Source organism: Skermanella rosea, from assembly GCF_016806835.2.
GTDB lineage: Bacteria > Pseudomonadota > Alphaproteobacteria > Azospirillales > Azospirillaceae > Skermanella > Skermanella rosea.
On record NZ_CP086111.1, the window covers coordinates 338979 to 452193 of the forward strand.

General features: G+C 68.9%; 102 protein-coding genes and 1 riboswitch (2 of these 103 only partly in view). Of the genes, 47 read left to right on the plus strand and 55 right to left on the minus strand.

Annotated elements, in window-relative coordinates:
• The 3 genes from JL101_RS01610 to JL101_RS01620 form a co-directional block, all read right to left on the minus strand.
• Nucleotides 1-232, minus strand: the beginning of a protein-coding gene (locus JL101_RS01610; RefSeq protein ID WP_201074515.1) for a CarD family transcriptional regulator. Its footprint begins 272 nt before the window's first position; the window shows 232 of its 504 coding nt (coding positions 1-232); the start codon lies at nt 230-232; the stop codon falls past the left edge of the window.
• Between the two features lie 337 nt (nt 233-569).
• Nucleotides 570-908: a ferredoxin FdxA gene (fdxA, locus tag JL101_RS01615; protein ID WP_203096791.1), complete on the minus strand. Its 339-nt coding sequence runs from the start codon at nt 906-908 to the stop codon at nt 570-572.
• Between the two features lie 84 nt (nt 909-992).
• Nucleotides 993-1484, minus strand: a complete 492-nt coding sequence (locus tag JL101_RS01620; protein WP_228435241.1) for a tellurite resistance TerB family protein — start codon at nt 1482-1484, stop codon at nt 993-995.
• Between the two features lie 152 nt (nt 1485-1636).
• On the opposite strand from JL101_RS01620, the gene JL101_RS01625 reads away from it, so the two are divergent.
• Entirely contained in the window at nt 1637-2254 is a 618-nt protein-coding gene (locus JL101_RS01625; protein ID WP_323374702.1) for a DUF938 domain-containing protein, read from the plus strand.
• Nucleotides 2255-2278: 24 nt separating this feature from the next.
• Here JL101_RS01625 and JL101_RS01630 read toward each other — a convergent pair whose 3' ends face one another.
• Genes JL101_RS01630 through JL101_RS01640 form a run of 3 tightly spaced genes read right to left on the minus strand, consistent with a single transcriptional unit; the run spans nt 2279 to nt 6057 of the window.
• Nucleotides 2279-3040, minus strand: a complete 762-nt coding sequence (locus tag JL101_RS01630; protein WP_203096792.1) for a TerC family protein — start codon at nt 3038-3040, stop codon at nt 2279-2281.
• 57 nt (nt 3041-3097) lie between these two features.
• Entirely contained in the window at nt 3098-3520 is a 423-nt protein-coding gene (locus JL101_RS01635; protein WP_203096793.1) for an RNA-binding S4 domain-containing protein, read from the minus strand.
• Complete coding sequence (locus tag JL101_RS01640; protein ID WP_323374703.1) at nt 3517-6057, minus strand: helicase-related protein; 2541 nt, start codon at nt 6055-6057, stop codon at nt 3517-3519. Before JL101_RS01640 ends, JL101_RS01635 begins: the two co-directional genes overlap by 4 nt.
• A 187-nt stretch (nt 6058-6244) precedes the next feature.
• Here JL101_RS01640 and htpG point away from each other — a divergent pair, with 187 nt between their 5' ends.
• Nucleotides 6245-8125 (plus strand): molecular chaperone HtpG, encoded by a 1881-nt coding sequence (gene htpG, locus JL101_RS01645; protein WP_203096795.1) that lies wholly within the window; start codon nt 6245-6247, stop codon nt 8123-8125.
• A 25-nt stretch (nt 8126-8150) separates the two neighbouring features.
• Here the strand turns inward: htpG and JL101_RS01650 are convergent, their stop codons facing one another.
• Entirely contained in the window at nt 8151-10070 is a 1920-nt protein-coding gene (locus tag JL101_RS01650; RefSeq protein ID WP_203096796.1) for an adenylate/guanylate cyclase domain-containing protein, read from the minus strand.
• Between the two features lie 406 nt (nt 10071-10476).
• Here JL101_RS01650 and clpX point away from each other — a divergent pair, with 406 nt between their 5' ends.
• Nucleotides 10477-11721, plus strand: coding sequence for an ATP-dependent Clp protease ATP-binding subunit ClpX (gene clpX, locus JL101_RS01655; protein ID WP_201074499.1), 1245 nt, complete (start codon nt 10477-10479; stop codon nt 11719-11721).
• 79 nt (nt 11722-11800) lie between these two features.
• On the opposite strand, the gene JL101_RS01660 is transcribed toward clpX, so the two are convergent.
• The gene (locus tag JL101_RS01660; RefSeq protein ID WP_203096797.1) at nt 11801-12583 is read right to left on the minus strand and encodes a thermonuclease family protein; all 783 of its coding nucleotides are present in this window, start codon (nt 12581-12583) and stop codon (nt 11801-11803) included.
• A gap of 100 nt (nt 12584-12683) precedes the next feature.
• Here JL101_RS01660 and pip point away from each other — a divergent pair, with 100 nt between their 5' ends.
• The 10 genes from pip to JL101_RS01710 all read left to right on the plus strand — a co-directional run bounded on the left by pip (nt 12684) and on the right by JL101_RS01710 (nt 23742).
• On the plus strand, nt 12684-13634 hold the full coding sequence (gene pip / locus JL101_RS01665; protein ID WP_203096798.1) for a prolyl aminopeptidase: 951 nt from the start codon (nt 12684-12686) through the stop codon (nt 13632-13634).
• A gap of 110 nt (nt 13635-13744) precedes the next feature.
• A complete protein-coding gene (locus JL101_RS01670; RefSeq protein WP_203096799.1) occupies nt 13745-14281 on the plus strand; it encodes a hypothetical protein in 537 nt (178 codons plus the stop codon).
• Nucleotides 14282-14409: 128 nt separating this feature from the next.
• Nucleotides 14410-14607 (plus strand): hypothetical protein, encoded by a 198-nt coding sequence (locus JL101_RS01675; RefSeq protein ID WP_203096800.1) that lies wholly within the window; start codon nt 14410-14412, stop codon nt 14605-14607.
• A 290-nt stretch (nt 14608-14897) separates the two neighbouring features.
• Nucleotides 14898-15098 carry a 50S ribosomal protein L35 gene (gene rpmI, locus JL101_RS01680; protein WP_201074489.1) on the plus strand — a complete coding sequence of 67 codons (201 nt, stop codon included), beginning with the start codon at nt 14898-14900 and terminating at the stop codon, nt 15096-15098.
• Nucleotides 15099-15114: 16 nt separating this feature from the next.
• On the plus strand, nt 15115-15480 hold the full coding sequence (rplT, locus tag JL101_RS01685) for a 50S ribosomal protein L20 (RefSeq protein WP_202680614.1): 366 nt from the start codon (nt 15115-15117) through the stop codon (nt 15478-15480).
• A 135-nt stretch (nt 15481-15615) separates the two neighbouring features.
• A complete protein-coding gene (gene pheS / locus JL101_RS01690) occupies nt 15616-16695 on the plus strand; it encodes a phenylalanine--tRNA ligase subunit alpha (protein ID WP_203096801.1) in 1080 nt (359 codons plus the stop codon).
• Between the two features lie 12 nt (nt 16696-16707).
• The gene (gene pheT, locus JL101_RS01695; protein ID WP_203096802.1) at nt 16708-19113 is read left to right on the plus strand and encodes a phenylalanine--tRNA ligase subunit beta; all 2406 of its coding nucleotides are present in this window, start codon (nt 16708-16710) and stop codon (nt 19111-19113) included.
• A gap of 110 nt (nt 19114-19223) precedes the next feature.
• Nucleotides 19224-20156, plus strand: a complete 933-nt coding sequence (locus tag JL101_RS01700; protein WP_203096803.1) for a cation diffusion facilitator family transporter — start codon at nt 19224-19226, stop codon at nt 20154-20156.
• A gap of 178 nt (nt 20157-20334) precedes the next feature.
• A complete protein-coding gene (locus JL101_RS01705; protein WP_203096804.1) occupies nt 20335-20661 on the plus strand; it encodes a hypothetical protein in 327 nt (108 codons plus the stop codon).
• Nucleotides 20662-20841: 180 nt separating this feature from the next.
• Nucleotides 20842-23742 carry a PAS domain S-box protein gene (locus JL101_RS01710; protein ID WP_203096805.1) on the plus strand — a complete coding sequence of 967 codons (2901 nt, stop codon included), beginning with the start codon at nt 20842-20844 and terminating at the stop codon, nt 23740-23742.
• A gap of 24 nt (nt 23743-23766) precedes the next feature.
• Here JL101_RS01710 and JL101_RS01715 read toward each other — a convergent pair whose 3' ends face one another.
• The 4 genes from JL101_RS01715 to JL101_RS01730 are packed head-to-tail and all read right to left on the minus strand — an operon-like array spanning nt 23767 to nt 29906.
• Nucleotides 23767-24123 (minus strand): Lin0512 family protein, encoded by a 357-nt coding sequence (locus JL101_RS01715; RefSeq protein ID WP_203096806.1) that lies wholly within the window; start codon nt 24121-24123, stop codon nt 23767-23769.
• A 52-nt stretch (nt 24124-24175) separates the two neighbouring features.
• Nucleotides 24176-25651 (minus strand): efflux transporter outer membrane subunit, encoded by a 1476-nt coding sequence (locus JL101_RS01720; protein ID WP_228435243.1) that lies wholly within the window; start codon nt 25649-25651, stop codon nt 24176-24178.
• 13 nt (nt 25652-25664) lie between these two features.
• Nucleotides 25665-28808, minus strand: coding sequence for an efflux RND transporter permease subunit (locus JL101_RS01725; RefSeq protein WP_203096807.1), 3144 nt, complete (start codon nt 28806-28808; stop codon nt 25665-25667).
• 27 nt (nt 28809-28835) lie between these two features.
• Nucleotides 28836-29906: an efflux RND transporter periplasmic adaptor subunit gene (locus tag JL101_RS01730; protein WP_323374704.1), complete on the minus strand. Its 1071-nt coding sequence runs from the start codon at nt 29904-29906 to the stop codon at nt 28836-28838.
• 348 nt (nt 29907-30254) lie between these two features.
• Here JL101_RS01730 and JL101_RS01735 point away from each other — a divergent pair, with 348 nt between their 5' ends.
• On the plus strand, nt 30255-30857 hold the full coding sequence (locus JL101_RS01735) for a TetR/AcrR family transcriptional regulator (RefSeq protein ID WP_203096809.1): 603 nt from the start codon (nt 30255-30257) through the stop codon (nt 30855-30857).
• A 16-nt stretch (nt 30858-30873) separates the two neighbouring features.
• Here JL101_RS01735 and JL101_RS01740 read toward each other — a convergent pair whose 3' ends face one another.
• A complete protein-coding gene (locus JL101_RS01740) occupies nt 30874-32202 on the minus strand; it encodes a sensor histidine kinase (RefSeq protein WP_203096810.1) in 1329 nt (442 codons plus the stop codon).
• Between the two features lie 365 nt (nt 32203-32567).
• Between JL101_RS01740 and JL101_RS01745 the strand changes: the two genes are divergently transcribed.
• From JL101_RS01745 to JL101_RS01755, 3 genes are read left to right on the plus strand one after another with little or no spacing between them, the layout of a single operon-like run.
• Entirely contained in the window at nt 32568-35042 is a 2475-nt protein-coding gene (locus tag JL101_RS01745; RefSeq protein WP_203096811.1) for a PAS domain S-box protein, read from the plus strand.
• A gap of 37 nt (nt 35043-35079) precedes the next feature.
• Nucleotides 35080-35520 (plus strand): response regulator, encoded by a 441-nt coding sequence (locus JL101_RS01750; RefSeq protein ID WP_267133545.1) that lies wholly within the window; start codon nt 35080-35082, stop codon nt 35518-35520.
• A gap of 26 nt (nt 35521-35546) precedes the next feature.
• A complete protein-coding gene (locus JL101_RS01755; RefSeq protein ID WP_203096813.1) occupies nt 35547-36830 on the plus strand; it encodes a diguanylate cyclase in 1284 nt (427 codons plus the stop codon).
• A 150-nt stretch (nt 36831-36980) separates the two neighbouring features.
• Here the strand turns inward: JL101_RS01755 and JL101_RS01760 are convergent, their stop codons facing one another.
• From JL101_RS01760 to JL101_RS01780, 5 genes are all read right to left on the minus strand, one after another.
• Nucleotides 36981-38009 carry a Fe(3+) ABC transporter substrate-binding protein gene (locus JL101_RS01760; protein WP_203096814.1) on the minus strand — a complete coding sequence of 343 codons (1029 nt, stop codon included), beginning with the start codon at nt 38007-38009 and terminating at the stop codon, nt 36981-36983.
• Nucleotides 38010-38113: 104 nt separating this feature from the next.
• Nucleotides 38114-40009 (minus strand): cobaltochelatase subunit CobT, encoded by a 1896-nt coding sequence (cobT, locus tag JL101_RS01765; RefSeq protein ID WP_203096815.1) that lies wholly within the window; start codon nt 40007-40009, stop codon nt 38114-38116.
• Between the two features lie 77 nt (nt 40010-40086).
• On the minus strand, nt 40087-41085 hold the full coding sequence (cobS, locus tag JL101_RS01770) for a cobaltochelatase subunit CobS (RefSeq protein WP_203096816.1): 999 nt from the start codon (nt 41083-41085) through the stop codon (nt 40087-40089).
• Nucleotides 41086-41182: 97 nt separating this feature from the next.
• The gene (locus JL101_RS01775; protein WP_203096817.1) at nt 41183-41773 is read right to left on the minus strand and encodes a J domain-containing protein; all 591 of its coding nucleotides are present in this window, start codon (nt 41771-41773) and stop codon (nt 41183-41185) included.
• Between the two features lie 56 nt (nt 41774-41829).
• Nucleotides 41830-42807: a DMT family transporter gene (locus JL101_RS01780; protein WP_228435245.1), complete on the minus strand. Its 978-nt coding sequence runs from the start codon at nt 42805-42807 to the stop codon at nt 41830-41832.
• Nucleotides 42808-42926: 119 nt separating this feature from the next.
• Here JL101_RS01780 and JL101_RS01785 point away from each other — a divergent pair, with 119 nt between their 5' ends.
• Both JL101_RS01785 and JL101_RS01790 read left to right on the plus strand, forming a co-directional pair.
• Nucleotides 42927-43223 carry a BolA family protein gene (locus tag JL101_RS01785; RefSeq protein ID WP_201074429.1) on the plus strand — a complete coding sequence of 99 codons (297 nt, stop codon included), beginning with the start codon at nt 42927-42929 and terminating at the stop codon, nt 43221-43223.
• Nucleotides 43224-43590: 367 nt separating this feature from the next.
• Nucleotides 43591-43899 carry a ribbon-helix-helix domain-containing protein gene (locus JL101_RS01790; RefSeq protein WP_203096818.1) on the plus strand — a complete coding sequence of 103 codons (309 nt, stop codon included), beginning with the start codon at nt 43591-43593 and terminating at the stop codon, nt 43897-43899.
• A 10-nt stretch (nt 43900-43909) separates the two neighbouring features.
• Here JL101_RS01790 and JL101_RS01795 read toward each other — a convergent pair whose 3' ends face one another.
• Together JL101_RS01795 and JL101_RS01800 are read right to left on the minus strand one after the other, a co-directional pair.
• On the minus strand, nt 43910-44497 hold the full coding sequence (locus JL101_RS01795; RefSeq protein ID WP_203096819.1) for a DUF2889 domain-containing protein: 588 nt from the start codon (nt 44495-44497) through the stop codon (nt 43910-43912).
• 114 nt (nt 44498-44611) lie between these two features.
• Nucleotides 44612-45487, minus strand: coding sequence for an AEC family transporter (locus tag JL101_RS01800; RefSeq protein ID WP_203096820.1), 876 nt, complete (start codon nt 45485-45487; stop codon nt 44612-44614).
• Nucleotides 45488-45578: 91 nt separating this feature from the next.
• A riboswitch (glycine riboswitch) is annotated at nt 45579-45677 on the plus strand.
• Between the two features lie 142 nt (nt 45678-45819).
• On the opposite strand from JL101_RS01800, the gene gcvT reads away from it, so the two are divergent.
• The 4 genes from gcvT to gcvPB are packed head-to-tail and all read left to right on the plus strand — an operon-like array spanning nt 45820 to nt 50337.
• Nucleotides 45820-46968 (plus strand): glycine cleavage system aminomethyltransferase GcvT, encoded by a 1149-nt coding sequence (gene gcvT / locus JL101_RS01805; RefSeq protein WP_203096821.1) that lies wholly within the window; start codon nt 45820-45822, stop codon nt 46966-46968.
• A gap of 53 nt (nt 46969-47021) precedes the next feature.
• A complete protein-coding gene (gene gcvH, locus JL101_RS01810; protein WP_202680592.1) occupies nt 47022-47399 on the plus strand; it encodes a glycine cleavage system protein GcvH in 378 nt (125 codons plus the stop codon).
• A complete protein-coding gene (gene gcvPA / locus JL101_RS01815; protein ID WP_203096822.1) occupies nt 47399-48748 on the plus strand; it encodes an aminomethyl-transferring glycine dehydrogenase subunit GcvPA in 1350 nt (449 codons plus the stop codon). The genes gcvH and gcvPA overlap by 1 nt, the downstream gene beginning before the upstream one ends.
• Nucleotides 48745-50337 carry an aminomethyl-transferring glycine dehydrogenase subunit GcvPB gene (gene gcvPB, locus JL101_RS01820; protein WP_203096823.1) on the plus strand — a complete coding sequence of 531 codons (1593 nt, stop codon included), beginning with the start codon at nt 48745-48747 and terminating at the stop codon, nt 50335-50337. The genes gcvPA and gcvPB overlap by 4 nt, the downstream gene beginning before the upstream one ends.
• 19 nt (nt 50338-50356) lie before the next feature.
• On the opposite strand, the gene JL101_RS01825 is transcribed toward gcvPB, so the two are convergent.
• The 8 genes from JL101_RS01825 to JL101_RS01860 form a co-directional block, all read right to left on the minus strand.
• The gene (locus JL101_RS01825; protein WP_203096824.1) at nt 50357-50647 is read right to left on the minus strand and encodes a hypothetical protein; all 291 of its coding nucleotides are present in this window, start codon (nt 50645-50647) and stop codon (nt 50357-50359) included.
• Between the two features lie 21 nt (nt 50648-50668).
• A complete protein-coding gene (locus tag JL101_RS01830; RefSeq protein ID WP_203096825.1) occupies nt 50669-50986 on the minus strand; it encodes a helix-turn-helix domain-containing protein in 318 nt (105 codons plus the stop codon).
• 290 nt (nt 50987-51276) lie between these two features.
• Entirely contained in the window at nt 51277-51954 is a 678-nt protein-coding gene (locus JL101_RS01835; protein WP_203096826.1) for a cysteine hydrolase family protein, read from the minus strand.
• A 2-nt stretch (nt 51955-51956) separates the two neighbouring features.
• Complete coding sequence (locus JL101_RS01840; protein WP_203096827.1) at nt 51957-53489, minus strand: ABC transporter ATP-binding protein; 1533 nt, start codon at nt 53487-53489, stop codon at nt 51957-51959.
• A gap of 10 nt (nt 53490-53499) precedes the next feature.
• Complete coding sequence (gene biuH, locus JL101_RS01845) at nt 53500-54177, minus strand: biuret amidohydrolase (RefSeq protein ID WP_203096828.1); 678 nt, start codon at nt 54175-54177, stop codon at nt 53500-53502.
• Nucleotides 54174-55094 (minus strand): ABC transporter permease, encoded by a 921-nt coding sequence (locus JL101_RS01850; protein WP_203096829.1) that lies wholly within the window; start codon nt 55092-55094, stop codon nt 54174-54176. The genes biuH and JL101_RS01850 overlap by 4 nt, the downstream gene beginning before the upstream one ends.
• 4 nt (nt 55095-55098) lie before the next feature.
• A complete protein-coding gene (locus JL101_RS01855) occupies nt 55099-56202 on the minus strand; it encodes an ABC transporter permease (protein WP_203096830.1) in 1104 nt (367 codons plus the stop codon).
• Nucleotides 56203-56216: 14 nt separating this feature from the next.
• Nucleotides 56217-57347 carry a BMP family ABC transporter substrate-binding protein gene (locus JL101_RS01860; protein WP_203096831.1) on the minus strand — a complete coding sequence of 377 codons (1131 nt, stop codon included), beginning with the start codon at nt 57345-57347 and terminating at the stop codon, nt 56217-56219.
• A 289-nt stretch (nt 57348-57636) separates the two neighbouring features.
• Between JL101_RS01860 and atzF the strand changes: the two genes are divergently transcribed.
• Nucleotides 57637-59430 carry an allophanate hydrolase gene (atzF, locus tag JL101_RS01865; protein ID WP_203096832.1) on the plus strand — a complete coding sequence of 598 codons (1794 nt, stop codon included), beginning with the start codon at nt 57637-57639 and terminating at the stop codon, nt 59428-59430.
• A gap of 144 nt (nt 59431-59574) precedes the next feature.
• On the plus strand, nt 59575-59829 hold the full coding sequence (locus JL101_RS01870) for a DUF3126 family protein (RefSeq protein ID WP_203096833.1): 255 nt from the start codon (nt 59575-59577) through the stop codon (nt 59827-59829).
• Here JL101_RS01870 and JL101_RS01875 read toward each other — a convergent pair.
• Nucleotides 59826-60533: a GntR family transcriptional regulator gene (locus JL101_RS01875; RefSeq protein WP_203096834.1), complete on the minus strand. Its 708-nt coding sequence runs from the start codon at nt 60531-60533 to the stop codon at nt 59826-59828. The genes JL101_RS01870 and JL101_RS01875 overlap by 4 nt on opposite strands.
• A gap of 138 nt (nt 60534-60671) precedes the next feature.
• On the opposite strand from JL101_RS01875, the gene JL101_RS01880 reads away from it, so the two are divergent.
• The 3 genes from JL101_RS01880 to hpxZ are packed head-to-tail and all read left to right on the plus strand — an operon-like array spanning nt 60672 to nt 62637.
• Nucleotides 60672-60875, plus strand: coding sequence for a DUF4089 domain-containing protein (locus tag JL101_RS01880; protein ID WP_203096835.1), 204 nt, complete (start codon nt 60672-60674; stop codon nt 60873-60875).
• Nucleotides 60872-62254, plus strand: coding sequence for an AtzE family amidohydrolase (locus tag JL101_RS01885; RefSeq protein ID WP_203096836.1), 1383 nt, complete (start codon nt 60872-60874; stop codon nt 62252-62254). The genes JL101_RS01880 and JL101_RS01885 overlap by 4 nt, the downstream gene beginning before the upstream one ends.
• 5 nt (nt 62255-62259) lie before the next feature.
• The gene (hpxZ, locus tag JL101_RS01890) at nt 62260-62637 is read left to right on the plus strand and encodes an oxalurate catabolism protein HpxZ (protein WP_203096837.1); all 378 of its coding nucleotides are present in this window, start codon (nt 62260-62262) and stop codon (nt 62635-62637) included.
• A 15-nt stretch (nt 62638-62652) separates the two neighbouring features.
• Here the strand turns inward: hpxZ and JL101_RS01895 are convergent, their stop codons facing one another.
• On the minus strand, nt 62653-62844 hold the full coding sequence (locus JL101_RS01895; protein WP_203096838.1) for a DUF3553 domain-containing protein: 192 nt from the start codon (nt 62842-62844) through the stop codon (nt 62653-62655).
• Between the two features lie 117 nt (nt 62845-62961).
• Between JL101_RS01895 and JL101_RS01900 the strand changes: the two genes are divergently transcribed.
• The 6 genes from JL101_RS01900 to JL101_RS01925 all read left to right on the plus strand — a co-directional run bounded on the left by JL101_RS01900 (nt 62962) and on the right by JL101_RS01925 (nt 69574).
• A complete protein-coding gene (locus JL101_RS01900; protein WP_203096839.1) occupies nt 62962-63588 on the plus strand; it encodes a histidine phosphotransferase family protein in 627 nt (208 codons plus the stop codon).
• 286 nt (nt 63589-63874) lie between these two features.
• The gene (locus tag JL101_RS01905; protein ID WP_203096840.1) at nt 63875-66613 is read left to right on the plus strand and encodes a hybrid sensor histidine kinase/response regulator; all 2739 of its coding nucleotides are present in this window, start codon (nt 63875-63877) and stop codon (nt 66611-66613) included.
• Nucleotides 66610-67101 carry a chemotaxis protein CheW gene (locus tag JL101_RS01910; RefSeq protein ID WP_158047185.1) on the plus strand — a complete coding sequence of 164 codons (492 nt, stop codon included), beginning with the start codon at nt 66610-66612 and terminating at the stop codon, nt 67099-67101. Before JL101_RS01905 ends, JL101_RS01910 begins: the two co-directional genes overlap by 4 nt.
• A gap of 82 nt (nt 67102-67183) precedes the next feature.
• On the plus strand, nt 67184-67549 hold the full coding sequence (locus JL101_RS01915; protein WP_158047184.1) for a response regulator: 366 nt from the start codon (nt 67184-67186) through the stop codon (nt 67547-67549).
• Between the two features lie 13 nt (nt 67550-67562).
• Nucleotides 67563-68729 carry a protein-glutamate methylesterase/protein-glutamine glutaminase gene (locus JL101_RS01920; protein ID WP_228435246.1) on the plus strand — a complete coding sequence of 389 codons (1167 nt, stop codon included), beginning with the start codon at nt 67563-67565 and terminating at the stop codon, nt 68727-68729.
• A complete protein-coding gene (locus JL101_RS01925; RefSeq protein WP_203096841.1) occupies nt 68726-69574 on the plus strand; it encodes a CheR family methyltransferase in 849 nt (282 codons plus the stop codon). Before JL101_RS01920 ends, JL101_RS01925 begins: the two co-directional genes overlap by 4 nt.
• Nucleotides 69575-69693: 119 nt before the next feature.
• On the opposite strand, the gene ctrA is transcribed toward JL101_RS01925, so the two are convergent.
• Nucleotides 69694-70407 carry a response regulator transcription factor CtrA gene (gene ctrA / locus JL101_RS01930; RefSeq protein WP_201074362.1) on the minus strand — a complete coding sequence of 238 codons (714 nt, stop codon included), beginning with the start codon at nt 70405-70407 and terminating at the stop codon, nt 69694-69696.
• 198 nt (nt 70408-70605) lie between these two features.
• Here ctrA and fliI point away from each other — a divergent pair, with 198 nt between their 5' ends.
• Both fliI and JL101_RS01940 read left to right on the plus strand, forming a co-directional pair.
• On the plus strand, nt 70606-71937 hold the full coding sequence (gene fliI, locus JL101_RS01935) for a flagellar protein export ATPase FliI (RefSeq protein WP_203096842.1): 1332 nt from the start codon (nt 70606-70608) through the stop codon (nt 71935-71937).
• On the plus strand, nt 71934-72350 hold the full coding sequence (locus JL101_RS01940; protein WP_203096843.1) for a flagellar FliJ family protein: 417 nt from the start codon (nt 71934-71936) through the stop codon (nt 72348-72350). The genes fliI and JL101_RS01940 overlap by 4 nt, the downstream gene beginning before the upstream one ends.
• Here JL101_RS01940 and JL101_RS01945 read toward each other — a convergent pair.
• The 10 genes from JL101_RS01945 to sciP all read right to left on the minus strand — a co-directional run bounded on the left by JL101_RS01945 (nt 72347) and on the right by sciP (nt 84396).
• Nucleotides 72347-74413 carry a hypothetical protein gene (locus JL101_RS01945; RefSeq protein WP_203096844.1) on the minus strand — a complete coding sequence of 689 codons (2067 nt, stop codon included), beginning with the start codon at nt 74411-74413 and terminating at the stop codon, nt 72347-72349. The genes JL101_RS01940 and JL101_RS01945 overlap by 4 nt on opposite strands.
• Nucleotides 74410-75201 carry a MinD/ParA family protein gene (locus JL101_RS01950; protein ID WP_203096845.1) on the minus strand — a complete coding sequence of 264 codons (792 nt, stop codon included), beginning with the start codon at nt 75199-75201 and terminating at the stop codon, nt 74410-74412. Before JL101_RS01950 ends, JL101_RS01945 begins: the two co-directional genes overlap by 4 nt.
• A complete protein-coding gene (locus JL101_RS01955) occupies nt 75198-76202 on the minus strand; it encodes a flagellar biosynthesis protein FlhF (RefSeq protein ID WP_211111120.1) in 1005 nt (334 codons plus the stop codon). The genes JL101_RS01950 and JL101_RS01955 overlap by 4 nt, the downstream gene beginning before the upstream one ends.
• Before the next feature lie 91 nt (nt 76203-76293).
• Nucleotides 76294-78405, minus strand: a complete 2112-nt coding sequence (gene flhA, locus JL101_RS01960; RefSeq protein ID WP_203096847.1) for a flagellar biosynthesis protein FlhA — start codon at nt 78403-78405, stop codon at nt 76294-76296.
• Nucleotides 78406-78427: 22 nt separating this feature from the next.
• Nucleotides 78428-79903: a sigma-54-dependent transcriptional regulator gene (locus tag JL101_RS01965; RefSeq protein WP_203096848.1), complete on the minus strand. Its 1476-nt coding sequence runs from the start codon at nt 79901-79903 to the stop codon at nt 78428-78430.
• 37 nt (nt 79904-79940) lie between these two features.
• Entirely contained in the window at nt 79941-80264 is a 324-nt protein-coding gene (fliN, locus tag JL101_RS01970) for a flagellar motor switch protein FliN (RefSeq protein ID WP_158047175.1), read from the minus strand.
• Nucleotides 80265-80274: 10 nt separating this feature from the next.
• Nucleotides 80275-81045, minus strand: a complete 771-nt coding sequence (locus tag JL101_RS01975) for a FliH/SctL family protein (protein ID WP_203096849.1) — start codon at nt 81043-81045, stop codon at nt 80275-80277.
• A 34-nt stretch (nt 81046-81079) separates the two neighbouring features.
• Complete coding sequence (gene fliG / locus JL101_RS01980) at nt 81080-82042, minus strand: flagellar motor switch protein FliG (protein ID WP_407697029.1); 963 nt, start codon at nt 82040-82042, stop codon at nt 81080-81082.
• A gap of 88 nt (nt 82043-82130) precedes the next feature.
• Nucleotides 82131-83795: a flagellar basal-body MS-ring/collar protein FliF gene (gene fliF / locus JL101_RS01985; protein ID WP_203096850.1), complete on the minus strand. Its 1665-nt coding sequence runs from the start codon at nt 83793-83795 to the stop codon at nt 82131-82133.
• Nucleotides 83796-84093: 298 nt separating this feature from the next.
• Nucleotides 84094-84396: a CtrA inhibitor SciP gene (gene sciP / locus JL101_RS01990; RefSeq protein WP_158047171.1), complete on the minus strand. Its 303-nt coding sequence runs from the start codon at nt 84394-84396 to the stop codon at nt 84094-84096.
• 312 nt (nt 84397-84708) lie between these two features.
• On the opposite strand from sciP, the gene JL101_RS01995 reads away from it, so the two are divergent.
• Nucleotides 84709-85248, plus strand: coding sequence for a hypothetical protein (locus tag JL101_RS01995; protein ID WP_203096851.1), 540 nt, complete (start codon nt 84709-84711; stop codon nt 85246-85248).
• 37 nt (nt 85249-85285) lie between these two features.
• Here JL101_RS01995 and JL101_RS02000 read toward each other — a convergent pair whose 3' ends face one another.
• From JL101_RS02000 to JL101_RS02025, 6 genes are all read right to left on the minus strand, one after another.
• Nucleotides 85286-86650 (minus strand): nucleotide sugar dehydrogenase, encoded by a 1365-nt coding sequence (locus JL101_RS02000; protein WP_203096852.1) that lies wholly within the window; start codon nt 86648-86650, stop codon nt 85286-85288.
• A gap of 47 nt (nt 86651-86697) precedes the next feature.
• Nucleotides 86698-87717 carry an NAD-dependent epimerase/dehydratase family protein gene (locus JL101_RS02005; protein ID WP_203096853.1) on the minus strand — a complete coding sequence of 340 codons (1020 nt, stop codon included), beginning with the start codon at nt 87715-87717 and terminating at the stop codon, nt 86698-86700.
• Nucleotides 87718-87785: 68 nt separating this feature from the next.
• Entirely contained in the window at nt 87786-90035 is a 2250-nt protein-coding gene (locus tag JL101_RS02010) for a tetratricopeptide repeat protein (RefSeq protein WP_203096854.1), read from the minus strand.
• Nucleotides 90036-90076: 41 nt separating this feature from the next.
• Entirely contained in the window at nt 90077-90493 is a 417-nt protein-coding gene (locus JL101_RS02015; RefSeq protein WP_203096855.1) for a flagellar biosynthesis repressor FlbT, read from the minus strand.
• 261 nt (nt 90494-90754) lie between these two features.
• Nucleotides 90755-93319: a tetratricopeptide repeat protein gene (locus tag JL101_RS02020; RefSeq protein ID WP_203096856.1), complete on the minus strand. Its 2565-nt coding sequence runs from the start codon at nt 93317-93319 to the stop codon at nt 90755-90757.
• A 94-nt stretch (nt 93320-93413) separates the two neighbouring features.
• Nucleotides 93414-95105: a methyl-accepting chemotaxis protein gene (locus tag JL101_RS02025; protein ID WP_203096857.1), complete on the minus strand. Its 1692-nt coding sequence runs from the start codon at nt 95103-95105 to the stop codon at nt 93414-93416.
• Between the two features lie 323 nt (nt 95106-95428).
• Here JL101_RS02025 and flgK point away from each other — a divergent pair, with 323 nt between their 5' ends.
• The 7 genes from flgK to JL101_RS02060 all read left to right on the plus strand — a co-directional run bounded on the left by flgK (nt 95429) and on the right by JL101_RS02060 (nt 102987).
• Nucleotides 95429-96916 carry a flagellar hook-associated protein FlgK gene (gene flgK, locus JL101_RS02030; protein WP_203096858.1) on the plus strand — a complete coding sequence of 496 codons (1488 nt, stop codon included), beginning with the start codon at nt 95429-95431 and terminating at the stop codon, nt 96914-96916.
• 20 nt (nt 96917-96936) lie between these two features.
• Nucleotides 96937-97971: a flagellin gene (locus JL101_RS02035; RefSeq protein ID WP_203096859.1), complete on the plus strand. Its 1035-nt coding sequence runs from the start codon at nt 96937-96939 to the stop codon at nt 97969-97971.
• A 99-nt stretch (nt 97972-98070) separates the two neighbouring features.
• Nucleotides 98071-99243: a glycosyltransferase family protein gene (locus JL101_RS02040; protein ID WP_203096860.1), complete on the plus strand. Its 1173-nt coding sequence runs from the start codon at nt 98071-98073 to the stop codon at nt 99241-99243.
• A gap of 189 nt (nt 99244-99432) precedes the next feature.
• The gene (locus JL101_RS02045) at nt 99433-100251 is read left to right on the plus strand and encodes a flagellin N-terminal helical domain-containing protein (RefSeq protein WP_203096861.1); all 819 of its coding nucleotides are present in this window, start codon (nt 99433-99435) and stop codon (nt 100249-100251) included.
• 125 nt (nt 100252-100376) lie between these two features.
• Entirely contained in the window at nt 100377-100775 is a 399-nt protein-coding gene (locus tag JL101_RS02050) for a flagellar biosynthesis regulator FlaF (RefSeq protein WP_158047161.1), read from the plus strand.
• A 43-nt stretch (nt 100776-100818) separates the two neighbouring features.
• A complete protein-coding gene (locus JL101_RS02055) occupies nt 100819-101559 on the plus strand; it encodes a DUF1217 domain-containing protein (protein WP_203096862.1) in 741 nt (246 codons plus the stop codon).
• Nucleotides 101560-101652: 93 nt separating this feature from the next.
• A complete protein-coding gene (locus JL101_RS02060) occupies nt 101653-102987 on the plus strand; it encodes a tetratricopeptide repeat protein (RefSeq protein ID WP_203096863.1) in 1335 nt (444 codons plus the stop codon).
• A gap of 78 nt (nt 102988-103065) precedes the next feature.
• Here the strand turns inward: JL101_RS02060 and JL101_RS02065 are convergent, their stop codons facing one another.
• Nucleotides 103066-105123 (minus strand): O-linked N-acetylglucosamine transferase, SPINDLY family protein, encoded by a 2058-nt coding sequence (locus tag JL101_RS02065; protein WP_203096864.1) that lies wholly within the window; start codon nt 105121-105123, stop codon nt 103066-103068.
• Nucleotides 105124-105269: 146 nt separating this feature from the next.
• Between JL101_RS02065 and JL101_RS02070 the strand changes: the two genes are divergently transcribed.
• Complete coding sequence (locus JL101_RS02070) at nt 105270-105539, plus strand: hypothetical protein (protein ID WP_203096865.1); 270 nt, start codon at nt 105270-105272, stop codon at nt 105537-105539.
• Nucleotides 105540-105551: 12 nt separating this feature from the next.
• On the opposite strand, the gene JL101_RS02075 is transcribed toward JL101_RS02070, so the two are convergent.
• The 7 genes from JL101_RS02075 to JL101_RS02105 form a co-directional block, all read right to left on the minus strand.
• Nucleotides 105552-105968 carry a flagellar biosynthesis repressor FlbT gene (locus JL101_RS02075; protein ID WP_203096866.1) on the minus strand — a complete coding sequence of 139 codons (417 nt, stop codon included), beginning with the start codon at nt 105966-105968 and terminating at the stop codon, nt 105552-105554.
• A 150-nt stretch (nt 105969-106118) separates the two neighbouring features.
• Nucleotides 106119-107420 carry a flagellar hook protein FlgE gene (gene flgE / locus JL101_RS02080; RefSeq protein ID WP_203096867.1) on the minus strand — a complete coding sequence of 434 codons (1302 nt, stop codon included), beginning with the start codon at nt 107418-107420 and terminating at the stop codon, nt 106119-106121.
• Nucleotides 107421-107510: 90 nt separating this feature from the next.
• Nucleotides 107511-108203: a flagellar hook assembly protein FlgD gene (locus JL101_RS02085; protein WP_203096868.1), complete on the minus strand. Its 693-nt coding sequence runs from the start codon at nt 108201-108203 to the stop codon at nt 107511-107513.
• Nucleotides 108204-108223: 20 nt separating this feature from the next.
• Nucleotides 108224-110074: a flagellar hook-length control protein FliK gene (locus tag JL101_RS02090; protein ID WP_203096869.1), complete on the minus strand. Its 1851-nt coding sequence runs from the start codon at nt 110072-110074 to the stop codon at nt 108224-108226.
• 225 nt (nt 110075-110299) lie between these two features.
• Entirely contained in the window at nt 110300-110743 is a 444-nt protein-coding gene (locus JL101_RS02095; protein ID WP_203096870.1) for a hypothetical protein, read from the minus strand.
• 3 nt (nt 110744-110746) lie between these two features.
• Nucleotides 110747-111079 carry a rod-binding protein gene (locus tag JL101_RS02100; RefSeq protein WP_203096871.1) on the minus strand — a complete coding sequence of 111 codons (333 nt, stop codon included), beginning with the start codon at nt 111077-111079 and terminating at the stop codon, nt 110747-110749.
• Nucleotides 111079-112251, minus strand: coding sequence for a flagellar basal body P-ring protein FlgI (locus tag JL101_RS02105; protein ID WP_203096872.1), 1173 nt, complete (start codon nt 112249-112251; stop codon nt 111079-111081). Before JL101_RS02105 ends, JL101_RS02100 begins: the two co-directional genes overlap by 1 nt.
• A gap of 235 nt (nt 112252-112486) precedes the next feature.
• Between JL101_RS02105 and JL101_RS02110 the strand changes: the two genes are divergently transcribed.
• Nucleotides 112487-112912 carry a flagellar assembly protein FliX gene (locus JL101_RS02110; RefSeq protein WP_203096873.1) on the plus strand — a complete coding sequence of 142 codons (426 nt, stop codon included), beginning with the start codon at nt 112487-112489 and terminating at the stop codon, nt 112910-112912.
• A 137-nt stretch (nt 112913-113049) separates the two neighbouring features.
• On the plus strand, nt 113050-113215 hold the 5' portion of the coding sequence (dksA, locus tag JL101_RS02115) for an RNA polymerase-binding protein DksA (RefSeq protein WP_158047149.1). 254 nt of this gene lie beyond the right edge of the window; only the first 166 of its 420 coding nucleotides appear in the window; the start codon lies at nt 113050-113052; its stop codon lies beyond the right edge, outside the window.

The following is a 113215-nucleotide window of genomic DNA, read 5'->3' on the forward strand; positions in this document are numbered from 1 at the left end:
GCGTCTCCAACGCGACCTTGATCCGGTCCTTGGAGCTGAGGCGGCGGAGACCTGAGTCCTTGGCCTTACCCACCGGTACCTTCAGCGTCATGCGCTCCTTTTCGAAGGTGATGGCGTAAAGCGTTACGGTTTGGCCGGCAATATGATGCGTTTCGATTCCCTCGACACGACCGACCCCGTGGGCCGGGTAGACGACGAAATCACCGGCCGTGAACTCAAGCTTGTTCATCATTCCTGTTGGCTCTCACTTCACGCTCGCTGGCACCCGGCTGTCCCGGCCGGATGCCTCGGGACAACGAAAGGCTGAAGCGCCATCCACCGGCCCCTATGACGTTTAGGGGCCGACGAATAGGCAATCCGAGCCTGGAGCATCGCAAGCCCGGGACGCGCGCGAAAGCGACCGGGCCTAGGGCCGCCATTATATAGGAAGTGAGGAGGGCGTTACAAAGATATAACGTCTTGGTCATAAGCAAGCTCCCGCCGGTCGCACGATGGCGGACCTGCGGGAATTGCATGGCGGAACGTAAGAATAAACTTTCAGGCTGACGAATAGCGCGTCAACCCAACGTTCAGTTGCCAGTTCCCGGATTGGGATTGAAGAACTTCTCGAATTTGTCCGGGGCTCCCTTGAACTCCTCGGCCTCGGGCGCCGCGTCCTTCTTGCGGGTCAGGTTCGGCCATTGCAGGGAATATTCCCGGTTCAGCTCCAGCCACTTCTCCGCATCGGGCTCGGTGTCCGGGACGATCGCCTCGGCCGGGCACTCCGGTTCGCAGACGCCGCAGTCGATGCACTCGTCGGGGTGGATAACAAGCATGTTCTCCCCCTCGTAGAAGCAGTCGACGGGGCACACCTCGACGCAGTCGGTATATTTGCACTTGATGCACTGTTCGGTGACGACGTAGGGCATGCTCGCTTTCCCTTTATCCTCTTCAGGCACCCGGGCTTCGTCCTGGTCCCGGGGGCCGGCAGCAGTTCAGTCAGATGGAGATCTCTAGATCGAGCTCTCTCCGGTCGGCGCCTCCAGCGTGGAGTCGGCGATGCCCAGCCGTTGAAGCACGCGCATCCGGGCCGCACCACGGTCGCGGTCGGAGACGTAGAGCAGTCCGCCCACCCTGCGCAAGAGGCTGGCTTCCAGATCGTGCAGTTCACCATCGGCGTAGACCACTTCCCAGAGCATTTCAATCATCTGAATGCGTTCCTGGTCGGAAAAGCGGTCTTTCAGGGTGGAGGTGAAGCGGTGCCACTGGGCCGGCCCCTCCGTCACCGTCTCGGCCTCCGCCAGCAGGTCGTCCGCCTCGGCGCCCGACAGGGAGAAGCGCCCCTCGAGCAGGTCGCGGATGCGTGCGCGCTCGCGCTCGCCGAACTCGTCGTCCAGGCGCGCCGCCTCGACCAGCAGCGTGGCGGCCGCCAGTTGCACCTCGTCGTGCGAGTGCCGCCCGGCCCGCCGGGCCGTGTCGTCGGCATCCATCAACAGTGCTTTCAATCGAGCCAGCATTACGGAAATCCCATCCTTGCGGCCCGTCGCCAGGCCGGTATCGCGAAACTATGCAGTCCGTCAGATATGGGGACTGTCCTGACGATGACGACCCCTGCTGACCCTTGCCCTCGGGTGCGGGAGGCACTAGCCTGCTCGCCATGATGACCGCAGCCGGCCCAGACCACCGCCGCCACGCCCCGGCGACCCAGCGCAACAGGGAACCCATCCTGGGCGTTCTGCGGCGCGTGCTTCCCGCCGCCGGCACCGTGCTGGAGATCGCCAGCGGCAGCGGCGAGCACGCCGTCTTCCTGGCCGGCTCGCTGCCCGACCTGATCTGGCATCCGACCGATCCGGACCCGGACAACCGGGCCAGCATCCGGGCCTGGATCGCCGAGACCGGCGTCACCAACGTCACGGCTCCGGCCAACCTGGACGCCGCGGCCCGCGCCTGGCCCGTCACCCACGCCGACGCCATCGTCTGCATCAACATGATCCATATCTCGCCATGGCCGGCGACCCTGGGCCTGATGGCGGGGGCGGGGCGCACCCTGCCGACGGGCGCGCCGCTCTATCTCTATGGCCCGTACAGGCGGGACGGGCGCCATACCGCGCCGAGCAACGAGGATTTCGACCATTCCCTGAAGGCCCAGAACGCCGAGTGGGGGGTGCGCGACCTGGAGGAGGTCTGCGCGGCGGCGGCCGGCTCCGGCCTCACCCTGGACGAAGTCATCGAGATGCCGGCCAACAACCTGTCCGTGGTGTTCCGGCGGGGCTGAAGCGGCCCGGCCGAGTTCCGCAGGTCACTCCGCCGGGCGCGCGCTTCCGGCGGGCCGGCCGGCAAGGCCGCGCTTCCGCCGCCGCCGCCGGTTCGCCAGCAGGTTCAGCGACTCGACGAGGATCGAGAAGGCGATCGCGAAGTACAGGTAGCCCTTCGGGATATGGAAATGCAGGCCGTCGGCGATCAGGGCGACGCCGACCAGCAGCAGGAAGCTGAGCGCCAGCATCTTGACCGTGGGATGGGTGTTGACGAACCGGCTGACGGGACCCGACGCGAACAGCATGACGCCCACGGCGATGATGACGGCGGCCATCATGACTTCCAGGTGCTGCGCCATGCCGACCGCAGTGATCACCGAATCCAGCGAGAAGACGATGTCCAGCATCATGATCTGGATCACCACGGAGGTGAAGGTCGCGGTGCCATTCCCCCCGGCCTCCTCGTCCTCGCCCTCCAGGTTGTGATGGATTTCCGTGGTTCCCTTGGCCAGCAGGAACAGGCCGCCGACGATCAGCACGAGATCGCGTATCGACACGTCGAACTCGCCGATCGTGAACAGCGGGTTGGTCAGGGTGGAGATCCAGGCGATCGAGGCGAGCAGGCCCAGGCGGGTGACCAGCGCCAGCGCCAGGCCGACCTGCCGTCCGCGCGCCTGCCGCTCCGGCGGCAGCCGCCCGGCCATGATCGAGATGAAGATGATGTTGTCGATGCCGAGCACGATTTCGAGCACGGTCAAGGTCAACAGGCTGGCCCAGGTCTGGGGATCGGCGAGGATGTCTAGCATGGCGCGCTGAGAACCGGACAGCGGCAGGTAAGTTCCGCGCCGCCCCGGCGAATCGACTCAGGATTCCGACCGCAGCCTTTCGGTCGCCCGCCGTTCCGCCTTGGTCGGCCGGCCGGCCCCGGAGGGGCGTTCCGCCGGACGGGCCATCGCCGTCTCGGGCGCCGGCGGCGACAGGTCCTCGTACAGCGCCTGTGCCTCCGGCGCCGGGCCGCGCCGGGAGCCCAGGGCGACCACCTTGATGATCCGGATATGGCGCCCCTGGGCGAAGGTCAGCACGTCGCCCGGCCTGACGGCGTGATGCGCCTTGGTGACCGGCGCGCCGCCGATGCGGACGGCGCCGGCCGCGCACAGCTTCGCCGCCAAGCTGCGCGTCTTGAAGAAACGGGCGTACCAGAGCCACTTGTCGAGCCGCAGCCGGCCGGATGCCAGCTCCTGGGCGGTGGCGGCCCCGTCGTCGTCCCGATCCTCTTCCGATGTCATCGCATGAACTCGATCTGCCTCAGCTTGGCGAAGGGGGAATCGGCGGATGCCTCCGCGCGCGGCTTGGCCGCGGCACCGCGGCGCCGGCCCTTCCGGTCCTGGTGGCGGCGCGGCGGTTTGCCGCGCGCCCAGGTGACGGCGCCGGCCTCGTCCTCCCTGCGGCGGTACCCCATGGCCGCCAGCACGCCTTCAAGGTCCTGGGGCGTGCTGCCGATCATCTGGGCCAGTTCGGGCGCCGCGGTCAACGGGCCTTCGCCGGACCGCCTGTACAGCTCGCGTTCGAACCGTTCCAGGATGTCGGCCCGGAGCGCCCGCGGTCCCATCGGCGGATAACCCACCGCTTCCCAGAAGCCGGGCGGCACGGCGTCGGTCGCGACCGAGACGCGGCCGGCCGGCGGAGTGGGCGGGGGCAGGGGCATCGCGGCGTGGCCGCCGTGCAGGACGGCCCACAGCAGGCCGCGGGTCTCCACCGCCCGGGGCTTGATCAGGGCCGGCATGAACACCTGGCTGGTCGCCAGCCGCACGCCCAGCCGGTTGAGCGCCTGCCGGTCGGCCTTGCTGAAGCCGGCGATCAGCGGCTCCAGGTCGGGCCGGGCGAGGCTGCCCAGCGACTCGGAAAGCTGGAAGGCCAGCCCGCGCGCCGGGCCGGACAGGTCGGCCTCGCGCAGCTTGAACAGGGGCGCCAGCCGGTCCTTGACGAACCCCTCGACCCAACGGCCGAGCCGGGCCCGCACCCGGTCGCGCTGCCCCGACTCGAACAGGTCGTCGTGCAGCGGAATCACCGCCGGGGTCAGGACCGACGTCCCCGGCCCCAGGCGCGCCACGGGATGGCCGTCCCAGGCCAGGATGCCGTCGGGCCGCAGGTCGATCCTGTCGTCCCCCGCCTGTTCCAGCAGGAGGACCCGCCGGCCGATCTCGTCGCGGAGCGCCCGGCGCGCGGCGCTCATGAAGGCGCGCACGTCGTCCTCCCGCACCTCGGGGTCGAGGGTGAAGTGGAACCCCTCCAGCCGGCCGACATGGTGGCCCTCGACCAGCACCTCGCCGGCGGCCGTGACGGCGGCCAGAAGCTCACCGCCACCGGCCAGGGTGCGTGCCAGCACGGCGGAGCGCCGATCGACGAATCTCTGGGTCAGCCGCTCGTGCAGGGCGTCGGACAGCTTGTCCTCGATCGCGCGGGACTGGGCCTGCCAATGCCCCGGGTCGGTCAGCCAGTCCGGCCGGTGGGAAATGTAGGTCCAGGTCCGGATATGGGCGATGCGCGAGACCAGGGTGTCGATGTCGCCTTCGGTCCTGTCCATCCGGGCGACCTGCTTGGCGACCCAGTCCTCCGGCAGGCGGGCTTCCGGAGTCATCAGGTGGCGATAGATCTGGGACAGCAGCCGGGTATGGGCGTCCGACAGCACCTTGCGGAAATCGGGGATCTGGCAGACCTCCCACAGCAGCCGCACGGCCCCGCGGTTGGTCGCCAGGGAGGCTATCTCCTGGTCGCGCGACAGCGCCACCAGCGACAGGTAGTCGTCGGCGTCCCGCGCGCGCATCAGCTCCGGCCGGGGCGGCCGCTGCTCCAGGCTCTTGATCAGCGCGCCCGGGCTCTCGAACCGCAGCGCGGTGTTCCGCCACATGATCGCCTTGAGCGACTCGAACTGGTGGTTCTCGACCGCGTTGACCGTCTCCGAATCCAGGCCGTTCAGGTCGCCGGTGGTGCCGAAGGTGCCGTCGGTCATGTGGCGGCCGGCGCGGCCGGCGATCTGGGCGATCTCGTTCGGTCGCAGCTTGCGCGGCGCGTGCCCGTCGAACTTGGTCAGCCGGGCGAAGGCCACATGGTCCACGTCCATGTTCAGCCCCATGCCGATCGCGTCGGTCGCGACGAGGTAATCGACCTCGCCCGCCTGGTAGAGCGCCACCTGGGCGTTGCGGGTGCGCGGGCTGAGCGCTCCCAGCACCACGGCGGTGCCGCCCCGCTGCCGCCGGATCAGCTCGGCGATGGTGTAGACGTCCGTCGCGGAGAAGGCGACCACGGCGGACCGGGGCGGCAGCCGGGTCAGCTTCTTGTGCCCGGCATAGGTCAGCGACGAGAACCGCGGCCGGCTGATGAACTCGGCCCGGGGCACCAGCTTCTGGATCAGCGGCCGGATGGTGTCGGCGCCCAGGAACATGGTCTCGTCCATGCCGCGGGCGTGGAGCAGCCGCTCGGTGAAGATGTGGCCGCGCTCGGGGTCGGCGCAGAGCTGGATCTCGTCCACCGCCATGAAGGCGACCGGCCGGTCCAGCGGCATCGATTCGACCGTGCAGACGAAATAGACGGCGCGCGGCGGGATGATCTTCTCTTCGCCGGTGACCAGCGCCACCGCGTGGCGGCCCTTCGCCTTGACGATCTTGTCGTAGTTCTCGCGCGCGAGAAGGCGGAGCGGAAATCCGATCATGCCGGAACGGTGCCCCAGCATCCGCTCGATGGCGAGAAAGGTCTTGCCGGTGTTGGTCGGCCCGAGAACGGCGGTAACCCGCCCCTGGTGCTGACCCTGATGCTGGAAAGCCACGCCAGAAGATGCTGCGCTCATAGGGGACAGCATTGGGGTTCATGTGCTGCATTGCAAGGGGCGTCGTCGCCCGTCACGCTCCGGAGCCGGAAGGGGTTGCAGCTTTTCGCGGCATTTCACATATCTGGCGCACCTTACGCATCAGCCTGGTCAAGGCACCAAACCTATTTCCGAAGGTGATACTGCAATGTCCGAGGAACGGCTCAGTTTTCAGGCCGAGGTCAGCCGCCTGCTCGACATGGTCGCGCACTCCCTCTACAGCGAGAAGGAGGTGTTCCTGCGCGAGCTGATCTCGAACGCATCCGACGCCTGCGACCGCCTGCGCTACGCGGCCCTGACACAGCCCGAACTTTCGGCTGACGATCCCGACCTCAAGATCCGCCTGCTGACCGACGCCGACGCCAAGACCCTGACGGTGGCGGACAACGGCATCGGCATGAACCGCGAGGACCTGATCGAGAACCTGGGGACCATCGCCCGGTCGGGCACCGCGGCCTTCATGAACAAGCTCACCGGCGACGCCAAGAAGGACATCGGCCTGATCGGCCAGTTCGGCGTCGGCTTCTATTCGGCCTTCATGGTGTCGGACAAGGTCGAGGTGCTGACCCGCAAGGCGGGCGAAAGCCAGGGCTGGCGCTGGGTCTCGGACGGGCGCGGCGAGTTCACGGTCAGCGAGGCGGAGGATGCGCCGCGCGGTACCCGCGTCGTGCTGCACCTGAAGGCCGACGAGGGCGAGTTCCTGGAGGAGCACCGGCTGCGGCGAATCGTCCAGAAGTACAGCGACCATATCGCGCTGCCGATCCTGTTCGGCGACGCCGCCGACGCCCAGGCGCTGAACAGGGCGTCCGCGCTGTGGACCCGGTCCAGGAACGAGATCACGGCCGACGAATACAAGGAATTCTACCACCATGTCGGCCACGCCTTCGACGATCCCTGGCTGACCCTGCACTGGCGGGCCGAAGGCAAGATCGAGTACACCAGCCTGCTGTTCGTCCCCTCGGCCAAGCCGTTCGACCTGTTCAACCCCGACCGGCGGCACCGGGTGAAGCTGTACGTCAAGCGCGTCTTCATCACCGACGAGGCCGAGGGGCTGCTGCCGCCGTACCTGCGCTTCCTGCGCGGCGTGGTGGACAGCGAGGACCTGCCGCTGAACATCAGCCGCGAGATGCTCCAGCACAATCCGATGCTGGCCAAGATCCGCGCCGGCATCGTCCGCCGCGTGCTGGGCGACCTCGTGAAGAAGGCCGACGACGCCGAGCAGGCCGAATCCTACGCGTCGTTCTGGGAGAACTTCGGTGCCGTCCTGAAGGAAGGCCTTTACGAGGACTACGAGCACCGCGAGCAGCTGACCAGGCTGATGCGCTTCCGCTCCACGGGCTCCGACGGGCTGGTCTCGCTGGACGACTATGTCGGCCGCATGAAGGAAGGCCAGGACGCGATCTTCTACATCACCGGCGACGACATCGAGGCGCTTCGCCGCAGCCCGCAGCTGGAGGGCTTCAAGGCGCGCGGCGTCGAGGTGCTGCTGCTGACCGACCCGGTGGACGAGTTCTGGATCCCCTCGGTCGCCGAGTACAAGGAGAAGAAGTTCAAGTCGGTCACCCGCGGCGGCGCCGACCTGTCCAAGATCAAGGCCGAGAGCGAGCCCGAGAAGAAGGACGAGGAGAAGCCCGCCGAGAACGACCTGGGCAGCCTTGTCGCGGCGCTCAAGCTGACCCTGGCCGACTCGGTCAAGGACGTCCGGATCTCCGAGCGGCTGACCGACAGCCCGGTCTGCCTGGTGGCCGACGAGGGTGACATGGACATGCACCTGGAGCGCCTGCTGAAGCAGCATCGCCAACTCGACGGCGGCGCCAAGCGCATCCTGGAGGTCAACCCGACCCACCCGCTGATCCGCCGGCTGACCGGCATGGCGGCGAAGGAGGGCCTTTCCGACAATATCGAGGACGTCGCCTGGCTGCTGCTCGACCAGGCCCGCATCGTCGAAGGGGAGCCGATCCCCGATCCGGCCGCCTTCTCGCGCCGCTTGGCGCTGGTGATGGAGAAGGGCCTGGGCCTGGCGGCGTAGGCGCCGGCCGGGAAAGTCGGGGTGCTCAGGCGTCCAGCCTGAACACCTCGACCCGGCCGCTTCGCCCGCGCAGCCTCTGGGGACCCAGCGGGCTGAGCGGGACGCAGCCGCCGCTCTCCGTCGCGGTCGTCGCGCCGACCAGCACGATGATCTCGGCGTCGCCCTGCATCGCGGCTCCGAGTTCCTCGATCCGGGCGGCCGTGTTCACGCTGTCGCCGACGATCGTGTAGTTGATCCTGCTGGCCGAGCCGATGTTTCCGACCACCACCGGCCCGCTGTGCAGGCCGACGCGGATGCGCACCGCCGGCAGGCCGACCTCGAGGCGCTTGGCGTTGTCGGCCCGGAGCGCCAGTGCCATGGCGCGCGCCGCGCGGAGCGCCCGGGCGGCATGGTCGTGCTGGACTTCCGGGGCGCCCCAGAACGCCATGATCGCGTCGCCGATGAACTTGTCCACCGTGCCGCCCTCGGCCTCGATGCAGGTGGACAGCAGGGTGAAGTGGCTGTTCAGCAGGGCCGCCGTCTCGGCGGCGCCGAGATCCTCCGCCAGGGTGCTGAAGCCCCGGATGTCGGTGAACATCACGGTCACCTGCCGTTCCTCCGAGACGAGGCCCGACGTGCCGCCTCCCTGGGCGCTCCGGCGGATCAGGCGCAGCACCAGCCCCTTGGGGACATAGGTCTCGAACCAGCGCAGCCCGGCGACCATGGAATTGAAGGCGTCCGCCGCGTTCGCCAGTTCGCGGAAGCGGCTGTCGGGCAGGGTCGGGGCGCTTCGGAAGTCGAGCGCGCTGACGCTGGCCGCCGCAGCGGCCAAGCGGGCGATCTGGCGGCTGATGGCGCGCCCGATCCACAGGGCGGCGCCGACCGACACCAGCAGGATGCCGAAGCCGACCAGCCCGGTCGTCCACAGTCGCTCGACCTCGACCCCGACCTCGTCCAGGCGGTAGTTGATGCCGACGGTCCAGGGCTGGGCGCCGTAGCCCTCCAGGGTGCGCAGCAGGAACAGGTGGCTGTCGTCGCCGATCTCGATCACCTCCGCGTTGGCCGAGTTGCGGCCGGGGATCACGAAGGTCTCGGCCGGTCGGCTGTTGCGCCAGAGGCCGGCGAGCACCGGGTCGTCGACCTGGTCGATCCGCGGCAGCGGCAAACCGCCGCCATGGTCGGAAAAGTCGAACTCCTTGTAGCGCAGCGCCTGGTGAGCCAGCACGTGCTCCCGGCCGTAGAGCACGAAGGCGCTGAGCCCCTCGTCCACGTATAGTTCCGACAGGAAGCGCGAGAGGTCGCCGATGGAGACGCCGACGATCAGCATGCCGATGAAGCGGTCGTCGCGCCGAACCCCCATTCGCAGGGTCAGCAATGTCGTTTTCACCTCGGGCGACCACATCGGTTCGACCCAGAAAGGACCCTGGCGGTCCCTGGCTTCGGCCATGGCCGCGGTCATCTCGGGCGAGGCGGACAGGTCGAGCGTGCTCTCCACCATCTCGCCGTTGATTCGGCCAGCCCTCGTCATTATCTGGTTGAGAGGCGTGAAGCCGATCCCGGTCACCTGGGGTGTCGCGGCCAGCGCCCCGCGCAAGGTGTCGCGCATGGCTTCCGGATCATCCGGATCCAGTTTTCCGCTTTCGATGAGCCGGTTCAGGTACGTGATCTGATCGCGCGCCGGGTCGAGTTGGTGGCGGACCCTCACCACGACGTTGTCGATCGCCAGGTCGGCCTTGTCGTTCAGCAAGGCAAAAGTGTTGCGCCCGGCGCTGCTGAGCCCCAGGATGAGGACGCTTGCCACCGCGGCCAGCATCAGGGTGCCGAACCCCGCCACGAGAACGGCGGCGATCGGCAGACGCAGGCGGCGGCGCCGTCCGGCGGCCTGCCCGGTCATCGGGGAGGTCGGCATCAGGGCGGCGGGGGGAGCGACCAAGGGTGTCGGTGCGTCGTCGGCCGCTTCGGTCATGGCCGGGAACTTACCCGGTGGGGACCCTGGCGGCAATCGCGATCGTAGGGGGCCGGCCGGCCGCTTGGGCGGGTCCGCCCGCGCTTGAGGAGGTTTTGCATGATGGCGTGCGATCGGAGGCGTGTTAGCGTGTCATGCATGCCACGGCCTACCGAACCGCTTACAGGCCAACGGCGTTCTATGTCATGCGTCGTGTTGACGCTGGCATGAAAGGTGTGCAGGACTGGTATGATCGTGCAGTGCTGCAACAGGCTGGAACCTTCTACGCAGAAAATCCACCTCGGAACTGTTAACTGTTGGGGATGCACCATACATTGTGGATAGACGCGGACAATCCACACCGCTTCGCCGCATCGAGTCGTGATGCAGTTCCGGTTGCTCGCAGGGACCAAGGTACAGCCCGGATATGACGAAAGAACACTCGAACCAGACCCTCTACTGCTCCTTCTGCGGCAAGAGCCAGCATGAAGTGGTGAAGCTGATCGCCGGCCCGGCCGTGTTCATCTGCAACGAATGCGTCGATCTGTGCATCGACATCATTCGGGAGGAGAACAAGGAGAGGGACACCAAGGCGGTCGGCACCCCGTCGCCGAGGGAGATCGCGGCGACGCTCGACAGCTATGTCATCGGGCAGGCCCAGGCCAAGAAGGTGCTGGCGGTAGCGGTTCACAACCACTACAAGCGCCTCGCCAACGGGGCGGGGGCCGGGCGGGGCGAGGTCGAAATCGCCAAGTCCAACGTCCTGCTGCTGGGTCCCACCGGCTCGGGCAAGACGCTGCTCGCCCAAACCCTGGCCCGCATCATCGACGTGCCCTTCGCCGTCGCCGACGCGACCACGCTGACCGAGGCCGGCTATGTCGGCGAGGACGTCGAGAACATCGTCCTGAAGCTGCTCCAGGCGGCCGACTACAATGTCGAGCGGGCGCAGCGCGGCATCGTCTATATCGACGAGATCGACAAGATCTCGCGCAAGGGCGAGAACACCTCGATCACCCGCGACGTGTCGGGCGAGGGCGTCCAGCAAGCCCTGCTGAAGATCGTCGAGGGCACCGTCTGCTCGGTCCCGCCCCAGGGCGGCCGCAAGCATCCGGGCCAGGAGTTCATCCAGGTCGACACCTCCAACATCCTGTTCATCTGCGGCGGCGCCTTCGCCGGCCTGGACCGGGTCATCGCGCAGCGCAACCGCGGCACCGTGATGGGCTTCGGGGCCGACGTGAAGGGTCCGGACGAGCGGGGCATCGGCGAGCTGCTGCGCGAGGTCGAGCCGGAGGACCTGCTGAAGTTCGGCATGATCCCGGAATTCGTCGGCCGCCTGCCGGTGGTCGCGACCCTGGAGGACCTGGACGAGGCGGCCCTGATCAAGGTGCTGACCGAGCCGAAGAACGCGCTGGTCAAGCAGTACCAGCGGCTGTTCGAACTGGAGCAGGTCAGCCTCGAGTTCACCGAGGACGCCCTGGCGGCGATCGCCCGCAAGGCGATGCAGCGCAAGACCGGCGCCCGCGGCCTGCGGTCCATCATGGAAGCCGTGCTGCTGGACATCATGTTCGAGCTGCCGGGCATGACCGGCGTCGACAGCGTGGTGATCAACCGCGAGGCCGTCGAAGGCAAGGCCAAGCCGCTTCGCCTGCTGTCCCAGCGCCGTACGGCGTAACGTACCTGACGGTTCCGGAAAAATGGCGGCCGGGTCGGAAGACCCGGCCGCCATTGTCTTGTGGACGCCCGTGGCGCCGTCACTCCAGCACCTCCACCTGTTCCGGGTGGGTCAGGTCCATGGCGGGGCCGTTCCGCTCGTAAAGCCAGCCCCGCAGTCTGAGCTTCTTCCCTTCCAGCGACTTGATGTCCATCCCGGACGCCGTGAAGGTCCGGGCGTCCTTCGGCGCCACCGTGGCGGTGAAGTCCTTGCGGTAGTCCTCCCCGAAATTCAGGAAGATGCGACCCCGTACGTCCGCGACCTGCCTGACCGTACCTTCGACGAGCTGGTAGGTGTCCGGGGGTCCGACCCTGCCGTCCGCCTCCTGTACGCGGTAGTAGCCGAGCGCCCAGATCCCTCGCCTGGCCTCCCTGGCCGCCGCCTCCCGCTCAAGCATCTCGGTCGCGGCGGCACGGTTGTCGGGGAAGGTATAGACGCGGGCGAGGCCGCGGCCCAGCATCTCCCCCTGCGCCCAGGTGCCGTCGTCGGTGTGCAGGTGGGCGAGAACCCGGCCGTGCCGGTCGCCCCGGGCACCGCCGTGGGACAGCGTCACGCGCCGGTCGAGCACCAGTTTCTCCAACTCCTCCTTCGCTTCGCGCGCCAGCGGCCATTCCTTGAAGTTCGGCCGGTCGAGGGGCAGCTTGGGCGCCTGGATGCCGACCAGCCGCACCTCGCCGCCGGTATCCAGCACCACGGTGTCGCCGTCGATCACCTCGACCACGGTCGCGGTCGCCCCCTTTGCCAAGCCGCGGGGCAGGTCCGCCGCAGCCGTGCCGGTCCAAGGCTGAAACAGCAGGGCGGCAAGGGCGATCGCCCGCGCCAAAATGGCCGGTCCGTTTTCTGTTGCCCGCGCAACGCGGCTTTGCCACGGTGCGCGCCGTCCCATAGACTTCAATCCGCTCCACTTCATACGGCCCGCTCCTATGCCCCGCACCGAGTTGTTCCCTCCGCTCGATCCATACCAGACCGGTCTGCTCCAGGTCGATGCGATCCATACCCTCTACTGGGAACAGTCGGGCAACCCGCGCGGCGTACCGGTGGTCTTCCTGCACGGCGGGCCGGGTGCGGGGGCATCGCCCACGCACCGGCGTTTCTTCGACCCGTCCCACTACCGCATCGTCATCATGGACCAGCGCGGCGCCGGGCGCTCGACCCCGCTGGGGGAGATCCGCGACAATACCACCGACCATCTGATCGCCGATCTCGAACAGCTCCGGACCGAACTGGGCATCGAGCGATGGCACGTGTTCGGCGGGTCCTGGGGCAGCACCCTGGGACTGGCCTATGCGCAGGCGCACCCGGAGCGCTGCATCAGCCTGATGCTGCGCGGCATCTTCCTGATGCGCCGGTCGGAGATCCAGTGGTTCCTGTACCACATGAGGACGATCTTCCCGGAAGCCTGGGCCAACTTCTCCAATTTCCTGCCCGCCGAGGAGCGCGGAGACCTGCTCGAGTCCTACTACCGGCGGCTGACCGGCTCCGACTACGGCATGCGCATGGCGGCGGCTCGGGTCTGGAGCGTCTACGAGGGCGCCTGCTCGACCCTGCTGCCCAGCCCGGAGCTCCTCTCCGCCTCCGGCGAGGATACCCATGCGCTCGGCCTCGCCCGAATCGAGGCCCACTACTTCCGCAACAACCTGTTCACGCCGGAGAACCGCCTGTTGGAAGGCCTCGGCCGGATTCGCGGGATCCCCGCGGTGATCGTCCAGGGCCGGTACGACATAGTCTGCCCGATCGCCACCGCGGACGAGTTGCACCGCGCCTGGCCGGAAGCCGACTACGTGATCGTTCCGGATGCGGGACATTCGGCCATGGAGCCGGGCATTCGGGCTGCCCTCGTTGCGGCTACGGAAAAATTCAAGCATCTGGCCTGAGGGTGAGTGTATTGCATCGCCGCATGCACCATTTACCAGATGTTACACTTCCGCCTATATGCTAGGTCCCGCGGTTCTGAACAGGGGGCTTTGTGATCCAGATGCGTCGCATGATGGCAGTCGTGGTCGCGCTTGGATTCTGCCTGACGGCAGCCGAGGCCGCGGCCCAGATCAACTCTACCCAGCCGAAGCCGGAATACATCACCGGCGGCGTCGGCTATTTCGACCTGAAGCCGGCCGAGCCCAGCTCCAACGTCCAGCTGGAGTGGGGCCTGGGGCTGAAGTACTGGCTGTTCGTCCCCGAATCGGCTGGCTCGGCCCTGACGCCCAGCGACCGCAACGCGGTCACCCCCGGCGGTACCCAGGGCGGCATCGGCCTTGAACTTTCGCTGGGCGAGAGCTTCATCTTCACGCCGAGCATCGCGGCCGGAGTCGCCGACAAGGGCGAGATCCGCGACCCGACCGACCCCAACAAGGGACAGATCGAGATCCGCACCGGCATCGCCGCCGCCTACGAATTCTCGAACGACTGGCGGTTGGGGGCGACATATTTCCACGTGACCAATCCGGCCCAGGTCGGCACCTCGACGGGGGATAGCGGCGAAGTGCTGAACTTCACGCTGGCGGTTCCGTTCGGCGGGAAGTAGCCGCCGGTCCGGTGCGTCGGCCCTCGGCGGATATGCATCTAATTTTAGCGGTATACGACCGCGTCCGGGTTAGTCGGCCGGGGCTCCGCAGGTATCATTCATCCGGGCATGCAGACCGGAGAACACCCATGTCGGACCACCGCGCATTTCCCAGGCCATGCCGGGAAGAAGCTTTCCGCGGATCGCCGCAGGCCGAGGCAAGGGGGGAGCCGATCCCCGAAACCCACGGCTTCGAATCGGCGAAGCCGCTCCGCGAGTTCGGCGCTGGCCGGCCGGTCCCGCCGGCCGATCGCCTGACGCGCCGACTCCTCGATGCCGCCTTCTGACGGGGAAGCCGTGACGTCCCGCGAGCCACTGCCGGCGCCGGCCGCCCCCGGGGGTTCTGAAACACTGTCGCCGGCGGAACGCGTCGCCCGCCTCGCGTGGGCCGACTGCGCAGCCGCGACCACCCGCCGGGACGTTTTCCAGGATGTGACCGCGGACGCACTGCCGGCTTGCTTTCGCCCGCGCGCCCCACTATAACCCACGGCTCATTCGGGCGGCGAGGCCGGGTCGTTGGACCCTACGGACATGCCCAACCGCTCTGATATCTCACTCCAGGTTCTTGGGAGCAGAAATGTCCAAGTTGAAGACCCACAGCGGTTCGAAGAAGCGCTTCAAGGTGACGGCCTCCGGCCGGGTAAAGGCCCAGGCCGCCGGCAAGCGCCACGGCATGGTCAAGCGTACCCAGAAGATGAAGCGCAACGCGCGCGGCACCATGGTGCTCGCGCCGCAGGATGGCGAGATCATCCTGAAGAACTTCCTGCGCAACGCCTGATCGGGAGAGCTGAACCATGGCACGTGTCAAGCGGGGCGTAACCACTCACGCCCGTCACCGTAAGATCCTCAAGCTGGCCAAGGGCTATCGCGGCCGGTCCAGCAAGTGCTTCCGCATTGCGATCCAGAAGGTCGAGAAGGCGCTCCGTTACGCCTACCGCGACCGCCGCAACAAGAAGCGCGAGTTCCGCGGCCTGTGGATCCAGCGTATCAACGCCGGCGTCCGTCAGCACGGTCTGACCTATTCGCGCTTCATGAACGGCATGAAGCGGGCCGGCATCGACGTGGACCGCAAGGTCCTGGCCGACATCGCCGCCCGCGAGCCGGAAGCGTTCAAGGTCCTGGTCGACAAGGCCCAGGCCGCTCTCGCCCAGGCTGCTTGATCTTTTCCGGCGCCCGCCGAAACGGGCGCCGGAGCGATCGACGGCAATTGACTAGGGGGCCGCCCGGCTGGGCTGGCCCCCTTTTCGCGCTTGCCGCCCCCATTTCCGGCGGCGCCCAACCTTGACGAGGAATCCATGTCCGCTCTCGAAGCGCTGAAGACGGAATTGCTGACGGCGGTGAGCCAGGCCGCCGATCTGGCCGCGCTGGAAGAGGTCCGCGTCGCCGCACTGGGCAAGAAGGGCCGCATCACGGGCCTGATGGCCGACATGCGCACCCTGTCCCCCGAGGAGCGCAAGGAACGCGGCCAGCAGATGAACGCCCTGAAGGACGAGGTCGGGACGGCGCTGGACGCCCGCAAGGCCGAGTTGCACAAGGCGGAGCTCGCCCGGCGCCTGGAGGCCGAACGCATCGACGTCACCCTGCCTGTCCGGGCGGAGACCCAGGGCCGCGTTCATCCGATCACCCAGACCATCGACGAGCTGACCGCGATCTTCGCCGACATGGGGTTCTCGGTCGCCGAAGGGCCGGACATCGAGGACGACTTCCATAACTTCACCGCGCTGAACTTCCCGCCCGGTCATCCGGCGCGCGACATGCACGACACCTTCTACCTGCCGGACCGTCCGACCGACGGCAGCCGCATGCTCCTGCGCACGCATACCTCGCCGGTGCAGGTCCGCTCGCTGCTGGCCGACAAGGCGCCGATCCGCGTGATCATTCCTGGCCGCACGTATCGTTCCGACTACGACATGACCCATACCCCGATGTTCCATCAGGTCGAAGGGCTGGTCGTGGACGAGAAGACCAGCATGGCGCACCTGCGCGGCTGCCTGGTCGAGTTCTGCCGCGCGTTCTTCGACGTGGACGACCTGCCGCTGCGCTTCCGGCCCAGCTTCTTCCCTTTCACCGAACCCTCGGCGGAGGTCGACATCGGCTGCCTGCGCCGCGGCGGCGAGCTGAAGATCGGCAATTTCGGCGACTGGCTGGAGATCCTGGGCTGCGGCATGGTGCATCCGAACGTGCTGGAGAACTGCGGCATCGACAGCACGAAGTACCAGGGCTTCGCCTTCGGCATGGGCATCGAGCGCATCGCCATGCTGAAATACGGCATCCCCGACCTGCGCACCTTCTTCGAGGCCGACCTGCGCTGGCTGAAGCATTACGGCTTCGTGCCCCTCGACGTGCCTTCCCTGGCCCAGGGCCTGAACCGATAAGGACAGCCGACGATGAAGCTCACCCTTTCCTGGCTGAAGGCCCACCTGGACACCGGGGCCGACGTCGAGACGATTTCTGCGAAGCTCACATCCCTCGGCCTGGAGGTCGAGGAGGTCGTCGACCGCGCCAAGGGGCTCGAACCCTTCCGGGTGGCCTACGTGGTCTCCGCCGAGAAGCACCCCGACGCCGACAAGCTGCGCGTCTGCATGGTCGATACCGGGTCCGAAACGGTCCAGGTGGTTTGCGGCGCGCCCAATGCCCGCACGGGCATGAAGGGCGTCTTCGCGCCGACCGGCTCGGTCATCCCGGCGACCGGCGTGGAGCTGAAGAAGGGCGTCATCCGCGGCGTCGAGTCCAACGGGATGCTCTGTTCCGAGCGCGAAATGGGGCTGTCGGACGCCCATGAGGGCATCATCGACCTGCCCGAGGACGCCCCCGTGGGTGCCCCCTTCGCCTCGGTGGTCGGGCTGGACGATCCCCTGATCGACGTCTCGCTGACGCCCGACCGGGCCGATTGCGCCGGCGTCCGCGGCATCGCCCGCGACCTCGCGGCGACCGGCCTGGGCGAGCTGAAGCCGCTGGAGACCACGCCGGTGCCGGGCACCTTCCCCAGCCCGATCGGCGTCACGCTCGACTTCGGCGCCGGGGACGGGCAGGCCTGCCCGATGTTCGTCGGCCGCCTGATCCGCGGCGTGAGGAACGGGCCGAGCCCGCGCTGGCTGCAGGACCGGCTCCTGTCCATCGGTCTCCGGCCGATCTCGGCCCTGGTCGACATCACCAACCTGCTGACCCACGACATCGCCCGGCCGCTGCACGTGTTCGACGCGGGCAAGCTGCGGGGCGGGCTGACGGTGCGGCTGGCCCGCCCCGGCGAGACGCTGCTGGCCCTGAACGGCAAGGAATACGCCCTGGACGAGGGCATGACCGTGATCGCCGACGACAGCGGCGTGGTCAGCCTGGGCGCCGTGATGGGCGGCGAGGGCACCGGCGTCACCGAGACGACGACCGACGTGTTCCTGGAGGTGGCTCTGTTCGACCCGGTGCGCACGGCCCGGACCGGCCGCAGGCTGTCGATCGACAGCGACGCCCGCTACCGGTTCGAGCGCGGCGTCGATCCCGCCTTCGTGATCCCCGGCGCGGAGATCGCTACCCGGCTGATCCTGGAGATCTGCGGCGGCACCGCCAGCGAGCTGGTGGTGGCCGGATCGGAGCCGTCCTGGCGACGCGAGCTGACCCTGCGGCCCGGCCGTACCCTGGAGCTGGGCGGGGTGGATGTTCCGGTGCCGGAACAGGTGCGCATCCTGGAGGCGCTGGGCTTCGGCGTGACGGAGCGGGGCGACGGCGTGATGGCCGTCCTGCCGCCGAGCTGGCGCGCCGACATCCACGGCGAGGCGGATCTGGTCGAGGAAGTGCTGCGCGTCCACGGCTACGAGCATATCCCGGCGATCCCGCTGGAGCGGGTCTCGGCGATCACCCGCCCCGCGCTGAACGCCAGGCAGAAGCGCACGGCCATGGCCCGGCGCGTGCTGGCCGTGCGCGGCCTGTCGGAAGCGGTCACCTGGTCCTTCATGTCATCCGCCCACGTGGACCTGTTCGGCGGCGTGGTGGACGGGCTGCGACTGCTGAACCCGATCAGCGCCGACCTGGACGTCATGCGTCCCTCGATCCTGCCCAACCTGATCCAGGCGGTCGGCCGCAACGCCGACCGGGGCTATCCGGATACCGGCCTGTTCGAGGTCGGCCCGGTCTTCCGCGACCCGTCGCCGCAGGGACAGGACACGGTCGCCGCCGGTGTCCGGTCCGGCGCCCTGGTGCCGCGCCAGTGGGCGGAGAAGCAGCGCCCGGTGGACGCGTTCGATGCCAAGGCCGACGCCCTGGCGGTGCTGGAGGCCGCGGGCGCCCCGACGGGCAACCTGCAGGTCACGACCGACGCGCCGGCCTGGTACCATCCCGGCCGCTCCGGCGTCCTGCGCCTCGGGCCGACGGTGCTCGCCCGGTTCGGCGAGGTGCATCCGGAAGTGCTGGACGCGCTGGGCGCCAAGGGGCCGGTCGCGGCGTTCGAGGTGATGCTCGACGCGGTGCCGGTGCCGAAGAAGAAGGGCGGGACGGCCAAGCCCCTCCTGCGGCTGTCGCTGTTCCAACCGATCCAGCGCGACTTCGCGTTCCTGGTCGACGCCTCGGTCGAGGCCGAGAAGCTGGTCCGGGCGGCCAGGGGGGCGGACAAGGGGCAGATCACCGAGGTTTCCGTGTTCGACGTCTACCAGGGTCAGGGGATCGAACCGGGCACCAAGTCGCTCGCCATCACGGTCACCATCCAGCCCACCGGCAAGCCGCTGACGGAGCAGGAAATCGACGCGATCGGCGCCAAGATCGTCGCCGCGGTATCGAAGGCGACCGGCGGCACTTTGCGCGGTTGACAACAATCGGTCCCGCCCGTGGTTTAATGGAGAGACGGTTCGGCCGGCGGCGGGCATACGATACCCGCCGCCGGCCGCCATCCGTCTCCTGAACCTTGGAGGTGCCGGGCATGGGCTCCCACTCTCACCACGACCATGGCGGCGGGCACGGCCACGCCCATTCCCACTCGCGTAACGAGCGCCGCCTGCTGCTGGCCCTGCTGCTGACCGGGGGCTTCATGGTGGTGGAGGCGGTCGGCGGCGTCCTGGCCGGCTCGCTCGCCCTGCTCGCCGACGCCGGGCACATGCTGACCGACACGGCGGCGCTCGCCCTGTCCTGGTACGCCTTCAGGGTCAGCCGGCGGCCGGCCACGGCGGACCGGTCCTACGGGCAGCACCGGTTCCAGGTGCTCGCGGCCCTGATCAACGGCGCCACGCTGATCGCGGTGGCCGCCTGGATCGTCCTGGAGGCGGCCGAGCGGCTGCTGGATCCCGTTCCCGTCATGGGCACCACCATGCTCGCCATCGCCGCGACCGGCCTTGCGGTCAACGTCGCGGGGTTCCTGATCCTGCACGGCGGCGACCAGGAGAACCTCAACATGAGGGGGGCGGCGCTCCATGTCCTGGGCGACCTGCTGGGGTCGGTGGCCGCCATCGTGGCCGCCGGGGTCATCCTGTGGACCGGCTGGACGCCGATCGATCCGATCCTGTCGGTCCTGGTCGCCCTGCTGATCCTCCGCAGCGCCTGGACCCTGGTCTCCAGGTCCTGGCACGTGCTGATGGAGGGAACGCCGGAGGGGCTGGACATCGACCGGCTCAGCCGCGAACTGGCCGACGCGGTCCCCGGCGTGGCGGACGTCCACCATGTCCATGCCTGGTCGCTGACGCCCGACCGTCCGCTGATCACCTTCCACGCCAGCCTCGCCGCCGGCGCCGACCACGACGAGGTGCTGCGCCGGCTCCGTCAGGAACTGGCGCACCGCTTCGACATCGAGCATTCGACGATCCAGCTGGAGCGGGATCCGTGCCAGGTCGAGCCCTGCCGGGACAGGACCTTCGCCTGAGCCGCCCGGCGGGCCCCGCGCCCGAAAAACCGTCGACTGAAGAAAATTCATGGGGCGTCAACGTGTAGTGAACCATTTCACAGCGCGGTTCCCGTTCCGGGGCCACTCTCCCGCCAGTCCTCACCCCTTGGATTTCCATCGGAAGTCGAAGGGCACCAGGAAAGCCAGGAGCGCCGCGATGACTGTGATCCCGTTTCCCGCCTGCCGCTTCACGCCCGCCGATCTGGTCGCCTTCTACCGGATCGCGCTGCCCAAATGCTCACGGGGCGCCTGGGCCGCCGTCGCCCGCCAGACCGGCCGGCACCATGACAGGCTGCTGATCTCGCTGCCCGGGATCGAGGATCCCGTCTTCATCTTCGAGCGCGACGTGAGCGGCCGGTACCGGCTGTGGTTCAGGGAAGGCGGCACGCGCTGCATCGGGTCGGCCTCGACGGCGGAGGAATGCCTCGGCGTCTGGCACGCGGCGCCGGTCCGCAGACGATCCGGCGCGGTGCCGGGGCGCTGACGCTCCGGATCGAATTAAATGTATATTAACCATGATGGTCGAGTCTTCGGATCCGTAGCGATGCCGAAACGACCCTTCCGTCTCGTCCCCCGGGGGCGGGCCGATTCGAACCGGCGGCGCAATCCATCGATCACCGGCGCCTCGCGCCCTTCAACAGCCGATCGGCCGCGGCGCGTCCAGATGAGCCTGCTCTCACGCCTGATCCTGATCTTCCTGTCCATCCTGGTTCCCGGGGTCGGCATCGGCATCTTCACCGACTACGAGGCCCGGAATACGGCCGAGGCCGCGGTCCGGGAGGAGGCTTCCAGACTGCTCGACCGGGTCCAGGGGGAGCAGGCGCGCGTCTTCGACGGCATCCGGCAGATCGCGGCCCTGGTCGCGGCCACCGATGCCGTCCGCACCGCCGACCACGCCCGATGCCAGGCGCAGCTGGACAGGACCGTCCAGCGGCTGTCCCCGCACCTGACCATCTCGGTCGCGGACCGGCGGGGCGTCCTGCTCTGCTCCAGCCGGCCGGACCAGGTCGGGCGCTCGATCGGCGACCGGTCCGACATCATGGCGGCGCTGAAGACCGACGAGATGGTGGTCGGCGAGTTCATCCGGCCGGACATGACGGCCGGCGGCGGTGCCCTGCCGTTCGCCTTGCGCTACGGCGACGATGCCGGGGATGCCGGCGGGATCGTGACCGTGCTGCTCGACGTGGCATGGTGGAACGCCGTCCCCGACGAGGTCCCGCTTCCCGACGGCGTTTCCCTGATCGTCACCGACCGCGCCGGGACCATCCTGGCGGTCCGGTCGGCCCACGCCGCGGCGCCGAAGTCGGAAGCACCGGAAGTGATGGCGACGGTGCGCCCCTCCGCCGCGATCCGGGGCCTGTTCGTCGGGATCGGCGTCGGCATCGACCCGGAGGAGATCCGCCAGCGTCTCGACGACATGGTGCGGCACCGGACGCTGATGATCGGCGTCGGACTCCTCGCCGCGCTGGCGGCCGCCGCGGGACTGGCATACCGGCTCGTCCTCCACCCGGTCGCGACGCTGGCCCGCACGGCCGACCTGTGGCGTGCCGGCAATGCCCGGGCGGGCGCCTTCGCCAGCGACGACACGTCGGAGTTCGGCACCCTCGGCCGGACCTTCGACGCCATGGCCGACGCCTTGGAGCGAAGCCGCCAGGAGCGCGAGCGGGCGGAATCGGCCGCGGACCGGATGGCGTCGGTCCTGGAAGGCACCGCCGACGGGATCTGCGAGGTCGACGGCGGCTGGCTGATCACCTACGCGAACCAGCAGTGCCGGTCCCTGCTGGGCGGTGATCGGGAACTGGTCGGGATGCCGCTGCTGGAGGCGCTGCCGGAGGCACTGGCCGATGCCTTCCGGACGGAATGCGCGCGAGCCCTGGCGGACCAGGTCCCGGTCAGCTTCGAGGCCTATCCGGCACCGCTCTCGCGCTGGCTGGCGGTCCGGCTGCTGCCGTGCCGGGACGGCCTGCTGATCTCCTTCCAGGACATCACCGAGCGGCGCGAGACCGAGTTGTGCATCGAGCGGGCCGAGGCCCATTACCGGGCGATCGTCGACACCGCCGTGGACGGGATGGTCGTGATCGACCACACCGGGATCATCCAGTCCTTCAACCCGGCGGCCGAGCGCATGTTCGGCCATGCCGCCGCGGAGGTGATCGGCCGGAACGTCACGGTCCTGATGCAGGACCGCGACGCCGCGGTCCATGACGGCCATATCTGGAACTACCGGCACGGCAGCGACCGCAACGTGATCGGGCGGAAGCGCGACCTGGAGGGGCGGCGCAAGGACGGCACGGTCTTCGCGCTGGAACTGTCGGTCGCCGAGTGGTCGGACGGGCGGCAGCGGTTCTTCACCGGCTTCATGCGCGACATCACCGCGCGCCAGCGGACCGACGCCGCGATCCAGGCGGCGCGCGACGAGGCGGTGGCCGCCCGCGCGGAGGCGGAGCGGGCCGTCCTGGCGAAATCGAAGTTCCTGGCCGCCGCGAGCCACGACCTGCGCCAGCCCGTGCAGTCCCTGTTCTTCCTGGGATCGGCCCTGGCCGACGGGCTTCAGGACCATCCCATGCTGCCGCTGGTCGGCAGCATCAATCAGGCGACCGAGGCGCTCAAGCTGCTGCTCGACGGGCTGCTCGACATTTCCAAGCTGGATGCCGGCGTGATCGCGCCGCAGGTGACCGACATGCCGGTCGACGACCTGCTCCGCCGCCTCGGGGCCGAATATGCCCACCGTGCCGAACGGCAGGGGCTGCGGCTCAAGGTCGTGCTGTCCGACAGCACCGTGCGGAGCGACGCCGTCCTGCTGGAGCGGATCCTGCGCAACCTGATCGAGAACGCGCTGCGCTATACCGAGCGGGGACGCATCCTGATCGGCTGCCGCCGGATCGACCTGGACACCCTGCGCATCGAGGTGCGGGACACCGGCATCGGCTTCCCGGCCGACCAGGCCGAGTCCATCTTCGAGGAGTTCCACCGCATCAACCCGGGCGACGGCGGCGATGCCGCGGACGAGGCCCAGGGCCTGGGGCTGGGGCTCGCCATCGTGCGCCGGCTCGCCGGGCTGCTCGGCCATCCCGTCTCGGTGACGTCGACGCCGGGCCGCGGCTCGCGCTTCTCGATCGACGTGCCGCTGGTCGCTTCGGCCGCCACGGCCGTGGCCGCGCCGCCGGTCATCGACGATCCCCGCGGGCGCGGGCTCGCCCTGATCCTCGACGACGAGCCGGTGATCCTGATCGGGCTGAGGCTGTTGCTGGAGAGCTGGGGCTACCGGGTGCTGTCGGCCCGGAACCCGGGCGACGCCCTGCGCCGGGTGGCGGACGACGGGGTGCCCGACCTGATCATCGCCGACTACCGCCTGGGCGACGGGGTCAAGGGACCCGATGCGATCGGAAAGCTGCGGGCTGCCACGGGTTCGGAAATTCCCGGCGTCATCCTGACCGGCGACACGGCGCAGGAACTGCTCGACGAGGTCGAGGGCGGCGGCTTCGACCTCCTGCACAAGCCGGTGGCCTCCCACGAACTGCGCCGGAAGTTGGAAGACCTGTGCCGGACCGGGGGAGGCCCGTAGGTTAGCCGCCCCTCCGCATCGGTTTCAGATGCCGACCTCGACGGCGGCGTTGACGATGTAGATCATCTCGTTGGCGTCGCCCTTGTCGGCCAGGAAGATGCCGCTGGGCGCCAGCATGCCGCCGGAAACCACCTCGATGCTCACCTGGCCGTAGGGGAAGACCGCCCGCACGGCGTCGTGGTCCAGCTTCTCGGCGTCCGCCGGCACGGCGAGGTGGACCCGCACCCGCATGCGGCTGGTGTCGCCGTCCACCAGGGTGCGCATCCCCGGCATGGAGTTGCGCTCTATCGCGTTCCGCACCGCGCGCACGGCCGCCTTGGTCACGTCCTGGCCGTGCAGGTCGGCGCCCATGCCGAGCTCGACGAACATCACCTGCTTCATGGCTCGTTTCCTCCCTTCGAAATCCGGCCCGAGAAATCCGGAGTAGCCGGGCTTATCCCGGGTTGCCCGCCACCCTCACGGGTTCGGCCGGCGCGCCGCCGCCCAGCACCTTGTACAGGGTGACGAGATTGCTAAGCTGCGACAAGCGCGCGTTGATCAGGTCCTGCTGGGCCGCGTAGAGCGACCGCTGGCTGTCCAGCGCGTTGAGGAAGCTGTCCAGGCCGCGGTTGTAGCGCAGGATCGACAGGTCGTAGCTCGACCGCGTCGCGTCGACCAGGGCGCTCTGGGCCTCCAGCTGGTCGTCCAGCGTGCCCTGGGCGGCCAGGGCGTCGGACACCTCGCGGAAGGCGACCTGGATCGCCCGCTCGTACTGGGCCACCCCGATCTCCCGCTGCACCTTGGTGCTCTCCAGGTTCGCCTCCCGCAGGCCGTAGTCGAAGATCGGCAGGCCGATCTGGGGCAGGAAGTTCCAGGCGCCGCTGCCGCCGTCGAACAGGCCCGACAGGGCGGCGCTGGCCGTGCCGGCCGAGGCGGTCAGCCCGATGGTCGGGAAGAAGGCCGCCCGCGCGGCGCCGATGTTGGCGTTCGCCGCCCGCAGGTTGTACTCGGCCTCGATGATGTCGGGGCGGCGCTGGAGCAGGTCGGAGGGCAATCCCACCGGCAGGTCGGCGACGAAGTCGCCGGTGCCGAGCGACGGCGCCCCGTCCAGCACGGAATCGTCGATCGGGGTGCCGACCAGCAGCGCCAGGGCGTTCTTGTCCTGGGCGATCAGGCGGACATAGGCCGCCCGGTTGGCCCGCGCCGTCTCCACCGCCGTGCGCGCCTGGGCCACGTCGAGCTGCGTGCCGATGCCGCGGTCGAAGCTGCGCCGGGTCAGGTCGAAGGACTGCTGCTGGGTGCGCAGCGTGTCCTCGGTCAGCTTCAGCAGCTCCTGGTCGGCCAGCAGGGTCAGGTAGGCGTTGGCGACCTCGGCGATCAGCGCGATCCGCGTGGCGGCCTGGGCCTGCTCGGTCGCGAAGAAACTTTCCAGCGCCGACTGCTCCAGGCTGCGGATGCGGCCGAACAGGTCGAGCTCGAACGACGTGGTGCCGAGGCTGGCTTCCCACTGGCTGCCGACCGACGCCCGCCCGGTGCGCGACAGGTCGGCCGGCGTGCGCTGGCGGGTCAGGCTGCCGCCGACATCGACCGCCGGCAGCAGCGCGGACCGCTCGATGCGGTACTGGGCCCGGGCCTGCTCGACGTTGAGCGCCGCGACCCGAAGGTCGCGGTTGTTGGCCAGGGCGGTTTCGATCAGCTCCTGGAGCCGGGGCGACCGGAAGAATTCCTGCCAGCCCAGGTCGGCCAGCGTGGGTCCCGCGCTCGCCGGCAGGGCCGCCGCCGAGTCCGTGTAGGCCGGACCCGACGGCCAGGCCTGCGGCACCGGCGAGTCGGGCCGGACATACTCGGGGATGAAGGAGCATCCGCCGAGCAGCAGCAGGGCCAGGGACGCCGGGGCGAGGCGCCGTTTCGTCATGGTCTTGTCCGTCATTTCCTCAGCCTCGTCAGTCGGCCTGGGCCGGTTCGGGTGTGCCCTGGCGCCCCTTGGGTGCCCAGCGGGCGACCAGCTTCAGCACCGCCACGAAGAACACCGGCACGAAGAAGATCGCCAGCACGGTGGCCGAGATCATGCCGCCCATCACGCCGACGCCGATGGCGTTCTGGCTGCCCGAGCCGGCGCCGGTGCTGATCGCGAGCGGCAGCACGCCCAGGATGAAGGCGAAGGACGTCATCAGGATCGGCCGAAGCCGCTGACGGCACGCCTCGATGGTCGCCTCCAGCAGGCCCATGCCCTCGTCGTGCATGTCCTTGGCGAACTCCACGATCAGGATCGCGTTCTTCGCCGACAGGCCGATGGTCGTCAGCAGGCCCACCTGGAAATAGACGTCGTTGGGCAGGCCCCGCAGGTGCGCCGCGATGACGGCGCCCAGGACGCCCAGCGGCACCACCAGGATGACCGAGGCCGGGATCGACCAGCTCTCGTACAGGGCGGCCAGGCACAGGAACACGACCAGGATCGAGATCGCGTACAGGGCCGGGGCCTGCGAGCCGGACAGGCGCTCCTCGTAGGACAGGCCCTGCCACTCGAAGCTGATGCCCTGGGGAAGCTGGCGCGCCAGGTCCTCCATGATCGCCATGGCCTCGCCGGAACTGACGCCCGGCGCCGCCTGGCCCTGGATGTTGATCGAGGAGACGCCGTTGAACCGTTCCAGCCGGGGCGAGCCGTAGTCCCAGTGGGTGGTCGAGAAGGTGGAGAACGGCACCATCTCGCCCTCGGCGTTCCGCATGTACCAGCGGTCCAGGTCGGACGGCAGCATCCGGTAGGGCGCGTCGGCCTGCAGATAGACACGCTTGACCCGGCCGTTCTCGATGAAGTCGTTGACGTAGCTGGAGCCCCAGGTCGCCGTCAGCGTCGTGTTGATGTCGGCCAGCGACAGGCCCAGCGCGCTCGCCTTCTCGCGGTCGATGTCGATCCGCAGCTGCGGATTGTCGTCCAGCCCGTTCGGCCGCACGCCGACCAGCGACGGGTTCTGCGCCGCGAGGCCGAGGAGCTGGCCGCGCGCCTGCATCAGCGCCTCGTGCCCCAGGCCGCCGCGGTCGACCAGCTGCATGTCGAAGCCGGTGGCGTTGCCCAGCTCGATGATGGCCGGCGGGGTGAAGGCGAAGATCATCGCGTCGCGGACCCGGGACAGCGAGGCCATGGCGCGCGCGGCGATGGCGCTGACGGCGCCCTCGTCGCTGCCGCGGACCTCCCAGTCCTTCAGGTTGGCGAAGGCGATGGCGGTGTTCTGGCCGCGTCCGCTGAAGCTGAAGCCGGCGACCGCGAAGATGCCGTTGACGTAGTCCTTCTCGTCCTCGAGGTAGTGGCGCTCGACCGCCTCGACGGTCTCCAGCGTCCGTTCCAGCGTGGCGCCGGGCGGCAGGGCCATCTGGGTCAGCAGGATGCCCTGGTCCTCGTTGGGCAGGAAGGCGGCGGGCAGGCGGACGAACAGGACGCCCAGGCCGGCGACGATCAGCAGATAGATCAGCAGGTACCGGCCGCGCCGGTGGATCATGTGGCCGACGCCGCGCTGGTACTTGGCGTTGCCGCGGTCGAAGGTGCGGTTGAACCAGCCGAAGAAGCCCTTGCGCGGCTGGCCGTGACCCTTGACCGGCTTCAGCATGGTGGCGCACAGCGCGGGCGTCAGGATCAGCGCCACCACCACCGACAGCGCCATGGCCGACACCACGGTCAGCGAGAACTGGCGGTAGATGGCCCCGGTCGATCCGCCGAAGAAGGCCATGGGCACGAACACGGCGGACAGGACCAGCGCTATGCCGATCAGCGCGCCGGTGATCTGGCCCATGCTCTTCCGGGTCGCCTCCTTGGGCGACAGGCCTTCCTCCGCCATCACGCGCTCGACGTTCTCGACCACGACGATGGCGTCGTCGACCAGCAGGCCGATCGCCAGCACCATGGCGAACATGGTCAGCGTGTTGATGGTGAATCCGGCCGCCGCCAGCACGCCGAAGGTCCCCAGCAGCACCACCGGCACCGCGATGGTCGGGATCAGCGTCGCCCGGAAGTTCTGGAGGAACAGGTACATGATGGCGAAGACGAGGACGATCGCCTCCAGCAGCGTATGCACCACGCCCTCGATCGACAGCTTGACGAACGGAGTCGTGTCATAGGGGTAGACGACCTCGACGCCGGCCGGGAAGAAGGGCTTCAGCTCCTCGATCCGTGCCCGCACCGCGGCGGCCGTGTCCAGCGCGTTGGCCCCGGTCGCCAGGCTGATGCCCATGCCGGCGGCGGGCTTGCCGTTGTAGCGCGCGACGGTGGTGAAGTTCTCGGCCCCGACCTCGACCCGGGCCACGTCGGACAGGCGGATCTGGGAGCCGTCGGTATTGACCCGGATCAGGATCCGGCTGAACTCCTCCGGCGTCTGGAGCCGGGTCTGGGCGATGATGGTGGCGTTCAGCTGCTGGCCGGGCACCGCCGGGGCGCCGCCGAGCTGGCCGGCCGACACCTCGGCGTTCTGCGCGGTGATGGCGCTCACCACGTCGGTCGTGGTCAGCCCGTAGCTGATCAGCTTGTTCGGGTCGAGCCAGATGCGCATGGCATGCTGGGCGCCGAACAGGGTCACGGTGCCGACGCCGGTGACCCGGCTGATCGGGTCCTGGACGCTGGAGGCGACGAAGTCGGCGATGTCGTCCTGGGGCATCGTGCCGTCGGACGACACGAACCCCATGACCATCAGGAAGGTGTTGTTGCCCTTGGTGACCTGGACGCCCTGCTGCTGCACTTCCTGCGGCAGGCGCGGCATGGCGAGCTGCAGCTTGTTCTGCACCTGCACCTGCGCGATGTCGGGGTCGGCCTCCGGGTTGAAGGTCAGGGTGATCTGGGCGGTGCCGGAGCTGTCGCTGTTGGACGAGATGTAGCGCAGATGGTCGAGACCGTTCATCTGCTGCTCGATGACCTGGGTCACCGTGCCTTCCAGCGTCTGGGCCGAGGCGCCCGGATACGTCGCGTTGATGCGGATCGAGGGCGGGGCGATCGAGGGGTACTGCTCGATCGGCAGCCCCAGGATGCTCAGGCCGCCCGCCAGCATGATCACGATCGCGATCACCCAGGCGAAGACCGGCCTGTCGATGAAGTATTTTGACATGATGGATCCGTGATCTGGGCTGCGCCGTTACCGAACTTCTTCGGCCTGGGCGACCGCGCCCGGCTGGCCGGCGTCGAGCGCCACCGCATTGACCTGGGCGCCGGGCGCCACCTTCTGGATGCCTTCGACGACGACCCGGTCGCCCGGTGCGACGCCCTGGGTGACCAGCCACTTGTCGCCGATCGCCCGCTCCGCGTTCACCGTCTTCTGGGCGGCCTTGCCGTCCGGGCCGACCGCCCAGACGAAGGCGCTGCCGTCGGGCCGGCGGACCACCGCCTGCTGCGGCACCATGAAGACGTCCTCGGCGGCGCCCCAGTTGACCTTGGCCCGGACGAACAGGCCCGGCAGGAGGTCCTGGTTCGGGTTCGGGAACACGGCGCGCAGCCGGACCGAGCCGGTCGACTCGTCGACGCTGACCTCCGAGAACTGGAGCTCGCCCTGGTGCGGGTAGGCGGCGTCGTTCGATCCGCCGACCAGCAGGGTGACCGGCGCCTTGCCCTCGACGCTCTGGATCGCGCCGCGGCTGACGGCCTGGCGCAGGCGGAACATCTCGGCGCTGGACTGGGTGACGTCCACGTAGATCGGGTCGAGCTGGGTGACCGTCGCCAGCTCCTGGGCCTGGTTGGCGGTGACCAGGGCGCCCTCGGTCACGGTCGAGCGGCCGATCCGGCCGGAGATCGGCGAGGCGACCTTCGTGTAGTCGAGGTTGATCTGCGCCGTCCGGATCGCCGCCTTGGCGGAAGCGACCTGGGCCTCGTTCTCCAGCAGGGTCGCGGCGATGTCGTCGTAGTCCTGCTGGCTGACGGCGCGCGACCTGACCAGGTCGCGGTAGCGGGCCGCCTTGGTCCGGGCCGACTTGGCCGCCGCCTCCGCGCGCTGGAGCTCGGCCTTGGCGGTGTCGAGCGACGCCTGGTAGGGCGCGGGGTCGATCTGGTAGAGCTGCTGCCCCGCCTTGACCTCGGCGCCTTCCTCGAACAGGCGCTTCAGGATGATCCCGTTGACCTGCGGCCTGACCTCGGCCAGCCGCGCCGCCGTGGTCCGTCCCGGCAGCTCCGTGGTGACATCGACCGACTGCGGCTGCAGCGTGACGACACCCACCTCCGCCGGTGGGCGGCCCTGGCCGCCCTGTTGGGCAACGGCGCCCGTGTCATCACACCCCGTCGCGAGAAAAAGCATCGCGACGGCAATCGAGGAGTTCCTGACTGACCAGAAATTCATCATCGCAGCCCCATGACCTGTCTGTTTTTCTTGAAAGAAGCGACCCGGCGGGCGGCAGGACGCACACCCGCATTGAACCGGACGGCTCTGTACTGTACGATACAGTATAGTGCGCAGGTGCAAAGAACAAGTCTGTCTGATCGGAGGATGCTGAATGGCAGGGGGCGACAGGGTGCATGGGGGACGGGGAACGGCGGTGCGCTCATGACGCTCGAGGGATGTTTCAAGATGTGCGGGCCGCGAGGGGATGCGCGGCGCCGCGCCATACTCGACGCCGCCTGGACCCTGTTCCTGGAGAAGGGGTTCGAGCGGACCACGCTGGCCGACATCATCGCCCTGTCGGGCGGGTCGCGATCGACCGTCTACGAGGCGTTCGGCGACAAGGACGGCCTGTTCGAGACCGTGATCACCCTGAAATGCGAGGAGTTCGTCGAGCGTTTCCGCAACATCCCGTTCAACGGCAGCGATCCCGAACGGGCCCTGACGGATTTCGGCATGAACTTCGTCCAGGGCATCCTGTCTCCGGACAGCCCGAAGATCATGCGCCTGATGATCGCCAACGCCGACCAGCTGCCCAGGGCGATCGACGCCTTCCTGAAGGGCGGCCCGGCCACCATCAAGGGCATCCTGTCCGATTACCTGCGGTCGGCCACCGCGCGCGGCGAGCTGAACGTCGCCGATCCCGACCGGGCAGCCGCCATCTTCATGGGGCTGCTGCATGGCGACCAGTACCTGAAGATGCTGCTGCACCCGTCCGAACTGGCGACGCCGGAGGAAATGGCCCGCCATGTCGCGGAAGCGGTCGGGATCTTCCTCGACGGCGTGCGCTGACACCCGTTCCGGGCGTTCATTCCGCCGGTTTCGCCAGGGTGAAGTGGAAGGTGCTGCCGCGGCCCGGTTCGGAGGTGACCCAGATCCTGCCGCCATGGTGCTCGACGATCTTGCGGCAGATCGCGAGGCCGATGCCGGTGCCGTCGTAGTCGCCGCGGCCGTGGAGCCGCTGGAACACCATGAAGATGCGGTCGAAATGCTCCGCCGCGATGCCCAGGCCGTTGTCGGTCACGCCGAAGCGCCAGCAGCCGGGCTCGTCGGCCCAGTCGATCGAGATTTCCGGCACCGTTCCGGGAGAGCAGTATTTGACCCCGTTGCCGATCAGATTCTGGAAGAGCCGCGTCAGCTCGTTGTCGTCGGCCGGCACCACGGGCAGGTCGGGCGGCACCCGGAGTATGGTGGCGCTCTCGGCGAGGGCCACCTGGAGATTGTGACGGGCGGCCGCGATGACATCGGCCACCGGGGTCGGCGCCATCGGTTTCGAGCGCCGGCCGACCCGTGAATAGTCCAGCAGGTCCAGGATCAGCCGGTCCATCCGCGTGGCGCCGTCGCGGGCGAAGCCGATGAAGTCGCGGGCATCGTCGTCCAGCCTGTCTTCGTAGCGGCGCTGGAGCAGCGACAGGTAGCTGGTGACCATGCGAAGCGGCTCGCGCAGGTCGTGGGAGGCGACATAGGCGAACTGCTCCAGCTCGGCGTTGGAGCGCCTCAGCTCCTCCGCCTGCCGGGCCATCCGGTCGCGGGCGTCGGCGATCTGCTGCTCGTGCCGGCTCCGGTCGGTGGTGTCGCTCATCACGCCGACCAGGCCGCCGACCGAGCCGTCGGACTGCCGGTAGAGCGCCTTGGAGAACAGGATGTCGTGGCGCGAGCCGTCGGCGAAGTCGATCTGGGTCTCGTAGACCTGGAACGGGTCTTCCAGGGCCGCCAGGCAGGTATCGGTGTTGTCGTCCAGACCGGCGGTGGCCGGCCCCATCAGGTCCGCCGCGCGCCGCCCGACCACCTCGTCCACCGTGCGGCCGTGGATCGCCGCGAAGGCCCGGTTGCAGCCGAGATAGACGCCGGCCGCATCCTTGTAATAGATCGGGCTGGGAATGGTGTCGAGCAGGGTGGAGAGGAACGCCACCTGGTCGCGCAGCGCTGCTTCCGCCCGCTTCCGCTCGGTGTCGTCGCGCGCCGCCGAGTCGATCGCCGCTTGCTGCAGGCGCAGCCGCTCCGCCATCTCCCGCCCGGCTTCGGCCAGCCGGTCCAGCCGGTGCAGGAGCGCGAGCACGATCGCCGCGGCGACGGCCGCCACGACGACGGTCGACGGCGGCAGTCCGGCCGCAGGCCCGGCGGCGAGGCCGGCCATGATGGCGAAGGCGGCGATGGCCGCGGCCGAGGCGGCATGCCGTTTCAGTGTTCCGCCGCTCAGGATGGACCCCGATGCCCTGTGGTGACTAGGTTGCGCCAGCTAGGCCGGATTGGTCTCCTTATTCAAATGACGATCTTCGGGGCGGACAATAAGTCGCGCCTCCAGGAGCATCATGCCCGGTATGGTAATCGTACGAACCGTTCACCATCGCCTCTATCCGCAGGCGGGGGCGGATGTTAGCGCAGGCCCGCGGCGCGGCGCACCGGGAGGAGCATCGGAATGGAAGGACGGTCGAAGCTTCCTGCGGTCCGTCTCGGGTGCGGCGTCCCGCCGGCCGGCTGGGCAGACCCGCGGATCCTTCCATGACGCGAACGCGCTGGGAAAGCCTCCTGCCGATCCTGGCCGCGGCGCTGGTCGTGCTGCTGGTCCTCGGCGGCGTGTTCCTGATCGACGCGGCGGAGGGGCGGCGCTACGCCGAGCAGACCACCGCCACGGTGACCGAACGCGCGGCGGCGATCCGCGCCCGGGTCGAACAGGCCCTCAACACCCGCCTGTTCCTGGTCCGGAGCCTGGTGGCGCTGGTCCGCAGCAATCCGGACCTGACCCAGGCCGAGTTCGAGGAGGCCGCCGCCGCCGCGGCGGAGGGCATCACCGGCGTGCGCAGCCTGGCGCTGGCGCGCAACGCGGTCGCGACGCACTTCTATCCCCTGGCCGGGAACGAGCAGGCGATCGGCCACGACCTGCTGGCCGATCCGAACCGGCGGGGCGCCATCATGGAGGTCCTCGGCAAGCGGCATTTCCTGATCCAGGGCCCGGTGCCCCTGCTGCAGGGCGGCGTCGCCGTGGTCGGGCGGCTGCCCGTGGTGCTGCCCGACAGCCCGACGGCCGCCATCCAGGCCACCCCGCGCGGCAAGGTCTGGGGGCTGGCGGTCATCATCATCGACGTGGAGATCATCCTGCGCGAGGCGGGAGCGGCGGGCGCCGGGGACGAGACGGTCGAGTTCGCCATGCGCGGCCGGGACGGCCTCGGCGCGTCGGGGGAGGTCTTCCTGGGTCGGCCCGGGCTGTTCGAGGAATCCCCGGTGCTGACCGACATCGTCCTGCCCAACGGGACTTGGCAGCTCGGCGCGCTGCCGCGCGACGGCTGGTCCAGCCGGTCCCCCTACGGCGCCAGCCTGCGCCTGGTCGGCGGATTGCTGGCCGCGGCCTGCGGGTTCGCGGCGTGGCGGCTGGTGCGCGATCCCATCAACCTCCGCCGCGAAGTGGCCGCCGCGCGGGAGACCGTGCTGGTCAGCGAGTGCCGGCAGTCGATGTTGGTGGACAGCGTCGAGGACTACGCCATCTACATGCTCGGCCCCGACGGGACGGTCGCGAGCTGGAGCAACGGCGCCCGCCGCATCGTGGGTTACGGCGCGGAGGAAGTCATCGGCCGGCCCTACGGCATGTTCTTCCTGCCCGACGCGGTCCGGGCCGGCGTCCCCGAGGTCGAGCTGGCGGTCGCGCGCGAGAAGGGCCGGCATTCGACCGAGCGCTGGCACCTGCGCCGGGACGGCTCGCGCTTTCCCTGCGTCACCACCGTCGCGGGCATCCGGGAGGGCGGCCGGAAGGAGTCGGGGGACGGCGGCGAGGATCGTCTGCTGGGTTTCTCCGTCGTCACCCACGACCTGACCCAGCGGATCGAGATCGAGAACAATCTTCGGGAGAGCAACCGGCGCTTCCAGGATATCGTCGGCATGGCCGGGGAGTTCATCTGGGAAAGCGATGTCGCCGGCCGCTACACCTTCGTCAGCGACCGGGTCCAGGACGTGCTGGGGCACAGCCCGGCGGAACTCCTGCATTGCGCCATGGTCGACACGATGGCGCCGGAGGACGGCGCCCGCATGACGGCCGTGCTGCGCAACCACGCCGCCACGGCGCGCCCGTTCCGCCACGAGGAATTCCGCTGCATCGGCAAGGATGGCGGGACCGTGTGGCTGTGGGGAAGCGGCATCCCGATCCTGCATGCCGACGGCCATGTCGTCGGGTTCCGGGGCGTGGCGCAGGATATATCCGACCAGAAGATCATCGAGCACCGGCTGCGCCGGACGGTCGAGAAGCTGGAGCGCTCCAACGTCGAACTGGCCCGCTTCGCCGAGGTGGCGGCCCACGACCTTCAGGAGCCGCTACGGATCATGGTCAGCTACGCCAACCTGCTGGTCCGCCGCTATGCCGGGCGCCTCGACAAGGATGCCGACGATTTCCTGGGGTTCATCGTCGAGAGCAGCGTGCGCATGAAGTGCCTGATCCAGGACCTGCTGCGCTACTCCCTGATCGAGCGGAGCGATCCCCCGGCGTCGCTGGCGGACACCGGCGCCTGCCTCCGGGAAGCGGTGGAGGGGGTGAAGGAACTCGTCCATGCGATCGGCGCCGCCGTGGAACTGCCGGACCGCGCCCCCCACCTGCCGGGAGATGCCCGCGAGATCACGGAGGTCTTCCGGAACCTGCTGGCGAACGCGATCGAGTACCGGGCGCCCGACCGGGACCTGAGGATATCCATCGGCGTCAGGCCGGTCGGTTCCGCGTGGGAGTTCTCGGTCTCGGACAACGGCATCGGGATCGAGGCCCGGTATTTCGACCGGATCTTCGTGGTGTTCGAGCGCCTGCATTCCCAGCGGGTCCATCCCGGCACCGGCATCGGGCTGGCGATCTGCCGGAAGATCGTGGAGCGCCATGGCGGCACCATCTCCGTGTCGTCGGTGCCCGGCTCCGGCTCGGTCTTCTCCTTCACCCTTCCGGCGGCTGCGGCGGATGACCACGCTCCGCGCGCCGAGCTTGTCGCGGAACCGGCGGAGTCATAAGCATTCCCTTTGCTCACCGACGGATCGGGGCTTCAGCGTGCATCAGCTCTCCCATGGCCTGAACATCCTTCTCGCCGAGGACAACCCGGCGGACGCGCGCCTGGTCGAGGAGGTCATGAAGGAGGGCAGGTTCCTCGCGAAGCTGCACCATGTGGAGGACGGGGTCGAGGCCATGGCGTTCCTGCGCCGGCAGCCCCCTTACGAGGCCGCGCCGCGCCCGGACCTGCTGCTGCTCGACCTCAACATGCCGAGGAAGGACGGCTGGGAAGTGCTGGAGGACATCCGCGCCGATCCCGGCCTCACCGATCTGCCGGTCATCATCCTGACCACCTCGGACGTCCATTCCGACGTCCAGCGCGCCTACAGCCGGCACGCCAACTGCTTCCTGACCAAGCCGGTGGAGCTTGAGGACTTCATCAGGATGATCACCCTGCTGAAGGACTTCTGGCTGACCGCCGTCCGGCTGCCGTCCGGCTGATCCCGTCGCGACGCGGAATGCCTGACATGCTCCCCATCCAGGTCCTGCTGGTCGAGGACAACCCCGGCGACGCCCGCCTCGTCCGCGAACTGCTCGGCGAGGAGGAGGGCCGCTTCGTCGTCGACCATGTCGGTTCCCTGGGAGCCGCGTGCGAGCGGCTTTCGGCCGGCACCAGCGACGTGGTCCTGCTCGACCTGTCGCTGCCCGACAGCCAGGGCTTCGGCACGATCAGCAGCATCCGCGCCCGGGCGTCGCACCTGCCGCTGATCGTCCTGACCGGCTTCGACGATGCCGACTTCGCGGTCGAGGCGGTCAAGGCCGGCGCGCAGGACTTCCTGGTCAAGGGGCAGTTCGAAGGCGGGACCATCCGGCGGGCGATCCGCTACGCCATCACCCGCCGGTCCCTGGAGGAGCGGGTCCGCCTGTCCGAGGAGCGCCTGAAGGGAATCATCGAACTGGCCCATGACGGCATCGTGGTGATCGACGAGAGCAATCGCATCTCGCTGTTCAACCCGGCGGCCGAGCGCCTGTTCGGCTACCGGGCGGACGAGGTCCTGGGCCGGCCGCTCGACCTGCTGCTGCCGGAACGGGCGCGTCAGGCCCACCGGCACCATGTCGACCAGTTAGCCGGCACCGGCCGGGGCTCCAGCGGCATGACCGAGCGTCCGGCGGTGACGGGGCTGCGCCGCGACGGCACCGAGTTCGCCGCGGAGGTCTCGATCTCGCACTTCGCCTCGCCGGGAGGGCGGCTTTTCACCGCGGTGGTGCGGGACACGACGGAGCGCCGCCGGGCGGAGGAGGAGCTGATCCGGCTCGCCACCACCGACGCGCTGACCGGCGCCGCCAACCGGCGGCATTTCATGGAGCGGGCGGAACTCGAACTCGCCCGGCTGCGGCGCTACGGCGGCCCGGTGTCGCTGGTCATGCTCGACGTCGACCATTTCAAGCGGGTGAACGACTCCCATGGCCATGCCGCGGGCGACGCGGCGCTGATCCTGCTGGTCAGGAGCTGCCGCTGCATGCTGCGCGACACCGACCTGGTGGGCCGCGTCGGCGGGGAGGAGTTCGCGCTGCTGCTGGTGGGGACCACGGACCAGGAAGCCCTGCGGGTCGCGGAGCGGGTCCGCCGAAACCTGGCCGACCTGGAGGTCGCCGCCGATGACGGCACCGCATTCGGCATCACCGTCAGCATGGGCGTGGCCGGCTGCCGGTTCGAGGACGCGAGCATCGAGCAGGCCCTGGGGCGGGCCGACCGCGCCCTGTACCAGGCAAAAGCGACAGGGCGCGACCGGACCGTGGTCGCGCCCTGAGGGACGATCGGATTCACGTTTCGTAGGTGGGCCCTGGCTCGCAGGGCCAGCGCCGACAGCACGCAGGAATGATGGTGACCGCCGTCGGCGTTCGCCCTGACGGGCGAAGGCCGACCTGCGGTTCCAGGTGGCCGCCGCCAGACCGCCGGCTCACTTCCAGCCGGCGCGGTCCATGATCTTGAGGGCTTCCTCGTTGTTCTTGCCGAACACGGAGGCGTTCAGCTCGTCCTCCTTGAAGGAGCCCCAGGAGGCGATGACCGGCGACTGCTCCGCCTGCTTCAGGACCGGATACTCGTAGTTGCCTTCGGCGAAGATCTTCTGCGCCTGCGGGCTGACGAGGTATTCCAGGAACTTGACGGCGTTCTCGCGGTTCGGGGCGTTCTTCAGGACGCCGGCGCCGCTGATGTTGACGTGGGTGCCGCGGTCGTTCTGGTTGGGGAAGAAGACGCCGACCTTCTCCGCGATGGCCTTGTCCTCGGGCTTGCCCGACCCGGCGATGCGGCCGAAGTAATAGGTGTTGCTGACCGCGATGTCGCCCTCGCCGGCGGCGACCGCCTTGATCTGGTCGCTGTCGCCGCCCTGGGGCGGGCGGGCGAGGTTGGCGACGATGCCGCGGGCCCACTCTTCCGTCTTCTTCTCGCCGTGGGCGGCCAGCATGGAGCCGGCCAGCGACTGGTTGTAGACGTTGGTCGAGGAGCGGATCAGCAGGCGGCCCTTCCATTTCGGGTCGGCCAGGTCCTCGTAGGTCGACAGGTCGGCCGGCTTGACCGCCGCCTTGTTGTAGATGATGACGCGCGCCCGCTTGGTCAGGCCGAACCACAGGCCGGACGGCTCGCGCAGATGGGCCGGGACGGCCTGCTCCAGCACCTGGGACTTGGTCGGCTGCAGGATGTCGGCGTTCTGGGCGCGCCACAGGCGGCCGGCATCGACGGTGATCAGGATGTCGGCCGGGCTGTTGCCGGACTCGGTCCGGATGCGCTCGATCAGCTCGTCATCCTTGCCTTCGATGATGTTGACCTTGATGCCGGTCTGCTGGGTGAAGTTCGTATAGAGCGCCTTGTCGGTGTCATAGTGGCGCGACGAATAGACGTTGACCTCGGCAGCCTGGGCGGCGAAGGCCGTGCCCAGCAGGACGGCGCCGAAAGTGGCGGCAAGGGTGCCGCGAGTGAAGAAGTTCATGGGTTTCCCTCGACAGACCGGCGTGAATGAGATGCGTTCGCAACGCTCGGCACCTTGTTCGGACACGCCGCGCCTGTCAAGCGAGTTTGAGAAGCATTTGCAGATTACCGGGCGCGGCGGCTGGCCGCGCCCCCTCCGCGCCGGCTCCCGGCGGTTTGGCCGGCCCTGGTGTCCTCGTCGAACAGCTCGGCCAGCTTCTCCATCATGGTGCCGCCCAGTTGTTCCGCATCGACGATGGTCACCGCGCGCCGGTAATAGCGGGTGACGTCGTGGCCGATGCCGATCGCCACCAGCTCGACCGGCGAGCGGGTCTCGATCGTGTCGATGACCTGCCGGAGGTGCCGCTCCAGGTAGTTGCCGGAATTCACCGACAGCGTCGAGTCATCGACCGGCGCGCCGTCGGAGATCACCATCAGGATGCGCCGCTGCTCCGGCCGGGCCATCAGCCGGTTGTGCGCCCACAGCAGCGCCTCGCCGTCGATGTTCTCCTTCAGGATGCCTTCCCGCAGCATCAGGCCCAGGTTCTTGCGGGCGCGGCGCCACGGCGCGTCGGCGTTCTTGTAGACGATGTGCCGCAGGTCGTTGAGCCGGCCGGGATTGGCCGGCTTGCCCCGGCCGATCCACCGCTCGCGCGCCTGCCCGCCCTTCCAGGCCCGGGTGGTGAAGCCCAGGATCTCGACCTTGACCGCGCATCGCTCCAGGGTGCGCGCCAGGATGTCGGCGCTCATCGCGGCGATGGTGATCGGCCGGCCGCGCATCGATCCCGAATTGTCGATCAGCAGGCCGACCACGGTGTCGCGGAAATCCGTCTCCTTCTCCCGCTTGAACGACAGGGGCAGCACCGGGTTGACCACCACGCGGCTGAGCCTGGCCGCGTCCAGCAGGCCGTCGTCCAGGTCGAACTCCCAGGCGCGGGTCTGCTTCGCCAGCAGCCGGCGCTGGAGCCGGTTGGCCAGCCGGGAGATCACGCCCTGGAGGTGCTGGAGCTGCTGGTCGAGCAGGGCCCGCAGCCGGGTCAGCTCGTCCGGGTCGCACAGGTCGTCGGCCTCGACCACCTCATCGAACTCCGTCGTGAACGCCTTGTAGGCGTCGGGATCGGCCTCGTTGCGGCGGCTGTGGTCGGGGCGCCAGGGCTGCCCGGGCGAACCCGGCTCCTCCGACCCGCTGCCCTCGGCCATCTCGCCGTCCATCTGGTCGGCGCCCTCCGCCCCGTCGTCCTGGTCGACCTCGCGGGTGTCGGGCTGGGTCATGGTCTCGGTCTGGCTGGTCGAATCCTCGCCGCCGCGGGACTGGCCGTCGTTCGGCTCGTTCTCGTCCGGCTCGCCCTCCTGCTGCTCCTCGTCGTCCTCCTCGGTCGTCTCCGGCTCGCCGCCGACTTCCATGTCCAGGTGGGACAGCAGCTTGCGGACCTCGCGGGCGTAGCGGTCCTGGTCGTCCAGAAGCGCCGCCAACTCGTTCATGTCCTTGCCGATCCGCTCCTCCACCCAGGGGCGCCACAGGTCCACCGCGAAGCGGGCGGTGGCGGGCGGCGGCGCGCCTGTCAGCGCCTCGCGGGCCAGCAGGCGCATCACCTCCGACAGCGGGGCCTGGTCGCGCTCGGTCACCCGCTCGAAGCCCTGGCGGCGGTACCGCTCGTCCAGCGCCGCCCCCAGGTTGGACGCGACGCCCGGCATGGCCCGGGCGCCCAGGGCTTCGCAGCGGGCCTGCTCCAGCGCCTCGAACGCCGCCCGGGCGGTGTCGCCGGTGGGCATGCGCTGGGTGTGGATGCCGCTGTCGTGGTGGCGAAGCCGCAGGGCCACCGCGTCGGCCGCTCCGCGCAGGGTGGCGACGTCCCGGGGATTGAGGTCGCGCGCCGGCATCGGCACCCGGACCCGCGCCCCGGCCACGCCCGGCGGCTCGCCGCTGAAGCCGATCTGGAGATCGTTGCGCTCCGCGATGGCCCGGATCGTGGCCGACGTGGCGCGCTTGAAGATCTCGACGGGGTTTTCTTTGTCGGACATGTCTATCTTCGGCTCTGCTGTTTCGCGCGGGTCGGGGCGCCCCTCACCCGACCCTCGGATCGGTGCCCCCGTCTTCCTTACGCCAGGTTGGCGCGAACCCCGGTCTCCGGAAGCTCGGTGCCGAAGCAGCGCTGGTAGTACTCGGCCACGGTCGACCGCTCCACCTCGTCGCACTTGTTCAGGAAGGTGATCCGGAACGCGAACGGGATGTCGTTGAAGATCTTGGCGTTCTCGGCCCAGGTGATGACCGTGCGGGGCGACATGACGGTCGAGATGTCGCCCGACATGAACCCTGCGCGCGTCAGGTCGGCGAGTTGGACCATGGCCGAGATCTGCTGGCGTCCCTTCTCGTCGTCATAGCCCTGGACCTTGGCCGCGACGATCTTCACCTCGTCGTCGTGCGGCAGGTAGTTGAGCGTGGCGACGATGTTCCAGCGGTCCATCTGGCCCTGGTTGATCTGCTGGGTGCCGTGGTACAGGCCGGTGGTGTCGCCCAGGCCCACGGTGTTGGCGGTCGCGAACAGGCGGAACGCCGGGTGCGGGCGGATGACGCGGTTCTGGTCGAGCAGGGTCAGCTTGCCTTCGACCTCCAGCACGCGCTGGATCACGAACATGACGTCGGGGCGGCCGGCGTCGTACTCGTCGAACACGATCGCGCACGGGTGCTGGAGCGCCCAGGGCAGGATGCCCTCGCGGTACTCGGTCACCTGCATGCCGTCGCGCAGCACGATGGCGTCCTTGCCGATCAGGTCGATGCGGCTGATGTGGCTGTCCAGGTTGATCCGGATGCAGGGCCAGTTGAGGCGGGCGGCGACCTGCTCGATATGGGTCGACTTGCCGGTGCCGTGGTAGCCCTGGACCATGACCCGCCTGTTGTAGGCGAAGCCGGCCAGGATCGCGAGCGTGGTGTCGTGGTCGAACCGGTAGGTGTCGTCCACGTCGGGCACGTGCTCGGAATTGGCGCTGAAGGCGGGAACCTGGAGATCGCTGTCGATCCCGAAAGTCTGCCGGACGGAGACCTTGATGTCCGGGAGCGAGCCGGTCAGCGCTGATTGTTGTGTCGTTTCGGAGGCCATAGTGTCTGTCGCTTCATTCATCGGTTGGGTGGACGGCTCGGGCGCCGGTTCTATCGTGCGGAGGATCCCCCTTGCCGAGGATCCGGGGGAAGCCGTCTCAGGCCCCGTAGCTGGTTTTCAGTACCGAGTAGGCCCGGTTTATCCGTTTTAACGTCTCCTCCGCGGTCTTGTCGCCACCATTGATGTCGGGATGGTGGATCTTGGCGAGTTCCCGGTATCTGGCCTTGATCCGCGCGAAGTCCACCGGCGGCTCCAGGTCGAGTTCGGCAAGCGCCTCCTCCTCCGGGGTTCGCATCCGGTTGGCGGCGCCGTCGGCACGGCCGTTGCGGCCGCGCTCGCCGGTTCCGTCGCCGGCGTCGCGGAAGCCGTACTGGCGCATCGCCTCCTCGTGCATCGCCCGCTCGCGGGTGCGCCAGAACCCCATGGGCCAGGTCGGCCGCTGCCACGTCACGTCGCTGCGGACATGCCGCTCGATCTCGCGCTCCGACATGCCGGCGTAATAGTCCCACGCCTTGTTGTACTCGCGCACGTGCTCCAGGCAGAACCAGAAATATTCGTTCAGGCGCTCGCGTCCTTTGGGCGCCCTGTACTCGCCCGTGGCCGAGCATGTGGGCATGTCGCAGCAGCGGGTCGCCGGCGGCGCCTCCTCGGAAAAACGGGTCGAGTATTGGACACGGTTCTTGTGCATCGGAAAAGTATGGTCAGAGGTTGAAGCGCTGGCAAGCATCCCCGCTCGCAGCGCGGCTATCGGTTGCTGGACGGCCTGCGGTCGGCGAAGGCCAGCCAGGCCAGCCCCCCGAGGATCAGCACCAGTCCCGTCAGGTTGGTCAAGGTCACCGGTTCCCCCAGCATCGCGGCCGAGGCGATGACGCCCGCGACCGGTACGCCGAGCGTGCCCAGCGAGGTTGTGATGGCGGGCAGGGCACGGTTGACCGTGACCACCGCCCAGAAGCAGAACGCCGTGGCGATCGGCGCATTGTAGAACAGGACCGCGGCCAGCTGCGCGGTCCAATCGATGGGTTTGCCGGCATCCAGGAGGACGGCGAACGGCAGCAGGGCCACCGCCGCGACCGTGAACTGCCAGGGCGCGAGTTGAAGGGGCGACGCGTGCCAGGTATGGCCGCGCACCTGTATGATCTGGGCTGCCCAGGCCAGCGCCGCAAGCATCAGCAGGCCGTTGCCGATCAGGACGTCGCGGTCGGTCCAGTCGAACGCCGCCGGGTTGAACATCACCGCCACGCCCGCCATGCCGAGCAGGAAACCGACCAGGCGCCGGCCGCCCAGCCGCTCGCCCAGGAACAGCGCGGCGCCCGGCACGACCCACAGGGCCGTCGTGTAGGCCAGGATCGACGACCGGCCGGCCGGCACGAACTGGAGCGCCACCGTCACCAGCGCCAGGAACGCCCCCATCTGGAGCAGCCCGACCGACAGCACGATCGGCAGGTCGTGGCGGTCGGGCAGGCGGATGCCGCCGCGCACCGCCAGCACTCCGAACATGCAGAGCGCGCCCAGCACCATCCGGATCACGGCGAAGGTCATGGGCGGGATGTCGGCCAGGCCGAGCTTCATCACCGGCCAGTTGATTCCCCAGAGCAGGATGACGGTCGCGAGCAGCAGGTAGGCGCTTCGGGCCGAGACGGTGGCGCTCGCCCCGGTCCCGGCCGTGCCGGACGGGGAACCCGGGGAGGAAAGGGCGGACCGGGTGGAACCGGGATCGGACAATCAGGGGCTTCCTTGACAGCGGGAAGGGGACGATAGCACTTTTCAAGCGACGGCGATGCTGCATCCGCCGCACGTCGGACCACGCACCTCAACAGCCCCATCGGCAAGGCGGTTTCAAGATGACCAGCACGGCGACCCAGTCCGGGGACTACGCGACCCGCATGCGTACCAAGCTGACCGAGGCTTTCCGCCCGAGTCGGCTGGAAATCGTCGACGACTCCCACCGCCACGCCGGCCATGCCGGTGCGGACCCCCTGGGCGAAACCCATTTCAACGTTCTGATCGTGTCGGACGCCTTCGACGGGAAGTCCCGGGTCGCCCGCCAGCGCCTGGTCTACGAGGCCGTCGCGGACGAGCTGCGGGAGCGGGTCCACGCCCTGAGCCTCAGGACGCTGACGCCCGCGGAGGATGCCTGATCCGCCAAGGTGAAGCCCCCTGGATGCAGACAGCGGAAGACTGCATACAGGAGCAACCAGAGCGATAGCAGTAATGAAGAAATATCTTCCAAAGGGAATATGACATTGGTTGAAATTACCTCGAAAGTGCGTACAGTCACACCTGCGCAACCATTCGGCTGATATGGGTTTTCGAGGACCCCTGTCGATCGGACGGCGGCGCACTCCGTAGGATCGATTGAGAGGGATTCACCGAATGCATTCTGATCAGGCGCTAGCCGCCCCGGCGCCAGAGGTCGCCTCCGAACCGGCGGGCGCTCGCGACAACCAGCCCGCCGAATTCGCAACGGATGGCGAGGGACCCGGCGCATCGCGCCTGGAGGCGGCCATGAAGCCGAGCACGCTGGTCAGCCGCAACGTCACCGTCGCGGGGCACCGGACCAGTTGCCGGCTCGAACCCTTCATGTGGGACGCCCTGTACGACATATGCCGGCGCGAGCGCATCACCATCCATGTCCTGTGCACCCAGATCAACGAGCGGAAGGAGCCGGCCACGTCCCTGACCGCCGCGATCCGGGTCTTCGCGCTGGCCTATTTCCGGGCGGCCGCCACCGAGGAGGGGCATGCCCGGGCCTCCCACGGGCAAGGCGAACCGTTCCACCAGACGCCGTTCGAGACGCCGGACGCCGCCGAGTGATCGCCGGGGTTCAGTCGTTGCCGGTATAGTATTCCGGCCATTGTTTCCGGGTGACCTCGCCGTCGCTCCGGAAGGCGTGGCAGGTGTCGAGCAGCAGCGGCGGGCGTTTGCGCGCGGCGGGAGCGGACGGCGAGTCGCCGTCCATCGACCCGCCCCGCGCCCGTTCGCGCGCCAGCACGGGGAAGATCGTCTGGAACGCCGTCGTGGCGACCGGCCCCAGCAGTTCCACCAGATGGGTGCAGCCCTCGACGCCGCCCAGCAGTTCCTTGACCTTCTGGGTCCACCCGGATCGGATCCGCAATCCGACCAGCCGCTGGAAGTTCGGCGTGATCGCCGGGCACACCCCATAGGGGCTCTTGTCGGTCACCGCCTCGACCGCCTTCACCTCGAACCGGTCGTCCACCGTCAGCCGGATCCACATGTCATGGATGGGATCGCCCGGCTCGATCGGGCCGCGGAAGTCGTTCTCGAACGGGTAGGTCTTGACGTCGGTGATATGGCCCTCGATGTCCCACAGCCCGTCGGTCCGGCGGAATCCCTGGCAGGTCACCCGGCGGGTATGGATATGCTCGCGCGGGGCGGGTGCTGAAAGCGGCATCTGGACCTGTGCTTTATGTTACGTATACGTAAACCTGTACCCGAATATCGGCCGCGCGCCGCGGGGGGTCAAGCGCGGCGCGGGAATGCCTGCGATGCCCCCTCATGCACCTCCTCACGCGGCGGCCATCAGGATCAGCGGCAAGGCAGCCAGCGCCAGCAGGGTGGAGATCAGGATCATGCCGGCGACCTCGTCGGCCGGGCCGTTGTAGCGGACGGCGAACAGATAGCTGAAAACGGCGACCGGCATCGCGCACTGGATCACCAGCGCCCCCGCCGGCAGCGGGTCCAGGCCCAGCGCCTTCGACACCGCCAGGCCGGCTGCCAGCCCCAGCCCGACGCGGAGGCAGGACAGCGCCGCCGGCCGGCCCAGCCGGTACAGCTTCAGCTTCCCCAGCGACCCGCCCAGCAGCAGGAGCATCAGGGGCACCGTCAACCCGCCGAGCAGGCCCGTGACGTCCAGCACCCATCGGGGCAGCGGCGTGCCGGTGCCGATCAGCACCAGCGCCACCGCCAGCGAATAGAGCGGCGGCGAGACGAGCACGGTGCGCCACGACATCTGGCCGGAGGCGAGCCCGACGCCCACCGTGAAATGGCTGATCTGGACCAGGGTGGAGAAGGCGATGGCGTAGGGCATCGCCGGCTCGCCCAGGGCGAAGAAGACGATCGGCGATCCCAGGTTGCCGGTGTTGGGATGGATGATCGAGGGCAGGTAGGGCCGCACCGGCAGCCGCGCCAGCTTCAGCACCGCGGCCCCGGCGGCGGCGCAGAGCGCCAGCGCCAGCCCGCCGGCGAGCAGCGTCTCCAGCAGCACGTCGAGCCGCACCTCGGTCTTCGACAGGGAGGTCAGCAGCAGGCTGGGCACCCCCAGATATGCCACCAGGGCCGAAACCGACTTCTCGTCGAACGGTTGGCCCAGGCGCTGCCATAGCCAACCCAGCCCGGCGCACGCGAAGATCGGCCAGACCACATGGATGAACTGAAGGATCATGGAGGCTCTATACCGCGCGGGTGCCGCAGGGGAAACGGCAGACGTGCGTTGACTTTCGCACCGCACCCGTTAGCTTACGTCCACATGCTGAAGACCTCTCGCGGGAGAGATCGCCGGGCCGTTCGTCCCGGTGGCGCCGAAGGAGCAACCGCCCCCGGAAACTCTCAGGCAAAAGGACCGCAGAGGGAAGCACTCTGGAAAGCAGGATGCCGGTCGGACGATCCGACTCGGGCAAGCCTCACCGAAGGAGTAAGCTGGTCCTGCCGAAGGGTGTGCCGGTGAATCTCTCAGGTCCGCGACAGAGGGGGCCGTGACCGCGCCGTTCGCGCGGAATGGGACCCTGTCGGAGGAAATGTTCCTTGAGTGATTCAACTGGCGGTGACGCCCCCCTGCTCACGACGCCGCTCCACGCCCTGCATGTGGAACTGGGCGCCAAGATGGTGCCCTTCGCCGGCTACGACATGCCGGTCCAGTACCCCCTGGGCATCCTCAAGGAACATCTCCATACCCGGTCGGCCGCCGGGCTGTTCGACGTCTCGCACATGGGCCAGGTCCGCCTGATCGGCGAGGGCGCCGCGGCGGCGCTGGAGACCCTGGTTCCCGGCGACGTCCAGGCGCTGGGACAGGGGCGGATGCGCTACAGCCTGTTCACCAACGAGCAGGGCGGCATCCTGGACGACCTGATGATCACCAACATGGGCGACCACCTGTTCCTGGTCGTCAACGCCTCCTGCAAGGAGGCCGACATCGCCCATCTGCGCCGGCACATCGGCGACCGGATCGCTGTCGAGTACCTGGGTGAGCGCGCGCTGCTGGCGCTGCAGGGACCGCAGGCCGCCGAGGTGCTGGCCCGGTTCGTGCCCGAGGCCGCGACCATGAAGTTCATGAGCGCGATCGAGGCCGACTTCCGCGGCGTCGCCGTGCTGATCACCCGCTCCGGCTACACCGGGGAGGACGGCTACGAGATCTCCGTCCCCGACGTGCTGGCCGACACCGTCGCCCGCCTGCTGCTGGCCGAAGCCGAGGTCGAGGCGATCGGGCTGGGAGCGCGCGACTCTCTCCGGCTGGAGGCGGGGCTATGCCTCTACGGCCACGACATCGACACCACGACCACCCCGGTCGAGGCCGGCCTGAACTGGGTGATCGGCAAGCGCCGCCGCGCCGAGGGCGGCTTTCCCGGCGCTGATGTGATCCTGGGCCAGCTCGCCGACGGCACCGCGCGCCGCCGCGTCGGCATCCGCCCGGACGGCCGGGCGCCCGCCCGCGAGCATACCCAGGTCACCGACGCCTCGGGCGCCCCGATCGGCGAGGTGACCAGCGGCGGCTTCGGCCCCAGCGTCAACGGCCCGGTCGCGATGGGCTATGTCGCGACGTCGGCCGCGGCGCCGGGCACGCCGGTCAACCTGATGGTCCGGGGCAAGGCGATTCCGGCCAGGGTCGCCGAGATGCCCTTCGTCGCCCAGCGTTATTACCGGGGATAAGCGTTTCTCCGGCCGTCCTACTTCCTCAGGCTTTCAATTCCGGGATATCCGCCATGAGCACCATCAAGTTCACCAAGGACCACGAGTGGATCCGCGTCGAAGGCGACGTCGCCACCGTCGGGATCTCCGACTACGCCCAGCAGCAGCTGGGCGACGTGGTCTTCGTCGAACTGCCCGAGATCGGCCGCAACGTCGTCGCCGGCAAGGAAGCCGCCGTGGTCGAGTCGGTCAAGGCCGCCAGCGAGGTCTACGCGCCGGTCGCCGGCGACGTGGTCGAGGTCAACGAGGCGCTGGCGGACGACCCTGCCCTGGTCAACCGCGATCCCATGGGCGAGGGCTGGTTCGTCAAGCTGCGCATCGAGAACCAGTCCGACCTGGACGACCTGATGGACGAAGCGGCCTACAAGGAATACTGCGAGGGCCTGCACTGATGCGCTACCTGCCCCTGACCGAGGCCGACCGCCGGTCGATGCTCGCCACCATCGGCGTGCCCTCGGTCGACAGCCTGTTCCGCGACGTGCCGGAGTCGGCCCGGCTGGCGGCGCCGATCGACGGCCTCGCCCCCCATGCCGGGGAGATGGAGGTCGAGCGGACGATCGCCGCCATGGCGGCCAAGAACGTGGCCGCCGGCAGCGTGCCGAGCTTCCTCGGCGCCGGAGCCTATCGCCACCACGTGCCGGCGGCGGTCGATCACCTGATCCAGCGCGGCGAGTTCCTGACCTCCTACACGCCTTACCAGCCGGAGGTCACCCAGGGCACGCTCCAGTACCTGTTCGAGTTCCAGACCCAGGTGGCCCTGATCACCGGCATGGACGTGGCGAACGCCTCGCTCTATGACGGCGCCACCTCCTGCGCCGAGGCGGTCATGATGGCGAACCGGGTGACCCGGCGGAGCCGCGCCGTGCTGTCCGGCGGCCTTCACCCGCATTACCGCGACGTGACGGCGACCAATGCCCGCTTCCACGGGTTCGAGGTGCTGACGGCCCCCGCCGACCCGGACGGGAAGGAGGACTTGGCGGCCCTGGTCGACGACAAGACCTCCTGCGTCGTCGTGCAGAACCCGGGCTTCTTCGGGCAGGTGCGCGACCTGACCGACCTGGCCGCCGCCGTCCACGCCAAGGGCGCGCTGCTGATCGTCGCGGTCGCGGAGGTGGTCTCGCTCGGGCTGCTGACGCCGCCGGGCGAGATGGGCGCCGACATCGTGGTGGCCGAGGGGCAGTCGATCGGCAACGCGCTGAACTTCGGCGGCCCCTATGTCGGCCTGTTCGCGACTCGCGACAAATATGTCCGCCACATGCCCGGCCGCCTGACCGGCCAGACCGTGGATGCCGAGGGGCGGCGTGGCTGGGTGCTGACGCTGTCCACCCGCGAGCAGCATATCCGCCGCGAGAAGGCGACCAGCAACATCTGCACCAACAGCGGGCTGTGCGCTCTGGCCTTCACGATCCACATGAGCCTGCTGGGCGAGGAAGGTTTCACGCGCCTGGCCCGGCTGAACCACGCCAAGGCGGTGCAACTCGCCGACCGGCTGGACGCGCTGAAGGGCGTCGAGGTCGTCAGCGACAGCTTCTTCAACGAGTTCACCATCCGCCTGAAGAAGCCCGCCGCGAAGGTGGTCAACAAGCTGGCCAAGGCCGGCATCCTGGGCGGCGTCCCGGTCTCCCGCCTCTATCCCGGCGACGAGGCCCTGGCCGAGCTGCTGCTGGTGGCCGCGACCGAGACCAACACCGACGCCGACATGGATGCCCTGGCCTCCGGCCTGAAGGAAGCACTGTCATGAATACCCAGGGACGCAAGACCCATATCGACGCGCTGGGCGTCGAGGGCGGCGGGGCCGCTTCCGCCGCGGCCGGCACGATCAGCGGCAACCGCGCCCTGATGCTGGAAGAACCCCTGATCTTCGAACAGGACAGCCCCGGCACCACCGGCGTGGACCTGCCGGAGCCGCCCGCCGTCAAGAGCCGCTTAGGCCAAGTGCGGGAGCGCGGGCGGATCGGCCTGCCCGGCCTCAGCGAGCCCGAGGTGATCCGCCACTATACCCGGCTGTCCCAGAAGAACTACGCGATCGACAGCGGGCTCTATCCGCTCGGCTCGTGCACCATGAAGCACAACCCGCGCCTGAACGAGAAGCTGGCCCGCCTGCCGGGCTTCAGCGACATCCACCCGCTCCAGCCGGAGCGGACGGTGCAGGGCGCGCTGGAGCTGATCGATACGCTGGCCCACTGGCTGAAGACGCTGACCGGCATGCCGGCCGTCGCCATGTCGCCGGCGGCGGGAGCCCACGGCGAGCTGTGCGGCATGATGTCGATCCGCGCCGCCATCGAGGACCGCGACGGCAGCACCAGCCAGCGGCGCCGCGTGCTGGTCCCCGAATCGGCCCACGGCACCAACCCGGCGACGGCGGCGGCCTGCGGCTTCACCGTGGACGCGATCCCGGCGGACGAGACCGGCCGGGTCGACGTCGCGGCGCTGAAGGCGAAGCTGGGCGACGACGTCGCCGCGATCATGCTGACCAACCCCAACACCTGCGGGCTGTTCGAGCGCGACATCGTCGAGATCGCGGAAGCGGTGCACGCGGCCGGCGCCTATTTCTACTGCGACGGCGCCAACTTCAACGCCATCGTCGGCCGGGTCCGTCCCGCCGACCTCGGCATCGACGCGATGCACATCAACCTGCACAAGACCTTCTCCACGCCCCACGGCGGCGGCGGCCCGGGCAGCGGCCCGGTCGTGCTGTCCGACGCGCTGGCGAAGTTCGTGCCCTTGCCCTACGTGGTCCACGGCCTGGACGGCTTCTCCCTTGTGGAAAGCACCGCGGACGAGGATTCCACCGGCAAGGAGTTCGGCCGGCTGAAGGGCTTCCACGGCCAGATGGGCATGTTCGTGCGGGCGCTGGCCTACATCCTGAGCCACGGCGCCGACGGGCTCCGGCAGGTGGCCTCCGACGCGGTGCTCAACGCCAACTACGTGATGGCGAGCCTGGGCGACGTGATGACGCCCTCGTTCGAGGGGCCATGCATGCACGAGGCGCTGTTCGACGACCGGTTCCTGAAGGGGACGGGGGTCACGACGCTCGACTTCGCGAAGGCGATGATCGACGAGGGCTACCACCCGATGACCATGTATTTCCCGCTGGTCGTCCACGGCGCCTTCCTGATCGAGCCGACCGAGACCGAGAGCAAGCAGAGCCTGGACGCCTTCATCCGGGTGATGCGCGGCCTCGCCGAGCGCGCCAAGTCCGGCGACGCCGACCACTTCCTCGGCGCGCCCCGCATGACGCCGAGGCGGCGGCTGGACGAGACGGGCGCGGCCCGCAAGCCGGTGCTGCGCTGGGTGCCGGAAGTGGAGCAGCGGGAGGCGGCGGAGTAGCCCTCCGCCCATCCCCCGCTCACGAGGGCGGAGCGCCGGGAACGGGATGGATGTTCCCGGCGTTCAGCGCAAGCCGCAGTTCGTCATGCTCGAACGCGGTCTCCATGCGGTCGATCTCCGATGGCCTGACGCCGAGGGACGCCGCGACGGTCCGCCAGCGCGAGGTCGCGGAGGCAACCTCGCGGACGATCGCATTGGCCCTCGACAGGGACAGGCCGAAATACCCGGCATTCTCAAGAGCCAGTTCGATGGAGCAGGAACTGTTCGGTCGAGTCGACGTCGGACCCGGATGTACGGCCCAGGTCGGCATGAACCTCGATCTCGCTCCCGCTCATTCCTGGAGCGCCTTTTTCATCCGGACGCGCTTGGGCAACCGCTCGTTCTCCAGATCCTCGCCAAGCTGGTCGTCGGCCGCCAAGTCGCCCAGCCTGCCGATCAATCCCAACGCCTGCATCACCGACGCATAGATGCCGAACGACACGGCGGGATCGCCCTGCTCCACGCGGGCCAGAGTGCCGCGCGACACGAAGGCCCGCGCCGCGATCACTTCCATCGTGAGGCGGCGGCGCAGGCGTGCCTTCCGCAGATCGGTGCCGATCTGGCGGATGGCCCGCTTCGCGGCCAGAGTCGGGGTGTGCGGCGTCGCCATGATGCTTAATGCGAGCTTGAGAGAACTTTAAGCAGCTTAAGGTGCGCTCAAGCTCGCATATTTTCAAGACAGGACCTGTGCGTATGGAGCAGGGGGAATTTTGCCTCATCTGCGCTGTGTGCCGGAGGTGGACCAAAGGTAAGCAGTAAGCTTTGGCCACAGATGCACGCAGATAAACCCAGATAAAAATTGATCGTTGATGCGAGCCATGTTCCGCATCATTCAAAAATTGTCTTCTACATTTATCTGACTTTATCTGTGTTCATCTGTGGCCAAACACCTTTGAACTTTCACCGCGCCAACGCCCCCACAACCTCGTCCACTTCGGCGGTCCATCCCACGATCGCCCCCTGCGCCCGGATCATCTCCAGCGTCGCCTGCTTGAAGGCGGGGAAGTAGCTTTCCGTCGCGTCCTCGACCAGCAGGCATTCGAAGCCGCGGTCATTGGCTTCGCGCATGGTGGTCTGGACGCAGACTTCCGTCGTGACGCCGGCGAACAGCAGGTGGGTGATGCCCCGCTCCGCCAGGATCTCGCCCAACGGCGTGGCGTAGAAGGCGCCCTTGCCGGGCTTGTCGATCACGATCTCCCCCGGCAGCGGGGCGAGGTCGTCCACGATGGCGTTGCCGGGCTCGCCCTTGACCAGGATGCGCCCCATCGGGCCTTCGTCGCCGATCCGCAGGTCGGAGGAGCCGCGCAGGCGCTTCGCCGGGGGGCAGTCAGACAGGTCCGGCTCGTGCGCCTCGCGGGTGTGGATGATGGTCAGGCCGGCCGCCCGGCAGCCGTCGAGCAGGCGGCGGACATGGGGCACCAGCGCCGCCAAGGGGGCCACGTCGTTGCCCAGGGCCTCGCCGAAGCCGCCGGGCTCGATGAAGTCCCGCTGCATGTCGATGACGACCAGCGCGGTGCGGTCAACCGGAAAGGCGAAGGGGTAGGGCTTGGCGGTCGGCAGCGTCAGGACATCGGTCATCGTCAGTGCCCCGCCATGTGCTGCCCGATCACGCCGATGTCGGCCTGTCCGGTCGGCGTCTCGTGGACAAGGCGCCCGTCGAACATCACGCAGATCCGGTCGGCCAGTTCGAACAGCTCGTCCAAATCCTCGCTGACCAGCAGCACGGCGGCGCCCCGGTTGCGGGCCTGCATGATCTGCGAGCGGATGTCGGCGACCGCCGCGAAGTCCAGGCCGAAGCAGGGGTTGGCGACGATCAGCACGCGCACGTCGCGGGCCAGTTCGCGGGCCAGCACGGTGCGCTGGACGTTGCCGCCGGACAAGGTGCCGATCGCGGCGTCGGGGCCGGGCGTCTTGACCTTGTAGAGCTGGATCAGCTCGCGCGCGGCCCCGCGCATGGCGCCGCCGTTCAGCCACCAGCCGCCGCGGGCATAGGGCGGGTCGTCGAAGTTGCGGAACGACATGTTCTCGGCGACGCTCATGCGGGCGACGCAGGCGTTGCGCAGCGGCTCCTCCGGCAGCAGGCACAGGCGATGGCGCTTCATCTCGGCGCGGGTCGCGGCGTAGCGCTCGCCGCAGACATGGATCTCCCCGGCCGCCGGAGGCCGCTGGCCGGCCAGCACCTCGACCAGCTCGCGCTGGCCGTTGCCCGAGACGCCGGCGATGCCGACGATCTCCCCGGCGCGCACGGTCAGGTCCAGTCCCTCGACCGCCGGCAGGCCGCCGTCGCCCAGCGCCTTCAGCCCGGCGATCCGGAGGCGCGGCTCGCCCAGGTCGGTGCCGAGGCGGGCGGCGCCCTTGGGGATCTCCTTGGCGCCGATCATCATCTCCGCCATGTCGGCCGCGGTCAGGTCGGAAACCCTGCCGGTCCCGGCGAAGCGGCCCCGGCGCAGCACCGTCACCTCGTCGGCATAGGCCATGACCTCGCGGAACTTGTGGGTGATGGTCAGCACCGTCAGCCGGCCCTCCCGGGTCATCCGGCGCAGCAGGCCCAGCACCTCGTCGGCTTCTCCGGGGGTCAGGACGGAGGTCGGCTCGTCCAGGATCAGGAAGCGGTTCTTCAGGTAGAGTTGCTTCAGGATCTCCAGCTTCTGCTTCTCTCCCGCCGCCAGCGCCGATACCGGCACGTCCAGCGGAACCCGGAACGGCATCCCGGCCATGAAGCCGTCCAGCGCCCTGATCTCCGCCGCCCAGTCCACCACGGCCGGCACATGGGTGCGCGACAGCACCAGGTTCTCCGCCACGGTCATGCCGGGAACCAGGGTGAAATGCTGGTAGACCATGCCGACGCCCAGGGCGTGGGCATCGCGCGGGTTGGCGATCGACCGCTCCGTCTCGCCGACGGCGATCTGGCCCTGGTCGGCGTGGTAATAGCCCATGACGCATTTGACCAGCGTGCTCTTGCCGGCCCCGTTCTCGCCCAGCAGCGCGTGGAAGCTGCCGGCGGAGACCCGCAGCGACACGTCGTCCAGCGCGGCGAGCCCGCCGAAGCGCTTGGTCATGCCGACGGCTTCCAGGCCGAGGGCGCCGTTGGGATGGGTGCGCAGGAAGCTCATGGCCCATACCTCATGATAAGACCCCCAGCAGATCGTCGGAGCGGGCGACCGCGCCGAACACGCCGCCCTGCATCTTGACCATGCGGATCGCCGCCTCGTGGTTGCCCCGGTCGGTGGCGCCGCAGCAGTCCTCCAGCAGCAGGCATTCGTAGCCGCGGTCGTTGGCCTCGCGCATCGTGGTGTGGACGCAGACATCCGTCGTGATGCCGGTCAGCACGATGTTGCGGATGCCGCGCTGGCGCAGCATCAGGTCCAGGTCGGTGGCGCAGAAGCTGCCCTTGCCCGGCTTGTCGATGATGGGCTCGCCAGGTTCGGGGGCAAGCTCCGGGATGATCTCCCAGCCGGGCTCGCCGCGCACCAGGATGCGCCCGCACGGCCCCGGATCGCCGATCCCGGCGCCGATCCGCCGGGAGCGCCAGCGCTTGTTTTCCGGAAGGTCGGCGAGGTCGGGCCGGTGCCCCTCGCGGGTATGGAATACCGTGAATCCGCCCCGGCGCATCGCCGCCAGCACCCGGCCGATCGGCCCGATCGGGGCGCGGGTCAGCGACAGGTCGTAGCCCATGGCATCCACATAGCCGCCCTTGCCGCAGAAGTCGGTCTGCATGTCGATCACGATCAGCGCCGTGTTGGCCGGCCGCAGGTCGCCGTCGTAGGGCCAGGGATAGGGATCGGAGTCGATGTGCGTCATTTGGTGATACTCAGTTCGCCCGGGGCGCCGGCCAGGGTTCGGGTCGGCGAGCAGGTCGCGATCATGATGGCCAGGGTCAGCAGGTAGGGGGCCGCGTTGAACAGGTAGTATCCCTGCGTCACCCCGACCGACTGGAGGGCCGGGCCGAGCGCGCCGGCGCCGCCGAACAGCAGGGCCGCGCCCAAGCAGCGGATCGGGTGCCAGCGGGCGAAGATCACCAGCGCCACGGCCATCAGCCCCTGGCCGCTGGACAGGCCCTCGTTCCAGCTTCCGGGATAGTAGAGCGACAGGAACGACCCGCCGATCCCGGCGAGGAAGCCGCCGGCCATGGTCGCGGCCAGCCGGACCAGATCGACCGGGTAGCCCATGGCCCGGGCGGCGTCGGCGCTGTCGCCGACCGTCCTGACGATCAGGCCCCAGCGGGTGTTGGTCAGCACCCACAGCAGGAAGGGCGCCAGCACCAGACCCAGGATGAAAAGCACGTTGATCTGGAGGGCCGAGCGGACCTGCGGCAGGTCGCTCCACCAGCCCAGGTCGATCGCCGGCAGGATCGGCGCCTGCGGCTGGATGAAGGGCTTGCCCAGGAAGAACGCCAAACCCGTGCCCAGCAGCATCAGCGCGATGCCGACCGCGATGTCGTTGACCCGCGGCAGGCTGCATATGGCGGCGTGCAGCAGGCCGAACAGGGCGCCGGCCAGACCCGCCACCAGCACGCCCGCCCAGGGTGAGCCGGTCATGTACGAGACGGCGTAGGCGCTCATGGCGCCCATCACCAGCGTGCCCTCCAGCCCCAGGTTGATGCGCCCGCTCTTCTCCGTCAGCAACTCGCCCAGGCTGACGAACAGGAAGGGGGTGCTGACCCGGATCGCGCCAGCCAACACCGCCAGGGCCACGCCCCACCAGCCGAGATCCTCCATGGCGTCACCCCCTCGGCTGGAAGATGCGGAACCGGCCGTAGAGCGTGTCGCTGGCCAGGATCATGACGAAGGCGATGCCCTGGAGCACCAGGATGGTGGCGTCGGGCAGGTCCAGCCGGCGCTGGAGCAGCCCGCCGCTGGCGGCGATGCCGCCGAACATCAGGGCGACCGGGATCACCGCCAGCGGGTTCTGCCGGGCGATGAAGGCGATCAGGATTCCGGTGTAGCCGTAGCCGGCGACCAGCGAGGCGTTGGCGCTGCCATGGACCGCCGCGACCTCGACCATGCCGGCGAGCCCTGCCGCGGCGCCCGCCAGGAAGCAGGTGACCAGGGTCAGCTTGGCGACCGACAGCCCGGCCATGCGGGCGGCCCGGACATTGCCGCCGACCATCCGGGCGCCGAAGCCGAAGGTCGTCCTCTGCATCAGCACATAGGCCGCGACGCAGGCGATCAGGCCGAACGCCAGCCCCCAATGGACGTCCAGCCCCGGGATCGCGCCGATCATGTTGGCATCCCCCAGCGGCGGGGTGGACGGCTTGTTGAGGCTGGCCGGGTCGCGCAAGGGTCCTTCGACCATGTGGTTCATCAGGGCGATCGCGATATAGGCCAGCAGCAGGCTGGAGATCGTCTCGTTGACTCCGCGGAACTGGCGGAGCGCCCCGGCCAGCGCGATCCAGGCGCCGCCCGCCGCCATGCCGGCCAGCGCCATGACGCCCAGCAGCAGCCAGGGCGGCGCTCCTACCATCGCCATCCCGGCGGCGGCCGAGCAGAGTCCGCCGATCACCAGCGCCCCCTCGCCGCCGATGATGACGAGGCCCAGGCGCGCCGGCAGCGCCACGCACAGGGCCGTCAGAAGCAGCGGTGCCGTGCGCTGTAGCGTGTTCTGCCAGGAGAACCAGGTGCCGAAGGCGCCCCGGTACATCAGTTCGAAGGTCTCGAACGGATCGGCCCCGGCCAGCGCCACGAATATCCCGAAGACGACCGCCGTGGCGAGCAGGGCGCCGACCGGGATCAGGACCGCTTCGGCGGCGCTGCGGATCGCATCGAGGGGGAGGCTGCCGAAAGGCGGCGCGGCGGCACCCGGCAGCCGGGCGGTCTGGTTGACCATCGTCCCGGCCCTCCTCAGGAGGTCGAGCCGACGACGCCCTCGGCCAGCCAGTCCATCCCTTCGAGCCAAAGGTCGGTCTGGCCGTATGTCTTGCCGGCGGGGATGACCTCCGCCCCGGTGTTGCTGCGGATCGGGCCGGCGAAGATCGGGAAGTCGCCGGCCATCATCTTCGCCTTGATCGCCTCGCCGGCCGCCCTGGACTCGGGGCTGACCGCCGGTCCGTAGGCGGAGGTCTTGATGAAGCCTTCCTTCAGGCCGCCGCGGACGAACTGCCCCGGCTTCTCGCCCGCCTGGGCCTTGGTCACGAAATCCTTGTACACGGTGATCCAGTTCCACTCCGCCCCGGTCAGGTAGCCCTTGGGGGCCAGCGGCGCCTGGTTGGCATGGTAGCCGCAGGTATAGGCGCCGCGCCGCTCGGCGGTCTCGACCACGACCTTGGGGCTGTCCACGTGGCAGGTCACCACGTCCACGCCGGCGTTCACCAGGCCGTTGGTCGCCTCCGCCTCCTTGACCGGCATGGACCAGTCGCCGGTGAAGATCACCTGGGTGGTGATGGTCGGATCGACCGAGCGGGCGCCGAGGGTGAAGGCGTTGATGTTGCGCAGGACCTGCGGGATCGGCTTGGCCGCGACGAAGCCCAGCTTCTTCGACTTGGTCGCGTGGCCGGCGGCGACGCCGTTGAGATATTGGCCCTCGTCGATATAGCCGAAATAGCTGCCGGTATTGGCGGGATGGGTGCCGGCCTTGAACATGCCGCCGCAGTGGCGGAACTCCACCTCGGGATATTTCTGCGCCACCTTCAGCATGTGCGGGTCGAAATAGCCGAAGGAGGTCGGGAAGACCAGTTCGGCGCCGTCCAGGTTGATCATGCTCTCCATGGTCTTCTGGACGTCGAGGGTCTCGGCGACCTTCTCCTCCTCGACGATCTTGATGCCGCTCAGGGAGCGGAGCGCCGCGGCGGCTTCGGCATGGGCCTGGTTGTACCCGAAGTCGTCGCGCGGGCCGACATAGATGAAGCCGACCATCAGCTTCTTGGCGGCGAGGGCCCGTGAGAACGGCGAGAAGCCCGAGAGCGCGGTTCCCGCAGCGGCACCCGCGAGGGCGCCCAGAGCCGTGCGACGTGAAATGCCCTGATTCACCGTCATCAGAACCCTCCATCCAGGAATTTTCATTCGTTTGATGGCCGGTATCCTGCAAGCTTCATACCAGGGGTCATAGGCCGCTTGGCGGCGGAGTTCCGGCGTTGATTTGGGCCAAAGGCTGCATAAGCCTTGGGCGTACCGGGTCATCGCAGCGCAAAATTTAAGCATATTCTCGGATGGCCATTTGCCAGACGGAATAGAGTATTGATTTCGCAGGAAGAAATTTCTGGCTCACTGTATGCATGATCGCATACGGAATGGATTGATGGGGATGGCGATGAGCGGGGAAGACATGATCGGAAGCCTGGACCTGGCGACCCTCGGCGACGGGTATGCCGGCGGCACCCTGTCGGTCGGCGCCGTCGTGGAGGCCGTCCTGGGGCGGATCGAGGCGGCCGGCGACGATCATGTCTGGATATCCCGCTGCGACCCGGCCGACCTGCGACGGCGCGCCCGGGAGCTGGACGGGCTGGGCCGTGCCGACGCCTCCCGCCTGCCGCTCTTCGGCGTCCCCTTCGCGGTGAAGGACAACATCGACGTGGCGGGGATGCCGACGACGGCGGCCTGCCCCGATTTCTCCTATCTGCCGAAGGCGACGGCGCCCGTGGTGAGCCGGCTGCTGGAGGCGGGGGCCGTGCTGGTCGGCAAGACCAACCTGGACCAGTTCGCGACCGGCCTGGTCGGCGTCCGCTCGCCCTACGGCATCCCGCGCAACCCGTTCGATCCCCGCTATATCCCGGGCGGGTCCAGCTCCGGCTCGGCGGTGGCGGTCTCGTCCGGGCTGGTCGGCTTCGCGCTGGGAACCGACACGGCGGGGTCGGGCAGGGTGCCGGCGGCCTTCAACAACATCGTGGGATTGAAGCCGACGCGCGGCGCCCTCGGCACGTCTGGCGTCGTGCCGGCCTGCCGGTCGCTCGACTGCGTGTCCATCTTCGCCCTGACCTCGGCCGACGCCGCGGCCGTGTTCGAGGTCGCCCGCGGGTTCGATCCCGGCGATCCCTATTCGCGCACCGTGCAGGACGCGGCGCTTCCCGACCGTTTCCGCTTCGGGGTGCCGCGCGCCGAGGACCTGCGTTTCTTCGGCGACGAGGCGGCGGCGCAGCTCTTCGCCACTGCCGCCGACCGCCTGTCGGGCCTGGGCGGGCAGGCGGTCACGATCGACTTCACCCCGTTCCGGGAGACCGCGGACCTTCTCTACAGCGGCCCCTGGGTCGCCGAGCGGATGGCCGCGATCGAAACATTCCTGCGCGACCGGCCGGAGAGCGTGCATCCCGTCACCCGGCGCATCATCCAGTCCGCGGATCGGTACAGCGCGGTCGATGCCTTCCGCGCCATGTACCGCCTGGAGGAGCTGCGCAGGGCGGCCGGCCGGGCCTGGCGGGAGATCGATGTGCTGCTGGTGCCGACGGCCGGAACCATCTACACGGTCGACCAGCTGGAGGCCGACCCGGTGGCGCTCAACACCAACCTGGGCGCTTACACCAACTTCACCAACCTGCTGGACCTCTCCGCCATCGCGCTGCCGAACGGCTTCGGCCCCCTGGGCCTGCCGCTCGGCGTCACGCTGATCGCACCCGCCGGACGCGATCGGGCGCTGGCGGCGCTGGGCAGCCGCTGGCAGCGCGCCGCCGGGCTGACCCTGGGCGCCACCGGCGCTCCCCTGCCGGACCGGCCGGCCGAGGCTCCGGTACCGGACGGGACGCTGGTGGCGGTGGTCGGCGGCCATATGGAGGGCATGCCGCTGAACGGCGAGTTGGTGGCGCTGGGCGCCCGCAAGGTCGCGTCGGTACGGACCGAGCCGCTCTACCGCCTGTTCGCCCTGACCGGCATGACCCCGGCCCGGCCCGGCCTGCTGCGCGTCGGGCCGGAGGAGGGGCAGGCGATCGACGGGGAGCTTTGGGCGGTGCCGGACGCCGGGTTCGCCCGCTTCATGTCCGGGATCGGGGGACCGCTCGGCATCGGCACGGTGCTGATCGACGGGATCGGGCCGGTGAAAGGATTCCTGTGCGAGGCCTGGGCCACCCGGGAGGCAGAGGACATCACCCGCTACGGCGGCTGGCGGGCCTACGTGGCGGCGCGCGCCTGAACGCCGACAAAACCAGTCGTCGTCACATTCCGGACTTGCGCAACGGCTTCCGGTGCCGCAACACGGAGCCTCGGCCCGATGTTGTCAATCGAACCGCGGCACCAGGATCGGGGAATGACGCCGCAACAGCCTGTCGAGAGTGTGATGACGCCCAACGAAATCGCCAGGGTCCAGGATTATCTCCGCCGGACTTTCGGGAACGACCGGATCACCATCGTCCCTCCGCCCAAGCGCGGAGCGCCGATCGAAATGCTGATCGGCGACGAGTTCATCGGTGTGGTGCACAGGGACGAGGACGAGGGCGAGGTGTCCTACGACCTGCACATCACCATCCTGTCCGAGGACCTGCCCCCGGCCAGCGCCGTCCCCGCCGGCGGCAAGGGCAAGCCGGCCCGCTAGGGCGCCCGGCGCCGGGTGGCCGCGATCATCCTGGCCGCCCGGCCCTCCTCGGCGAGATAATCCTCGAACGCGTGTTCCACCGTCGCCAGATGGGCGCGCATCGCCCGGAAGGCCGCGTCCCCGTCGCCCCGCACGATCGCCGTGACGATCTGGTCGTGCTCGGCGAAGGATCGGGCCATGCGGCCCAGGTTGCGGAACTGGGCGCGCGAGAACGGCGACAGCCGCCGGCGCAGCGCCACGGTGGTCTCGGCCAGGAAGCCGTTATGGCTGCCCTGGTAGATCATGTCGTGGAAACGGATGTTGGCCAGGTGATACTCGTCCGGATCGCCGCGCCGGACCAGGTCGCCGACCTCCCGGTGGACCGACTCGAGGGCGCGCCGCTCGGCACCGGTCATCTTCTCCGCCGCCAGCCTGCTGCACGCGGCCTCCAGCTCCGCCAGCCCCTCGAACAGTTCCGACAGGCCGCCGTTGGTGATCGGCGTGACGACGGCGCCCTTGTGGGCGCGCAGGACGATCAGGCCGGTGGCGGAAAGCTGCTTCAGCGCTTCCCGGACCGGCGTGCGGGACACGCCGAAGCGGTCGGCCAGCTCCTGCTCGTCCAGGCGGACGCCGGGAAAGATCCGCCCGGACATGATGTCGTCGGCGATCGCCTCGCGGATCTCGTCCGCCCGCGTCCGCCTCAGTTCGATTCTCTGCTCACTCACGCCCGGTCACCCGATCCCCGTTCGGCCAGCACAACATTTATGCAGGACCGTCCGCTTCGACCAACGATTCCGTAGCCTTTGCCATTGGCATGCCGGTTGCGTCGAAAACGGCCATGACCTTAGCAAAGGGGAAGGACCATGCCCGATAATACTTTCGATGCCGAGGGCCATGTGGATCGCATGGCGGCGGCGCTGGGACTGACGATCGATCCGGACCACCGTCCCGGCGTCGTCGCGAACATGGCCCGCACCGCCGAGATAGCCCGGCTGGTCACGGAGTTCCCGCTGCCCGACACGGTCGAGCTGGCGCCCGCCTTCCGGCCGGGGGAGGAGTCCCGATGATCGACCATGCCAGCGGCGCGCTGGAGATCGCCTCGGCGGTGAAGGCCGGAACGGTCAGCGCGGTCGAGGTCGCGCGCGCCGCCCTGTTCCGGATCGGGGCGCTGGACGCCCATCTCGGCGCCTTCACCGCGGTCACCGCGGAACGCGCCCTCGACGAGGCCGCCGCCGTCGATGCCCGGGTCCGCTCGGGCGGCGATCCCGGCCCGCTCGCCGGGGTCCCGTTCGCGGTCAAGAACCTGTTCGACGTCAAGGGGCTGCCGACCCTGGCGGGTTCCAGGATCAATGCCGGCCATCCGCCGGCCGGGGCGGACGCCGAGCTGGTCCGGCGCCTCAACGACGCCGGGGCCGTGCTGGTCGGCGCCCTCAACATGGGCGAGTACGCCTACGACTTCACGGGGGAGAACAGCCATTACGGCCCGTCGCGCAACCCGCACGACCCGGCGCGCATGTCCGGCGGCTCGTCGGGCGGGTCGGGAACGGCGGTCGCCGCCGGGTTCGTGCCGCTGGCGCTGGGGTCCGATACCAACGGGTCGATCCGAGTGCCGTCCTCGTTCTGCGGGCTGTTCGGGCTGAAGCCGACCTTCGGCCGGCTGAGTCGCGAGGGGACCTTCCCGTTCTGCTCCAGCCTCGACCATCTGGGACCGCTGGGACGCTCGGCGGCCGACCTCGCCGCGGCCTACGACGCGATGCAGGAACCGGGGGCCGGCACCCCCGTGTCGCCGGTCCTGGGACAGGGAGCGGAGGGGCTGCGGATCGCCGTCGCCGGGGACTATTTCGCGCGCGGCGGCGATCCGGCGGCGTTCGAGGCGGTGGCGACGGTTGCCGAGGCGCTGGGGGCCCGGGACACGGTCGTGGTGCCCGAGGCGGCGCGGGCGCGGGCCGCGGCCTATGTCATCACCACCGCCGAGGGCGGCAGCCTGCACCTGGACCGGCTGCGGACCCGGGCGGCGGACTTCGATCCGGCAACCCGCGACCGGCTGATGGCCGGCGCCATGGTGCCGGTCCCGTGGTATCTCCAGGCGCAGCGCTTCCGGCGCTGGTACCATGACCGGGTGATGGAGCTGTTCTCGCGCGTCGACGTGATCCTGGCCCCCGCCACGCCCTGCACGGCGCCGCCGATCGGGCAGCAGACCATGGTGCTGGACGGGGTGGAGATGCTGGTGCGGCCGAACATCGGCATCTTCACCCAGCCGCTGTCGCTGATCGGCCTGCCCGTCGTGGCGGTTCCGGTGCGGCGGCCCGGCGGCCTGCCGGTCGGGGTCCAGGTGGTGGCGGCGCCGGGACGGGAGGATCTGGCGCTCCGGGTCGCGGCGGACCTGGAAGCCAAGGGGGTCTGCAAGGCGCCGGTGGCGCGCGGCGAAACGAGCTGGGAAAGGTGACGGACATGGAGATCAACGACCCCGGGACCCTGGCGGAGGTCACCGCCGCGTTCGAGCGGTACGAGACGGCGCTGGTGACCAACGACGTCGCCGTGCTGGACGAGCTGTTCTGGGACAGCCCCCACACGCTGCGCTACGGCGCCGGGGAGAATCTGTACGGCTACGGCGCCATATCGGCGTTCCGCGCCGCCCGCCCGTCGGCCGGGCTGGCGCGCGAGCTGTTCAACACGGTGATCACGACCTACGGGCGCGATTTCGCGACGGCCAGCACCGAGTTCCGCCGCGAGGGCAACCCGCGCACCGGGCGCCAGAGCCAGACCTGGATGCGCACGCCGGACGGGTGGCGGGTGGTCGCCGCCCATGTCAGCCTGATCGGCGGCTAGGGGCGCGGGATCAGGTCATCGCAGGTCGCCGTCGTCGGGATCCACGACCTCCAGCGAGACGACGGCGGCGTTGATCAGCACCTTGCCGGCATGCTCGAAATTGACCGTGACCCGGTGGCCGATGGCCGACTGGATCTGGCCCAGCCCCCAGTCGGGCTGGGCGGGGTGGCGCACCAGCGCGCCGGGAACCATCGTCGGATCGCTCATGTCCGGTCCTGATGCGCTTCGGGGATCAAAAAGGATTTCTTCCAGCCGTAACCATTCCGTACCATGTTACTCTCAACGGGCGACATCAGGAATCGCTCCAGCCACCGATGGGATGAGATGAGGACCAACCTGGATATCCGCGTGGTCGAGCTGCTGTGCTCCCGCCTGTGCCATGAGCTCGTGAGCCCCGTCGGCGCCATCAACAACGGCGTCGAACTGATCGAGGAGATGGGCTCCGACATGGCCGACGAAGCCATCGGGCTGATCGCGCACAGCGCCGACCAGGCCTCCCGCCGGCTTCAGCTTCTGCGGCTCGCCTATGGCGCCGCGGGCGAGACGTCCGGAATGGCGGATGTGGTCCAGGCGGCCGAGGGCTATTTCGCCGGGACCAAGCACAAGCTGGAGTGGCAGCCGGGGCGCCTGGGACAGGGAGCGCCAATGCCCCAGGGGACCGGCAAGGTGCTGCTCAACCTCGTCATCCTGGGCGAGGAGGCGCTGCCCCATGGCGGCCGGATCACCGTCGAGCCGGGACCGGGCGGCGACCCCGTCGTCATCGCCGCCGGCCGCTCCGCCGGGCTGCGGCCGGAGACGCTGCAGGCGCTGTCCGGCAGTGCCGACATCGACTCCCTGACACCGCGTACGGTCCACGCGTACGCGACCGGGCGCTTCGCGGAACATTACGGGATGCGCGCTTCCGGCGAGCCGGACGGACCCGAGCGTTTCGCCCTCAGATTGAATATCTGACGGATCTGCTCAGGTTCAGGAACCCTGCCGCGCCGGGTTCCCCGGGGGGTTTCCCCTTTTTCTAGAAAACGCTTCTATCGCTACCCGCCGAGGGCAGTAGCAATAGCTTGCTTTGTCTATATCTCTTGAATTAGAACTTTTTCGTAAACTCGAAAGTAAGGTACTCTTAATCAGTGTTTGGCAGGCTTGAATGGTCCCGGAGTGAACGCCTGCCGGCGTGGCGTCGTGCATTCTTGGGCCCGAATGGCAAAGCGGCAAGCCCAAAAACGGCGTGGGAAATATCGTCATGGATGATCTGCTCAGCGAATTTCTGACCGAGACGTCCGAGAACCTCTCGGTTCTCGACGTCGAGCTGGTCCGGCTCGAGCAAAACCCGAACAACCCCGAACTGCTCAGCAACATTTTCCGGCTGGTCCATACGATCAAGGGGACCTGCGGCTTCCTCGGCCTTCCCCGCCTGGAGCACGTCGCCCACGCTTCGGAGAACGTTCTCGGCAAGTTCCGCGACGGCGAGCTGTCGGTATCGCCCCAGGCGGTCTCGGCGATCCTCGAATCGCTCGACACCATCAAGCTCATCCTGTCGGTCCTGGAAGCGACCGAGGCCGAGCCGCCGGGTGACGACAGCGACCTGATCGCGCGCCTCAACGCGATCGCCGAAGGCCGCGACGTCCCTGCGGCGGCCGCGGCTCCCGCCCCGCCGCCGCCCGTTCCGGAACCCTTCGCCGCGATCCCCGCCGCCCCCGAGCCTCCGCCGATGCCGGCGGCGGCATCCGCGCCCGCTCCCGCCGTGCCGGCGCCCCAGGTTCCCGCCGCCCCGGCCCGCGCGCCGGAGCCGGAAGTGCCGGTCGCCGCCGCGAAGGAGCTGGTGGTCCACGAGTCCGCCCCGGTTGCGGCCCCGGCCCCCGCCGCCCATGCGCCGACCGGCGCCGGCTTCACCGCCGACGAGACGCGCGACGCCGGCAGCAAGGAATCGGCGGTCGCCGCCCAGACCATCAGGGTCAACGTCGACCTGCTGGAAAACCTGATGACCATGGTCTCGGAACTGGTGCTGACCCGCAACCAGCTCCTCCAGATCCTGCGCAGCCAGAAGGACAGCGAGTTCGCGGCCCCGCTCCAGCGGCTCAACCACGTGACGTCGGAGCTGCAGGAAGGCGTCATGAAGACGCGCATGCAGCCGATCGGCAACGCCTGGGCCAAGCTGCCCCGCCTGGTGCGCGACCTGGCCCATGAACTGGGCAAGAAGATCGACCTGCAGATGCTGGGCGCCGACACCGAGCTGGACCGGCAGGTGCTGGAGCTGATCAAGGATCCGCTGACCCACATGGTGCGCAACTCCGCCGACCACGGGCTGGAGACGCCGGTAGAGCGGCTGCGCGCCGGCAAGAGCGAGACCGGCCGCGTCACGCTGAACGCCTACCACGAGGGCGGCCACATCATCATCGAGATCACGGACGACGGCCGTGGCCTCAACATCGACCGGATCAAGCAGAAGGCGATCCAGAACGGCCTGGCGACCGAGGCCGAGCTGGCCGCCATGTCGGACAGCCAGATCCAGGCCTTCATCATGAAGCCGGGCTTCTCGACCGCCCAGAAGGTCACCAGCGTCTCCGGCCGCGGCGTCGGCATGGACGTGGTCAAGACCAACATCGAGAAGATCGGCGGCACGATCGAGATGAAGTCGACCTACGGCCGCGGGTCCTCCTTCATCATCAAGATCCCGCTGACCCTGGCGATCGTCTCGGCCCTGATCGTCGAGTGCGCGACCGAGCGGTTCGCGATCCCGCAGATCAGCGTGGTCGAGCTGGTCCGCGCCGCCGCCGACAGCGAGCACACGATCGAGCGGATCAACGGCACGCCGGTGCTGCGCCTGCGCAACCGCCTGCTGCCGCTGGTGTCCCTGCAGCGCCTGCTGCGCCTGGACGGCCCGGCCCATGACGACACCGAGACCTTCATCGTCGTGACCCAGGTCGGCACCTACACCTTCGGCATCATCGTCGACCGGGTGTTCGACACCGAGGAAATCGTCGTCAAGCCGGTCGCCCCGATCCTGCGCCACATCGAGATGTTCTCGGGCAACACGATCCTGGGCGACGGCAGCGTGATCATGATCCTGGACCCCAACGGCATCGCCGCGGCCTCCTCGGGCGAGATGGCGGTCGGCGACGCCGCCGCGACCGACACCGCTGTTGCCCACGCCACCCGCCAGGACGACAAGATCGCCCTGCTGCTGTTCCGCGCCGGCGGCGTCAGCCCCAAGGCGGTCCCGCTCTCGCTGGTCGCCCGCCTGGAGGACGTCGACCTCAGCGCGGTCGAGCTCAGCAACGGCATGCCGGTGGTCCAGTACCGCGGCAAGCTGATGCCGCTGGTGCCGATCGACAGCGGCTGGGAAATGAAGCGCGAAGGCCGCCAGCCGGTGCTGGTGTTCGCCGACGGCGACCGCTCCATGGGCCTGATCGTGGACGAGATCGTCGATATCGTCGAGGATCGCCTGCAGGTCGAGCTGGCCGCCGACCGGCCGGGCATGATGGGCAGCGCGATCATCGCGGGCAAGGCGACCGACCTGATCGACGCCGGCTTCTTCCTGACCCAGGCCTACAAGGACTGGTTCGGCTCCTCGGCGCGGGACGCCTACGAGGAGGAGAAGGCCCACAAGGTGCTCCTGGTCGACGACAGCCCGTTCTTCCGCAACCTGCTGACCCCGCTGCTGACGGTGGCGGGCTATCAGGTGACCACGGTGGAGAGCGCCGACGAGGCCCTGAACCTGTGCGAGGCGGGCGAGAACTTCGACGTGATCGTCAGCGACATCGAGATGCCCGGCATGAGCGGGTTCGAGTTTGCCCAGATGATCCGCAAGGACACCCGCTGGAACACGACCCCCCTGGTGGCGCTCAGCAGCCACGCGTCGCCGCGCGACCTGGACCGCGGCCGTCAGGCCGGCTTCACCGACTATGTGGCGAAGTTCGACCGTGACGCCCTGCTGTTCACCCTGTCGCAGACCCTCTCCGAGACCAAAGGTGCCGCATGAGTGCCAACCTGCCGGCCAAGAAGACCAAGTACGACGACTTCTCGGTCAATGCGAACGAAGACTTCGTGACCATGATGATCGCGGACCAGCTGTTCGGGATCCCCGTGCTCCAGGTCCAGGACGTTCTCGGTCACCAGCGCATCACCCGCATCCCGTTGGCACCGCCCGAAGTGGCCGGCTCGCTGAACCTGCGGGGACGGATCGTCACCGCGATCGACGTCCGACTGCGCCTCGGCCTGCCGGCCCGGCCCAAGGAAAAGCCGGGTATGAGCATCGTCGTCGACCTGCGCGGCGAGCTGTACAGCCTGATGGTGGACGGCGTCGGCGAGGTGCTGAGCCTGTCGTCCGACGACTTCGAACGCAACCCGTCGACGCTCGATGTCCGCTGGCGCGAACTGTCCACCGGCATCTATCGACTGAACGGGACGCTGCTGGTGGTGCTGGACGTGTCCCGGCTGCTGAACTTCGCCAATCTGGAGGCGGTGTAGGCGGCAGGGACCGGGCGGATCGCCGATCCGCCCGGTCCCGCCCCACGCCCCGGAAACAAGCGCCCTAGCCGAGGTCTCCCTAATGAAATCCTGTCTTGTCGTCGATGACAGCCGCGTTGTCCGCAAGGTGGCCCGGAAGATCCTGGAGGAACTGCATTTCACCTGCTCGGAGGCCGAGGACGGGCGCCAGGCGATGGAAGCCTGCGCCAGGGAGATGCCGAACGCGATCCTGCTGGACTGGAACATGCCGGTCATGACCGGCATCGAGTTCCTGCGGCGGCTGCGCAAGATGTCGGGCGGCGACGCCCCGAAGGTGGTGTTCTGCACGACCGAGAACGACCTGGCCCACATCCAGGAGGCGCTGAGCGCCGGTGCCAACGAGTACATCATGAAGCCCTTCGACAGCGACATCATCCAGACCAAGTTCGCCCAGGTCGGCCTGATCTGAGGCCCGGAGGAGCATGAGCGATATTCCGGGCAAACCCGCTGGTGCCGCAGCGGTCGCGGACGACCCCCACCGGGTGATGGTGGTCGACGACAGCGCCGTGATCCGCGGCCTGCTGTCCCGCGCATTGGAGGGCGACCCCGAGCTGCGGGTCGTGGCTTCGGTCGGCGACGGCCAGATGGCGATCAACGCCCTGACCCGCCAGAGCATCGACGTGATCGTCCTCGACATCGAGATGCCCGTGATGGACGGGCTGACCGCGATCCCCAAGCTGGTCGCGATCGATCCGGCGGTGAAGATCATCATGGCCTCCACGCTGACCCTGCGGGGAGCGGAGGTCAGCATGAAGGCGCTCCAGTCCGGGGCGGCCGACTACGTCACCAAGCCGTCCTCGACCCGCGAACTGGGGGCGGCGGACAGCTTCAAGCGGGAACTGGTCAGCAAGGTCAAGGCGCTGGCCGCCTCGGCCCGGCGCGCCGGGTCGCGCAACCGGCCGAGCCTGCGCAACGAGCGGGTGGCGGCTCCGCTGGCGCCGCTGCCGCGTCCGCGCTCGATGGACCCCGCCGCCGTGGTGCTCCGCCCGATGCCGGCGGTCGTCACGCCGCCGGACATCATCGCGATCGGCAGCTCGACCGGCGGGCCGCAGGCCCTGTTCGAGGTGCTGTCCCACCTGAAGGGCGGCATCCGCCAGCCGATCCTGATCACGCAGCACATGCCGGCCACCTTCACCACGATCCTGGCCGAGCACATCACCCGCCAGTGCGGCATCGCGTGCGCGGAGGCCAAGGACGGCGAACCGCTGGTCGGCGGCCGCATATACCTGGCGCCGGGCGATTTCCACATGACCCTGGCGACCCGGGGGGGCGGGACGGTGCTGTCGGTCAACAAGGACCCGCCGGAGAACTTCTGCCGCCCGGCGGTGGACCCGATGATGCGCACCATCGCCAAGATCTACGGGCGCCGCGCCTTCGCCATCATCCTGACCGGAATGGGCCAGGACGGCATGCGCGGCTGCGCCGAGCTGGTGGCGGCCGGAGGCATCGTGATCGCCCAGGACGAGCCGTCCAGCGTGGTCTGGGGCATGCCGGGCGCAGTATCCACGGCAGGCCTGTGCAGCGCCGTCCTGCCACTCCGTGAAATCGGACCCTACATCCGCAAGATTGTTTTGAGGACCGCAGCATGAAGGTCGAAGACTTCGACATGTTCAGCACCCTGCTGAAGCAGCGCTCGGGCCTCGTCCTGTCCCGCGACAAGGCCTACCTGCTCGAGTCGCGGCTTATGCCGGTCGCGCGCAAGTGGAACATGAAGGGCCTCGACGAGCTGGCCGTAGCCATCCGCACCCGGCGCGAGGAAGCGCTGCTGCGCGACATCACGGAGGCGATGACGACCAACGAGTCGTCCTTCTACCGGGACCAGAAGCCGTTCGACCAGTTCCGCAACGTGGTCTTGCCGATGATGCTGGCCAGCCGCGGGGCACGCCGCTCGATCCGGATCTGGTCGGCCGCCTGCTCCAGCGGGCAGGAGGCCTACTCGCTGGCCATGCTGCTGCTGGATGAGGGGGCCAGGCTCGACGGGTGGCGCTTCGAGATCGTCGGCACCGACCTCTCGTCGGAGATGGTCGAGAAGGCCAAGGCCGGCATCTACACCCAGTTCGAGGTCCAGCGCGGCCTGCCGATCACCCATCTGGTCAAGTACTTCAAGCAAATCGGCGACAAGTGGCAGCTCAACGACAAGATCCGGCAGATGGTCTCCTTCCGGGAGTACAACCTGCTGACCGACCTGACCCCGCTCGGCCAGTTCGATGTCGTGTTCTGCCGCAACGTGCTGATCTATTTCGACCAGCCGACCAAGGGCAAGGTGCTGGACAGCATCGCCAAGCTGATGCCGGCCGACGGCGTGCTCTATCTGGGCGGCGCCGAGACGGTCCTGGGCATCACCGATCGGTTCAAGCCGATGGACAACCAGCGCGGCCTCTACGTGATGAACCAGCCCGCCGGCGCCCCGGCCGCGCGGGCCGTGGCGGGGTGACGCGGACCGGACCACGCGAAAACGGCGATGGAATCAGATTCCCGGCCGGTATCTGATTCCATCGCCGTTCGTCTGCGGCCAGGATCCCATGATTCGAAACGCCGGTGCGGCGGGGTTCGTCACCCCGCCGCCTGGGCCTTCTGGGAAACCGCCTCTTCCTGGGGATCGCGCAGCACGTAGCCGCGGCCCCACACCGTCTCGATATAGTTGTCGCCGTTGGTCGACTGGGCGAGCTTCTTGCGCAGCTTGCAGACGAAGACGTCGATGATCTTCAGCTCCGGCTCGTCCATGCCGCCGTAGAGATGGTTCAGGAACATCTCCTTGGTCAGCGTGGTCCCCTTGCGCAGGCTCAGCAGTTCCAGGATGCCGTATTCCTTGCCGGTCAGGTGCAGCGGCTGGCCGTCCACCTCGACGGTGCGGGTATCCAGGTTGACCGTCAGGCGGCCGGTCCGGATCACGCTGTCGGAATGGCCCTTGCTGCGGCGGACGATGGCCTGGATGCGGGCGATCAGCTCGCGCTTGTCGAAGGGCTTGGTCAGGTAGTCGTCGGCGCCGACGCCCAATCCCTTGATCTTGTGGTCCAGCTCCGACAGGCCGGACAGGATCAGGATCGGCGTGGTCACCCGGGCGGACCGCAGACGGCGCAGGACCTCGTAGCCGTCGATGTCCGGCAGCATCAGGTCCAGGATGATGATATCGTAGTCATACAGCTTTCCGATCTCCAGCCCATCCTCACCGAGATCGGTGGAATCGACGATGAAGCCCTCGGAATGCAGCATCAATTCAATACTCTTGGCGACCGAGGAGTCGTCTTCGACCAGCAGAACCCTCATGGCGACATCCCGACGTTGATGGGCAGGAACACAACCCTGCCGAACCAGATGATACACATGTTAACAGACGATTCAGCTTAATGCTACCGTTAGCAAAGTTTACAGAAAGTTAATCATTCCTGCATATCTTCGCTTTCGCTGCATTTGCCGACGAATCATCCGCCAACACGGTTAATACACGTATAGATATCTCACATCGTGCGCCTCCAGCAAAGCCACTTTATTAACGAAATTGAACGCATACCAGAGTATCGCTACTTTGGGCGCGTCACGGCCGTGCTGGGCTTACTTGTGGAAGTGGGCGGCGTGGAGCGGCTTCTGTCGATCGGCGGCCGCTGCACGATCGTGGCGCGCGCCGGACGGCGGGTTCCCTGCGAGGTGGTCGGGTTCCGGCAGGGACGGGCCCTCCTGATGCCGCTGGGCGGCCTGGACGGCGTCGGCCTCGGCTGCAAGGCGGAAGTCACCGAAGGCGGGCCGGAAGTGTTCCCCGACGAGAGCTGGCTGGGCCGCGTGGTCAACGCGCTGGGCGAGCCGATCGACGGCAAGGGTCCGCTGCTCAACGGCAAGGTCGGCATCCCGATCCGCAACAACCCGCCCCCCGCCCATTCCCGCCGCCGCGTCGGCGAGAAGATCGACCTCGGCGTCCGCGCCATGAACACCTTCCTGTCCTGCTGCCGCGGCCAGCGCATGGGCATCTTCGCCGGCTCCGGCGTCGGCAAGTCGGTGCTGATGTCGATGCTGGCGCGCTACATGTCGGTCGACGTCAACGTGATCGGCCTGATCGGCGAGCGCGGCCGCGAGGTGCAGGAATTCATCACCGAGGACCTCGGCGAGGACGGCATGGCGCGCAGCGTCGTCGTCGTCGCGACCTCGGACGAGGCGCCGCTGATGCGGCGGCAATCGGCCTACATGACCATGTCGATCGCGGAGTATTTCCGCGACCGGGGCAAGAACGTGATGTGCATGATGGACAGCGTCACGCGGTTCGCCATGGCGCAGCGCGAGATCGGGCTGTCCGCCGGCGAGCCGCCGACCACCAAGGGTTATCCGCCGACCACCTTCGCCGAGCTGCCGCGCCTGCTGGAGCGGGCCGGCCCCGGCGTGGGGGAGGGCAACATCACCGGCCTGTTCACCGTGCTGGTGGACGGCGACGACCATAACGAGCCGATCGCCGACGCCGTGCGCGGCATCCTGGACGGCCATATCGTGATGGAGCGGGCAATCGGCGAGCGCGGCCGCTATCCCGCGATCAACATCCTGCGCAGCGTCTCGCGCACCATGCCCGGCTGCAATACCGACCGGGAGAACGCGCTGGTCGGCCGGGCCCGGCGGCTGCTGTCGGCCTACAACGACATGGCGGAGATGATCCGGCTCGGCGCCTATCGCCGGGGCAGCGACCCGCTGGTGGACGAGGCGATCGAGTACAATCCGGCCATCGAGACCTTCCTGAAACAGGGCAAGCGCGAGCGCACCGACATGGCGACGGGGTACGCGCAGCTTGCCGAGATCCTGGGTGAACCCTGGCCATGAGCAGCGGCCTGCACACACTGATCCGCCTTCACAAGTGGCGCCTCGACGAGAAGCGCCGGGCCCTGGCCGAACTCCAGGCCCTGGCCGACAAGCTGGCCGACGACGCCGGGCGGCTGGAAGCCGAGATCGCGGCGGAGCAGGAGATCGCCCGCACCTCGCCGGAGGCGGGGTTCGGCTATGGCAACTTCGCCAAGCTGTCGATCGAGCGGCGCAAGCGCCTGGCGCAGTCCATCGCCCAGGTCCAGGCGCAGATCGCCGAAGCGACCGAGGAGATGGCGGAAGCCTTCCAGGAGCTGAAGCGCTACGAACTGGCGCAGGAGGGCCGCGACAAGCGCGACCAAGCCAAGCGCAAGCAGCGCGAGGACGCCGCCCTGGACGAGGTCGCGCTGAGCGGCTACATGCGCCGGCGCTAGGCGCTGAAGCCGACGCTTCCGGCGCGGCCGGGCTGGACCTCGACCCATCCCTGGGTGCCCGCCTGGAATGACACGCCCCCCGTCATCCCGAGCGCTTCCACCGAGTCGTGGAAGATCCGGCCGATCTCCCGGCGCATCTCCGGCGGCAGGGGCAGGTGGGTGCGAAGGATCAGGTCGAAGCGCCGGGGGCGCACCAGCCCGTCCAATTGCAGCTCGCCCAGCCGGCTGAGCGTCAGGTCGATCAGGAACCGGTTGGCCCGGGCGGAGTTCCCGGCCGCGTTCTCGCCGTCCTCGTCCACCTCCTCGGCATCCGGGGGCCTGACATAGAGGTTGATCCGGCTGAGCTCCGTGCCGTCGGAGAACGGGATCGAATAGGCGCGCCAGTCTCCGGGGAGGGGCTCCGACGCCTGCTGCGCGAGCTGCTTGAAGTCCTCCCCGAGCTTCTCGACCAGTTCGCGGCGCCCGAGCGATTCCAGGGCCTGGGCGGCCGGCTCGCCCAGCCAGCTCCGGGCATCGCCCTTCTTCACGTGGCCCGCGAAGGCCAGCAGCGTCGCGGCAAGCCGCGGGTTGACCTGGGGCAGGATCGCGTTGGCGAGGGCGCGGGCGCCCGCGGGATCGGTCCTGGCAAGGACGTCGAGCGCGTCCTGGAGCGCCGGCCAGTCCCGCCCCCGCAGGGCGTCGAACGGCTGGTCGGCGGCGGGCGGAGGGGCGGGCAGACTGACGGCGACCTGCGTCCCCGGCGGCAGCGGGACGCGCGTGTTCAGCACCAGGACGCCGAGGTCGGTGGTCAGGATCGGTTGCCCCGTATTGGTCGTGCCCGCCACGGTCGCCGGCAGGGTCGCGGCACCGCCCTGCGGAGGTGGCGGCTGGACCGGAGCCGGCGTGGCGGCCGTCGAGGCCGGTTGGGGCTGCGGCGGCAGCGCGATGACCCGGATCTCCACCGGCGTGCCGGATTTCAGGAGGGGCATCGGCAGGGGCTGCGCCGGCTGGCGGATCCCTTCCGGAGTCTGCGGCGGGGCCTGCGGGAAGGCCGGGGATGTCGCCGGCCCCGCCGGCGGCGAACCCGACGGAGCCGGCGGGGGCATGGTCAGGGCAGGCCGGGGGGAAGCCTGAGGCGCCGGACCCTGTTGGGCGGGTCTTTCGAGGGCGGGCGCCTGCTGGGCCGGACCCGGTGCCGGTCCGGCGGATGGCGGATTCGGCGGATTGGATAACGTTTGCGCCGCGGCTTGCCCCGCCCTAGCGGGTGCCTGCGGCGCACCCGGCATGGCCGGGGCGGGAGTGCCCTGCACCGGGGCGGAGGTGCCCTGGGCCGGCGCAGTCGTCGGGGCAGGGGATGCCGGGACAGAGGGCGCCGGGGCAGGGGACATCGGAACAGTCTGCGTCGGGACGACCTGCGTCGGGAGAGGGGGCGGGGCCGCCGTCCGTGCCGGCGGGGGAGGAGCGGCGGGCTTGGCCGGCGCCGCTGCCGGTACGGGAGGCGGAAGCGGAGGAGGGCTGGAGGAGACGACCGTCGCCGGGATCACCGTTCCCACCCCGACCTGCGGTGCGGGCGCCGGCGCCGGGGCGGCGGCAGTCGCCATGGGGTGCTGGTTGACGGCCGCCGCGGCGGGCGGCGGGGGTGCCTTCGTCGCCTGGGGAGGTGCTGCGGGCGGTGCCGGCGCGGCATTCTGCGGGGGAACCTGCTGCGGCACTTGGGCCGGCGGCGGGGGCGGCGCCTGGGCGGCCGGCGGACCGAGCATGAAGACCAGCGCCTTCAGGGGCGGGTTGCCCGGCGGGATCTGGAGCGAGACCGGGCGGTCCGGCGGCAGCGGGGCGGGGGTCTTCAGGCTCACGTCGCCCGCCTGGGTTCGCACCTTGACGCCGCCGTCGGCCGTCTGTTCGACCACCGTCCCGGACAGCACGATGGTCCGTATCAGGTTCTTCAGTTTTTCCGGGAGCTTCTCCAGCGTCGCCTCGCCGGCCGGCTGGGGCGGCGGAGCCGCCACGGACGCCGCCGCTCCGGCTCCGGTGCCGGCCGCGCCCGCAGGGGCCGCGGCGACCGCGGGCGGCACCGTTCCGGTCATGGCCCGGCGAACAGCTTCGCCGCCAGGTTGCGCACGTCGGAGGCCGCGTCGGAGCTGGGCGAGCGCATCAGCAGCGGCACCTGGTTGCGGATCGCGTCCCGGACCTTCTGGTCGCGGCGGATGATGCCGGCCAGCGGCGGCGAGAACTTCAGGAAGTTCTGGCAGGCCTTCAGGATCGTCACATAGGTCCGCTCGCCCTCGCGCATGCTGCTCGCCATGTTGACGACCACCCGCAGGTCGGCGTTCGGGTTGGCGGCGTGGGTGACCTTGATGAAGGCATAGGCGTCGGTCAGCGAGGTCGGCTCGTCGGTCGTCACCACCAGGGTGATCCCGGCGGGGCCGGACAGCTGGCGGACGGTGCGGTCCACGCCGGCGCCCAGGTCGATCACCACGGCGTCGTAGTTCCTCGCCACCTCCAGCAGGTCGGCGCGCAGCTCGTTCAGCCGCTGGACCGTCAGGTTGGCCAGGTTGCCGGAACCGGACCGCCCCGCGATGATGTCGAACCCGCCGTCCTCGAACCGCTCGGCCGCGGTCTGGAGCGACATGCGGCGCTCGACCACCGATCCCAGGTCGCGCTTGGGCATCAGCCCGAGCTGGATATCCACGTTCGCCAGCCCCAGGTCGCCGTCGAACAGCAGGGCGCGCCGGCCCAGCTTGGTCAGCGCGTGGGTCAAGGTGATGGAGAACCAGGTCTTGCCGACGCCGCCCTTTCCGCTCGCCACGGCGACGACGTTGTGGCCACGCAGCGGGGTGATGTTGGCGGGGAAAACCGAGGATGCTTCGGTCATGAGAAAGTTCCCGTTTGCTTGGCGGATCGTGTCGTGTGCTGCACGCTGGAGGGGAGCAAGAGGCGTGCCAGAGACTCGGCATCGAGCGCGCTCAGCCCCTCGGCGACCTGCGGGGTGGCGCTGATGTCGGAAAAGCTCAGGCGCGCCTCGTACGCGATGGCGAGCAGGCTGCCCAGCCGCCGGGTCATGTCGAGCCGGGTGAGCAGCAGGCGGCGCGCCCCCAGCTCGCGGAAGGCAGATCCTACCTCGGCAGCTTCTGCCGCGTCGCACCCGGCCGGCAGCACCAGCACGGGTTCCAGGTCGGCGGCGTTCAGCAGGTCGCCAAGGTCGTTCATGTCGTCCGGGTCGAACGGGTTCCGGCCGGCGCTGTCGATCAGCACCTGCTCGACCCCGCGCTGGACGCCGAGCGCGTCGGCCAGGGAGTCGGTGTCCTCGACCGCCAGCAGCTTCAGCTTCAGCAGCTTGGTGAAGGCGGCGAGCTGGTCGACGCCGCCGGCCCGCACCGTGTCGGTGGTGATGACCCCGACCTTGCGGCCGCCCAGGGTGGCACGGGCGGCGAGCTTGGCGACGGTCAGCGTCTTGCCGGCTCCCGGCGGCCCGATCAGCATGAAGGGGCGGGGCGCGCGGCCGTGGGGCAGCGGCTGGAAGGTGAAGATGCTGTCCAGGGCGCCGCTCAGCGCTTCCACCGGATCGCCGGTGTCGTAGGTCGCGATGGTGTTGAGCAGGCGGTCGCAGATGCCGGCGGGGGTTCCGTGGCGGGTCAGCGTGTCGGAGATCAGGTCGACGATGTCGATTTCCGGCTCGCGCCGCCAGGACCGGCCGCCCTGGCCATAGGCGGGGGGCTCCGGTTCCGGCTCGTGGCTGGAGGGCGGCGGCAGCAGCGGCTGTTCCGCATCGTCGATCGCGGCGGTCAGGCGGACGCCGCCCTCCTCCTCGCGCGTCGCGACGATGATGGCATCGTCGCCCAACGCGTCGCGGACGAGCCGCATCGCTTCAACCATGGTCGGAGCATGAAAGCTCTTCAGCCGCACCTACGTCACCTTTCAATCCCGGCTGGTTCGTGCCGGCCTTGGCTTTCCTTCATTCCCGCCATCAGATCTGCCCAAGGGTCCGGATCTTGGCCTTGGGGTGGATCTCGTTCTGCGACATGACCGTGGTCGCCGGCCGGAACCGTTCGATGATCGACCGCACATAGGGCCGGACGCCGGGGCTGGTGAGCAGCACCGGCGTCTCGCCCATCATGGCGTGACGTTCGAAAGTCTGCCGCACATTGGTGATGAATTGCTGAAGGCGCGACGGCGCCATTGAAAGTTGCCGATCGTCGCCGTCGCCGACGATCGATTCGGCGAAGGCCTGCTCCCATTCCGGCGACAGGGTGATCAGCGGGATGAAGCCGGCCTCGTTGCTGTTCGACTCCGATATCTGGCGGGCCAGCCGGGTCCGGACGTGCTCGGTGATGGCGGTGATGTTGCGGGTGAAGCCGCACGCCTCCGAGACGCCTTCCAGGATCGTGGCGAGGTCGCGGATCGACACCCGCTCGCCCAGCAGGTTCTGGAGCACGCGCTGCAGCCCGCCCATGGTGATCTGCGCCGGGATGACGTCCGCCACCAGCTTCTGGCTCTCGCGCCCGATCTCGTCCAGCAGCTTCTGCGTCTCGGCATAGGACAGCAGGTCGGGCATGTTGTCCTTGATCACCTCGGTCAGGTGCGTGGTGATGACCGTGCAGGCGTCGACCACGGTCAGGCCCTTGAACAGGGCCTCCTCGCGGTAGTTCTGCTCGATCCACATCGCGGGCAGGCCGAAGGTCGGCTCGACCGTCGGCTCGCCGGGCAGCGAGATCGCCTCGCCGCGCGGGTCCATCACCAGCAGCATGTTCGGCCGGATGTCGCCGCGCCCCGACTCGATCTCCTTGATCCGCACCACATAGGTGTTCGGCGGCAATTGCAGATTGTCCTGGATCCGGACGGACGGCAGCACGAACCCGACCTCCGCCGCGAGCTGGCGGCGCAGGCCCTTGATCTGGTCGGTCAGGCGGAAACCCTCGTTCGCCGTGTTGATCAGCGTCAGCAGGGCGTAGCCCAGCTCCAGCCGGACCGAGTCGATGGACAGCGCGGTCGAGATCGGCTCGTCGGCGACCGGGGCCGGGGCGACCTGCTCCATGGCCTCCTCGGCCAGTTCCTTGGACTTCTTCTCCCGCATCCTCGGCAGGTACCAGGCCGCGGCGCCGGTGGCACCGGCCAGCGCCATGAAGGGAATGAAGGGCATGCCCGGCAGCATGCCGAGCATGAACAGCATGGCGGAGGACAGCCCGAGCGCCGTGGGATAGCTGCTGAGCTGGCCGAACAGCGCCTTGTCGGCCGATCCCGAGACGCCCGCCTTGGACACCAGAAGGCCGGCCGCGACCGAGATGATCAATGCCGGGATCTGCGACACCAGGCCGTCGCCGATGGTCAGCCGGGTATAGGTGTCGGCGGCCTCCAGGAACGGCATGTCGTTCTGGGCGATGCCGATGATCATGCCGGCGACCACGTTGATGAAGGTGATCATCAGGCCGGCGGTGGCGTCGCCGCGCACGAACTTGGACGCGCCGTCCATCGAGCCGAAGAACGCGCTCTCGTCCTCCAACTCCTTGCGGCGCTTGCGGGCCTCCGGCTCGTCGATCATGCCGGCGGACAGGTCCGCGTCGATCGCCATCTGCTTGCCGGGCATCGCGTCCAGGGTGAAGCGGGCCGCCACCTCGGCGATGCGGCCCGAACCCTTGGTGATGACGACGAAGTTGACGATGGTCAGGATCGCGAAGACGATCACGCCGATCACGAAGTTGCCGCCCATGACGAAGCCGGCGAAGGCCTCGATCACGGCGCCGGCGGCGTCCGGCCCCTCGTGGCCGTGGGTCAGGATCAGGCGGGTCGAGGCGAGGTTCAGCGCCAGGCGGAGCAGCGTCGTGATCAGCAGGATGGTCGGGAACGAGCTGATCTCCAGCGGCTTCTGGATGAACAGCACGGTCATCAGGATCAGCACCGACATCGTCATGGACAGGGCCAGAAAGATGTCGAGCAGGAACGACGGCATCGGCAGGATCATGACCACCAGGATCAGGACCAGGCCGACCGCGAGCGCGATGTCGCCGCGCAGGATCATGGACTTGGCGGTCTGGAACAGGTCGCCCGCGTTGAAGCCGCCGCCGGTGGTCTGGTCCGTCATGGCGTCGCCCTATGCCGATGCCTCACAGGCTCGCCCTTTCCATGTCGCCCGGCGGCGGGACGGCGACGCCCTCCTCGCTGTACTGCTTCAGCTTGTTGCGCAGCGTGCGGATCGAGATGCCGAGGATCGTCGCCGCATGGGTCCGGTTGCCCAGGCAGTGGTGAAGCGTGTCGATGATCAGGTCGCGCTCGACGTCGGCGACGGTCCGGCCGACCAGCCCGGTCAGGCTGCCGGGGAGCGTGGACGCGGCCGGCGGCGGGCTGGCCGGGGGCGGCGCCATGATCCGGCCGCCGCCATAGGCGGCATAGCCGGCCGCCGCGCGGGCCGCCGCCAGGGCGGCCGGCGGCGCCTCGGGGGCCGGGGCCTGGGACGGAACGGGGGGCGCGGCCGGGGCGGGAGCGGGATCCGTCAGCAGGATCGCGTCGGTGTCGATGTCCTTGCCGCGGGACAGCAGCACCGCCCGGTGCATGGTGTTCTCCAACTCGCGCACGTTGCCGCGCCAATGGTGCGACTTCAGCACGTCGAGCGCCGCGGGGGTCGGCTGCTTCTCCGGCATGCCGTTCTGCTCCGCGTATTTCTTCGCGAAATGGGCCGCCAGGGCGACGATGTCGGCCGGGCGGTCGCGCAGCGGCGGCAGGCGCAGGTTGACCACGTTCAGGCGGAAGTAAAGGTCCTCCCGGAAGCGGCCGGCGCGGGCCTCCTCCTCCAGGCGGCGGTTCGATGTCGCCAGCACCCGGATGTCCACCTTGACGGGATGGCTGCCGCCGACCCGGTCGATCTCCCGTTCCTGGATCGCGCGCAGCAGCTTGGCCTGCAGGCGGATGTCCATCTCGCTGATCTCGTCGAGCAGCAGGGTGCCCCCGTTGGCCTCCTCGAACTTGCCGACGCGGCGCGCGAGCGCCCCGGTGAAGGCTCCCTTCTCGTGGCCGAACAGCTCGCTTTCCAGCAGGTTCTCGGGGATCGCGGCGCAGTTGACCGCGACGAAGACCTTGTCGGCCCGCCGGCTCTTGCGGTGGATGTAGCGGGCCATCAGCTCCTTGCCGGTGCCGTTCTCGCCGGTGATCAGGACCGAGGCGTCGCTGGGCGCGATCTGGTCGGCCATGCGCAGCACCGATCCCATGGCGGGATCGCGGCTGACGATCGCGTGGCTTTCCTGGACCACCGCCTCCAGCACGGCGGCGATCAGCTCCGCGTCGGGCGGCAGCGGGATGTATTCCTGGGCGCCGGCCCGGATGGCCCGCACCGCCGCCTGGGCGTCGGTGCCGATGCCGCAGGCGATGACCGGAACCGTGATGCGTTCCAGCTTCAGCGCGTCGATCAGGCGCGCTATGTCGAACTTGACGTCTATCATCACCAGATCGGCGCCCTGGCCGCCGCGCAACGCGTTCATGGCCTTGTCGATGCCGTCCGTGTAGGCGACCTTGGCGCCCCGCTCGTGGGCGATCCTGCCCGCCGCGGTGATGTAGCCTTCCAGCGTGCCGACGATCAGCAGTCGCATGACCCGTATCCCCCAGAAACCGTTCCGGCCGAAGCGCTCAAGACCGGTCGGACTTGATGATTTCGGTCATGGTCACGCCCAGCCGGTCTTCCACGACCACCACCTCGCCGCGCGCCACCAGACGGTTGTTGACATAGATGTCGATCGCCTCGCCGACCTTGCGGTCGAGCTCCACCACGGCGCCGCGGCCGAGCTTGAGGAGCTGGCTGACCTGCATGGTCGCCTTGCCCAGCACCGCGGAGATCTGGACCGGGATGTCGTAGATCGCCTCCAGGTCCTTGGCCGCATGGCTGTCGAATTCGGCGACATCGCGGGAGCCGCCGTCGAGTTCGTCGAGCGAAAAGCTGTCCTTGCTGGCCATCGGGCCTCTCCTAGCTGTCGATTACGGTGGACGGCGCTGCCGCCGCGAAGGGGGCGGACTGGCCGGAGGCATGCCCCGGGGCATGGTTCGCGCCCGCCGGATGCAGGCCGGGGTCGAGCAGGCGGGCCGCGGCCCTGTCGATGTCCTGCCACAGGCGGGCGCTGTCGCGCTCCGCCCCGCCGTCGGCCCACTCGATCCGGCAGTCCCCGGGAGCGACCGTCGGTTCGGCCAGCAGCACGACCTTGCCGGCGAAGCCGCGCCGGGCGGTGATCGCGTCGATCCGCTCGGACAGCGCGTCCAGGTCGGCGTCGGCTAGCCGGATCACCAGCCGGGGCTCGTCGATCAGGTCGCTGACGCAGGCGGCGATCATGGATTCGATCTCCGCCGTGCCCTGCCGCCGGGCGAAGTCGGGCAGCAGCTTTCGGGCGATCGCGGCGCCGATCTCGATCACGCCCTCGCGCTGGCGCGCGGCGCTCTCGGCGGCGCTCTGCACGATGTATTCGATCTGGTCGGCCAGGCGGTCGAGCGTGGCGGCGATCCGGGCGGCCATCGCCGCCTCGGCCTGCGCCTTGCCGTTGGCGAAGCCGTCGGCGTAGCCGTCCTCGTGCGCCTGGAGCAGGTCGGCCGACTTGAACACCGGCTCGGGCGGCGGGGGCGGCTCCTCCGGTTCGGGAGGCGGCGGTTTCGCCGCGACGGACTCGGCGGCCAGGCGCTCCTCGCGCCGGCGCGCGACGTCCACGTCGAACTCGGTGTCGAACAGGAACTTGCGGGTCGATGACATGGTCGGGGTCTGACCTCCGTGGTTCCGGCCGGGCCTAGTAGATCAGCTCGTCTTCGCCCTTGCCCTCGGCCATGACGATCTCGCCGCGCGCGGCCAGGTCCTTGGCGACCTGCACCATGTACATCTGGGCCTCGTCCACGTCGCGCAGGCGCACCGGGCCCATGGCCGCCATGTCCTCGCGCATGATCTTGGCGGCGCGTTCCGACATGTTGGTGAAGAACAGGTCGCGCAGCGTCTCCGACGAGCCCTTGAGGGCGAGGCCCAGCTTGGGCTTGTCGACGACGCGCAGCAGCGTCTGGACGCCCGAGGGGTCGAGCTTCGACAGGTCCTCGAAGGTGAACATCAGCGCCTTGATGCGCTCGGCGCTGTCGCGGTTGCGCTCCTCCAGGGCGGCCAGGAAGCGGTTCTCGGTGTTGCGGTCCAGGTTGTTGAAGATCTCGGCCATCATCTCGTGGGCGTCGCGCCGGCTGGTGCGCGCCAGGTTCGACATGAACTCGGTGCGCAGCGTGCGCTCGACGTCGTCGAGCACCTCCTTCTGGACCGATTCCATGCGCAGCATGCGCATCACCACTTCCATGGCGAAGCTTTCCGGCAGCTGGGCCAGGACGCGGGCCGCGTGCTCGCCCTTGATCTTGGACAGCACCACGGCCACGGTCTGCGGATATTCGTTCTTCAGGTAATTGGCGAGCACCGTCTCGTTCACGTTCGCCAGCTTGTCCCACATGGTGCGGCCGGCCGGACCACGGATATCCTCCATGATCTGGTTGACCTTCTCGCTGTCCAGCACCTTCATGAGCAGCCGTTCGGTGCTCTCGTAGGTTCCGACCAGCGACCCGGTGGAGGAGATCTGCTCGGCGAACTCGACGAACAGCCGCTCGATGATGTTGGCGCTGACCGTGCCCAGGTTGGCCATGGTCTGCGACAGCTCGCGGATCTCCTCGTCGTCCATGTGGGTGAACAGCTTGGTCGCGTGCTCCTCGCCCAGCGCCAGCATCATGATGGCGGCCTTCTCCGGCCCGGTCAGGGTGCGGTAGTCTTCACGGATGCGCAGCGCTGCCACGGCTCAATTCTCCCCGTTCACCGGATCAGGTTTCCTGGTACAGCCAGCTCCGGATGATCGAGACGGCCTCTTCCGGATGCTTGTCCACGATCTCGCCGACCTTGCGGAGCGACGAGGCGCGCACGCGCCCCTCGACGCGGTTGATGTCGATCATCTGTTCCAGCTCCTCGCCGGCCTGGGCGTCTTCCAGCGCCAGGTCCTGGGCCAGCGCCCCCGGACCCATGAGCTGCGCCTGGGCGGCGGTCTGGTCGGTCAGCAGGCGCTCCGCCTCCTCCTCCGCGGCGCTGTCGTCGCCCCGCTCGAAGGCCTTGGCCATCAGCGGGCGGATGACCAGCAGGATCACCAGGATCGCGACGATCGCGAGCACGATCATCTCGGCGATCCGGAACAGGTCCTCCTTCGCCATGCCCAGGAAGGTGGCGCCGGCGTCGGCGAACTCCGCGTCCGGCGTGGCGAAGCGCATGTTGATCACCTCGACCGTGTCGCCCCGGACGGCGTCGAACCCGATGGCGGAGCGGACGAGGGTCTCGATCTGGGCCATTTCCTCCCGGGAGCGGGGGCTGTAGACCGGCGTGCCGTCCTCGCCCGGCGCGTAGAGGCCGTCCACCAGCACGGCGACCGACAGGCGGCGGACCTGGCCTGACTCGCGGACGTGGCTCTTGACCGTCTTGCTGATCTCGTAATTGATCGTCTCCTCGGTCCGGGCGCCCTTGGTGCGGCTGGTCGCGGCGGATTCGGAGGAGTTGGAATTGGCGGTCGGCAGGTTGTTCGCGACCGTCACGGGGTCGAGCGCGTCCCGGTCGGTCGATTCATTGTTGTCCTCGACCGTCTGGGTCGACCGGATGACCTGGCTCTCGGGATCGAAGATCTCCGAGCTGGTGGTGATGCGGTCGAAGTCCAGGTCGGCGGTCACCTCGGCGCGGACCTTGCCGAAGCCCAGGGAGCGCGACAGCAGGTCCTCGATCACCCGGGTGGTGCGCTGCTCGTAGGCCAGCTTCTTCTCGTCGGCGCTGGCCTGGAGGAGCTGTTCGCTGCCGGCTCCCATGCCGCGGGCCAGCAGGTTGCCGCGGTCGTCGACGATCGAGATCTGGTTCGGTTCGAGTTGGGGCACGGCGGCCGCGATGAGGTGCTGGATCGCGACGATCTGCTCGCGCTTGAGCTGCTGCCCCGGGCGCAGCTTGAGGAACACGCTGGCGGTGGCGGCCTGCTGGCTGCGGCTGAACATCTCGCGCTTGGGCAGCACCAGATGGACCCGCGCCTGCTGGATCGGCCCCAGCGTGGCGACGGTGCGCGCCAGCTCGCCCTCGGTCGCGCGCAGGTGGTTGATGCCCTGGACGAAGCTGGTGGTGCCGAACCCTTCGGGCTTGTCGTAGATCTCGTACCCGATCGAGCCGCCGGACGGCAGCCCGGCCTGGGCCATGACCATCCGAAGACGTCCGACCTGATCGGCCGGCACCATGATCCGGGTGCCTTCCGCGTTGACCTGGTGGGGGATCTTCTGCTCTTCCAGCTGGCGCACGATGGCGCCGCCGTCCTTGGGGTCGAGGTCGCTGTAGAGCAGGGCCATGTCCGGTGTGGACAGGCGGGTCATCAGGTAGACGAAGAAGCCGATCAGGCCCAGCGCCACCACGCCCATGGCGGCCAGCCGTACCGGGCCGAGATTGCGCAGGGTCTGGAGGAACGTGTTCAAGCGGGCTGCCCTTGGCGGCTTGGGAATGGCGGCTTACAAAACCGTTGCTTCGGCGGGGTGCGGACGCAGCCGCCGGCCCAGGCCGTCACTCGCCTGAAATGTAACGATATTTTCGTTTATGGATGGTTAAGATGGCCCGGTTTCGATGCCTGCCCGGCAAATTCTGCCTAGCGGGAGGGGGCCTCCGGGATGGGGGACCGGCCCCGGGATGCCGGTGGAAAGCGGGGCGCCGTCTGGAATCGGCCGTGACGGCCGAACGGCGGAATGGCCGGGACCGGACATGGCCCCGTGCGGCTCCTCACTCGGCCAAGGTCGCCTTCTCGCCCTGGCGATAGTCCTGCAGTCGGGTCGCCCGCAGCCCGCGCACCCCGTGACTGTCGATCAGTCGTTGCCAGGAAAGGAATTCCTCGACCGACAGCGTGTAGCGACGGCAGGCCTCCTCAAGGCTGATCAACCCGCAACGCACCCCGGCAACTACTTCCGCCTTGCGCCTCATGACCCAGCGCTTGGTATCGGGTGGCGGAAGATCTGCCTCCGTCATCACCCGCGAGGCCAGGTCTACGACACTGTCCATCATCGGGTCTTCTTTATGAGCTGTCATGCGACAGGTTACCTCGCGAATCCTTACTCATCCGTCGGCAGCGGGCGTCAGTATCCGAGCGCCAATTTAAAAAACTGCTAACTCGCGGAAATCTTGTCGCTCCAAAGGGGTAGAGTACCCCGATGGGCGGGATTCGCGGGCGGTGCGGTGGTGCATAAGTCCGTGGGCTGGCTAACTTTCCTACTGTTCGCGAGTCACATGTTAACAAACGGTATAGCGCTTGGGGGATTCTTCGGCCGTCAGTTAAGAATCCCTTGACTCCTCCCGCAAGAGTCGGGACCATGCACATGGATCACCAGTATTGGGTCAGCTATGATGGACGCCATCGGAAACACACTGCAGGGAACGGCGGCGGTACGCGCGCCCGCCCAGCAGTCAGTTCCGCGGACGGCTCAGCAGGAAGCCGATCCGACCGCCGGTGCCGCGGCGGAACCCTCCCGCTACTTCAGCCCGGTCGTCCGTCTCGACAGCGAGACGCAGCGCACCGTGCTCCAGTACCGCGACGGATCCGACGGCAAGGTGCTGGTTCAGTATCCCTCCGAAAAGCAGCTTGAAGCCTATCGGAACCGGGCCATCGCCGAGCGGTCGAAGGAGCAGGAGCAAGCCGACGCGACGAAACCGGCGCGGCAGGGCGAACCGATCCGGGTCGCCTTCGGCCAGCCCGCGGGCGGCCCGTCGGAAGCTGGGCAGGCCGGCGGCGGCGCGTCCGCGAATCCCGTGTCCGCTTCCGCCGGACCGGCCATTCCCATCGCGGTGCCGACGCCCGCGCCGCGGCTGGCCGGCCCTGGAGCCGGGGAAGGCGGGGCCGCGTTCGGCGCTGCCCGTCCCTCGCTGAACTCGATCTCGGCCTGATCCGTCCCGGCCCGCCGGTGCCCTCCTGGGGAGGGCATCACTGTCCGGAGCACTCGGCGGATGCCGCATGATCCGCGCCCATGGAGTGGGTTCCCAGCGCCACGTAGCGGATGCCGGCATCCAGGGTCAGCCGCTCCGGCAGGAAGTTGTTCCAGAAGTCGTAGACCATGCCGGGCCGGGCCATTCCGCGCGAGAGCCGTGACAGCGGCATGGCCTGGAACGCCGGGTGGTTGTTGTGGATGACGACCAAGTGGCTCCGGTCGAACGCCTCCGTCAGGTCCGACAGGGGGGTCAATCCCAGCGCGCTCAGATCCTGGGCTGAAACGATCGGATCATAACCACAGAAAACCGCTTCCGGCATCATCCGGCGGAGCTCGGCGAGCAGGGGGATCGCCGTGCTGCCGCGCAGGTCGTCGGTCTCCGGCTGGCCCTTGAAGGCAAGGCCCATCAGGGTGACCTTGAGGGCGCCGGAGCGGCGCCACGGGAGCACCTGGCCGGCCATGTACCGGGCGGTCTCGACCATCAGCCGTTCGTTGATCGTGCGCGCGGCCGCGGCGATCTCGGGCATGACTCCGCGATCCGTCATGCTCTCCACCAGGATGTGCGAGTCCTTGCTCAGGCAGGGACCGCCGACCGGACCGGGCATCGGCAACTGGGTCCGGGCATAGCCCAGCTTGCCGAAAGTGATCACCTCGGCGGCCGAGATGCCGACCGCGCCGCAGAGCCGCGCCACCTCGTTGGCGAAGGCGAAGCCGACATCCCGGCTGGTGTTGTCGATGAGCTTGATCATCTCGGCGGTTTCCGGATCCCGGACCCGGATCACCGTCGGCGTGATCGCGTTGAAGACCTGGGCGAGTCGGACCGAGCCGCGCTCCGAGGTGGCGCCGATGATCTGCGGCAGATGCGTCAGCTCGTAGAGCGCGCGGCCTTCCAGCGTCCGTTCCGGACAGAACGCGACGTCTACGTCCCGCCCGGTCTCGGCCAGGATCGGCATCACGACGTCGCGGGTGGTGCCGATCTTGACGGTGGAGCGCAGGACGACGGCGTCGCCGTCCTTCAACCGGTCCGCGATCTCCCGCGTGACCCGCCTGACCATGTCGAGCCGGACCTTGCCGTCCGGCCCCAGCGGCGTCCCGACCGTGATGATGTAGAGCGAGACGGCGGGATCGTCGGGCAGCGTGTTGCTGACATGGAAGCGCCCGGCTGCGAGCTGGAAGCCGAGCCGTTCGTCCAGGCCGGGTTCGTGGAAGTGGGCCTTTCCCGTGACGATCCGGTCGGTGAAATCCCGGTTCAGCTCGACGCCCCGGACCGTGTAGCCGGCTTCCGCCATGATGATGGCGAGCGTCAGCCCGACATAGCCAAGGCCGATGATGCAGACCGTGCGGTCATGCTGGTAATCCATCGCCGAGGCTCCCGCGTCGGATGGCTGGGATCGGGTTGGCCGGGAGCTCACAGGCGGCCTGCGGCGAGTTCCGCGCGCACCCACCCGACCACTTCGCGCACGCTCTCGGCGACCGGCACCGTGGCGGCGAAGCCCAGCACCCGCGCGGCCTTCGCCGTGTCCGGAACGCGGCGCTGCACGTCGTATTCGAAGGGGGCGTCGCTGGCGTGGCGGAACGGCCGGTCGCCGTGGACCTCGCGCCAGACCAGGGCCGCGAGTTCCAGGACGGTGGTCGGCTCCGGCGTGGACAGGTTGAAGTCGTCGTTCAGCGCCTCGTCCCGTTCGACGCACAGGCGGATGCCGCGGGCAAGGTCGCTGCCGTGGGTGTAGCAGCGCACCTGGCCGCCGTCCCCCAGGATATGCAGGGGATCCTGCCCCTTCAGCACTTTCTGCGCCAGGTCCGGAAGCACGTGGGACATGCTGAGCCTGACATTGCCGCTCATGATCTCGGCGTCCCCCAGCGCCTTGCCCTCGCCGACGCCGACGCAGTTGAACGGCCGCGCGATCGTGAAGGGCAGCCCGTACTGCTGGTGGGCCGCCCGCGCGAAATACTCCACCGCCAGCTTCTGGAACCCGTAGCTGCTGGCGGGGGGAGGGGCGCGGGTGATCTCGCTCTCCGGCGTCGGGAAAGTGGAGGCGCTCTCGAACACCATGCTGGAACTCAGAACGACGATCCTGGAGAGCCGTCCCGCCCGGTGCGCCGCGATGGCGGCGTCGAAGGTCGACGCGGTGATCCGCTCGTTCTCCGCCAGCAGGTCGTAGGCATACTGGTGGAAGTAGGAGATGCCGCCGATCATCGCGGCGCCGGCGACGATCCGGTCGCAGTCGGCGGCCAGTTCCGTCATCAGGCCCACGTCCTTGCAGTCGCCGAAGACGAACCGGTAGCCGGGATGGCCGTCATGCGCCTTGGCGACGGGGCCGTACTTGCTGAAATTGTCGATGCCGACGACCTGGTGCCCGTGCTTGAGCAGTTCGGCCACGACATAGCCCGCGATGAAGCCCGCGGCTCCGGTAACCAGGATCTTCATGAGCGTTTCCGCGCTGGCGAAACCGGCGGGGTGCCGCCGAAAGATATAGCCAGACTATGCCGAAATGGTTAATCAATCCTTCCGCTAAGGCACCGGTCCCGCCACATCCGCCTGAAAGCCGCTTCCAGCGTCCGCGTGAAATGGGCGGAGTCGCAGAGCGGCGAGGCCGCCATCCGGTCGCGCAGCCTGCCGCGCAGGTCGGCCAGCCGTCCGAGGTCGGCGGCCAGTCCCTCCGCCCGCGCCAGGTACCCCGAAGCATCCTCCGCCACGAGGCCGGGGAGCCCGGCGGCGGTCAGGTGCGACAGGCTGTGCCGGGTGCAGAACCGCTCGCCCGGCAGCGTGATCACCGGTACGCCCATCCACAGGGCTTCCAGCGTGGTCAGCCCGCCCGAATAGGCCAGCGGGTCGAGCGCTATGTCGACCGAGTTGTAGGACTGGAGCAGGCCTGCGTGTCCGGATGCCCGCCGCAGGTCGAGCTGGCCGGGCGCCACGCCGTAGGCGGCGAACCGGGCCGCCACCGCGTCGCGCACGCCCGGAACGTCGAGCGCGAAGGTCTGGAGCATCAGCCGCCGGTCGGGACGGTCGCGCAGCAGGGTGCTCCACAGGGCGATGCTGGCTTCGTCCAGCTTGGCGAGGTTGTTGAAGCAGCCGAAGGTGACGACTCCGGACCCGAGGGCCGGCAGGGGACCGACCGGCGGCGCATAGGGCGGCGGCTCGTAGCAGACATAGCAGTCGGGCAGCCGCATGATCCGCTCGGCGTAATGGGGATCGACCCCGTCCGGCGTCTGGCGCGGGTCGGAGATGAGGTAGTCGATGGCCGGGATGCCGGTGGTTCCGACATATCCGGCCCAGGTCGCCTGGATCGGCGCCGGCCGGTGGACGAAGGCGCGCAGGCGGTTGTTCGCCGTATGCCCCGACAGGTCCACCAGAATGTCGATGCCGTCGCCGCGGATCCTGTCGGCCAGTTCGGCACCGTCGATGTCGGCGATCTCGTGCCAGTGGTCCGCCAGGCGGCGGAACCGGTCCGTCATGGCATCGCCCTGCCGGCGCGCCGAATAGCAGTGGACCTCGAAGGAGTCGCGGTCGTGGTGCAGGACCACCCCGCCGAGGAAGAAGCCCACCGGATGCTGGCCGAAATCGGCCGAGACGTAGCCGACGCGGAGCCGCCGCTCCGGATCGGGGACTGCCTCCGGGTGCGCCGGCGGCGTCCCGGAGGGCGCGTGGCGCCGGTACCACTCGGCATGGAGGCGGTTCAGGTCGGCCGGGCCGAGCGTCCCGTCATACTGGAGGGTCAGCAGCAGGTTGCTGTGGATCTCCGCGTTTCCGGGTTGCAGCAGGAGGGACCGCCGCACCAGCCGGGCGCCCTCCCGCGGCCTGCCCATGCCGCTCAGCATCACGCCGTATGAATTCAGCGCGAAGGGATCGGCCGGGCCGTGGCACAGGGTGGTGCGGAAGACCGCGTCGGCCGCCGTCAGGTCGCGGACGGCCAGATGGAGCATTCCGAGGCAATGCCTGAGGTCGACGTCCTCCGGCCGGTGCGCCACCGCCAGCGCGGTGATCGGGATCGCATCGCCCGTCCGTCCGGCGTCGCGCAAGGCGATCGCCAGGAGCCGGATCAGGCTGCTGTCGAGCCGTGCCGGATCAAGCCGGGCCTGCCGCTCCACCGCCCGGAGGGCGCCGCCCAGGTCGCCGGCACGGAACCGGACCACCGCGATCTGGTGAAAGGTCGACGGATTGTCCGGCCGGTACGCGGCGGAATTGCCCAGGGCCGTCAGGGCGGAGTCGGAACGGCCGGCCAGGTGAAGGGCGATGCCCAGGTTGTGCCAGGCGGGGTCGTGACGGCGGTCGATCCGTAGCGCGCGGCCATAGGATTCGGCGGCGGCGAAAGCGCAGCCGTCGTCGAGCAGCACATTGCCCAGGTTGTACCAGCCGTCCCGGTCGGCCGGGTCGATCAGCAGCACGCTGCGGCAGCACAGCAGCGCCGCTTCCCGGTTGCCGCTCGACCGGTGCAGCGAGGCGAGGCTGAGCCAGGCGGCACCGAATCCCGGCTCCGATGCCAGCGCCTGGCGAAAGAGCCGGGACGCGTCGCAGAGGCGTCCTTCCCGTTCGGCGATCAGCCCGAGAAGGTGGAGGGCGCCGGGGGAGTCGGGCTCGACCTGCCGGATCTCCTCGCACAGCCAAGCCGCCATCACGAGATTCCCGGCCAGAAGGGACCGTTCGGCTTCGGCAAGCAGCCCGACGCTCAGGGCGCCGGACGGGGGAATGGACGCGGAAGAGGCGGCCCTGGAAGTGGGGGCCGCCGGATACTCATCGGACATGCTCTAACCGGGGAAGCCTGGATCCGCCATGCCGCCGGGCTTCAGCCGGCCGGAAACTCGCGGACCAGGGCATCGTCGAACTGGATCAGGTGGCGGCAGACCTCCAGCGCGGCGAGGTACTCGCCCTTGCGGCTCAGCTCCGAGATGATCGCCAGGCTGCGCAGCACCGGCTGAAGCTCGGTCGCCTCCGCCCGGTCGTCGAGCAGCGAGATCAGCTTCTCGTGGTAGATCCCGGCGGAGGCGCTGTCGAGGGTCATCAGCTGAAGCGCGTAATAGATGCGCTTGGTCGCCGTGTCGGCGTCCTTCTCGTCCAGGATCAACTGTTCGCGGGTCAGGGTCGGGGTGCCCTCGGGGACCATGACCGTGCCGTCGTCCTGCATGTGGATCGGAACGCCCTTGACGATGACGGTGCCGCCGGGCTGGAGCGGGAGAGCAATCAATTCGATCGTTTCGGTCATTGTAGTGCCACCCTCTTGCAGTCGTTGCTGGCTTGCAGTCGTTGCTGGACATCGCGGGTGGCCTTCGAAGCTTGCCCCGCCCGGTGTTGATGGCCGGGATTATGTCCATCTTCAAAGTAGCTTGCAACAAGGAGTTACACTATGGGGTGTAATACTTTTGAGAAAAGGCTGGGGTGATCGGGGCCGGGGACAAGGCGGCGCGCGACCACGCGGGGTCAGCCGGGAACGTTTGCTTCGCTGAAGTTCGGGTTCCGCCGGATTTCATTGGGTCCGGAGGATTTCGTTTTCGATGGCCCGGACGCTCTGGGTGTCGTCGAACAGGAGAGGGACGCGGTCGAGGACGCGGCGGATGACGTGGGCCCTGCGGTCTGGTTGGCTGGCGAGGTCGAGGGCGATGTCGACATAGTGGGCGTGGTCTCGGGCGACGCAGTCGTCGAGGCCCATCAGGCGGTAGAAGCCGTGGGTGTGGCGGCCGCGCATGAAGGCTCCGGGCCAGGTGACGATCGGGGTGCCCAGCGCGAAGGCCTCCAGGCTGGTGTTGCCGCCGCTGTAGTGCAGCGGGTCGAGCATGACGTCGCTGCACGCCACCAAGCTGAGGAAGTCGGGCAGCGGCATCTGGCGCAGGAAGCGGAAGCGCGCCGCGACGTCCGCTCCGGCGGCGGCGAGCCTGCGGCGCAGCAGGCCGTCCAGGTTGCGGTCGCGCCCCGAGAGCAGCACCACCAGGCCCCGCGGGTCGCGGCGCAGCAGCTCGACCAGGGCGCGGTCGAAGTCGGGATGGATCTTGAACAGGCTTTGCGGGCAGACATAGAGGCGGGCGTCGTCGGGCAGGCCGAAGGCGGAGCGCGGCTTGGGCCGGGCCGGCAGGCGGGGCCTCGCGTAGTGCAGGGTGGTCCCGGGCAGGCGGATCAGGCGCTCGGAGTAGTGGCGCTCGGCACCGTCCGGCTCCATGGCGGCGCACGACAGGAAGCGGTCGAGGTTGCGGATGCCGGTGGTGTCGGGATGGCCCCAGGCCAGGCACTGCAGCGGGGCGAGCCTGGCGAAGGCGAGGAAGTAGGTCAGGGCGGACATGCCGATGTCGGCGTAGTACAGCACGTCGAGGCGCCGGGTGGCGATCGCGTCGCGGGCGGCCCTGAGGTCGAGGGGCAGCTCGACGGTCGCGTCGGCGGCGCGGACCAGGGCGTCGCGCATGGCGTCGCCGGCGTGGGGGGTGGTGAACAGGGTGACGTGGAAGCGCTCGCGGTCGAGGTTCCGGATCAGGCCGAGGTTGAGCTTGGCGATGGTGTGCTGGTGCCAGTACTGGGAGACGAAGCCTACATGGGTGCGGCCGTCGGGCCGGGCCGGCGGGTCGGCGCGGTCCTGGAGCAGGTCGGGGCAGGCGGCCTCGTACAGGCCGGCGACGGCCTCCTGGAGGGGACGGTCGTCGGCGGCATGGTAGGCCAGGTAGAAGCAGGTCTGGCCGACCTGGGCCAGCGGGTCGCGCAGCCGGATGCCCCGTCCGGTCAGCCGCGCCACCCCGTCGGCCAGCCGCTCCCGCACCTCCCGGATATGCGCCTCCGACTCCGGGATGATCGGGAGCGCCAGCGCCTCCTTCACCTCCAGCCCGGGATCGCCGCACAGGCGGCGGGCCTGGCGGAAGGCCGTCCGGGCGCGCCCGGTATGCCCCTGGTCCAGCAGGATGTTGCCGAGCATCGTCTGGGCCCGCGCGAAATCCGGCGTCACGGCCAGCGCATGGCCCAGCGTCGCGGCGGCGGCTTCGAGCCGGTGGTCGCGCAGGCGGGCGTTGGCCAGGCTGATCAGCGCCTCCGGATGGTCGGGCCGGACCCTGAGGGTGCGCAGCCACATCGCGACGGCCTCGCCGTGGCGGCCCAGGCCGGCGAGGGCGGCCCCGAGGTTGGACCAGGCGGTGGCGTAGCCGGGATCCACGGTCGCGGCCCGGGCCAGGGCGTCGCGGGCGTCGCCGTGGCGTCCCAGGCGGTTCAGGCAGAAGCCCAGGTTGTTCCAGGCTTCCACCCCGTCGGGACGCAGCGACGCGGCGCGCCGGTATGCCGCCTCGGCCCCGTCCAGCCGGTCCAGGACGAGCAGGATGTTGCCGAGCGTCAACGGGGCAGCGGGGTCGGTCGGGTCGCACAGGGCCGCGCGGCGGGCGGCGGCCGCCGCCTGTTCCGGCAGTTCGCGCGCGGTCAGGACCATGGCCAGGTCGTGCCACGCGGAGGCGAGCGAGGGCTCGATGGCCAGGGCATGCCGATGGACCTCGGCCGCGTCGGACAGGCGGCCCAGCCGGACCAAAGCGGTTCCCAGCCCGGCGAGCGCCGGTACGCCGGACGGATCGCGCGCCAGGGAGCCGCGGAACGCGGCCTCCGCCCCCGCGGGATCGCCGGCGGCCAGAAGCGCCATGCCCAGGTTCGCATGGGTCGGGGGTTGATCCGGCGCGAGCGCCGCCGCGGTCCCGAAGGCCCCGGCGGCTTCGGCCGGGTTTCCCTGCTCCAGCAACGCGTGGCCCAGGTTGAGCCAGGCCTCGATCATCCCCGGGTCCAGGCCGATCGCGCGCCGGTAGGCTTCGGCGGCGGCGTCGGGCCGTCCCTGGTGCCGCCGGGCGATGCCGTATTCCAGCAGGATGTCCGGGTCCCAGGGACGCGCCGCCACGAGGAGCCCGAAGGCGTCGGCCGCCAGGTCCCAGTCGCCGGCCTGGGCGCCGACCTGGCCGATCACGAGCAGGGTGCCGGCCGGAGGAGCCAGCGCCATCGCCTGCCGGCACGCCCGTGCCGCCTCGGCCAGGCGTCCCGCTTCATGATGGTGCTGGGCGGTCTTGAGGAGTTCGGCGAGCATCTGCAGGCATCGTTCCGTGGGGGCTTGGGCCGCCGCACCGTAACACCGGCGCGGCCCCGGTGACATCCCGGTCTTTGCCGCCCGGCGCGGACGGTCAGGTGTTCCCGGCCCGGAACTCGGCGGTGAAGCGGGCCGCCTCGGCGCGCAGGGTGTCGATCTGCCGGGCGATCTGCACGGCGGAGCCGGTCATCCTCCCGACCGCGTCGTCGGTTTCGCGGATCGCCCGGGTCACGCTGCCGAGCCCGCCGGTGATCTCCCGTGCCGACCCGGCGCTGTCGGCCATGCTCGACGCGATCCGTTCGGTCGCGGCGCTCTGCTGCTCGACCGACCCGGCGATGGCGGTCGCGATCGCGTTGACCCGCTCGACCGTCGCCGCGACCTCCCGCATCGCCTCCACCGCCATGCCGGTCTCCGATTGGATGTCGGCGACCTGGGTCGAGATCTCGGCGGTGGCCGACGCGGTCTGGTTCGCCAGCAGCTTGACTTCCTGCGCGACGACGGCGAAGCCCTTGCCGGCCTCCCCGGCTCTCGCCGCCTCGATGGTGGCGTTCAGCGCCAGCAGGTTGGTCTGCTTCGCGATGCCGTTGATCAGGCGGACGACGTCGCCGATCCGCTGCGCCGCGCCTTCCAGGTCCCGGATGCGCGCGGCGGCCTGCCCGGTATGGGCGACCGCCTCCCTCGTCACGGCAGCGGCCTCGGCCGTGCGGCCGCCGACCTCCTTGACCGACGACGCCAGATCCTCCGAAGCGGAGGCGATGCTCTCGACCGACGACGCGGTGCTTTCGGCGGCGGACTGGACGGCCACCGCCTGGCGGCTCGCCGTGGCGGCCTGGGCCGAGATCCCTTCGGCGACCATGCGAAGATCCCGGTCGGCCCCGAGGAGGGCGGCGACGACGCCGGCGACTCCGTCGTTGAAGCGGCCGGTGACCTCGGCCATGCGCAGGGCTTCCCGCGACGCCGCGTCCCGCCGCGCGTCCTCCGCCGCGCGCATCGCGTCCAGCGCGGATGCCTGGGTCTGCATGGTCAGGATCGCCCTGGTGACCTTCCCGAGTTCGTCGTCGGGCCCGGTTCCGTCGAGCGCCACGTCGCGCCGCCCCGCGCCGATCGCCTGGATCGCGGCGGCCGCCTGCGCGAGGGGCCGGGTGATCGATCTGACGCTGAGCACCGACAGGACCAGCGCCGCGGCGATGGTCAGCAGCGTGATCGCCGCGGTCAGCGCGATCGTGAAGCGGCCGGTCGTGGCGCTGTGCAGGGCACGTTCCGCCTTGCGGCGCCCGATCAGGTCGGAAATGGCGCCGTTGCGCTCCTCCAGGGTCTCGAACGCCTCGATGAAGTCCGGCATGCGGACCTGGGCCTCGACCGGGCTGGTCCGGGCCAGGCCGACGATCGTCTCCGCCGCGGCGATGTAGCGGTTGAGCGCCGGCTCGACCTCCTCCAGGGCCGCCTTGATCTCCTGGTCCAGGCCGGACCGCTCCGCATTGGCCCGGAGCGCCGCGCGGAAGGTCCCCGCATGCTCGTCGAGCGCTTCGCGCGTCGCGTCATGGTCGCTCTCCTGCGTTCCGTAGGCGCTGGACAGCAGGGCGGTCAGGACGTCGGCGCGCAGGGCGTCGTGCATCATGTCGCCGAGCAGATGGCTGGCCAGGGCGTCCGACATGACGATCAGGTCGTCGGCGGCCCGGTTGGACGCGACGATACCCGCGGCCCCGATGCTCCCCGTGACTCCGGCGGCGATTGTCAGGCCGGCGGCAAGGCCGGTCAGGCGTTGGCGAAGCGTCGGGTGTGGCATGGCTGCGCGGTCCTGGACTGGAGTGGACGGGCTGGGGCAGGCGCGGGAGCATCGAATGCAGAAGGTTTCATGTCGCGACATGAAACAAAATTAGTATAAATGACATATGCCTTGTATCGGCCGCTCTGCTCCGGCATCCCGGCAAAGCATGCATGCCCCCGGCAGATTTTGCCGGGACTCCGGGCCGGCGCAGCTTCGTTGCCGACCCCGCGGGCGGTCGGCAACGCCCCGAAGGCCCTTTGCGGTCGAAGAATTCTCCTTCTGGCCCGGAGATTGCTTGGAGGATCGCCGACAGGCACCGCATCCGGCGGGGCCTGCGGGTGATGGTGGATCAGATGGGCCTCGACGTTTCCCTGCGCACGGCGATGAGCGGACTCCGGACTGTCCAGCAAGGGCTGGACGTCGTCTCGCGCAACATCGCCAATGCCGACACTCCCGGCTATACGCGCAAGATCCAGACCCAGTATACCCAGGTCATCCAGGGCCAGAGCGTCGGCGTCCAGACCGGCAACGTCGAGCGCGAGGTCGACACCGCGCTTCAGAACGAGGTGCGCAAGCAGGGCAGCCGGGTCGCCAACCTGAGCGTGACGGAGCGGTACCTGGGCCAGGTCGAGACCCTGCATGGCGATCCCGAGTCGGAAAGCTCCCTGGGCAACGTGCTCAACCAGATGAAGGACGGCTTCACCCGGCTGATGGATTCGCCGAACTCCGTCCCGCTCCAGAACGAGGTGGTCTCGCTGGCCGACACAGTCGCCCGGACGCTGAACCGGGTGGCCGACGGGATCAACGATATCCGGACCCAGGTCCAGGTCGACATCGAGGATGCGCTGACCGACCTGAACAACCAGTTCCAGCGGGTCGACGACCTCAACCGGCAGATCCGCTCGCTGACCGCCACCGGCCAGCCCCAGCCCGACCTGGAGGACCAGCGGGACGAGGCGCTGCGGAAGATCTCCGAGCAGATCGAGGTCAACGTGATGCGCCGGGGCGACGGCACGGTCTCGATCCTCGACCGGTTCGGCCAGCCTTACCTGGAGGCCGGCTATCAGCCCCTGTCCATCTCCCAGGTCTCGATCAACCCGCAGGCGGCATATCCCGGCGCCATCGGCCCGATCCGCCTGGGCGATCCCTCGACCGGCACCGACGTCACCCCAAGGCTGGCGCAGGGCGGCAACCTGGGCGGGCTGCTCCAGCTGCGCGACCAGACCTTGCCGCGGTTCCAGGCCCAGCTCGACGAGATGGCCCAGACCATGGGCGAGGCGTTCGAGGGCGCCGGGCTCCTCCTGTTCACCGACAGCACGGGCGTGGTTCCGGTCGATGACCCGCTCGCGTCCCCGCCCACCTCGTCGGTCGGCTTCGCCAACCAGATCCGGGTGGCGCAGGACGTCATCGACACGCCGAGCCTGCTGCGCGACGGATCGCCGATCGTCCCGGGCACCGCCCCGGCGAACAGCAACCTGCTGCGCACGATCGTCGACAGCGTGCTGGGCGGCGACCAGGCTTTCGATACCACCGGCCTCGGACCCAACGCCGACCTGGGCACCGTGCTGCCCGGCAGCACGACGCTGGCGTCCTTCGCCGCCGAACTGGTCAGCCACCAGACCAACCTGCGGGCCAGCACCACCGCCCAGCTCGAACCCGCCACGACGCTGCGCGACCATCTGAGGACCAAGCTGTCCGATCAATCCGGCGTTAACCTGGACCAGGAAGTATCGCTCCTGATCCAGCTGCAGCGTTCCTATTCCAGCTCCGCCCAGGTCGTCTCGACCAACCGGCAGCTGTTCAACGACCTCATCTCGATCCTGCGCTGATCCGACCAGGGAGTCCGGCCATGACCTCGATCTCGACCAACGGACAGTTCCTGCGGCTCCAAACCCAGAACCTGGCCATCCAGCAGCGCCTGACCGAGACTTCCGCGCAGGTGTCGAGCGGCAAGAAGACGTCCGTCTACGGCGGGCTGGGCGCCGACGCGCGCCAGTCGATCGACCTGCGCGGCCAGGTGACCGAGCTGGACACCTACCAGAAGAACATCGCCTCCGCGAAGCTGCGGGTCTCCAGTGCGGTCGAGACCATGGACCGCATCAAGAACGTGGCGCGCGACGTGCGCGAGCAGCTGACCAAGCTGACCGGCAACCCGCCGCCCAACCAGACCGTGGTCCAGGACATCGCCCGGCGCGGCTACGAGGAGGTCGTGCAGCTCCTCGGCACCCAGGTGGAGGGGCGTTATATCTTCGCCGGCAGCGACATCGACAACCCGCCGTTCCCCAACTCCGCCCAGTTCTTCACCGACGTGGAGACGGAAGTGACCGCCTTCGCCGCCAACGGCGCCGCGGCGACCCTGGCGGCGACCACGGCGATCGCGACCGACGACACCTATTTCTCGACGGCGCTCCAGGCTGCCGATCCGTCGCCGCTCCGCGCGCGCGTGGACCGCAACCTCGACCTCAGCTACCAGGTCCGAGCCAACGGACCGGAAAGCCCGGCCCCGCCCGCCGGGGAACTCGCGCCGTTCCGCGAGATCCTGCGCAGCCTGGCGACCGCCGCGACCCTGACCTACGACACGGCCAATCCCGGCTCCTTCACCGACTACACCACCATGCTGGACACCACGCGCAACGCGCTGGACAGCGCCGCCAAGAACCTGGACAACCATGTCGGCATCCTCGGCTCCACCTACGAGCGGATGGAGGCGATCGACAACCAGCACGACGTGACCGCCCAGACGGCCAGGACGAACCTGGGCGACGTGGAGGACGTCGACATGGCCGAGGCGATCACCAAGCTGCAGCTGATCCAGACCCAGCTCCAGGCATCCTACAAGGTGACGTCGACCCTGCGGCAGGTGAACCTGATCGACTTCCTGTAACGTCCGTCCCGGCAACGCCGTCCGGCGCGGGAGGAGCCTTCACGACTCGTCAATCATCCCGGTGCTAACCAGCCGCGTTGACCTCACGCGGGAAGCCTGATGAAGCTCGTCGTCCTCGATCCCGGCCTGGACAGCACGGCCGGCCACCACTACCACCTGGACCTCGTGCTGCGGGAGCAGGCGGCCGCCCACGGGATTGAGTCGGTGTTCTACGGGTTCAAGGGAATGGATCCGGCGATCGAGGACCAGTTCGACGCCCGCCTGATCTTCGACCTGCACTCCTACGCCAAGGTCGCCGGCCTGCCGGAACTGGCGCCGATCCAGAACTGGTCGACCAAGAACACCAGTTTCTGCCGCAACCTGTGCGACGGCGTGCCGGCCGATTTCGAAGCCGACGACATCGTGGTCATGCACACGGTGCTGGGCAGCGAGATGGTCGGCCTCTATCTGTGGTACCGAAGCCTGCCGGACCCGAAGCCGCGCGTGTGCCTGGTCCTGCGCTTCCCGCCCTGGTTCCACCTGGCGCGCCCGTATCACGAGATCGCGGTGGCGCTGGAGCGCTACGCTGTCTCGCTGTGGACCGAGTTCCCGGCGGAGCGCGTGATGATGGCGTGCGACAATGCCGGCCTGGCCCGCTTCTACAGCAAGCTCGCCGGTTTCGAGATGCCGAGCCTGCCGATCCCGATCCGCTATCCCGCCGTGACTGCCCGGGACGGAAGATCATCGAGACCCCGTTTCGTGTACTTGGGCGAGGCGCGGGAGGAAAAGGGCATCCACCTGATCGTCGAGTCGCTGCGCCGTCGCCCCGCCGCCCTGGCCGGCATCGACTTCACGATCCAGTGCGGTCGGCCGGAGCTGCTCGGGCCGCTGCTGGGGGAATGGCGCCAGGACCTCCCCGAGGTCGATTTCGTGGACCGGAACCTGTCCGAGGCGGAATATCTCGATCTGCTGTCGAGCGCCGACGCGGTGCTGGTTCCCTACCAGCCCGACATCTACGACGTGCGCACGTCCCACGTCTATCTGGAGGCGGTCGGGACCGGCAAGCCGGTGCTGATAACCTCCGGCTCCTGGATGGACCTGGAGTCCGCCCGCCTCGGCCACACGCCCGCGCGCGCCGCTGATTTCACCGTGGACTCGGTCGAGGAGGCCCTCGTCCGCCTGGTCGGCGACTGGCGGGATCTGCGGGCGCTCGGGCCTGCCGCGGGCGAGCGGTGCCGGGCATATCACAACCCTGCGACATTTTTTGACAGGCTGCTTTCCCTTTTCCCGTGAGAAGGCGCCGGTAGCCATCGGCGCGCCCCTTCTGGAGGGGCGGGAAACCGCGGAATCCCTGATGTCCCGCATACAACTGAAGATGCGGATGTCCCTTGCGGGAATCTGGCAATTAAGACTCTTTTTACGGTCTGAGCTTACCATCGACTCGCGGAAGAAGACCGCAATCTATCCAAAATGGAGGCACCGGTGGCCAACTCGGTTAATACCAACATCGGGGCGATGATCGCCCTGAAAAACCTGAACAACGTCAGCGACTCGCTGTCGACCACCCAGAAGCGCATCAGCACCGGCCTGAACGTCGCCGACGCCTATGACGACGGCGCGTCCTATGCCGTCGCGGAAGGCATCCGCAGCGACGTCAAGGCGATCGGCGCGGTGAACGAGCGTCTCGCGGTCGGCAAGGGCATGATCGACGTCGCCGTCAAGGCCGGCGAAAACATCTCCAAGTCGCTCCAGGACGTCCGCGTCGTCCTCACCAAGCTGGCCGACCAGGCGCTGACCGGTGCGGACCGCACGAACTACGAGAACCAGTACAACACGCTGAAGAACGACATCGACAACTTCATCAAGGACGCCAAGTACAACAACATCACCCTGATCAACACCGACACCAACCAGTCGATCATCTCCAACATCGACGGCGGCAACATCACGGTGACGTCGCAGAACCTGGCGACCGCCGTCTATGCCCAGCTTTCCGCCGCGTCGGACTACTCGGCCGCCGCCACGCTGATCGCGACGACCGGCGCTCTTGCCAACGCGGAAAGCAACCTCGGCCGCGCCATGAACCAGCTGGCCGCCGACAGCCGCCGCATCACGAACCAGATCGGGTTCAACAATGCGATCGCCGACGCGACCAACACCGGCCTGGGCGCCATCGTCGACGCCGACCTCGCGAAGGAAAGCGCGCGGCTGCAGTCCCTGCAGGTGAAGCAGCAGCTGTCCAGCCAGGCGCTATCGATCGCCAACCAGTCGCCTCAGTCGCTGCTGGGCCTGTTCCGTTAAGGCCGCGCCCGCGTCCAACCCTCTCCGGGCACCGTCCCGGAGGGGGCACGACGGCCTCAAGGCCCTTCCGACGGTCCCCTTTCTCCCAAATCATCAGAAAATCGCAGTTCTGAACGGAAGTGGCAATGAACTCGAAGATCAATGCCTACAAGCAAGCGGCGATGATGAAGACCGATTATCGTTCGCAAGAGGCCAATCTCTTCAAGCGAGTCACCTTTGGCCTGATCCAGGGCAAGGCGAATCCCAACGGCATGGACCTGGTCCGCGCCGCCTCGGACGACAAGCTTCTCTGGATGACCATCGTCAAGCTGCTGCAGGACGACCAGAACCGCCTGCCGGCTCCGCTCCGCGCGCAGATCATTTCGATCGGCCAGGCGGTGATCCGCGAGATCGACCAGAACATCACCGGCACGCTCGATGTCGATTTCCTGATCGACATCAATACCCAGATGATCGAAGGCCTTGCCGCCCAGCCCGAGACGGCCGCCGCCGCGGGTCTGCCGACCGAAATCCCCTCGGCATAAGGGAGCCGGTCCCGACGATCAGACGACACCGCGGAGTCCGACCATGTCCAGCAGCCTCGTCTTCGCCAAGATGCCGGCGATCGCCGCATACAAGCTCGCCCTGAAGCAGGGCGACGCGGCGCTTGAAAAGATGGCGGACCGAAAGGACGTCAAGGCCGAGGTGGACTATTTCAACAAGAACATCCAGAGCGTGAAGTCCGTCGACGACCTCTTCAAGGACAGGCGGATGATCCAGTTCGTGCTGGACGCCGTCGACCTGGGCAAGGAAACCGGCAAGATGGGCCTGATCAAAAAGGTCCTGACCCAGAAGGCCGACGACCCCGACGCCCTGATGAACAAGCTTGTCGACAAGCGCTTCAAGACGGCGGCCAGCCTTCTCAAGCTGGGCGAGAACGGTCTCGGCACGATCCAGCGCGAGAGCACCAAGGCGGATCTGGCCGAGCTTTACGTCAAGAACAAGTACGATGCCGGACTGGCATCGCAGAACTCGGCGGTTCCGCTGGCCTTGTACTTCAAGGAGAACGCCTCGTCCGTCAAGAACACGTACGAGATCCTCGGCGACCAGCGGATGCGCCACGTCGTGACCACGGCGCTCGGCCTTCCGTTGCAACTCGCCAACCAGTCGGTCGAAGCACAGGCCGCGGCGATCGAGAAGCGGCTGAAGCTGTCCGACCTGAAGGACGGGAAATTCGTCGACAAGCTGGCCCAGCGTTTCCTGATGGCATCCGACGACGGCTCCTCGGCGACGGGGGCCAACAAGTACATGCTGAACCTCTTTGCGTGAGATGCCGGACACCCCAGCCCTGGCGGTGGCTTTCCCCCGCGCCGGCGGTGTCCGCCGCAACACCGGTCGAGCGCCGGGATCTGGAGAAGATGAATGTCTGCTGAAATGACCATGGAAATGCCGGCCGACGTCGCCAAGTTGGCGGACCTCAAGCAGCGCGCCGCGATCCTGCTGACGCGCGGCGACCTGGACGGCGCCCGCTCCGCGGTCGATGCCGCGATGATCGATCAGCCCGAGGATGCCGACCTGCTGGCGCTGCGCGGCACCTGCCGGGCCCGGCAGGGGGAACTGAGCGACGGCATCCAGGATCTCGCCACCGCCGTGATGGCCCGGCCGCGCGACTGGGAACTGCTGAACAGCCTCGCGGTCCATCTCCAGCAGATGAAGATGTTCGACGAGGCGGTCGTCTTCCATGTCAAGGCGATCAACAATTCCGAACCGGAGCAGCATCCGCAGCTCTACATCAACCTGGGCCTCGCGATGATGGGGCAGGGCGAGCACCTTGCGGCGGTGGAGCTGTTCGAGGCGGTCCTGGCGGTCCATCCGGATATGCTGGATGCCGCGGTCAACCTGTCCAGCGCCTTGAACTCGCTGAAGGAATACGGCCGCAGCGTCGAGGCGTGCCGACGGACCCTGGCGATCGTCGAGGCCCCCGAGCTGTACCACAACCTGGGCAACGCGCTGCACCGGATTCCCGGGCGCAACGCCGATGCCCTCGCCGCGTTCCAGCGGGCGGTCGAGCTCGATCCGACGAACTGGAAATCGAAGCACATGCTCTCCCTGCTGCGGGACGAGGACATGGACTCGATCCCGGCGAACTTCGTGGAAGGGATGTTCGATGAATATGCCAGCTTCTACGAGCGGGACGTCATCGAGAAGCTGCGCTATCGCGTTCCCGGGCTGATCCGGCGCTACCTGCTGAAGGCAGTCCCCGGCAGGACCCGCTTCGCCTCCGTGCTGGACCTCGGCTGCGGCACCGGCCTGACCGGCGTCATGCTGCGCGACATCGCGGACTTCCAGAAGGGCGTCGATATCTCGCGGAACATGCTGAAGCTGGCCCTGGAGAAGGAGATCTACGACCAGCTCGAGGCCGCCGACCTGCAGGTTTCCCTGGGGGAGATCGACCGGGCTTATTCCGTCGTCGCCGCCGCGGACGTGTGCGGCTATATCGGTCGCCTGGAGGAGTTCTTCGCCAAGGTGGAGGCCGTCGTCGAGTCCGAAGGTCTGTTCGCCTTCTCGGTGGAGGAGTCGTTCCTGGCGGATTTCGAGGTCTCGGCCGCCGGCCGGTTCGCCCACCGCCGGACCTATGTCCAGAAGGCCCTGGCCGATGCCGGCTTCAAGGTGCTGTCGGTCGCGCGCGAGCAGCTTCGCAACAGCGGCGGCCGGCCCGTGTTCGGCATGATCTTCGTCGCCCAGAAGACGGCCTGACCGTCCGGTCCCGGGTAGCGGGCGGCATGGGCCGGAAGAGGGGCAACCCTCTTCCGGCCTTTTTCGCTGGAGAAAGGCTCATTGGGTCCGGAGGATTTCGTTTTCGATGGCCCGGACGCTCTGGGTGTCGTCGAACAGGAGAGGGACGCGGTCGAGGACGCGGCGGATGACGTGGGCCCTGCGGTCTGGTTGGCTGGCGAGGTCGAGGGCGATGTCGACATAGTGGGCGTGGTCTCGGGCGACGCAGTCGTCGAGGCCCATCAGGCGGTAGAAGCCGTGGGTGTGGCGGCCGCGCATGAAGGCTCCGGGCCAGGTGACGATCGGGGTGCCCAGCGCGAAGGCCTCCAGGCTGGTGTTGCCGCCGCTGTAGTGCAGCGGGTCGAGCATGACGTCGCTGCACGCCACCAAGCTGAGGAAGTCGGGCAGCGGCATCTGGCGCAGGAAGCGGAAGCGCGCCGCGACGTCCGCTCCGGCGGCGGCGAGCCTGCGGCGCAGCAGGCCGTCCAGGTTGCGGTCGCGCCCCGAGAGCAGCACCACCAGGCCCCGCGGGTCGCGGCGCAGCAGCTCGACCAGGGCGCGGTCGAAGTCGGGATGGATCTTGAACAGGCTTTGCGGGCAGACATAGAGGCGGGCGTCGTCGGGCAGGCCGAAGGCGGAGCGCGGCTTGGGCCGGGCCGGCAGGCGGGGCCTCGCGTAGTGCAGGGTGGTCCCGGGCAGGCGGATCAGGCGCTCGGAGTAGTGGCGCTCGGCACCGTCCGGCTCCATGGCGGCGCACGACAGGAAGCGGTCGAGGTTGCGGATGCCGGTGGTGTCGGGATGGCCCCAGGCCAGGCACTGCAGCGGGGCGAGCCTGGCGAAGGCGAGGAAGTAGGTCAGGGCGGACATGCCGATGTCGGCGTAGTACAGCACGTCGAGGCGCCGGGTGGCGATCGCGTCGCGGGCGGCCCTGAGGTCGAGGGGCAGCTCGACGGTCGCGTCGGCGGCGCGGACCAGGGCGTCGCGCATGGCGTCGCCGGCGTGGGGGGTGGTGAACAGGGTGACGTGGAAGCGCTCGCGGTCGAGGTTCCGGATCAGGCCGAGGTTGAGCTTGGCGATGGTGTGCTGGTGCCAGTACTGGGAGACGAAGCCTACATGGGTGCGGCCGTCGGGCCGGGCCGGCGGGTCGGCGCGGTCCTGGAGCAGGTCGGGGCAGGCGGCCTCGTACAGGCCGGCGACGGCCTCCTGGAGGGGACGGTCGTCGGCGGCGTGGTAGGCCAGGTAGAAGCAGGTCTGGCCGACCTGGGCCAGCGGGTCGCGCAGCCGGATGCCCCGTCCGGTCAGCCGCGCCACCCCGTCGGCCAGCCGCTCCCGCACCTCCCGGATATGCGCCTCCGACTCCGGGATGATCGGGAGCGCCAGCGCCTCCTTCACCTCCAGCCCGGGATCGCCGCACAGCTTCCAGGCCTGCCGGAACGAGGCCCTCGCCTCTTCGGTCAGGCCCTGCTGGCGGAGCGCCATCCCGGCACCGGCGAAGGAGGCCGGATCGGCCGGACGGACATGGGCCGCCCGGCGGAACTGGGCCAGCGCCTCCCGGAACCGGCCCTGCTCGATCAGCGCATTGCCCAGATTGACCAGGGCCGGCGCGTGGTCGGGCCGAATCGCCACGGCCATGCCCGCCGCCGCCGCGGCCTCGGCGATCCGGCCGCGCTCGTGGAGCGCATTGCCCAGGTTGCACCAGGTCTCGGGATCGCCGGGCCTCAGGGCAAGGGCCTGTCGATAGGCCCGGATCGCCTCCTCGAAGCGGCCGAGGCCGGTCAGGGCATTGCCCAGGTTGAACCAGGCTTCCACGAAGCCCGGCTCCAGGACGGTCGCGCGCCGGTAGGCGCCCAGCGCCTCCTCCGTCCGCGCGAGGCGCCGCAGCGCCATGCCGAGGTCGCACCAGCCGTCGGCGTCGTCGGGTGCCAGGACAAGGGTCCTGCGGTAGCAGCCCGCCGCCTCCTCGACGCGTCCCTGATCCTCCAGCGCGGTGCCCAATGCACGGTGGAGCGAGGCCACCGACCCGTCCAGGGCCAGGGCTTGGCGGTAAAGCGCCTCGGCCTCGCCGGGCCTTCCGTCGGTCTGGTGCCGGCGGGCCACCGCCGCAAGCTGTTCGAGCATGGCCTTCACCCTCCCCGCCGGGGTTGCGCAGGACCGGAGGTGCGCGTCATGGTCGTGCCGGCGGGTGCGGCACCGTCGCGGTCCGCTTGACCCCCGGGGCCGGTCGCGTCATCTTCCCCGTACGGGACTGATCCGAAGGAAGCAGCATGAGCTACGAACAGGTCGAGCAGGCTTGGCAGCTGAGCGAAGCCGCCCGGGACATCGCCGGGACCCTGGGCGCCGATCCCGGCCCGGCGGATTACTGGACCGGGTTCTTCAGCGGTTCCGACCAAGTGGACGTGGAGCGTACGCTTCGCGAGGGCGGCGACCCGCCCAGCCGGATCTTCCTGAAGTCGCCGTACGGCCTGCGCTGGCGGCCGGAGGAGAAGGACTGGATCCCCTTCCGCCACGGACCCGTCGAGCCGTTGCCGGTGTAGCGCCACGCCGCCTCAGGCCCGTCTGGCGTCCTGCCAGCTCGGCTGGTCGAGGAAACGGTCCTCGTGCTTCATCACCGCGTCGGCCAGTTTCAGGGCCTGGTAGTATTCGCCCCGCTGCACGAGCGAGCGTATCGACTCCAGCGTTTCCTTGATCGCCGGGACCGTCGTCGCCTCATGGAAGTCGTCGACGAAGCCTTCCAGCGTCTCGAGCAGCGGCGGCCGTTCCTGGTCGGTCGCCATGTATGAATTCTGGATCATGAAATAGATCCGCCGTGCCGGGGTCGACGCGGACTGCGGCGGCATGATGTGCTTTTCCGTCAGGAACGAGACGTTGTTCAGGAAGATCAGAGTGCAGCGGCCATCGGCCTGGATCAGGGCCCCGTTGACGACGATGCGTTCTTCCGGTGCCAGGCGAATCTTCAACGACACTGCGGATACCCGTATGGAAGTGGTGCGGTCGACGAGCACAGTAGCATTTCGCGCACGCGGGCACAGCAGTTAGGTGCCCGAATTCGACCGGGCGCCGAAGGGCGCCCGATCCAGTTCAACCTTAACGAAATATTAACGATCCGTCGGACCTTACCGGAGCTGGAGCAGTTCGGTCAGCATCTGGTCGGCGGTGCTGATGATCTTGGTGCCGGCCGAGTAGGCCCGCTGGGTCACGATCATGCGCGAGAACTCGTCGGCCAGGTCCACGTTGGAGGCTTCCAGGGAGGATGTCGCGATCTTGCCCGCCCCGGCGGAGCCGGCCTCGCGCAGGTTGTAGGCGCCGCTCTGGCTGGTCTGGATATAGACGTTGCCGCTGCGCTCCTGCAGGCCGTTGGGGTTCGTGAAGGTGGCGACCGGCACCCGCGCCAGGTTTTGGGTCAGGCCGTTGCTGAAGCTGGCGACCACGTTGCCGTCGGCGTCGATCGAGATGCCGGTCCGCAGCCCGAGTTCGGCGCCGTCCTGGTTGATCGTGCCGACGCTGTAGTCCGACGCGGACTGGGTGAAGCCCGTGATGTCGATCGTGATGTCCTGGGTGGCGTCGGAGTTGTTGGCCCAGTCGATGTCGGTCAGGTTCAGCTGCAGGTTGCCATCCGGGTCGCCGGCCGGGTCGAGCACCATGTCGGTCGGGTTGGCCGCCTGGGTGGCAACGGCGTCGATCTTGCCGTTGGTCCCGAACACAAGGGTCATGGACGTGGTCGGGGTCGCCAGCGTGCCGCCGGCCGGGTCGCTGATGTCGAGGGTCCAGGTGTTCGCGGTGGTGGTCGCCGTGAAGTCGAGCGCCAGCTGCTGCGCTTGGCCGAGCGAGTCGTAGACGGTCATGCTGCGGCTGAAGTGCGGGCCGGCCAGCGCGGTGTTCTGGCGCGCGTCCAGGTTCAGCACCACGTCCGCCTGGGTGGTCTGCTTGGTCCGGCCGGACTCGAAGCCGACGCTGACCGGGGTGAGGCTGGCCACGTCGGCGGTGGCGTTCACCAGTTCGCCGTCGTCGCCGATCTCCCAGCCCATCAGGTAGTAGCCGTTGGAATTCCGCAGGAAGCCGTTCTCGTCCTCCGAGAAGGAGCCGGCGCGGGTATAGAGCGTCTCCTGCGTGCTGCTGCCGTTCGGGCTCGCCTGGACCACGAAGAAGCCCGAGCCGGAGATCGCGACGTCGGTGGACGACGCGCTCTGCTGCAGGATGCCCTGCTGGTTGACCGTCTGCTCGGTCGAGGCGCGCACGCCGCCGGGCGAGTACACCGTGCTGCGGCTGGCCTGGGTGACCAGGCTGGAGAAGGCCGCCTCGTTCCGCTTGTAGCCGACGGTGTTCACGTTGGAGATGTTGTTGGCGATCATGCTCATCGACTGGCTCTGCGCGCTCAGGGCGGAAACGCCGGTGAAGAGGGATCCGAACAGGCTCATGATACTCTCCTTGGTCTTTGCGGCGGCCTGCTACGCCTGGGCGGAGGCCGGAAGGGAATGGGTCGGGCGAAGGGCTGGGCAGGCGGTGGGTCAGGCGGCCGCGGCGGCCGGCTGGCGGGCGGAAACCACGTCCTCCATCCTGATCGGCACGTTGCCCATCAGCAGGGTGGTGTTGCCGTTGCCCGACTCGATGCCGGAAACGCGGCCGTAGACGGAGGTCTTGGCGGTAAGCATCTTGCCGTCGGCGTTGGGCGCCACCACCGAGAGGGTGTAGTTGCCGGCGGGCGCCGCGGAGCCGTCGTTCTTCTTGCCGTCCCAGGTCAGTTCCTGGCGGCTGGCCGAGCGCGACCCCTCGAGGGTCCGGACCACGACGCCCTTCTCGTTCTTGATCTGTATCCTCGTGGAGGTGGCGGTCTCGGGCAGGGTGTAGGACATCCTGGCCGTGCTCCCGTCGAACGTGAAGGCGCTGCCGCTGGCCTCGACATCGAGCCCGATGAACCCGAGCGACGCCTGGGTCTGGTTGTTGGTCTGCATGGTCAGCAGCTTCTCCAGCTTGTCGTTCTGGCTGATCTGCTGCTCGACCTGGCTGAACTGCACCAGCTGGTTGGTGAACTCGGTCGACTCCATCGGCGACAGCGGGTCCTGGTTCTGCATCTGGGTGGTCAGCAGCTTGAGGAAGCTGTCATAGTCCTGGGTCAGCTTGGCGCGGGAGGCCTCGGTCTTCGTGGTGGCCGCGGCAGTCGTCTGGGCCGCGGTCTGGGCGGTGCTGTTGATCGTCGTCATGGTCGTTCTCCTGCTCGCGCTCAGATGCGGATGTCGAGACGGCTGCGGCTGGCGCCGCCGGGCTTGTACTGGGTCGCGGTGGCGGCCGCTAAACTGAGATCTTCCTCGATCCCGCCGAAATTCCTGCCCCGGTGGTCGGCCGGCTGGGTGTAGCCGGCGAACTGGCGCTGGTTGCCTCCCTGTCCCTTCAGGTCGAAGCTCAGGCTGCCCGCGTCGGTCCGCAGGCCGGCGTCGGCCAGGGCGCGCTCCAGCGTGCGCTGGTCCTTCTGGAGCATCTCCAGGGTCTCCGGACGTTCTGCCCGGATCGAGGCCTTCACCCGGCCGTCGGCCCCGAAGTCCAGCTTGACCTCGACGTTGCCCAACTCGACCGGCTTCAGGTTGATCACCATCTGGTCGATCCGGCCTGCCGCCGCCTTGCCGATCTGGACCGAGACCTGCTCGGCCGGCGTATGGGGCATCGGGCTCCGGGCATGGCCGAGGGCGGTGCGGTCCACCGCCTCGCTCTCCGCCGGGCCGCGGCCGGGAGCCTGAACCGCCAGGGCGGGATCGGCCTCCGGCTCCGCCGGCGCGGCATTGCCGTTGCCGGCGGCGGCGAGGACCTCTTCGAAGCTGCCGGCGTCCTTGGCGCCGCGTTCCCCGACCAGGCGGCCGCCGTCGGCCGGGTTCGCCGCGGGGCCGGTGACCGGGCCGGCGACCGGGCGGGCTTCCGCGGCATCCGCCGTCTCGGTGTCGGCGGCAGCGGAGGGCGCGGCGTCGGGAACGCTGCCGGCGTGCTGCTGGGCGGCCCGCTCGTGGCGGTCGGCCTGGCGCGCCGCCTGGCGGCTGCCGTGCCCGTCGCCCTGGTCCGCGTCTTCGGACATCGGGTCGCCGCCGGCCGGGTCGTCCGACGCCGTCGCGGCGGCGATCCCGGCGCCGTCCGCCGTGGTTGCGTCCAGCGGAGCTTCCGCGGTCTCCGGCCGGTTCGCGGCCGGGGTGGCCGGGACGACCTGGGCGGCCGGGCGCTCAGCCTGCGGCTGCGGCTGCGGCTGCGACACCATTGTTTCGCGGGCGGGCGGTGCGGCCGTCTCCGGCTGGCGCTCCGTCCTTGCCGGCTGCTGCGCGGCCGGGTCGCGGGGTGCCGGGGTGCGAACCACCTGGACCGTGGCCGGCGCCTCGGCGTCGACGCCGCCAATGGCGCCGGCTTCCAGCGGGGCGGTCCTGCCGCGGTCCTGCTCCGGCTTCGGCTGCACGGCCTCGGCTTGGGGCTGCGCCCTCGTCTCGGCCTGCGGCGCGGGGTGGGCGCCGGCCTGGAGTCTGGCCTTTCCTTCCTCGACCAGCTTCGCCAGGACCTCCTCGTCCAGCGGCGCGTCGCCCTCCTGGGCACCCGCGTCCGCCGCCGCGGCATTCTCGTCGGCGTCCCGGCCGTCCTGGCCCGGCAGCGGCGCCATGCCCTTGACGGGGGCTTCGGGGCGCTGGGCCGGTGGCATGGGGAACATGCCGGGCAGGGCGGGCGGCAGCGGATCGGTGCCGGACGCATCCGCCGGGGGAGCCGGGACGCCGGCGGCGGCGGAGAGACCGCCGGTCGCGGCGCCGGCCTCGGCCGGCAGCTGCTGCTGCGGCACCACCAGGTTGGAGAACAGGCCCGGCGCGATCAGGTTGAGCAGGCCGTCCGGCACGGTGCCGGCATCCTGGTCGGTCGTGCCGGCCTCTTCCACGGTGGCCCCGGCTTCCGGGGGAAGCTGCGGGGCGGCGGCTTGGGGAGTCATGAAGTTGGCGACCAGGGCGAGGAAGCCGCCGTCCGCGGTCCCGCCGGCCGCGGGAGCCGCGGCGGTCGCGCCGGCGCTCCCGGTTGATGCCGCCTGGGGCATCGTTATGGTCTGGGTGATCTCCACGGCATCCTCGCTGGCTGTACGGGATCCAGTAAAGCAAGCCGCGGGCCAAACGTTAGAGATTTGAAATTACTCGATATTCCAGCGGGTAGGCAATTGCCGGCCGGGGTGCCTCGGGAAGATTTTGCCCGGTACCCGGCAGGGCCTTCCCGGTGGAAACGACGGCGGGCGGGACGCCGCCCGGCATCCCGCCCGCCTGGCCCGGAAGCGTCGAGGCCCCGGGACCGTTCACAGCGTCGTGTTGACGGCGACCGAGAGCGCCTGCGGCGCCCTACCGGTCGGGTACCGGGCGCTCGGCTTGCCGTAGCCCGCGACCGAGTGCTGCTGCCGGTTCTGCTTGGTCACGTCCACGACCATGTCGATCACCCGCTTGGTGGCCTCCTCGGCGGTCTTCAGCGCTGCCAGGTTGGCCTCCGCGATAGCGTTCAGCCGGTTCCACAGCGACTCCAGGCGCTGCCGGAGCGCCAAGTCGACGCCGGCCACTACCGCCTTGTTGTGCTTAAGCACCTTGAGCTGGTGGTCCAGCCGGCCGGCCAGCGCGGTCTTCGCGTCGCCCAGCCCGGCGACCTCCTCCAGCCGGCTGGCCTTCACCGCCTCCGTCTCCCGCTCCAGCAGGGTGGCATAGGCTTCCATCGTCTCGCAGGTCTGGCAAACCGCGGTCGCTGCTTCCATGATTCAAACCTCCTGCATCTTCAGCATGGCCTGCTTCACCTGGTCGGCGATGCCGAGCTGGCCGCTCTGCGTGATCATCTTGCCGTACTCGTTGATCATCAGGCCGCGGAACATCTCCTCGCCGTTGCCGCCGCCGAAATATCCGTCGGTCTCGATGCCCTGCCACATCTGGCTTAGCATCTGGGACACGAACTGCGCCTCGAACTCGCCGGCGGCCTTGGCGACCGCCTTGTCGTCCGCCCCGGCCCGGGGGCGGCCCACGGGAGCAGGGTTCGTCAGGCCGCCGGTCGCCAGGCCCGCGGAGGCGAGGGCCGGAGGGGTCAGGGTGCCGTCCATCACATCACCTCGATTTCGGCCTGCAGCGCGCCGGCCGCCTTGATCGACTGCAGGATGCTGATCATGTCGCGGGGGCCGATGCCCAGGGCGTTCAGGCTCTCGACCAGTTCCTGCAGGCTGACGCCGTTGGACATGATCGCCAGCCGGTTGTTCGACTGCTCGTCGACCTGGATGTTGGTCTGCGGGGTCACCACGGTCTGGCCGGCGGCCAGGGGATTGGGCTGGGACACCTGCGGGGTTTCCGTGATGCGGATGGTCAGGTTGCCCTGGGCGATCGCCACCGTGCTGATCCGGACGTTCTCGCCCATCACGATCACGCCCGACTTCTCGTCGATCACCACGCGGGCCGGCTGGTCGGGGGTGACGCGGAGCTGCTCGATCTCCGTCATCAGGCCGACGATGTCGCCGCGCCGCATCTGGGGCACCGTCACGACCACGGCGGACGGGTCGGTCGCCCGCGCCGTGTTCGCCCCGTACACCCCGTTGATCGCCTGGGCGACCCGCTGCGCGGTGGTGAAGTCGGGGTTGCGCAGCGACAGCCGCAGGACAGGCAGTTCCGCCAGGGAGAACTCGATCTCCCGCTCGACGATGGCGCCGGCGGAGATCCGGCCCGAGGTCGGCACGCCGCGGGTGACCGAGGCGCCCTGGCCGGCCGCGCTGAAGCCGCTGACCGCCAGCGGCCCCTGGGCCACCGCGTAGACCTCGCCGTCGGCGCCCAGCATCGGGGTGACCAGCAGGGTCCCGCCGAGCAGGCTCTTGGCGTCGCCGAGCGCCGACACGACGGCGTCGATCCGGCTGCCCTGGGCCGCGAAGGCGGGCAGGGTGCCGGTCACCATCACCGCGGCGACGTTGCGGGTCTTCATGGACTGCCCGCGGGTATTGACGCCCAGCCGCTCCAGCATGCCGATCAGGCTCTGCTCGGTGAAGGGCGAGTTGTTGAGGCTGTCGCCGGTGCCGTTCAGCCCGACCACCAGGCCGTAGCCGATCAGCATGTTCTCGCGCACCCCCTCGACGTCGACGATGTCCTTGATGCGCGAGTTGGCCAGGGCCGGGCCGGCGACCGCCACGACGACGGCCGCGATGCCCAGCGCCAGGACGGCGCGGGCCGCATGCCGGAGACGGGCCCGGAGCGGCGTCCGAGTCGCGGCTTCTTGGAGGGGGAACGGGGTCATGGCGGGTCGGCTCCTCTACTGGCGTCCCATTGCCTAGCGAATTGCGTGCCAGTCTCCGGAAACCCGCGCCGGCGCCGGAAGCGGCCCGGCCGCCGGACGGCCGCGCGGCAAGGAGTGCCGGTCCGTCCCGGCAATTCCTGCCGACCTCCGCCTCTGTGACCAGGCAATGCCCGTTAACCGGGTATTAACGCAGATCCGGTCACTCTTGGAAATCGGTATTGGAGCATTTGGTGCCATGAAAGTCGAAGGTCCCGGTTCCCTGCGCAACAGCGGTGCGGCGAAACGCACCGGCCGTTCCGACGGCAGCCTGGCGAGCGCCTTCGCCCGCGCGCTGCACGGCACCGACGACGCGGCGGCTTCGGGAGTCAACGGCGCCCAGGCGGCCGGTGCGGTCAACCCGCTCCTTAACCTCCAGGAGGTGGAGGATTCGACCAGCGGCCCGTCTAAAGCGAAGGCCCGGGCGGAGGAGCTGCTGGACCGGCTGGACGAGATCAGGCACGCCCTGCTGTCGGGCGGCCTGCCGGAGTCGAAACTGAACGCCCTCCAACAGGTGGCCCAAAGCCACCGCGCGGAAGTCGACGATCCCCGTTTGGTGGAGATTTTGGACGAAATCGACCTTAGGGCGCAGGTCGAGCTTGCCAAGCTGTCGCCCAGAGGGTAGCTCATCCCCCCAGGATTTCGCCGCTTTTCCAAAGGCTTGTATCCGGTCGAGAAGCCCATCCGCGACGGTTGCGGTCGGGCTTGCCGATCCATATACTCCGCGCCGTTTCGGCAGCCATCCGGTTTGGGTGTTAGAGGATGTCGTCACCGTTTCCGCCGCCTGACTATAGGCCGTCCGAGGACGAGCCTTTCATGAACCCTCAGATGACGGAGTATTTCCGTCGGAAGCTGCTGAAGTGGCGTTCGGAGCTCCTCCACGAGTCGGAGGAGACGCTGCAAAGCCTACAGGAAGGCGGGCTCCAGG

Excerpts from the sequence above, each read along its gene's own strand:
- fdxA (WP_203096791.1), bottom strand. The coding sequence starts at position 908 with ATGCCCTACGTCGTCACCGAACAGTGCATCAAGTGCAAATATACCGAC.
- JL101_RS01625 (WP_323374702.1), top strand. The coding sequence starts at position 1,637 with ATGATGACCGCAGCCGGCCCAGACCACCGCCGCCACGCCCCGGCGACC.
- JL101_RS01630 (WP_203096792.1), bottom strand. The coding sequence starts at position 3,040 with ATGCTAGACATCCTCGCCGATCCCCAGACCTGGGCCAGCCTGTTGACC.
- JL101_RS01635 (WP_203096793.1), bottom strand. The coding sequence starts at position 3,520 with ATGACATCGGAAGAGGATCGGGACGACGACGGGGCCGCCACCGCCCAG.
- htpG (WP_203096795.1), top strand. The coding sequence starts at position 6,245 with ATGTCCGAGGAACGGCTCAGTTTTCAGGCCGAGGTCAGCCGCCTGCTC.
- JL101_RS01650 (WP_203096796.1), bottom strand. The coding sequence starts at position 10,070 with ATGACCGAAGCGGCCGACGACGCACCGACACCCTTGGTCGCTCCCCCC.
- clpX (WP_201074499.1), top strand. The coding sequence starts at position 10,477 with ATGACGAAAGAACACTCGAACCAGACCCTCTACTGCTCCTTCTGCGGC.
- pip (WP_203096798.1), top strand. The coding sequence starts at position 12,684 with ATGCCCCGCACCGAGTTGTTCCCTCCGCTCGATCCATACCAGACCGGT.
- JL101_RS01670 (WP_203096799.1), top strand. The coding sequence starts at position 13,745 with ATGATGGCAGTCGTGGTCGCGCTTGGATTCTGCCTGACGGCAGCCGAG.
- JL101_RS01675 (WP_203096800.1), top strand. The coding sequence starts at position 14,410 with ATGTCGGACCACCGCGCATTTCCCAGGCCATGCCGGGAAGAAGCTTTC.
- rpmI (WP_201074489.1), top strand. The coding sequence starts at position 14,898 with ATGTCCAAGTTGAAGACCCACAGCGGTTCGAAGAAGCGCTTCAAGGTG.
- rplT (WP_202680614.1), top strand. The coding sequence starts at position 15,115 with ATGGCACGTGTCAAGCGGGGCGTAACCACTCACGCCCGTCACCGTAAG.
- pheS (WP_203096801.1), top strand. The coding sequence starts at position 15,616 with ATGTCCGCTCTCGAAGCGCTGAAGACGGAATTGCTGACGGCGGTGAGC.
- pheT (WP_203096802.1), top strand. The coding sequence starts at position 16,708 with ATGAAGCTCACCCTTTCCTGGCTGAAGGCCCACCTGGACACCGGGGCC.
- JL101_RS01700 (WP_203096803.1), top strand. The coding sequence starts at position 19,224 with ATGGGCTCCCACTCTCACCACGACCATGGCGGCGGGCACGGCCACGCC.
- JL101_RS01705 (WP_203096804.1), top strand. The coding sequence starts at position 20,335 with ATGACTGTGATCCCGTTTCCCGCCTGCCGCTTCACGCCCGCCGATCTG.
- JL101_RS01710 (WP_203096805.1), top strand. The coding sequence starts at position 20,842 with ATGAGCCTGCTCTCACGCCTGATCCTGATCTTCCTGTCCATCCTGGTT.
- JL101_RS01715 (WP_203096806.1), bottom strand. The coding sequence starts at position 24,123 with ATGAAGCAGGTGATGTTCGTCGAGCTCGGCATGGGCGCCGACCTGCAC.
- JL101_RS01720 (WP_228435243.1), bottom strand. The coding sequence starts at position 25,651 with ATGACGGACAAGACCATGACGAAACGGCGCCTCGCCCCGGCGTCCCTG.
- JL101_RS01725 (WP_203096807.1), bottom strand. The coding sequence starts at position 28,808 with ATGTCAAAATACTTCATCGACAGGCCGGTCTTCGCCTGGGTGATCGCG.
- JL101_RS01735 (WP_203096809.1), top strand. The coding sequence starts at position 30,255 with ATGTGCGGGCCGCGAGGGGATGCGCGGCGCCGCGCCATACTCGACGCC.
- JL101_RS01740 (WP_203096810.1), bottom strand. The coding sequence starts at position 32,202 with ATGGCCGGCCTCGCCGCCGGGCCTGCGGCCGGACTGCCGCCGTCGACC.
- JL101_RS01745 (WP_203096811.1), top strand. The coding sequence starts at position 32,568 with ATGACGCGAACGCGCTGGGAAAGCCTCCTGCCGATCCTGGCCGCGGCG.
- JL101_RS01755 (WP_203096813.1), top strand. The coding sequence starts at position 35,547 with ATGCTCCCCATCCAGGTCCTGCTGGTCGAGGACAACCCCGGCGACGCC.
- JL101_RS01760 (WP_203096814.1), bottom strand. The coding sequence starts at position 38,009 with ATGAACTTCTTCACTCGCGGCACCCTTGCCGCCACTTTCGGCGCCGTC.
- cobT (WP_203096815.1), bottom strand. The coding sequence starts at position 40,009 with ATGTCCGACAAAGAAAACCCCGTCGAGATCTTCAAGCGCGCCACGTCG.
- cobS (WP_203096816.1), bottom strand. The coding sequence starts at position 41,085 with ATGGCCTCCGAAACGACACAACAATCAGCGCTGACCGGCTCGCTCCCG.
- JL101_RS01775 (WP_203096817.1), bottom strand. The coding sequence starts at position 41,773 with ATGCACAAGAACCGTGTCCAATACTCGACCCGTTTTTCCGAGGAGGCG.
- JL101_RS01785 (WP_201074429.1), top strand. The coding sequence starts at position 42,927 with ATGACCAGCACGGCGACCCAGTCCGGGGACTACGCGACCCGCATGCGT.
- JL101_RS01790 (WP_203096818.1), top strand. The coding sequence starts at position 43,591 with ATGAAGCCGAGCACGCTGGTCAGCCGCAACGTCACCGTCGCGGGGCAC.
- JL101_RS01795 (WP_203096819.1), bottom strand. The coding sequence starts at position 44,497 with ATGCCGCTTTCAGCACCCGCCCCGCGCGAGCATATCCATACCCGCCGG.
- JL101_RS01800 (WP_203096820.1), bottom strand. The coding sequence starts at position 45,487 with ATGATCCTTCAGTTCATCCATGTGGTCTGGCCGATCTTCGCGTGCGCC.
- gcvT (WP_203096821.1), top strand. The coding sequence starts at position 45,820 with ATGGGACCCTGTCGGAGGAAATGTTCCTTGAGTGATTCAACTGGCGGT.
- gcvH (WP_202680592.1), top strand. The coding sequence starts at position 47,022 with ATGAGCACCATCAAGTTCACCAAGGACCACGAGTGGATCCGCGTCGAA.
- gcvPA (WP_203096822.1), top strand. The coding sequence starts at position 47,399 with ATGCGCTACCTGCCCCTGACCGAGGCCGACCGCCGGTCGATGCTCGCC.
- gcvPB (WP_203096823.1), top strand. The coding sequence starts at position 48,745 with ATGAATACCCAGGGACGCAAGACCCATATCGACGCGCTGGGCGTCGAG.
- JL101_RS01825 (WP_203096824.1), bottom strand. The coding sequence starts at position 50,647 with ATGCCGACCTGGGCCGTACATCCGGGTCCGACGTCGACTCGACCGAAC.
- JL101_RS01830 (WP_203096825.1), bottom strand. The coding sequence starts at position 50,986 with ATGGCGACGCCGCACACCCCGACTCTGGCCGCGAAGCGGGCCATCCGC.
- JL101_RS01835 (WP_203096826.1), bottom strand. The coding sequence starts at position 51,954 with ATGACCGATGTCCTGACGCTGCCGACCGCCAAGCCCTACCCCTTCGCC.
- JL101_RS01840 (WP_203096827.1), bottom strand. The coding sequence starts at position 53,489 with ATGAGCTTCCTGCGCACCCATCCCAACGGCGCCCTCGGCCTGGAAGCC.
- biuH (WP_203096828.1), bottom strand. The coding sequence starts at position 54,177 with ATGACGCACATCGACTCCGATCCCTATCCCTGGCCCTACGACGGCGAC.
- JL101_RS01850 (WP_203096829.1), bottom strand. The coding sequence starts at position 55,094 with ATGGAGGATCTCGGCTGGTGGGGCGTGGCCCTGGCGGTGTTGGCTGGC.
- JL101_RS01855 (WP_203096830.1), bottom strand. The coding sequence starts at position 56,202 with ATGGTCAACCAGACCGCCCGGCTGCCGGGTGCCGCCGCGCCGCCTTTC.
- JL101_RS01860 (WP_203096831.1), bottom strand. The coding sequence starts at position 57,347 with ATGACGGTGAATCAGGGCATTTCACGTCGCACGGCTCTGGGCGCCCTC.
- atzF (WP_203096832.1), top strand. The coding sequence starts at position 57,637 with ATGATCGGAAGCCTGGACCTGGCGACCCTCGGCGACGGGTATGCCGGC.
- JL101_RS01870 (WP_203096833.1), top strand. The coding sequence starts at position 59,575 with ATGACGCCCAACGAAATCGCCAGGGTCCAGGATTATCTCCGCCGGACT.
- JL101_RS01880 (WP_203096835.1), top strand. The coding sequence starts at position 60,672 with ATGCCCGATAATACTTTCGATGCCGAGGGCCATGTGGATCGCATGGCG.
- JL101_RS01885 (WP_203096836.1), top strand. The coding sequence starts at position 60,872 with ATGATCGACCATGCCAGCGGCGCGCTGGAGATCGCCTCGGCGGTGAAG.
- hpxZ (WP_203096837.1), top strand. The coding sequence starts at position 62,260 with ATGGAGATCAACGACCCCGGGACCCTGGCGGAGGTCACCGCCGCGTTC.
- JL101_RS01895 (WP_203096838.1), bottom strand. The coding sequence starts at position 62,844 with ATGAGCGATCCGACGATGGTTCCCGGCGCGCTGGTGCGCCACCCCGCC.
- JL101_RS01900 (WP_203096839.1), top strand. The coding sequence starts at position 62,962 with ATGAGGACCAACCTGGATATCCGCGTGGTCGAGCTGCTGTGCTCCCGC.
- JL101_RS01905 (WP_203096840.1), top strand. The coding sequence starts at position 63,875 with ATGGATGATCTGCTCAGCGAATTTCTGACCGAGACGTCCGAGAACCTC.
- JL101_RS01910 (WP_158047185.1), top strand. The coding sequence starts at position 66,610 with ATGAGTGCCAACCTGCCGGCCAAGAAGACCAAGTACGACGACTTCTCG.
- JL101_RS01915 (WP_158047184.1), top strand. The coding sequence starts at position 67,184 with ATGAAATCCTGTCTTGTCGTCGATGACAGCCGCGTTGTCCGCAAGGTG.
- JL101_RS01920 (WP_228435246.1), top strand. The coding sequence starts at position 67,563 with ATGAGCGATATTCCGGGCAAACCCGCTGGTGCCGCAGCGGTCGCGGAC.
- JL101_RS01925 (WP_203096841.1), top strand. The coding sequence starts at position 68,726 with ATGAAGGTCGAAGACTTCGACATGTTCAGCACCCTGCTGAAGCAGCGC.
- ctrA (WP_201074362.1), bottom strand. The coding sequence starts at position 70,407 with ATGAGGGTTCTGCTGGTCGAAGACGACTCCTCGGTCGCCAAGAGTATT.
- JL101_RS01940 (WP_203096843.1), top strand. The coding sequence starts at position 71,934 with ATGAGCAGCGGCCTGCACACACTGATCCGCCTTCACAAGTGGCGCCTC.
- JL101_RS01945 (WP_203096844.1), bottom strand. The coding sequence starts at position 74,413 with ATGACCGGAACGGTGCCGCCCGCGGTCGCCGCGGCCCCTGCGGGCGCG.
- JL101_RS01950 (WP_203096845.1), bottom strand. The coding sequence starts at position 75,201 with ATGACCGAAGCATCCTCGGTTTTCCCCGCCAACATCACCCCGCTGCGT.
- JL101_RS01955 (WP_211111120.1), bottom strand. The coding sequence starts at position 76,202 with ATGGTTGAAGCGATGCGGCTCGTCCGCGACGCGTTGGGCGACGATGCC.
- flhA (WP_203096847.1), bottom strand. The coding sequence starts at position 78,405 with ATGACGGACCAGACCACCGGCGGCGGCTTCAACGCGGGCGACCTGTTC.
- JL101_RS01965 (WP_203096848.1), bottom strand. The coding sequence starts at position 79,903 with ATGCGACTGCTGATCGTCGGCACGCTGGAAGGCTACATCACCGCGGCG.
- fliN (WP_158047175.1), bottom strand. The coding sequence starts at position 80,264 with ATGGCCAGCAAGGACAGCTTTTCGCTCGACGAACTCGACGGCGGCTCC.
- JL101_RS01975 (WP_203096849.1), bottom strand. The coding sequence starts at position 81,045 with ATGTCATCGACCCGCAAGTTCCTGTTCGACACCGAGTTCGACGTGGAC.
- fliG (WP_407697029.1), bottom strand. The coding sequence starts at position 82,042 with ATGATGCTGGCGCTGGGCGAGGAGCACGCGACCAAGCTGTTCACCCAC.
- sciP (WP_158047171.1), bottom strand. The coding sequence starts at position 84,396 with ATGACAGCTCATAAAGAAGACCCGATGATGGACAGTGTCGTAGACCTG.
- JL101_RS01995 (WP_203096851.1), top strand. The coding sequence starts at position 84,709 with ATGATGGACGCCATCGGAAACACACTGCAGGGAACGGCGGCGGTACGC.
- JL101_RS02000 (WP_203096852.1), bottom strand. The coding sequence starts at position 86,650 with ATGGATTACCAGCATGACCGCACGGTCTGCATCATCGGCCTTGGCTAT.
- JL101_RS02005 (WP_203096853.1), bottom strand. The coding sequence starts at position 87,717 with ATGAAGATCCTGGTTACCGGAGCCGCGGGCTTCATCGCGGGCTATGTC.
- JL101_RS02010 (WP_203096854.1), bottom strand. The coding sequence starts at position 90,035 with ATGTCCGATGAGTATCCGGCGGCCCCCACTTCCAGGGCCGCCTCTTCC.
- JL101_RS02015 (WP_203096855.1), bottom strand. The coding sequence starts at position 90,493 with ATGACCGAAACGATCGAATTGATTGCTCTCCCGCTCCAGCCCGGCGGC.
- JL101_RS02020 (WP_203096856.1), bottom strand. The coding sequence starts at position 93,319 with ATGCTCGCCGAACTCCTCAAGACCGCCCAGCACCATCATGAAGCGGGA.
- JL101_RS02025 (WP_203096857.1), bottom strand. The coding sequence starts at position 95,105 with ATGCCACACCCGACGCTTCGCCAACGCCTGACCGGCCTTGCCGCCGGC.
- flgK (WP_203096858.1), top strand. The coding sequence starts at position 95,429 with ATGGTGGATCAGATGGGCCTCGACGTTTCCCTGCGCACGGCGATGAGC.
- JL101_RS02035 (WP_203096859.1), top strand. The coding sequence starts at position 96,937 with ATGACCTCGATCTCGACCAACGGACAGTTCCTGCGGCTCCAAACCCAG.
- JL101_RS02040 (WP_203096860.1), top strand. The coding sequence starts at position 98,071 with ATGAAGCTCGTCGTCCTCGATCCCGGCCTGGACAGCACGGCCGGCCAC.
- JL101_RS02050 (WP_158047161.1), top strand. The coding sequence starts at position 100,377 with ATGAACTCGAAGATCAATGCCTACAAGCAAGCGGCGATGATGAAGACC.
- JL101_RS02055 (WP_203096862.1), top strand. The coding sequence starts at position 100,819 with ATGTCCAGCAGCCTCGTCTTCGCCAAGATGCCGGCGATCGCCGCATAC.
- JL101_RS02060 (WP_203096863.1), top strand. The coding sequence starts at position 101,653 with ATGTCTGCTGAAATGACCATGGAAATGCCGGCCGACGTCGCCAAGTTG.
- JL101_RS02065 (WP_203096864.1), bottom strand. The coding sequence starts at position 105,123 with ATGCTCGAACAGCTTGCGGCGGTGGCCCGCCGGCACCAGACCGACGGA.
- JL101_RS02070 (WP_203096865.1), top strand. The coding sequence starts at position 105,270 with ATGAGCTACGAACAGGTCGAGCAGGCTTGGCAGCTGAGCGAAGCCGCC.
- flgE (WP_203096867.1), bottom strand. The coding sequence starts at position 107,420 with ATGAGCCTGTTCGGATCCCTCTTCACCGGCGTTTCCGCCCTGAGCGCG.
- JL101_RS02085 (WP_203096868.1), bottom strand. The coding sequence starts at position 108,203 with ATGACGACGATCAACAGCACCGCCCAGACCGCGGCCCAGACGACTGCC.
- JL101_RS02095 (WP_203096870.1), bottom strand. The coding sequence starts at position 110,743 with ATGGAAGCAGCGACCGCGGTTTGCCAGACCTGCGAGACGATGGAAGCC.
- JL101_RS02100 (WP_203096871.1), bottom strand. The coding sequence starts at position 111,079 with ATGGACGGCACCCTGACCCCTCCGGCCCTCGCCTCCGCGGGCCTGGCG.
- JL101_RS02105 (WP_203096872.1), bottom strand. The coding sequence starts at position 112,251 with ATGACCCCGTTCCCCCTCCAAGAAGCCGCGACTCGGACGCCGCTCCGG.
- JL101_RS02110 (WP_203096873.1), top strand. The coding sequence starts at position 112,487 with ATGAAAGTCGAAGGTCCCGGTTCCCTGCGCAACAGCGGTGCGGCGAAA.